Annotated in this window: 113 protein-coding genes (2 of these 113 cut by a window edge); 64 read left to right on the top strand and 49 right to left on the bottom strand. The window is 56.3% G+C overall.

The features are described 5' to 3' along the window. Positions 1–707 carry the start of an NADP-dependent malic enzyme gene (locus tag CLV88_RS02770; RefSeq protein WP_106606818.1) on the bottom strand. Its footprint begins 1,573 nt before the window's first position, so the window shows 707 of its 2,280 coding nt (coding positions 1–707); it begins with the start codon at positions 705–707; its stop codon lies off the left edge, out of view. 140 nt (positions 708–847) lie between these two features. On the opposite strand from CLV88_RS02770, the gene CLV88_RS02765 reads away from it, so the two are divergent. The 7 genes from CLV88_RS02765 (at position 848) to CLV88_RS02735 (ending at position 7,596) form a co-directional block, all read left to right on the top strand. Continuing rightward, entirely contained in the window at positions 848–1,957 is a 1,110-nt protein-coding gene (locus tag CLV88_RS02765; protein WP_106606817.1) for a cupin domain-containing protein, read from the top strand. After that, positions 1,954–2,361, top strand: coding sequence for a cytidine deaminase (locus tag CLV88_RS02760; protein WP_106606816.1), 408 nt, complete (start codon positions 1,954–1,956; stop codon positions 2,359–2,361). The genes CLV88_RS02765 and CLV88_RS02760 overlap by 4 nt, the downstream gene beginning before the upstream one ends. Positions 2,362–2,364: 3 nt before the next feature. Then, on the top strand, positions 2,365–3,669 hold the full coding sequence (locus CLV88_RS02755; protein ID WP_106606815.1) for a thymidine phosphorylase: 1,305 nt from the start codon (positions 2,365–2,367) through the stop codon (positions 3,667–3,669). Then, positions 3,670–4,893, top strand: a complete 1,224-nt coding sequence (locus tag CLV88_RS02750) for a phosphopentomutase (protein ID WP_106606814.1) — start codon at positions 3,670–3,672, stop codon at positions 4,891–4,893. Beyond that, complete coding sequence (locus tag CLV88_RS02745; RefSeq protein WP_106606813.1) at positions 4,890–5,876, top strand: adenosine deaminase; 987 nt, start codon at positions 4,890–4,892, stop codon at positions 5,874–5,876. The genes CLV88_RS02750 and CLV88_RS02745 overlap by 4 nt, the downstream gene beginning before the upstream one ends. Continuing rightward, positions 5,873–6,505 (top strand): uracil phosphoribosyltransferase, encoded by a 633-nt coding sequence (gene upp, locus CLV88_RS02740; protein ID WP_106606812.1) that lies wholly within the window; start codon positions 5,873–5,875, stop codon positions 6,503–6,505. The genes CLV88_RS02745 and upp overlap by 4 nt, the downstream gene beginning before the upstream one ends. Positions 6,506–6,582: 77 nt before the next feature. Next, entirely contained in the window at positions 6,583–7,596 is a 1,014-nt protein-coding gene (locus tag CLV88_RS02735; protein ID WP_106606811.1) for a hypothetical protein, read from the top strand. Between the two features lie 12 nt (positions 7,597–7,608). Here the strand turns inward: CLV88_RS02735 and CLV88_RS02730 are convergent, their stop codons facing one another. Continuing rightward, positions 7,609–8,616 (bottom strand): hypothetical protein, encoded by a 1,008-nt coding sequence (locus CLV88_RS02730; RefSeq protein WP_106606810.1) that lies wholly within the window; start codon positions 8,614–8,616, stop codon positions 7,609–7,611. Between the two features lie 179 nt (positions 8,617–8,795). After that, positions 8,796–10,424, bottom strand: a complete 1,629-nt coding sequence (locus CLV88_RS02725; RefSeq protein WP_106606809.1) for an AMP-binding protein — start codon at positions 10,422–10,424, stop codon at positions 8,796–8,798. A gap of 145 nt (positions 10,425–10,569) precedes the next feature. Between CLV88_RS02725 and CLV88_RS02720 the strand changes: the two genes are divergently transcribed. Both CLV88_RS02720 and CLV88_RS02715 read left to right on the top strand, forming a co-directional pair. After that, a complete protein-coding gene (locus CLV88_RS02720) occupies positions 10,570–11,466 on the top strand; it encodes a DMT family transporter (protein WP_106606808.1) in 897 nt (298 codons plus the stop codon). 160 nt (positions 11,467–11,626) lie between these two features. Further along, positions 11,627–12,262 carry a Hint domain-containing protein gene (locus CLV88_RS02715; RefSeq protein ID WP_106606807.1) on the top strand — a complete coding sequence of 212 codons (636 nt, stop codon included), beginning with the start codon at positions 11,627–11,629 and terminating at the stop codon, positions 12,260–12,262. 265 nt (positions 12,263–12,527) lie between these two features. On the opposite strand, the gene CLV88_RS02710 is transcribed toward CLV88_RS02715, so the two are convergent. Further along, positions 12,528–13,520, bottom strand: a complete 993-nt coding sequence (locus CLV88_RS02710) for a quinone oxidoreductase family protein (protein ID WP_106606806.1) — start codon at positions 13,518–13,520, stop codon at positions 12,528–12,530. Between the two features lie 93 nt (positions 13,521–13,613). Here CLV88_RS02710 and CLV88_RS02705 point away from each other — a divergent pair, with 93 nt between their 5' ends. Beyond that, positions 13,614–14,447 carry a LysR family transcriptional regulator gene (locus tag CLV88_RS02705; RefSeq protein WP_106606805.1) on the top strand — a complete coding sequence of 278 codons (834 nt, stop codon included), beginning with the start codon at positions 13,614–13,616 and terminating at the stop codon, positions 14,445–14,447. A 172-nt stretch (positions 14,448–14,619) separates the two neighbouring features. On the opposite strand, the gene CLV88_RS02700 is transcribed toward CLV88_RS02705, so the two are convergent. From CLV88_RS02700 to CLV88_RS02670, 7 genes are all read right to left on the bottom strand, one after another. After that, positions 14,620–16,815 (bottom strand): 3-hydroxyacyl-CoA dehydrogenase NAD-binding domain-containing protein, encoded by a 2,196-nt coding sequence (locus tag CLV88_RS02700; protein ID WP_106606804.1) that lies wholly within the window; start codon positions 16,813–16,815, stop codon positions 14,620–14,622. Positions 16,816–16,826: 11 nt separating this feature from the next. Further along, positions 16,827–18,038 carry an acetyl-CoA C-acetyltransferase gene (locus CLV88_RS02695; protein ID WP_106606803.1) on the bottom strand — a complete coding sequence of 404 codons (1,212 nt, stop codon included), beginning with the start codon at positions 18,036–18,038 and terminating at the stop codon, positions 16,827–16,829. Positions 18,039–18,065: 27 nt separating this feature from the next. Continuing rightward, positions 18,066–18,704 carry a glutathione S-transferase family protein gene (locus CLV88_RS02690; protein ID WP_106606802.1) on the bottom strand — a complete coding sequence of 213 codons (639 nt, stop codon included), beginning with the start codon at positions 18,702–18,704 and terminating at the stop codon, positions 18,066–18,068. 316 nt (positions 18,705–19,020) lie between these two features. After that, complete coding sequence (locus CLV88_RS02685) at positions 19,021–19,233, bottom strand: hypothetical protein (protein WP_106606801.1); 213 nt, start codon at positions 19,231–19,233, stop codon at positions 19,021–19,023. A gap of 54 nt (positions 19,234–19,287) precedes the next feature. After that, on the bottom strand, positions 19,288–21,063 hold the full coding sequence (locus tag CLV88_RS02680) for an acyl-CoA dehydrogenase C-terminal domain-containing protein (protein WP_106606800.1): 1,776 nt from the start codon (positions 21,061–21,063) through the stop codon (positions 19,288–19,290). Between the two features lie 29 nt (positions 21,064–21,092). Continuing rightward, positions 21,093–21,494 (bottom strand): MerR family transcriptional regulator, encoded by a 402-nt coding sequence (locus tag CLV88_RS02675; protein ID WP_106606799.1) that lies wholly within the window; start codon positions 21,492–21,494, stop codon positions 21,093–21,095. A 266-nt stretch (positions 21,495–21,760) separates the two neighbouring features. Further along, positions 21,761–22,138 (bottom strand): MerR family transcriptional regulator, encoded by a 378-nt coding sequence (locus CLV88_RS02670; protein WP_106606798.1) that lies wholly within the window; start codon positions 22,136–22,138, stop codon positions 21,761–21,763. Positions 22,139–22,256: 118 nt separating this feature from the next. Here CLV88_RS02670 and CLV88_RS02665 point away from each other — a divergent pair, with 118 nt between their 5' ends. The 3 genes from CLV88_RS02665 to CLV88_RS02655 are packed head-to-tail and all read left to right on the top strand — an operon-like array spanning position 22,257 to position 24,545. Then, the gene (locus CLV88_RS02665; RefSeq protein WP_106606797.1) at positions 22,257–22,679 is read left to right on the top strand and encodes a PaaI family thioesterase; all 423 of its coding nucleotides are present in this window, start codon (positions 22,257–22,259) and stop codon (positions 22,677–22,679) included. Then, entirely contained in the window at positions 22,679–23,209 is a 531-nt protein-coding gene (locus CLV88_RS02660) for a PaaI family thioesterase (RefSeq protein WP_106606796.1), read from the top strand. The genes CLV88_RS02665 and CLV88_RS02660 overlap by 1 nt, the downstream gene beginning before the upstream one ends. Beyond that, the gene (locus CLV88_RS02655) at positions 23,202–24,545 is read left to right on the top strand and encodes an MATE family efflux transporter (RefSeq protein WP_106606795.1); all 1,344 of its coding nucleotides are present in this window, start codon (positions 23,202–23,204) and stop codon (positions 24,543–24,545) included. The genes CLV88_RS02660 and CLV88_RS02655 overlap by 8 nt, the downstream gene beginning before the upstream one ends. A 26-nt stretch (positions 24,546–24,571) precedes the next feature. Here the strand turns inward: CLV88_RS02655 and arsC are convergent, their stop codons facing one another. The 3 genes from arsC to CLV88_RS02640 are packed head-to-tail and all read right to left on the bottom strand — an operon-like array spanning position 24,572 to position 26,303. Further along, positions 24,572–24,910 carry an arsenate reductase (glutaredoxin) gene (gene arsC / locus CLV88_RS02650; protein ID WP_106606794.1) on the bottom strand — a complete coding sequence of 113 codons (339 nt, stop codon included), beginning with the start codon at positions 24,908–24,910 and terminating at the stop codon, positions 24,572–24,574. Further along, positions 24,907–25,965, bottom strand: a complete 1,059-nt coding sequence (locus tag CLV88_RS02645) for a quinone-dependent dihydroorotate dehydrogenase (RefSeq protein WP_106606793.1) — start codon at positions 25,963–25,965, stop codon at positions 24,907–24,909. Before CLV88_RS02645 ends, arsC begins: the two co-directional genes overlap by 4 nt. Then, a complete protein-coding gene (locus CLV88_RS02640) occupies positions 25,962–26,303 on the bottom strand; it encodes a DUF952 domain-containing protein (protein ID WP_106606792.1) in 342 nt (113 codons plus the stop codon). The genes CLV88_RS02645 and CLV88_RS02640 overlap by 4 nt, the downstream gene beginning before the upstream one ends. Positions 26,304–26,415: 112 nt before the next feature. Here CLV88_RS02640 and CLV88_RS02635 point away from each other — a divergent pair, with 112 nt between their 5' ends. From CLV88_RS02635 to CLV88_RS23270, 12 genes are all read left to right on the top strand, one after another. Beyond that, positions 26,416–27,975, top strand: a complete 1,560-nt coding sequence (locus CLV88_RS02635; RefSeq protein ID WP_106606791.1) for a bifunctional metallophosphatase/5'-nucleotidase — start codon at positions 26,416–26,418, stop codon at positions 27,973–27,975. Positions 27,976–28,053: 78 nt separating this feature from the next. Then, entirely contained in the window at positions 28,054–28,359 is a 306-nt protein-coding gene (locus CLV88_RS02630; protein WP_106606790.1) for a DnaJ family domain-containing protein, read from the top strand. After that, positions 28,360–29,025, top strand: coding sequence for an SOS response-associated peptidase (locus CLV88_RS02625; RefSeq protein WP_106606789.1), 666 nt, complete (start codon positions 28,360–28,362; stop codon positions 29,023–29,025). Between the two features lie 136 nt (positions 29,026–29,161). Beyond that, positions 29,162–29,983 carry a bifunctional allantoicase/(S)-ureidoglycine aminohydrolase gene (locus tag CLV88_RS02620; RefSeq protein WP_106606788.1) on the top strand — a complete coding sequence of 274 codons (822 nt, stop codon included), beginning with the start codon at positions 29,162–29,164 and terminating at the stop codon, positions 29,981–29,983. A 303-nt stretch (positions 29,984–30,286) separates the two neighbouring features. Beyond that, the gene (gene bhcA, locus CLV88_RS02615; RefSeq protein WP_106606787.1) at positions 30,287–31,477 is read left to right on the top strand and encodes an L-aspartate--glyoxylate aminotransferase BhcA; all 1,191 of its coding nucleotides are present in this window, start codon (positions 30,287–30,289) and stop codon (positions 31,475–31,477) included. Positions 31,478–31,491: 14 nt separating this feature from the next. After that, complete coding sequence (bhcB, locus tag CLV88_RS02610) at positions 31,492–32,445, top strand: beta-hydroxyaspartate dehydratase BhcB (RefSeq protein WP_207797004.1); 954 nt, start codon at positions 31,492–31,494, stop codon at positions 32,443–32,445. A 5-nt stretch (positions 32,446–32,450) separates the two neighbouring features. Next, positions 32,451–33,614 carry a 3-hydroxy-D-aspartate aldolase BhcC gene (gene bhcC / locus CLV88_RS02605; protein ID WP_106607074.1) on the top strand — a complete coding sequence of 388 codons (1,164 nt, stop codon included), beginning with the start codon at positions 32,451–32,453 and terminating at the stop codon, positions 33,612–33,614. A 106-nt stretch (positions 33,615–33,720) separates the two neighbouring features. After that, complete coding sequence (gene bhcD / locus CLV88_RS02600) at positions 33,721–34,686, top strand: iminosuccinate reductase BhcD (RefSeq protein ID WP_106606786.1); 966 nt, start codon at positions 33,721–33,723, stop codon at positions 34,684–34,686. Positions 34,687–34,761: 75 nt separating this feature from the next. Continuing rightward, positions 34,762–35,757, top strand: a complete 996-nt coding sequence (locus tag CLV88_RS02595; protein WP_106606785.1) for a type I glyceraldehyde-3-phosphate dehydrogenase — start codon at positions 34,762–34,764, stop codon at positions 35,755–35,757. Between the two features lie 33 nt (positions 35,758–35,790). Continuing rightward, the gene (locus CLV88_RS02590; RefSeq protein ID WP_106606784.1) at positions 35,791–38,070 is read left to right on the top strand and encodes an NADP-dependent malic enzyme; all 2,280 of its coding nucleotides are present in this window, start codon (positions 35,791–35,793) and stop codon (positions 38,068–38,070) included. A gap of 228 nt (positions 38,071–38,298) precedes the next feature. Next, positions 38,299–38,460, top strand: a complete 162-nt coding sequence (locus tag CLV88_RS23275) for a nuclear transport factor 2 family protein (protein WP_243403545.1) — start codon at positions 38,299–38,301, stop codon at positions 38,458–38,460. Then, the gene (locus tag CLV88_RS23270; protein ID WP_243403544.1) at positions 38,420–38,590 is read left to right on the top strand and encodes a hypothetical protein; all 171 of its coding nucleotides are present in this window, start codon (positions 38,420–38,422) and stop codon (positions 38,588–38,590) included. Before CLV88_RS23275 ends, CLV88_RS23270 begins: the two co-directional genes overlap by 41 nt. A gap of 43 nt (positions 38,591–38,633) precedes the next feature. Here CLV88_RS23270 and CLV88_RS02580 read toward each other — a convergent pair whose 3' ends face one another. After that, positions 38,634–40,406, bottom strand: a complete 1,773-nt coding sequence (locus tag CLV88_RS02580) for an SLC13 family permease (protein WP_106607073.1) — start codon at positions 40,404–40,406, stop codon at positions 38,634–38,636. A gap of 152 nt (positions 40,407–40,558) precedes the next feature. On the opposite strand from CLV88_RS02580, the gene CLV88_RS02575 reads away from it, so the two are divergent. Beyond that, the gene (locus tag CLV88_RS02575; protein ID WP_106606783.1) at positions 40,559–41,299 is read left to right on the top strand and encodes a YebC/PmpR family DNA-binding transcriptional regulator; all 741 of its coding nucleotides are present in this window, start codon (positions 40,559–40,561) and stop codon (positions 41,297–41,299) included. Positions 41,300–41,429: 130 nt separating this feature from the next. Here CLV88_RS02575 and CLV88_RS02570 read toward each other — a convergent pair whose 3' ends face one another. After that, positions 41,430–42,308 (bottom strand): LysR family transcriptional regulator ArgP, encoded by an 879-nt coding sequence (locus tag CLV88_RS02570; protein WP_106606782.1) that lies wholly within the window; start codon positions 42,306–42,308, stop codon positions 41,430–41,432. Positions 42,309–42,397: 89 nt separating this feature from the next. Here CLV88_RS02570 and CLV88_RS02565 point away from each other — a divergent pair, with 89 nt between their 5' ends. The 4 genes from CLV88_RS02565 to CLV88_RS02550 all read left to right on the top strand — a co-directional run bounded on the left by CLV88_RS02565 (position 42,398) and on the right by CLV88_RS02550 (position 46,160). Next, entirely contained in the window at positions 42,398–43,000 is a 603-nt protein-coding gene (locus tag CLV88_RS02565) for a LysE/ArgO family amino acid transporter (protein ID WP_106606781.1), read from the top strand. A 112-nt stretch (positions 43,001–43,112) separates the two neighbouring features. Then, on the top strand, positions 43,113–44,045 hold the full coding sequence (locus CLV88_RS02560) for a pirin family protein (protein WP_106606780.1): 933 nt from the start codon (positions 43,113–43,115) through the stop codon (positions 44,043–44,045). Between the two features lie 68 nt (positions 44,046–44,113). Next, positions 44,114–45,031 (top strand): DMT family transporter, encoded by a 918-nt coding sequence (locus CLV88_RS02555; RefSeq protein WP_106606779.1) that lies wholly within the window; start codon positions 44,114–44,116, stop codon positions 45,029–45,031. Positions 45,032–45,095: 64 nt separating this feature from the next. After that, a complete protein-coding gene (locus CLV88_RS02550; protein WP_106606778.1) occupies positions 45,096–46,160 on the top strand; it encodes a DUF1036 domain-containing protein in 1,065 nt (354 codons plus the stop codon). A 47-nt stretch (positions 46,161–46,207) separates the two neighbouring features. On the opposite strand, the gene betI is transcribed toward CLV88_RS02550, so the two are convergent. Further along, positions 46,208–46,792 (bottom strand): choline-binding transcriptional repressor BetI, encoded by a 585-nt coding sequence (gene betI / locus CLV88_RS02545; RefSeq protein ID WP_106607072.1) that lies wholly within the window; start codon positions 46,790–46,792, stop codon positions 46,208–46,210. 153 nt (positions 46,793–46,945) lie between these two features. Here betI and betB point away from each other — a divergent pair, with 153 nt between their 5' ends. The 3 genes from betB (at position 46,946) to CLV88_RS02530 (ending at position 50,487) form a co-directional block, all read left to right on the top strand. Further along, positions 46,946–48,397 carry a betaine-aldehyde dehydrogenase gene (gene betB / locus CLV88_RS02540; RefSeq protein WP_106606777.1) on the top strand — a complete coding sequence of 484 codons (1,452 nt, stop codon included), beginning with the start codon at positions 46,946–46,948 and terminating at the stop codon, positions 48,395–48,397. Between the two features lie 85 nt (positions 48,398–48,482). Next, positions 48,483–50,138, top strand: coding sequence for a choline dehydrogenase (gene betA, locus CLV88_RS02535; protein WP_106607071.1), 1,656 nt, complete (start codon positions 48,483–48,485; stop codon positions 50,136–50,138). A 109-nt stretch (positions 50,139–50,247) separates the two neighbouring features. Then, positions 50,248–50,487 (top strand): HP1242/YdcH family protein, encoded by a 240-nt coding sequence (locus CLV88_RS02530; RefSeq protein ID WP_106606776.1) that lies wholly within the window; start codon positions 50,248–50,250, stop codon positions 50,485–50,487. A 210-nt stretch (positions 50,488–50,697) separates the two neighbouring features. Here the strand turns inward: CLV88_RS02530 and CLV88_RS02525 are convergent, their stop codons facing one another. Beyond that, entirely contained in the window at positions 50,698–52,098 is a 1,401-nt protein-coding gene (locus tag CLV88_RS02525; protein WP_106607070.1) for a helix-turn-helix domain-containing protein, read from the bottom strand. A 101-nt stretch (positions 52,099–52,199) separates the two neighbouring features. Next, positions 52,200–53,414 (bottom strand): multidrug effflux MFS transporter, encoded by a 1,215-nt coding sequence (locus CLV88_RS02520; protein WP_106606775.1) that lies wholly within the window; start codon positions 53,412–53,414, stop codon positions 52,200–52,202. Positions 53,415–53,592: 178 nt separating this feature from the next. Between CLV88_RS02520 and CLV88_RS02515 the strand changes: the two genes are divergently transcribed. The 8 genes from CLV88_RS02515 to CLV88_RS02480 all read left to right on the top strand — a co-directional run bounded on the left by CLV88_RS02515 (position 53,593) and on the right by CLV88_RS02480 (position 60,790). Further along, positions 53,593–55,125, top strand: coding sequence for an acyl-CoA carboxylase subunit beta (locus CLV88_RS02515; RefSeq protein WP_106606774.1), 1,533 nt, complete (start codon positions 53,593–53,595; stop codon positions 55,123–55,125). Positions 55,126–55,198: 73 nt separating this feature from the next. Further along, a complete protein-coding gene (locus CLV88_RS02510) occupies positions 55,199–55,600 on the top strand; it encodes a cupin domain-containing protein (RefSeq protein ID WP_106606773.1) in 402 nt (133 codons plus the stop codon). A 358-nt stretch (positions 55,601–55,958) separates the two neighbouring features. Then, the gene (locus CLV88_RS02500; RefSeq protein ID WP_106606771.1) at positions 55,959–56,366 is read left to right on the top strand and encodes a DUF6497 family protein; all 408 of its coding nucleotides are present in this window, start codon (positions 55,959–55,961) and stop codon (positions 56,364–56,366) included. Between the two features lie 202 nt (positions 56,367–56,568). After that, positions 56,569–56,715 carry a hypothetical protein gene (locus CLV88_RS22930; protein WP_165798789.1) on the top strand — a complete coding sequence of 49 codons (147 nt, stop codon included), beginning with the start codon at positions 56,569–56,571 and terminating at the stop codon, positions 56,713–56,715. Between the two features lie 90 nt (positions 56,716–56,805). Continuing rightward, the gene (locus CLV88_RS02495) at positions 56,806–57,162 is read left to right on the top strand and encodes a hypothetical protein (protein ID WP_106606770.1); all 357 of its coding nucleotides are present in this window, start codon (positions 56,806–56,808) and stop codon (positions 57,160–57,162) included. Positions 57,163–57,469: 307 nt separating this feature from the next. Next, on the top strand, positions 57,470–57,676 hold the full coding sequence (locus tag CLV88_RS02490; protein ID WP_106606769.1) for a hypothetical protein: 207 nt from the start codon (positions 57,470–57,472) through the stop codon (positions 57,674–57,676). A gap of 156 nt (positions 57,677–57,832) precedes the next feature. Beyond that, positions 57,833–59,878, top strand: coding sequence for an acetyl-CoA carboxylase biotin carboxylase subunit (locus CLV88_RS02485; RefSeq protein ID WP_106607069.1), 2,046 nt, complete (start codon positions 57,833–57,835; stop codon positions 59,876–59,878). 3 nt (positions 59,879–59,881) lie between these two features. Next, positions 59,882–60,790 carry an aldo/keto reductase gene (locus CLV88_RS02480; protein WP_106606768.1) on the top strand — a complete coding sequence of 303 codons (909 nt, stop codon included), beginning with the start codon at positions 59,882–59,884 and terminating at the stop codon, positions 60,788–60,790. Between the two features lie 4 nt (positions 60,791–60,794). Here the strand turns inward: CLV88_RS02480 and CLV88_RS02475 are convergent, their stop codons facing one another. Next, positions 60,795–61,262: a DUF4174 domain-containing protein gene (locus tag CLV88_RS02475; RefSeq protein ID WP_106606767.1), complete on the bottom strand. Its 468-nt coding sequence runs from the start codon at positions 61,260–61,262 to the stop codon at positions 60,795–60,797. A gap of 114 nt (positions 61,263–61,376) precedes the next feature. Between CLV88_RS02475 and scpA the strand changes: the two genes are divergently transcribed. After that, the gene (scpA, locus tag CLV88_RS02470; RefSeq protein ID WP_106606766.1) at positions 61,377–63,503 is read left to right on the top strand and encodes a methylmalonyl-CoA mutase; all 2,127 of its coding nucleotides are present in this window, start codon (positions 61,377–61,379) and stop codon (positions 63,501–63,503) included. Positions 63,504–63,711: 208 nt separating this feature from the next. Here the strand turns inward: scpA and kce are convergent, their stop codons facing one another. Genes kce through CLV88_RS02420 form a run of 10 tightly spaced genes read right to left on the bottom strand, consistent with a single transcriptional unit; the run spans position 63,712 to position 72,322 of the window. After that, positions 63,712–64,647: a 3,5-dioxohexanoate:acetyl-CoA acetone transferase gene (gene kce, locus CLV88_RS02465; RefSeq protein ID WP_106606765.1), complete on the bottom strand. Its 936-nt coding sequence runs from the start codon at positions 64,645–64,647 to the stop codon at positions 63,712–63,714. Positions 64,648–64,659: 12 nt separating this feature from the next. Then, a complete protein-coding gene (locus CLV88_RS02460) occupies positions 64,660–65,679 on the bottom strand; it encodes a branched-chain amino acid ABC transporter permease (RefSeq protein ID WP_106606764.1) in 1,020 nt (339 codons plus the stop codon). Then, a complete protein-coding gene (locus tag CLV88_RS02455) occupies positions 65,676–66,539 on the bottom strand; it encodes a branched-chain amino acid ABC transporter permease (protein WP_106606763.1) in 864 nt (287 codons plus the stop codon). Before CLV88_RS02455 ends, CLV88_RS02460 begins: the two co-directional genes overlap by 4 nt. A 1-nt stretch (position 66,540) precedes the next feature. Beyond that, positions 66,541–67,248 carry an ABC transporter ATP-binding protein gene (locus CLV88_RS02450; RefSeq protein WP_106606762.1) on the bottom strand — a complete coding sequence of 236 codons (708 nt, stop codon included), beginning with the start codon at positions 67,246–67,248 and terminating at the stop codon, positions 66,541–66,543. Further along, positions 67,241–67,969 carry an ABC transporter ATP-binding protein gene (locus CLV88_RS02445; RefSeq protein ID WP_106606761.1) on the bottom strand — a complete coding sequence of 243 codons (729 nt, stop codon included), beginning with the start codon at positions 67,967–67,969 and terminating at the stop codon, positions 67,241–67,243. The genes CLV88_RS02450 and CLV88_RS02445 overlap by 8 nt, the downstream gene beginning before the upstream one ends. Positions 67,970–68,029: 60 nt before the next feature. Further along, positions 68,030–69,310: an ABC transporter substrate-binding protein gene (locus tag CLV88_RS02440; RefSeq protein ID WP_106606760.1), complete on the bottom strand. Its 1,281-nt coding sequence runs from the start codon at positions 69,308–69,310 to the stop codon at positions 68,030–68,032. Positions 69,311–69,351: 41 nt separating this feature from the next. Beyond that, positions 69,352–70,281, bottom strand: a complete 930-nt coding sequence (locus CLV88_RS02435) for a 3-hydroxyacyl-CoA dehydrogenase family protein (RefSeq protein ID WP_106606759.1) — start codon at positions 70,279–70,281, stop codon at positions 69,352–69,354. Between the two features lie 3 nt (positions 70,282–70,284). Continuing rightward, positions 70,285–71,082, bottom strand: coding sequence for an SDR family NAD(P)-dependent oxidoreductase (locus tag CLV88_RS02430; RefSeq protein WP_106606758.1), 798 nt, complete (start codon positions 71,080–71,082; stop codon positions 70,285–70,287). Continuing rightward, positions 71,079–71,429 (bottom strand): cupin domain-containing protein, encoded by a 351-nt coding sequence (locus CLV88_RS02425; RefSeq protein ID WP_106606757.1) that lies wholly within the window; start codon positions 71,427–71,429, stop codon positions 71,079–71,081. The genes CLV88_RS02430 and CLV88_RS02425 overlap by 4 nt, the downstream gene beginning before the upstream one ends. A gap of 56 nt (positions 71,430–71,485) precedes the next feature. Beyond that, positions 71,486–72,322: a cyclase family protein gene (locus CLV88_RS02420; RefSeq protein ID WP_243403543.1), complete on the bottom strand. Its 837-nt coding sequence runs from the start codon at positions 72,320–72,322 to the stop codon at positions 71,486–71,488. A 213-nt stretch (positions 72,323–72,535) separates the two neighbouring features. On the opposite strand from CLV88_RS02420, the gene CLV88_RS02415 reads away from it, so the two are divergent. Beyond that, on the top strand, positions 72,536–73,282 hold the full coding sequence (locus CLV88_RS02415) for an IclR family transcriptional regulator (RefSeq protein ID WP_207797003.1): 747 nt from the start codon (positions 72,536–72,538) through the stop codon (positions 73,280–73,282). Positions 73,283–73,417: 135 nt separating this feature from the next. Here CLV88_RS02415 and nhaA read toward each other — a convergent pair whose 3' ends face one another. Then, positions 73,418–74,602 (bottom strand): Na+/H+ antiporter NhaA, encoded by a 1,185-nt coding sequence (gene nhaA, locus CLV88_RS02410; RefSeq protein ID WP_106606756.1) that lies wholly within the window; start codon positions 74,600–74,602, stop codon positions 73,418–73,420. A gap of 95 nt (positions 74,603–74,697) precedes the next feature. Between nhaA and CLV88_RS02405 the strand changes: the two genes are divergently transcribed. Genes CLV88_RS02405 through CLV88_RS02385 form a run of 5 tightly spaced genes read left to right on the top strand, consistent with a single transcriptional unit; the run spans position 74,698 to position 77,881 of the window. Further along, entirely contained in the window at positions 74,698–75,303 is a 606-nt protein-coding gene (locus CLV88_RS02405) for a VOC family protein (RefSeq protein ID WP_106606755.1), read from the top strand. Continuing rightward, entirely contained in the window at positions 75,300–75,773 is a 474-nt protein-coding gene (locus tag CLV88_RS02400; protein WP_106606754.1) for a GNAT family N-acetyltransferase, read from the top strand. The genes CLV88_RS02405 and CLV88_RS02400 overlap by 4 nt, the downstream gene beginning before the upstream one ends. A 42-nt stretch (positions 75,774–75,815) precedes the next feature. Next, a complete protein-coding gene (locus CLV88_RS02395; protein WP_106606753.1) occupies positions 75,816–76,493 on the top strand; it encodes a TerB family tellurite resistance protein in 678 nt (225 codons plus the stop codon). Further along, on the top strand, positions 76,493–77,515 hold the full coding sequence (locus CLV88_RS02390; RefSeq protein WP_106606752.1) for an endonuclease/exonuclease/phosphatase family protein: 1,023 nt from the start codon (positions 76,493–76,495) through the stop codon (positions 77,513–77,515). The genes CLV88_RS02395 and CLV88_RS02390 overlap by 1 nt, the downstream gene beginning before the upstream one ends. A 12-nt stretch (positions 77,516–77,527) precedes the next feature. After that, entirely contained in the window at positions 77,528–77,881 is a 354-nt protein-coding gene (locus CLV88_RS02385; protein ID WP_106606751.1) for a hypothetical protein, read from the top strand. 68 nt (positions 77,882–77,949) lie between these two features. On the opposite strand, the gene CLV88_RS02380 is transcribed toward CLV88_RS02385, so the two are convergent. The 4 genes from CLV88_RS02380 to CLV88_RS02365 form a co-directional block, all read right to left on the bottom strand. Next, a complete protein-coding gene (locus CLV88_RS02380; protein ID WP_106606750.1) occupies positions 77,950–79,494 on the bottom strand; it encodes a Ppx/GppA family phosphatase in 1,545 nt (514 codons plus the stop codon). A 52-nt stretch (positions 79,495–79,546) separates the two neighbouring features. Next, positions 79,547–81,721 carry an RNA degradosome polyphosphate kinase gene (locus tag CLV88_RS02375; RefSeq protein ID WP_106607067.1) on the bottom strand — a complete coding sequence of 725 codons (2,175 nt, stop codon included), beginning with the start codon at positions 81,719–81,721 and terminating at the stop codon, positions 79,547–79,549. A gap of 170 nt (positions 81,722–81,891) precedes the next feature. Next, on the bottom strand, positions 81,892–82,557 hold the full coding sequence (locus CLV88_RS02370; protein ID WP_106606749.1) for an HdaA/DnaA family protein: 666 nt from the start codon (positions 82,555–82,557) through the stop codon (positions 81,892–81,894). A gap of 3 nt (positions 82,558–82,560) precedes the next feature. Further along, positions 82,561–83,628, bottom strand: coding sequence for an AI-2E family transporter (locus CLV88_RS02365; RefSeq protein WP_106606748.1), 1,068 nt, complete (start codon positions 83,626–83,628; stop codon positions 82,561–82,563). 916 nt (positions 83,629–84,544) lie between these two features. Here CLV88_RS02365 and proS point away from each other — a divergent pair. From proS to CLV88_RS02350, 3 genes are all read left to right on the top strand, one after another. Continuing rightward, on the top strand, positions 84,545–85,882 hold the full coding sequence (gene proS, locus CLV88_RS02360) for a proline--tRNA ligase (protein WP_106606747.1): 1,338 nt from the start codon (positions 84,545–84,547) through the stop codon (positions 85,880–85,882). Positions 85,883–86,151: 269 nt separating this feature from the next. Further along, positions 86,152–87,429, top strand: a complete 1,278-nt coding sequence (locus CLV88_RS02355) for a lipoprotein-releasing ABC transporter permease subunit (protein WP_106606746.1) — start codon at positions 86,152–86,154, stop codon at positions 87,427–87,429. Then, positions 87,422–88,105: an ABC transporter ATP-binding protein gene (locus tag CLV88_RS02350; protein ID WP_106606745.1), complete on the top strand. Its 684-nt coding sequence runs from the start codon at positions 87,422–87,424 to the stop codon at positions 88,103–88,105. Before CLV88_RS02355 ends, CLV88_RS02350 begins: the two co-directional genes overlap by 8 nt. On the opposite strand, the gene CLV88_RS02345 is transcribed toward CLV88_RS02350, so the two are convergent. Then, positions 88,102–88,548: a DMT family transporter gene (locus CLV88_RS02345; RefSeq protein WP_106606744.1), complete on the bottom strand. Its 447-nt coding sequence runs from the start codon at positions 88,546–88,548 to the stop codon at positions 88,102–88,104. The genes CLV88_RS02350 and CLV88_RS02345 overlap by 4 nt on opposite strands. A gap of 70 nt (positions 88,549–88,618) precedes the next feature. Here CLV88_RS02345 and CLV88_RS22925 point away from each other — a divergent pair, with 70 nt between their 5' ends. From CLV88_RS22925 to CLV88_RS02330, 4 genes are read left to right on the top strand one after another with little or no spacing between them, the layout of a single operon-like run. Next, complete coding sequence (locus CLV88_RS22925) at positions 88,619–88,837, top strand: hypothetical protein (protein WP_165798787.1); 219 nt, start codon at positions 88,619–88,621, stop codon at positions 88,835–88,837. Next, positions 88,768–89,130: a c-type cytochrome gene (locus CLV88_RS02340; protein ID WP_106606743.1), complete on the top strand. Its 363-nt coding sequence runs from the start codon at positions 88,768–88,770 to the stop codon at positions 89,128–89,130. Before CLV88_RS22925 ends, CLV88_RS02340 begins: the two co-directional genes overlap by 70 nt. Before the next feature lie 17 nt (positions 89,131–89,147). Continuing rightward, entirely contained in the window at positions 89,148–89,543 is a 396-nt protein-coding gene (locus CLV88_RS02335) for a c-type cytochrome (RefSeq protein WP_106607065.1), read from the top strand. Beyond that, positions 89,540–89,944 carry a c-type cytochrome gene (locus tag CLV88_RS02330; RefSeq protein ID WP_243403541.1) on the top strand — a complete coding sequence of 135 codons (405 nt, stop codon included), beginning with the start codon at positions 89,540–89,542 and terminating at the stop codon, positions 89,942–89,944. Before CLV88_RS02335 ends, CLV88_RS02330 begins: the two co-directional genes overlap by 4 nt. A 206-nt stretch (positions 89,945–90,150) precedes the next feature. Here CLV88_RS02330 and CLV88_RS02325 read toward each other — a convergent pair whose 3' ends face one another. Beyond that, positions 90,151–90,864, bottom strand: coding sequence for a helix-turn-helix transcriptional regulator (locus CLV88_RS02325; RefSeq protein WP_106606742.1), 714 nt, complete (start codon positions 90,862–90,864; stop codon positions 90,151–90,153). 87 nt (positions 90,865–90,951) lie between these two features. Between CLV88_RS02325 and CLV88_RS02320 the strand changes: the two genes are divergently transcribed. Beyond that, positions 90,952–91,347, top strand: a complete 396-nt coding sequence (locus tag CLV88_RS02320; RefSeq protein ID WP_106606741.1) for a RidA family protein — start codon at positions 90,952–90,954, stop codon at positions 91,345–91,347. A gap of 62 nt (positions 91,348–91,409) precedes the next feature. On the opposite strand, the gene CLV88_RS02315 is transcribed toward CLV88_RS02320, so the two are convergent. From CLV88_RS02315 to CLV88_RS02280, 8 genes are all read right to left on the bottom strand, one after another. Further along, entirely contained in the window at positions 91,410–92,684 is a 1,275-nt protein-coding gene (locus CLV88_RS02315; protein ID WP_106606740.1) for an aspartate aminotransferase family protein, read from the bottom strand. A 4-nt stretch (positions 92,685–92,688) separates the two neighbouring features. Next, the gene (locus tag CLV88_RS02310; protein WP_106606739.1) at positions 92,689–93,792 is read right to left on the bottom strand and encodes a mandelate racemase/muconate lactonizing enzyme family protein; all 1,104 of its coding nucleotides are present in this window, start codon (positions 93,790–93,792) and stop codon (positions 92,689–92,691) included. Positions 93,793–93,913: 121 nt separating this feature from the next. Beyond that, on the bottom strand, positions 93,914–95,026 hold the full coding sequence (locus CLV88_RS02305) for a mandelate racemase/muconate lactonizing enzyme family protein (RefSeq protein WP_106606738.1): 1,113 nt from the start codon (positions 95,024–95,026) through the stop codon (positions 93,914–93,916). Between the two features lie 121 nt (positions 95,027–95,147). Then, entirely contained in the window at positions 95,148–95,435 is a 288-nt protein-coding gene (locus CLV88_RS02300; RefSeq protein WP_423827720.1) for a cupin domain-containing protein, read from the bottom strand. Continuing rightward, positions 95,432–96,544, bottom strand: a complete 1,113-nt coding sequence (locus CLV88_RS02295) for a mandelate racemase/muconate lactonizing enzyme family protein (protein WP_106606737.1) — start codon at positions 96,542–96,544, stop codon at positions 95,432–95,434. The genes CLV88_RS02300 and CLV88_RS02295 overlap by 4 nt, the downstream gene beginning before the upstream one ends. 4 nt (positions 96,545–96,548) lie before the next feature. Then, positions 96,549–97,139, bottom strand: a complete 591-nt coding sequence (locus CLV88_RS02290; RefSeq protein ID WP_106606736.1) for a dimethylsulfonioproprionate lyase family protein — start codon at positions 97,137–97,139, stop codon at positions 96,549–96,551. Then, complete coding sequence (locus CLV88_RS02285; RefSeq protein ID WP_243403540.1) at positions 97,136–98,218, bottom strand: alcohol dehydrogenase family protein; 1,083 nt, start codon at positions 98,216–98,218, stop codon at positions 97,136–97,138. Before CLV88_RS02285 ends, CLV88_RS02290 begins: the two co-directional genes overlap by 4 nt. A 95-nt stretch (positions 98,219–98,313) precedes the next feature. Next, positions 98,314–100,770 (bottom strand): FAD-dependent oxidoreductase, encoded by a 2,457-nt coding sequence (locus tag CLV88_RS02280; RefSeq protein ID WP_106607062.1) that lies wholly within the window; start codon positions 100,768–100,770, stop codon positions 98,314–98,316. Positions 100,771–100,840: 70 nt separating this feature from the next. Between CLV88_RS02280 and CLV88_RS02275 the strand changes: the two genes are divergently transcribed. The 8 genes from CLV88_RS02275 to selD all read left to right on the top strand — a co-directional run bounded on the left by CLV88_RS02275 (position 100,841) and on the right by selD (position 108,998). Further along, on the top strand, positions 100,841–101,728 hold the full coding sequence (locus CLV88_RS02275; RefSeq protein ID WP_106606735.1) for a MurR/RpiR family transcriptional regulator: 888 nt from the start codon (positions 100,841–100,843) through the stop codon (positions 101,726–101,728). Beyond that, the gene (locus CLV88_RS02270; RefSeq protein WP_106606734.1) at positions 101,725–102,816 is read left to right on the top strand and encodes an aromatic ring-hydroxylating oxygenase subunit alpha; all 1,092 of its coding nucleotides are present in this window, start codon (positions 101,725–101,727) and stop codon (positions 102,814–102,816) included. Before CLV88_RS02275 ends, CLV88_RS02270 begins: the two co-directional genes overlap by 4 nt. A gap of 3 nt (positions 102,817–102,819) precedes the next feature. Beyond that, positions 102,820–103,233: a GFA family protein gene (locus CLV88_RS02265; RefSeq protein WP_106606733.1), complete on the top strand. Its 414-nt coding sequence runs from the start codon at positions 102,820–102,822 to the stop codon at positions 103,231–103,233. Beyond that, positions 103,227–104,051, top strand: a complete 825-nt coding sequence (locus CLV88_RS02260; protein WP_106606732.1) for a hypothetical protein — start codon at positions 103,227–103,229, stop codon at positions 104,049–104,051. Before CLV88_RS02265 ends, CLV88_RS02260 begins: the two co-directional genes overlap by 7 nt. Further along, entirely contained in the window at positions 104,044–104,784 is a 741-nt protein-coding gene (locus CLV88_RS02255) for a sulfotransferase-like domain-containing protein (protein WP_106606731.1), read from the top strand. The genes CLV88_RS02260 and CLV88_RS02255 overlap by 8 nt, the downstream gene beginning before the upstream one ends. A gap of 8 nt (positions 104,785–104,792) precedes the next feature. Further along, complete coding sequence (locus CLV88_RS02250; RefSeq protein ID WP_106606730.1) at positions 104,793–106,238, top strand: aldehyde dehydrogenase family protein; 1,446 nt, start codon at positions 104,793–104,795, stop codon at positions 106,236–106,238. Positions 106,239–106,262: 24 nt separating this feature from the next. After that, on the top strand, positions 106,263–106,652 hold the full coding sequence (locus CLV88_RS02245) for a carboxymuconolactone decarboxylase family protein (protein WP_106606729.1): 390 nt from the start codon (positions 106,263–106,265) through the stop codon (positions 106,650–106,652). A 171-nt stretch (positions 106,653–106,823) separates the two neighbouring features. Further along, the gene (gene selD / locus CLV88_RS02240) at positions 106,824–108,998 is read left to right on the top strand and encodes a selenide, water dikinase SelD (protein WP_341477139.1); all 2,175 of its coding nucleotides are present in this window, start codon (positions 106,824–106,826) and stop codon (positions 108,996–108,998) included. Here selD and mnmH read toward each other — a convergent pair. The 4 genes from mnmH to alr all read right to left on the bottom strand — a co-directional run. Further along, positions 108,985–110,019, bottom strand: coding sequence for a tRNA 2-selenouridine(34) synthase MnmH (gene mnmH / locus CLV88_RS02235; RefSeq protein WP_106606728.1), 1,035 nt, complete (start codon positions 110,017–110,019; stop codon positions 108,985–108,987). The two genes, selD and mnmH, sit on opposite strands and share 14 nt — an antisense overlap. Before the next feature lie 118 nt (positions 110,020–110,137). After that, a complete protein-coding gene (locus CLV88_RS02230) occupies positions 110,138–110,884 on the bottom strand; it encodes an ABC transporter ATP-binding protein (RefSeq protein WP_106606727.1) in 747 nt (248 codons plus the stop codon). Beyond that, on the bottom strand, positions 110,881–111,663 hold the full coding sequence (locus CLV88_RS02225) for an MlaE family ABC transporter permease (protein WP_106606726.1): 783 nt from the start codon (positions 111,661–111,663) through the stop codon (positions 110,881–110,883). Before CLV88_RS02225 ends, CLV88_RS02230 begins: the two co-directional genes overlap by 4 nt. After that, positions 111,663–112,184 carry the 3' portion of an alanine racemase gene (gene alr / locus CLV88_RS02220; protein ID WP_106606725.1) on the bottom strand. 516 nt of this gene lie beyond the right edge of the window, so only the last 522 of its 1,038 coding nucleotides appear in the window; the start codon falls outside the window, past its right edge — the gene reads right to left on this strand; it ends in the stop codon at positions 111,663–111,665. The genes CLV88_RS02225 and alr overlap by 1 nt, the downstream gene beginning before the upstream one ends.

The following is a 112,184-nucleotide window of genomic DNA, read 5'->3' as shown; positions in this document are numbered from 1 at the left end:
TCCTCTGTCCGACCCTTATAAACCAACCCGTGGATGTCGCACAGCCACACATTCTCGCGCTTCACTCCCAGCTTCAGCAGCATATTCAAACAGGCAATCCCCGCCGCACCGCCACCGGTCGAGACAATCTTTATGTCTTCGAATTTTTTACCCGTGACCGCCATGGCATTGGTGGCCGCAGCCCCCACAACAATCGCCGTGCCGTGCTGATCGTCATGGAATACCGGGATATTCATCCGCTCACGACAGATCTTCTCGACGACAAAGCAATCCGGCGCTTTGATGTCTTCGAGGTTGATCGCCCCAAAGGTGGGCCCCATCGCACAAACGATCTCAGCTAGCTTTTCCGGGTCGCTCTCGTCCAATTCGATGTCAAAACAATCAATATTGGCAAATTTCTTGAAGAGCACAGCCTTGCCCTCCATCACCGGCTTTGATGCCAGCGGCCCAATATTGCCCAGACCCAGCACCGCCGTGCCATTGGACACCACCGCCACAAGATTTCCGCGCGCCGTATAGAGCGCAGCGTTTGCGGGATCGTCCTTGATCTCAAGACAGGCTTCGGCCACGCCGGGGCTGTAGGCACGGCTCAGGTCGCGGCCATTGGCGAGCGGCTTGGTGGCGCGCACCTCGAGCTTTCCGGGTTTTGGGTTCGCGTGGTAATGCAGCGCGGCCTGACGCAGGGTTTGTTTGGCATTATCGGACATTACGAACCTCAATTTCAGAAATTTGGTTTAGCCTTAAACTAGTTTTTGCGACCTCGAAAGGCGCAAAACCGACACAGGGCCAGTGTTTTCGCTAACGGTCGCCACTTGCAAATCAAATGTCCCCAAGACACAGTTCCTTGATGGAGAACGCACCCGCAAACACAACGGCCCAAGCCGAAATGCGCCTTTCAACACAAGAGCTGCGGGACGATATCCCCTTTTACACCAAAACGCTCAAAATGCGCATGGATATGATCTATCCCGCAGATGATCCCACGGTCGCAGTGTTTTCCGGCCATGGTCTGCGGCTGCGGATCGAAAAAGGCGCACCCGAGGCCCCTGGAACGTTGCGCATTCTAACCGACGATCCGGACGATTTCGCCAATGGTGCACGGGTGCTGAACGCCCCCAACGGTACGCGGATCGAAATAGACGAGCTTAACCCGCCGCTGGTTTTGCCGCCGGTTCAGCATTCCTTTGTGGTGCGCCGCCTCGCGGATCAGGCCCCTTGGGTTATTGGCCGCGCAGGGATGCATTACCGCGATCTGGTGCCGGACCGGCTGGGGGGCGCGATGATCGCCAGTCACATCCGTATCCCAGACGGCGGCCCGGTGCCCGATATGGTGCATTTTCACAAAGTTGGCTTTCAGCTGATCTTTTGCGTCAATGGCTGGGTTGATGTTCTCTACGAAGATCAGGGCGGAATGCGTCGCCTTTTTGCCGGGGATTGTTTTATCCAGCCTCCTGAAATCCGCCATCGGGTTTGCGCGGCCAGCGATGATCTGCAAGTGATCGAAATTGGCGTACCAGCCGACCACGTTACCGAAATCGACCACAACATGGTATTGCCCACACCCCATGATCGCCCAAATCGCGAATGGGACGGTCAGCGCTTTGTGCATAACGTCGCCAAAGGGGCCGATTGGCGTCCGTTTCGCCTGCCGGGGTTCGTTTGCCGTGATACGACGATCGCCGCCAATACCCAAAACGTCGCCGGGGTGCAGGTTATCCAGCGCGGCATCGGGATACCTGTCTGGGCTCGCCACAACAGCGACATTCACTTCACTTTTGTTATGCAGGGATCAATGACCCTCGAGGGCGAGGGGCGTGATCCTTTCGAGCTTGCGGCGGGCGACGCGTTTGTCATTCCACCCGGCATGAAAACCCGCTACGCCAAACCCAGCGACGATATTGAACTGCTCGAAGTCACATTGCCCGGCGCATTCAACACTGAATTGGAGGACACATGAGTCTGGAAAAAGCCGCCTTTGCCGTGCGTGAAAACGCCTATGCGCCTTATTCGAATTTCAAAGTTGGGGCCGCGATACGGTCGGTCGAGGGCGCAATCCACGCTGGCTGCAACGTGGAAAACATCGCCTATCCCGAGGGCACCTGCGCCGAAGCTGGCGCCATTGCGGCCATGATCGCCGCCGGTGACACCCGCCTGAGCGAAGTCTTCGTGGTCGCAGACAGCAAACTGCCCGTTTCGCCCTGCGGTGGGTGTCGCCAGAAACTGGCCGAATTTGGCAATGGCGACGTGACGGTCACGCTCGCCAATCTGGAAGGTGTGCGTCAAAGTATGACCCTTGCGGATCTTTTGCCGGGCGCATTTGGCACCGATCATATGGATACCGACCACTCGGATCGCGACTAACCCATGGACGCGCGCGCTATCATCACCAAACTGCGGCAGGGCGATACGCCCACGCGTGAAGAGCTGAATTGGTTTGCCAACGGGCTGGCCGATGGACGTGTCAGCGATGCTCAGGCCGGGGCCTTTGCCATGGGCGTCTGTCTGCGCGGGTTAGGAGAGGAGGGGCGCGTTGCCCTGACGCTTGCCATGCGTGACAGTGGCGACACATTGCACTGGGATCTGCCCGGCCCCGTTCTCGACAAACACTCCACCGGCGGGGTGGGGGATTGCGTCTCGCTGATCCTTGCCCCCGCATTGGCGGCGTGTGGCGCCTACGTTCCGATGATCTCCGGGCGTGGGCTGGGTCACACCGGCGGCACACTTGACAAGATGGAGGCCATTCCCGGCCTGAAAACGGGTCTCAGCGAAGATCAGTTCCGTGCCGTTGTTGACACCGCAGGCTGCGCAATTGTCAGCGCCACCGCCGATATCGCCCCGGCGGATAAACGGCTTTATGCCATCCGCGACGTGACCGCGACGGTCGAAAGCCTTGATCTGATCACCGCCTCGATCTTGTCCAAGAAACTCGCCGCCGGGCTTCAGGGTCTGGTGCTTGATGTCAAACTTGGTTCTGGTGCCTTTATGAAATCCGCCGATGATGCGCGCGCGCTCGCCACTGCATTGGTCAACACTGCCAACCTCGCCGGATGCCCAACCAGCGCCGTGATCTCAGACATGAACCAACCGCTCGCCGCATCGCTTGGCAATGCACTTGAAGTGGCTGAGGTGATGCAGGTGCTTTGTAACGGGGCAGGGGGGGCATTGGCCGAGCTCTCCGTCTCGTTGGGGGGCGTCCTGCTTGCCAACGCCGGGCTCGCCCGCGATGTCGAAGACGGCATTGCCCAGATGGCCACAGTCCTCTCTGACGGCCGCGCCGCTGATACGTTTGGCCGTATGGTCGCCGCCATGGGTGGCCCCGTACAGTTCACGGAAAACTGGCGACGCTTCCTTCCCGAAGCGACCGTGATCCGCGAAATCGCCGCACCCCAAACGGGTTATGTCTACGCCATCGACGGAGAGGCGCTGGGCCTTGCCGTGGTCGCGCTGGGTGGCGGGCGTCAGGTCGAGGCGGATGTGATTAACCCCGCCGTCGGCCTGTCCGAAGTGGCCCGTCTGGGGGCCCGCGTTACCCGAGGCCAACCGCTCTTGCGCCTTCACGCCGCTCGAGAGGATGCCGCCAGGGAAGCCGAACAGGCGGTCTTGCAGGCTATCACAATCGCCGATACAGCGCCTGACCTGCCACCGCTCATTCACGAAAGGATCCGATAAATGCCCCGCGCTTTTCTTGTGGTCATGGACTCCGTTGGCATCGGTGGTGCACCGGATGCGGATCAGTTCTTTAACGAAGACCGCCCCGACACCGGTGCCAATACGCTTGCCCATATTGCACAGGCCTGTGCGGCGGGTCAGGACGGTGCAACGCGGGGCGAAGAAGGCCGTTCAGGCCCGATAAGCCTGCCCACCCTTGACGCGCTTGGCCTTGGCGCGGCGACGCGCCTGGCCTCGGGTGACGCAACCCCCGGACTTGACGCTGTCCCTACCGGGTTCTGGGGCGCGGCCACTGAAACCTCGCGCGGCAAAGACACCCCATCAGGACACTGGGAACTTGCCGGACTACCTGTGCCTTGGGACTGGACCTATTTCCCAAAAGCCACCCCCAGCTTTCCCAGCGACCTCACTGCAAGGATCTGTGCACTGGCCGGAACAGACGGCATTTTGGGGGATTGTCACGCGTCAGGCACTGCCATAATCGCGGATCTAGGCGCGCAACATTTCCAAACCGGTTTTCCGATATGCTACACCTCCGCCGACAGCGTCTTGCAAATCGCGGCACATGAAGACCTTTTTGGCCTCGACCGATTGTTGACCCTCTGCCGCGACCTCGCCCCGATCCTGCATGACATGAAGGTTGGCCGCGTCATCGCGCGCCCCTTTGTTGGTAATGCCGAAACCGGCTTTCAACGCACCACCAACCGCAAGGATTTTGCCATCGCGCCGCCCGAACCGATCCTGACCAACTGGATACAGGATGCGGGTCACCTGGTGCATGGTGTCGGTAAAATAGGCGACATTTTTTCCATGTCCGGCATTGATGATTGCGCCAAGGGCTGTGACGCCGATCTGATGAAGGCTTTGCATAATCTGGTCGATGTAGCGGCAGACAACAGCTTTACCTTTGCAAATTTTGTCGAATTCGACAGCCTGTATGGCCACCGCCGCGACATTCCCGGTTATGCCCGCGCCCTGGAATGGTTCGATGGGCAAATTGCCGCCTTCATCGACAAACTACGTCCCGGCGATCTGTTGATCCTGACGGCGGATCATGGCAATGACCCCAGCTGGAGCGGCACGGATCACACGCGCGAACGGGCGCCGGTTCTCTGCGCCGGAGTTGGCAGCGGGCAGGCAGGCCTGATCGATTTTGTCGACGTCGCCGCCACCATCGCCACCCATCTCGGTGTTACCCCGCCGCGCGGAAGGAGTTTTCTATGAGCGTTGCCGACCTACCCAAGATCGAGCTGCACCTTCACCACGAAGGCGCGGCACCGCCCGCCTTTATCCGCCAACTGGCGCATGAGAAAAAGGTTGACCTCAGCCGCATCTTTGACTCCAACGGGGGCTATGCCTTTGAAAATTTTGTGCATTTCCTTGAGGTCTACGAGGCCGCGACCAGCGTGCTGCAAACCCCCGAGGATTTTGCCCGCCTGACCCGCGCCATCCTTCAGGAAAGCGCCGAACAGGGTGTTGTCTACACCGAAAGCTTCATCAGCCCCGATTTTTGCGGTGGTGGTGACGTCGCCGCTTGGCGCGAATACCTGCACGCTATCCAAGAGGCTGCAACCCGGGCCGAAGCAGACTTTGGCATCACCCTGCGCGGCATCGTCACACCTGTCCGTCACTTTGGCCCCGAAAAGGCTAAGCAATCTGCGCTCTGCGCTGCCGAAACCGCTGGCGATTGGGTTGTCGGCCTCGGCATGGGCGGGGACGAGGGCCAGGGCCATCAGGGCGACTTTGCCTATGCCTTCGACATGGCGCGCGAAGCCGGTCTGCGCCTGACCACCCATGCCGGTGAATTTGGCGGCCCCGAAAGCGTTTGGGAAGCGATCCGTGACCTCAACGTCGAACGCATCGGCCACGGCGTGCGCGCCATCGAAGACCCCGCCCTGATCGACGAACTTGTTGCCCGTCAGATCACGCTCGAGGTCTGCCCCGGCTCCAACGTTGTGTTGGGCCTTTATCCCGACATCGCCGCACACCCGTTGGCCAAACTGCGTGATGCGGGCGTTCGTGTGACCGTTTCCACCGACGATCCACCGTTTTTCCACACAACCATGCGCCGCGAATACGAGATGATTGCCGCGGCTTATGGCTGGGGCGAGGATGATTTCCGTGCCCTGAACCAAACCGCGCTAGAGGCCGCTTTCTGCGATGACACCACCCGCGCCCGTATCCAAAAGACACTGGAGAGCACATGACCGACCACCTCACAATCGTTGAACATCCACTGGTTCAGCACAAGCTCACGTTGATGCGTCGCACCGACACCTCGACCGGAGAGTTCCGCCGCCTGCTGCGCGAAATCAGCCAGCTGCTTGCTTACGAAGTGACCCGCGAACTGCCCATGACAACCAAACGGATCGAAACGCCGCTGGTCGAAATGGATGCCCCGACACTAGATGGCCGCAAGCTGGCGCTGGTCTCGATCTTGCGGGCTGGAAACGGCCTTTTGGACGGTATGTTGGAACTGATCCCTTCCGCACGGGTCGGTTTTGTTGGGCTTTACCGCGACGAAGAGACACTGAAACCGGTACAGTACTACTTTAAGGTTCCAACCGAACTGGACGAACGCCTTGTGATTGCGGTTGACCCGATGCTGGCCACCGGCAACTCTTCGGCCGCAGCAATTGATCTGCTCAAGGAAAATGGCGCCACAAATATCCGGTTTCTCTGCCTTCTGGCCGCGCCCGAAGGTGTCGCCCGTATGAAAGAGGCACACCCGGATGTTCCAATTGTCACCGCAGCGCTCGACGAACGTCTGAACGAAAAGGGCTATATCTTGCCCGGTCTTGGCGACGCAGGGGACCGCATGTTCGGGACAAAGTAGGCCAAATTGTGGCAAATCAATGGTTTACTCATATAGCCGATTGCGCTTAGACTACCCCTACATCTTGTGGGGGCAATATGAAACTAACCAGAGTCATCGCGGTCAGCGTGATCGCGGCATCCTTGGGATTGAGCGCGGTTCACGCACAATCCAGTCGCGCATTGGACACTCCGGCGGAATTCCCGCCGGCGAGTTACAAAGGAAAACAATATGTTGATAGTCGCGGGTGTGTATACATCCGCGCGGGTCTGGACGGGGGGGTCACGTGGGTGCCGCGTGTCACACGCGATCGCAAGGTGATCTGCGGCTTCAAACCCTCCAATGTTGCAGGCGCCAGCGCAGCCGCACCTGCGGCCAAGGTCGACAAAAACGTGGTTCAGATCAAACCAGCCGCAGCACCTTCTGCTTCGACCACAACCGCGACAGCGCCACGCACAGCGCCCAAGCCAGCGGCCACCACGGCAGCTGCACCAAAAACCACAACCGCACCCGCTGCGACCACACGCACAACGACAACGGCCAAGCCGAAAACAACCACGCGCACCACAACCAGCACACGGACAACCACCACCAGCGCGCCAAAGCCTGTTGTGGTGGCCCCGGCGACCACAACCACCACCCAACAGCCGCAACAGCGCCGCACCACCGCACAACCTCCACGTGCAGCTGGTACACTGTCGCCCTGCCGCAACGGCCAGTCGACCCACAAGGGTCTCAAGGTGCGCTGCGGCCCACAAGCTCAGAGCCCGGTCACCCATGGATCCGGCAGCCCCACGGCGCCATCCCCCAAGATGCAGTTTGATCGTCAGGGATCGGTTGCGCCCAGCACTCTAAACCGCGGTCGCCCCGGTCAGGTGGTACGTATTGGCGAGGTGCATCCCGAAACCCGCGTGGTGCCGCGTCATGTTTATGAAATGAACAAGGTCTCGCATGTCACCATGACAGTGCCCGAAGGCTATCGCCGTGCCTTCGACGACGGTCGCCTGAACACGAAACGCGCCGAGATGACCTTTGCAGGCGTGTCGCGTACAAATCAGATCTGGACTGAAAAAACACCGCGCCGTCTGATCATACCACGCGTTGGCGAATAGAACACAACGCCGTCACGACCCGCAAATTTCCTGGAGGGCAACCCACTGGCTGTCCTCCAATACCGTTTCCGGCGTGATCGTAAATGGATCCGCCTCGATCAACGACAACGTCGCTTCCCCTGATGGATCCAGAGCGTAAGCATAAGGGCTGATCCGCAATCGATAGGTCTCAAACGCTGCGATCAATGTGGCGTCGTCAGGCCGCGCGCGCGCCGACAGAGCCAGATCCTCGGCATGATCGCGCAATATATCTTCATCCAGATCACCCGTGGTCAAAAGCCGAAAACGCGCAGTCAGCCCAGCATTGTCCAGCAACCGCTCCAGCGGGTCTTCATTGCGACCCAGCTCCGCCACCACAAACCCGGCGGCCACATCCGGCTCCTCAAAATCCTCGACTGCTCGACGGTTGAGCAACACAATTTCCCCCGGCAACGTCACAGCGTCCGACACGCCATCCGGCACGATCACCAACTGGCGCAGCCCCAACCGCTCTTCAAGCGCACGAATGGCAGGTGCCGCCAGCAACCCATCACAGGGTTGCCCGGTCAGGCGCGACATCTGTTCCAGCAAACTGCGCCCGATTGCTTCGCGTTTCGCGTCCGGCACCACACGCAGCGCATGCGCAGTCAGCGCATCGGGCAACCAGAACACCGCCAATGCCCCAATCGCCAACGCGCTCGCCGCCAACACACCCCAGCGTAACCGCCCCGGCTTGGGCTGGCGCCGCGAAACCGCGTTGCGCAGCGTTTCGATGGCCGCCACCATCTCGTCCTCATCCGCGCCCACCTCCAGCGTCTCACCGGGGTCGCCATCAGGATAAAAAATCGCAGGTCGCTCGCCAGGATTGTGCCGCCGCACAGCCGGGATCGACCAATGGGTCAGGGCGCGATCCTGAATATCGGTAATCACCAGTGTGGCATCACCAATCGACACGATCACGTCTTTGCGCTGCGCGTCCGATCCGGCGCGCCACAGCCCTGTGGCCTCAAGCCTCTGGTATTTTTCCAATGCGGTTGTCATCGAAGGCCTGCTCTGCCTCTTCTTTGACCCACACCTAACACGCTTGCCCAGAGCGGAGCAACGCGCATCCGCAATCTTCCTTTCGCCCCAAATATCCCGGGGTGGTCACAGCTCAGCTGTGACAAGGGGCGGCGCCCCTTATCAAGCAAATCCTGTGCGCCGTCAGGCGCGCCTTTGGGTCACATGGATTTGGCCAGCGTTCGCAGCGCGAATTTCTGGATCTTGCCTGTCGACGTCTTGGGCAGCTCCTGAAACACCACCTTTTTAGGTGTCTTGAACCCGGCCAGACTCTCGCGGGCAAAGGCGATAATCTCGGCCTCCCCGGCCTCTGCGCCATCCAGCAATTCGACAAAGGCACAGGGCACTTCGCCCCATTTCTCATCCGGCTTGGCCACAACAGCCGCCAGGCTGATCGCGGGGTGATGCATCAAAACACCCTCCACCTCGACAGAGCTGATATTTTCACCACCCGAAATGATGATGTCTTTGGCACGGTCCGTAATCTGCACATAGCTGTCAGGGTGTTGAACAGCGATATCACCGGAATGAAAATACCCGTCCTTAAACGCCTCGCGGGTGGCATCGGGGTTCTTGAGATACCCTTTCATGACCGAATTGCCCCTGATCATGATCTCGCCCGCCGTCTCTCCATCCATCGGCACCTGTGACATGGTCTCGTCCATGACCGTAATATGCTCCATCATCGGCATCGCCACCCCCTGACGCGCCTTGATCGCGGCCACCTCAGGCTTGTCCAAACCGTTCCACCGTTCCGATTGCCACAGGCATTCGGTGACATGCCCATAGGTTTCGGTCAGGCCGTAAACCTGCATCACATGAAATCCAAGGTTTTCGATCTTGGCCAGCGTCGCCGGGGCAGGGGGCGCGCCTGCTGTGAACACCTCGACTGTATGGTCAAAGGCACGCCGCTCGCTGTCAGGCGCATTCACAATGGCGTTCAGCACAATCGGCGCGCCGCCAAAATGGGTCACGCCTTCGTCGGCAATCGCATCATAAATTGCACTTGCGGTGATATTGCGACAGCACACAATTGTTCCACCCAGCAGCGGCATCAGCCACGTGTGGTTCCAACCGTTGCAATGAAACAGCGGCACAATTGTCAGATAGACCGGATGCAGCACCAACTGCCAGCTCACCACCGTGCCCATCGTCATCAGATAGGCCCCGCGATGGTGATAGACCACGCCCTTGGGCTGGCCTGTCGTACCCGAGGTATAATTCAGCGCAATGCTTTCCCACTCATCCTCGGGTAAGACCCAGGCAAACGCTGGATCGCCCGCGCTCAACAGCGCTTCATACTCCTGATATCGCCCTGTCGCCGAATGGCCCGCATCCGCATCGGCAACTTCGATGATCAGGGGCGCATCGCCCTCCATCGCGTCACAGGCTGCCTCTGCCAGCGGTAGGAACTCGGTATCAACCAGCACAACTTTGGCCTCACCATGATCAAAGATATAGGCCACCGTGTGCACATCCAGTCGGATATTGATCGAATTGAGCACCGCGCCACAGGCCGGTACGCCAAAATGCGCTTCGCCCGCAGCAGGCACATTGGGTAGCAACGTCGACACCACATCGCCCGGCGCGACACCCAATCCAGCCAACCCCGACGCCAGCCGCGTTACACGCTCATGATATTCGCGATAGGTCTTGCGATGCGCGCCGTAAACCATGGCAAGGTGATCCGGATACACCTCGCGCGCCCGCATCAATCCCGACAATGGCGTCAGCGGCACGTAATTCGCAGCGCATTTCTCCAGCCCGCTCTCATCCTTCATCCAGCCCATGGTTTTCCTCCCTCGAATCGCCCGGTCCCCACCGGTCATACGACAAACATCGCTTCTTGCGTTAGATCGTAGTAATCCCCAGTAGAAACGCCCAGTAGAAATACGCATATTGGCGTCATCAAAACGACAAAGGCCGCACCCAAACATGAGCGCACCTCTCGAAAACCGCCCCGCTGCGGCGGCCCTGTCCATGCTAGGTGCGATGGCGATCCTTGGCCTGATCGACAATTTCATTGCCCGGATCGCGGACACAGTTGGCCTATGGCAATTTGTGGCCCTGCGCGCGGTCCTGATGGCGCCTCTCCTGATCTTGATGGCCCGTCTTGGTCTGGGCAGTCTGCGACCCAACAATTGGATACCCGTGTTGGGTCGCGCGGCGGCTCTCTCGACTGCCATGTTCCTCTATTTTGGGGCGCTCGGTTTGATGACCATCGCCGAGGCGCTGGCAGGTCTGTTCACTTCACCCATCTGGGTGTTGCTGATCAATACATTGGTCCAGCGTAAACCGATTGGACCATGGCGCATATTGGCGGTGTTGATTGGGTTCGGCGGCATACTTCTTGTCTTGCAACCGGGCGCCAACGGCTTCAGCCCGACCTTGCTTATGCCCGTCGCAGCGGGTTTTTTCTACGCAATCTCCTCTATCGCCACCCGCAGCTGGTGTGCCGGTGAAAGCGCGCTGTCGCTTCTTGCCGCAAACATCCTTGTGCTGGGTGTCTTGTCGGCGTTGGTGCAAATTGGTCTGGGCGTTGCAGGCGCCGGTGATGCCAGCTATCTGGCGCGCGCATGGGTCTGGCCGGTGTGGGACGTGGTGCATTTACTGGTTCTTCAGGCGGCGGGCTCGCTTGCTGCTGTTTACATGATCATCCGCGCCTACCAGATGGACGAACCGGCGAACGTGGCTGTGTTTGAATATTCAATCATGATTTTTGGTCCTGTTTTCGCGTGGCTACTGTTCGGCCAGTTGGTTGGCGCCTCCCAGGCGCTCGGGATTGCCTGTATCGCGGCCTCGGGCATTGTCGTCGCCATTCGGTCGCGATAAATGGGCCAATGCGCCCTAGCCGACGCCACTGTTTCCGCCGAGAGAACAGTGACACAAAACCTCCCAATTTGACGCAAAATTAACTCACTTTTGAATCGCTTATTGGTTGCAGGATACGACAAACACGCAGGTGCAGTGCGCCTAACGCCTGAGGACGACCATGATCGCAAACGCGATAAAACCATTTCGCCGCAACCCGGCTGTCTCTGACACGCGCGCCCTGCGCGATCCGGTGATCACCGGTGCAGGCTGTGGCCTGATCGAAGGCACGCTTGTCGGCACGCCTGATGGTTGGACACCGATCGAGACCCTTGCACGCGGCGACGAAGTCATGACGTTTGACGCGGGCTTTCAGAAACTCACCGCATTGGTACGGGACGAGGCATGGCACACCGAAAAACTCTGCCCGCGCACGCTCTGGCCGCTGCTCGTTCCCGCCGAAACGCTGGACAACCGTCAGGACATGCTGGTCATGCCGCACCAGGGCGTCCTGATTGAATGCGAAGACGTTTCTGATAAATGGGGAGACCCCTACGCCGTCGTGCCCGGTGCCGCGCTGGACGTGCTCGAAGGTGTCGAACGTCAGGAACCTTATGGCACGGTCGAAACACTGCTACCAGTGTTCGAGCATGACCAGATGGTCTTTGCCAACCACGGCCTGCTGATGTTCTGTCAAAGCCATTGGGGCGTGCGCGCCGGTATCCTGCCGCGTCACGGCATGGCGTCTAACTACAACATGCTCCCCGTCAAGGCCGCCCGCGCCTTGCTTGAGGTGTGGTTGCAGGACGACGTTTAAACCAAAGATGGTTCGGGACGACCCGAACCGCGCGACCAAATTATTTGACGCTCAGAGATGCGCCCCTTTTAGACTGCGCGGGTAGAGGGGCCCAAGTCAGTATGGTGTTCGTCTTGAACGGGTCACGGGCACACGTCGTTAAGAGTAAGATGTCAAGCGAAACGACATCCACGTGCCACGCTGATTTACGAGGCCTTTGACCAAGGCCGAGCCGGGGCCTTGGTCAACCCCATGACGATGGGAGTTTCGCTCATCCTACAGCTGTTCAGTCGATACTCAGAACCAGTTTGCCAGTCGTTTCGCCAGCTTCAAGGCGGCGATGCGCTTCAGCGGCTTGTGCGATTGGCAATGTCGTAATTTGCGGGCGCAAGATGCCCTGACCAAGAAGGTCAAAAACCGTCGCCAGATCAGCGTTGAACGCCTCCGGCTGATTTCCGAAATAGGTGTAAATGTCGCTCACGCGCACGGCGACGGATTTCTGAAATTGCTTTGCCAGATCATCACCAAAGGTGCCAACAGGGGCCCCAGCCAGAAAGCCAAAAATCACCACAGTTCCAAGCGGAGCCAATGTTTCAAGGTCCGCTTTCAGCGTCTCGCCGGAAATCGGGTTCATGCTCAGGTCCACGCCCTTGCCATGAGTAAGCGCCATAACGCGGGAGGCAACATCTTCTGACTTATAGTCTATGACGTAATCTGCGCCTTGTTCTTTGGCATAGTCTACCTTCTCAGTGCTGACAGAGGCGATTACGGTCAGGCCCAAATGCTTGGCGATATGTTGGATCATCGTACCGACACCACCCGCCGCGGCATGCACCAAAACGGATTTGCCCGCCGTGGCGTCCCCAAGGTTAACCAACATATGATAAGCCGTCATTGCGTTCACAGGAACAGCCGCGGCAAGATTGAAATCGAGCGCGCCGATTTTTGTCACATAAGGTGACCCGATGATAGAGTGTGTGCCATATCCACCTGCTCCTATCGGTCCCATCCAGGCGACACGATCACCGATCGCCAAACCCCGCACAGCGTCGCCAAGAGCCACTACAGTGCCGGCCCCTTCCACGCCCGGAACATGGGGCAGCTCCGGCATCATACCCTCGGGCATCTCTCCACGTCGAATGATCGTGTCAATGAAGTTCACCGCGCCAGCGTGGTTGCGGATCAAAACCTCGCCTGCGCCGGGTTGGTCAATTGCGCGCGTGACCTTTTTCAAAACCTCAGGGTCGCCTGATTGAGTGATCTCAACTGCGTAAGACATTGTAATCTCCTTTGTATGTTAAGCTGACCCTACCCATGCACCGCTATTGCGATAATAATTGATTTTGGAAATGAAAATCCCATAAATAGGATAATGATCTACAATGACCTCGCTCTCTTCACCACCGTCGCCCACCACCTGAGCTTCTCTGAAGCGGCACAAAGGCTTGGCATTCCGCTGAGCCGGGTCAGCCGCAGAATTGCAGATCTAGAAGATCACCTGGGCACAAAGCTCCTCGAACGCACAACACGTCAGGTTCGTTTGACCGAAGAAGGGCGTCGCCTACTGGATCGCTGCCAAAGCCCGCTGGAAGCGCTTCAAGATGTGGCGGGATTCACAGATGACATCAAACGCCAGACTATTCGCATAACGGCACCGCCACTCGCGGCGCGAACAACAATCGGCCCGCGATTGTTGGAATTCGCGTCGGACAACCCGGACGTGGCCTTTGATTTGGTAACGACCAATGTCATGCTTGATTTCTTTCGAGACAACATCGATATCGCATTTCGCCTCGGGCCGCTTGCGGACTCAAGCCTGATTGCAAAACGCCTTTGGTCCGTTCCTTACAGCTTTTGCGCAGGGGCAGATTTTATCGCAGAGCGCAAATTGCGGGTCTTGTCTTTGGGTGATTTACGTACTCTCCCTGCGATCATATCGCGCCAGCCGTGGGTTTTGGCAAATGGAGTGCAAATACGTCCCATCGAGGTTTCTCACTCCATGGATGATCTAGACGTTGTAGCCGCCGCCGCGAGGCGAAACCTCGGGGTTGCGATGTTGCCGTCCCAGATGGTGACGGGAACGCTTCGTCCGCTTGTCGTTGAAGGGGCTGAGCCTATCCAACGGGATATGTTCGCCGTCTATCCAAGCCGCCGCCTATTGCCGGCGCGCATCAAGCGATTGATCGAGTACATGTCAATGGACTGATCTGGAGGCCACCAATCGAGAAATCCGCTGCACCCATATCTTTGGGCTCGCGTTGGTCATCTGAAAAACCGAAGCTGGCATCGCCCCCGGGAAATCGGAACCAATCAAGCGGGAGGCAATCTAAGTGAGTGCCTCCCGTGTTTCTTAGGGTCCAGACCCTATCGAGCCTGACTTACGCCGCCTTGGCCTGAGGCCCAAACCGTCCGTAAAACGACTGACCCTTTTCAGCCATCTCGCGCAGCAGCGGCGGACACGCGAACCGGTTGCCAAACTTCGCTTCCAACTCGTCGCAACGCGCAGCTGCCCAAGGTGCGCCTACGATGTCCAGCCAGCTGAACGGACCACCCGACCACGGCATAAAGCCCCAGCCAAGGATCGCACCAACGTCGCCTTCGCGGATATCTTCCAACACACCAGCCTCCAGCGCGCGTACGGCTTCCAGCACTTGGGCAAAGATCAGGCGATGCTGCACCTCGATCAACTCGGGCTGTGCGTCCAGCTCAGCAAACTTGTCGTTGAAGCCGGGCCAATAACCCTGACGCTTGCCGTTCTCATCATAGTCAAAGAATCCCGCCTTGGCTTTGCGGCCCAAACGCCCCTCATCGACCATCCAGAATGTCACGTCGTCGGCCACCGATTTAGGATAGGCATCGCCCATCGCGGCCATCGTGGCTTTGGCGATCTTGGCACCCAGATCCAGAGATGTTTCATCCACCAACTGAATTGGCCCCACCGGAAAGCCCAGCAATTGCGCGGCATGATCCAACAGTGGCAGGCCCACACCTTCGCCTGCCATCATGACCCCCTCGTTGATATAAGGGATGATACAGCGGTTGGCGTAAAAGAACCGTTCATCGTTCACGACAATCGGCGTCTTCTTGATCTGGCGCACATAATCCAGCGCTTTTGCCACAGCGCGATCACCGGTTTCTTTGCCCTTGATGATCTCTACCAACAGCATCTTTTCGACCGGCGAGAAGAAGTGAATACCAATGAACTGATCCGCTCGTTTGGACGCTTTGGCCAGCTCCGAAATTGGCAGGGTTGAGGTGTTGGAGGCAAAAATCGCATCCTTCGGGATGATCGCCTCAACCTTTTGGGTCATCTCCGCCTTTACACCGGGATCTTCGAACACCGCCTCGATGATCAGGTCCACGTCTGCCAGCGCGTTCAGATCGGTGGTGGCATTGATCTTGGCCAACATCGCATCTTTTTGTTCTGCAGTTGCTTTCTTGCGCTTGATGCCCTTGTCCATAAAGGTCTCGGAATAGGCTTTGCCGCGATCCGCCGCCTCTTGGCTTTGGTCGATCAGCACCACTTCCATGCCTGCGCGCGCCGAGACCAGCGCAATGCCAGCCCCCATCATGCCGGCACCCAGAACGCCAATCTTCTTACAGCGCTGATCTGGCACATCAGGCCGGTTTGCGCCTTTCTCCAACGCTTCCTTGTTAATGAACAAAGACTGGATCATGGCGCTTGACGAGGGGTTCATCAGCACATTTACAAACCAACGCGCCTCGATCTTGAGGGCCGTGTCAAACGGCACCTGCGCACCCTCATATACCGCACTCAGCAGCGCCTTGGCCGCCGGATAAACGCCCCATGTGTTGCCGTTCACCATGGCAGATGCACCCACAAAGGTCATGAAACCCGCCGGGTGATAAGGCTCGCCGCCGGGCATCTTGTAGCCCTTGGCGTCCCACGGTTTCACAAGGTCCGCATCCTTGGCGTTCAGCACCCATTCACGCGCCGCCGCGACCGGATCGTCGACGACCTCGTCAATGATCCCCGCGGATTTGGCTTTCTTTGGGTCGACCAACTTGCCTTGCAACAGAAATGGCGACGCCGCCATGGCACCCATCTTGCGTACAAACCGCGTGGTGCCGCCCATGCCGGGGAAAATCCCGACCATGATCTCGGGCAGGCCAATCTTGGCCTTTGGGTTGTCGGCGGCAAAAATCCGGTGTGTGGCCAGCGGCAGTTCCAACCCAATTCCCAGCGCCGTGCCGGGCAGGGCGGTGGCAATCGGCTTGCCGCCCTTGTTGGTCTTGGGGTCCATACCCGCGCGCTCGATCTTGCGCAGGAATTTGTGGCCACTCATGGTAAAGTCAAACAGCGCCTGCGCCGGTTCATCCCCCGCATCCTCGCGGATTGTTCCCAACACGTTCAGATCCATTCCCCCGGCAAAACTGTCCTTGCCCGAGGTGATCACTGCGCCCTTGATATCGTCATTGGCCAACACGTCGTCGATCATCTGTTCCAGATCGCCCAAAGCTGCGCGCCGCAGCACGTTCATGCTTTTGTCGGCCACGTCCCATGTGATGATGGCGACGCCGTCGTCACCCACGTTCATTGTGAAATCGGTCATTTTTCTCGTCCTCACACGCGCTCAATAATGGTTGCCGCACCCATGCCGGACGCGATGCACAAGGTTGCCAGCCCCACTTCCTTGTCCGAGCGTTCCAGCTCGTCCAGAAGCGTGCCGATGATGATCGCGCCAGTTGCCCCCAACGGGTGGCCCATCGCAATCGAGCCGCCATTGACGTTGACCAACTCTGGATCGACATCAAATGCCTGCTGAAACCGCAGCACAACCGAGGCAAACGCTTCGTTTACCTCAAACAGATCAATGTCCGAAATCGCCATGCCGCTATCGGCCAGAATTTTCTGCGTTGCGGGCACCGGCCCGGTCAGCATGATAGTCGGGTCCGTACCGATCTTGCAGGTCTGACGAATGCGCGCGCGTGGTTTCAGGCCGAACTTCTTGCCAAACTCCGCATTGCCAATCAACACGCCCGCCGATCCATCCACAATCCCGGACGAGTTGCCCGCATGGTGAATGTGGTTGATCTCTTCCAGATGCGGGTACTTCATCAGCGCAACCTTGTCGAAGCCGGGCATCACTCTGCCCATCTCTTCAAACGACGCTTTAAGCGCCCCAAGGCTTTGCATGTCGGTGCCGGGGCGCATGTATTCGTCATGATCCAGTATGGACAGCCCATTCTGATCGCGCACGGTGATAATCGATTTGTCGAACCGGTTATCGTCCCACGCGGCCTTGGCGCGGCGCTGGGATTCCACCGCCAAAGCGTCGGCCTGATCACGGCTGAAACCGTATTCGGTGGCAATGATATCGGCCGAAATGCCCTGAGGCACAAAATACCGTTCCATCGCCACTGTCGGATCCACAGCCACCGCCGCTCCGTCCGATCCCATTGGCACGCGTCCCATCATCTCGACACCGCCTGCGATGTAGGCATCACCTGCACCGCCCTTGACCTGGTTCGCGGCCAGATTTACCGCCTCCATACCGCTGGCACAGAACCGGTTGATGGCCAGCCCCGGAATGCTCTCATCCAGTTCAGAGGCCATCACAGCCGTGCGCGCCAAACAGCCACCCTGTTCCTTGACCTGGGTCACGTTGCCCCAGATCACATCCTCAACGGCATGGCCGTCCAGCCCATTACGCTCTTTCAATGCGTTCAACACATTCGCCGACAAACGCACCGAAGTCACTTCATGCAAGGACCCATCCTTGCGGCCTTTGCCACGCGGCGTGCGCACGGCGTCATAGATATAAGCTTCGCTCATTCTTGCTCTCCTCTTCCGGTCCAAACGTCACGCGCGATCTGCGGGTGAGCCGGGCATCAGGTCGTAAGGGGCTTTCCAGCCCGGTGTGTTTTCAACGTTGCTGAGCCAGCGGCTCATATTGCGCCATTCGGCGCGGTCAAACCCAAAGGGTTCGGGATAAAACAGATAGCCACAGCACGAAATGTCCGCATTGGTGATCTCGTCACCCACAATCCAATCGCGCCCCTCAAGATGCGTGTTCAGCACCGCATATGCGGCCTTGAGACGCCCTTGGTTAAATGCAATCACATCCGCATTGCGATGTTCTTCGGGCAGGAAATTCATCAGGAAACGGGTCATGCCGGCCTGCGAGCTCAGCTTGTGATTGTCCCACAGCACCCAGCGGAAGATCTCGTAGTTTTCATCTCTACCCTTGCCGCCGAACTTACCGGACTTTTCGGTGATATAGGCTTGAATCGCGCCGGACTGGCTGGTGCGAAAATCACCGTCGACCAATACTGGCGCCTCGCCCATCTCGTTGACATCGCTGCGATATTCCGGGGTGCGGGTTTCCCCGGCAAAAAAATCTACCTTAACAGGCTCCCACTCAAGTCCGCTCAGCTCCAGCGCCAATGCTGCCTTGTAGGAATTTCCGCTCTCTCCAAAGCAATAGAGTTTGATCGTCATGGGTGCCTCCCTGTGGCAAGTGTTGTAAAAGCGGGGGTTTCACACCCCCGCACCCCCGTGAAGTATTTCCAGCAAGATGAATGCAGGACGGTTTCACGAGTTATTAAGGTTAATGCTGTTTTGTGACAGGTGCGGTACAGGCTGAAGAGCCGATGGCCGTGCGAGGTGAAGCTCCACTGTCCCGCCAGTCTGTGTGTTTGCGGTTGTGCCGGATGGTGGAGTGGACGCCCCCCGATTTCATCTTGCCAAAAATACTTCCGCCGGAGGCATCCTAAAGGCACCGCAAGCGCAAGTTTTACATTTTGAACATACCCACTCACCGCTTGCGCGCCTCCAGTTCGGAATTGAAGATGCGCAACCGGTGCGCCAGCCCATCGTGATCTGTCACCGCGTCAAAGTTCTCGAACAAAAAGGACAGCGCTTCGCCTTCGTCCAGGCCAGCCTCTGCGGCAAAACTCTTGAGCTTGCGATAGCCGTCTTCGGTCATGGCGACTGGAAAGCGGCGGGTCAGGCGAAATCGTTTGGGCATCTGTCCTCCATTCGATGCGGCTGCGTAGGGCGGACAATATTGTCCGCCGTCGCCTCAGAAACTGGTGGCGTCCAGCGCCATAACCGTGTCTGCACCCGACTCGATCCGCGCCAAGTGCATCGACGTGGCGGGCAGGCGTCGCGCCATATAATAGCGCCCGGTGGCCAGCTTGGTCTCATAAAACGCGGTGTCCTCCGCGCCATTAACCAGCGCCGCATTGGCAGCCTTGGCCATATGAGCCCACATCAGGCCCAGGCAAACATGCCCAAACAGATGCATAAAGTCATAAGATCCAGACAATGCGTGGTTGGGGTTCTTCATGCCGTTCTGCATGAAATACATGCTGGCTGCCTGAAGATCCTTGGACGCGGTTTTCAGGGGCTCGATGAAGTCGACCATCGCCTCGTCATCGCCGTTTTCCTTGCAAAAGGATTTGACCAGATCGAAAAACGCCATCACGTGTTTGCCACCGTCCTGCGCCAGCTTGCGACCCACAAGGTCAAGTGCCTGAACACCGTTGGCACCTTCATAGATCATGGCAATCCGCGCATCGCGGGTGAATTGGGACATTCCCCACTCTTCGATATAGCCATGCCCGCCATAAACCTGCTGCGCCTTGACCGTCATGTCATAGCCTTCGTCGGTCAGAAAGCCCTTGATCACCGGGGTCATCAGCGAGATCAGGCCGTCCGCATCCTTGTCGCCTTTGCGGTGAGCTGCGTCGATCATCTGAGCCCCCCAAAGCAGGAAGGCGCGTCCACCTTCGACAAAGCTCTTCTGATCCATCAGCGAGCGGCGGATGTCGGGGTGTACAATCAGCGGATCAGCCGGCCCTTCGGGGTTCTTTGTGCCTGTCACATCACGCCCTTGCAGGCGGTCATTGGCATAGATTACAGCATTCTGATAGGCCGCCTCGGCCTGTGCCATGCCCTGCATGCCGACACCTAGTCGTGCTTCGTTCATCATCGTGAACATGGCGCGCATGCCTTTGTGCTCTTGCCCCAAGAGGTAGCCTTCAGCCTCGTCATAGTTCAGCACACAGGTCGAATTGCCATGGATGCCCATTTTTTCTTCGATACTGCCGACCGATACGCCATTGCGTGCGCCAATTGTGCCTTTGTCATCGACGAGGAATTTGGGCACGATAAACAGCGATACGCCCTTGATGCCGTCTGGTCCTCCGGGGATTTTTGCCAGCACCAGATGCACGATATTGTCGGCCATGTCGTGATCGCCTGCCGAGATAAAGATCTTTTGGCCTGAGATTTTGTAGGTCCCGTTGTCCTGCGGCTCTGCTTTGGTACGCATCAGGCCCAGATCAGTGCCACAATGTGGTTCGGTCAGGTTCATGGTGCCGGTCCATTCGCACGACACCATTTTTGGAAGCCACTTGTCTTTTTGTTCGTCCGTGCCATGAGCCAGAATGGCCGAAGCCGCACCGTGGGTCAGGCCCTGATACATGGTAAACGCCTGGTTGGAGGCCGAGAACATCTCGCCCACGGCGGTACCAATCACATAGGGCATGTTCTGCCCGCCATATTGCTCGGGCATGTCCAGCCCGGGCCAGCCGCCTTCTTTGACCTGCTCAAACGCGGCCTTAAAACCAGTCGGCGTATAGACCACGCCGTTCTCCAACCGGCAGCCTTCCTTGTCGCCCACCACATTCAATGGCGCGAGCACATCACCTGTCAGCTTGCCCGCTTCCTCCAGCACGGCATTGGTGAAATCGGCGTCCAGCTCGTCATAGCCGGGAATGTCGGATGACGTAATGTTCAAAACGTCATGCAACACGAACTGCAGGTCTTTGACAGGGGCGGTATAGGTGGGCATATGTCTGTTCCCTTGATCTTGGCTTAGGCTTATTCAGCAGCTTTTTTTTCGTTATCCAGCGAGGTGAGTATCTTCTCCCCCCACCTGAGCTGTTCTTCGAGGTCATCAATGGCCTCGTTCAGCTCATCACGTTGCTCCTGCATGTCCTTCAGGCGCTGCTGTGCCACTTCGTAAGTGCGGCGCAGTTGCGTCGCCTGCTGATCGCCCATGTCATAAAGGTCGAGCAGCTGGCGGATTTCTTCCAGCGAAAAGCCAAACCGCTTGCCACGAAGGATGAGTTTCAGCCGCGCCCGATCACGTTTTGTGAATAGTCGCTTCTGGCCTTCGCGGATCGGAAACAACAGCTCTTTAGCCTCATAAAACCGCAGCGTGCGCGGTGTCACATCATAGCTGTCGCACATCTCGCGGATGGTCATCAAAGTATCGTTCATGGCAACCTCCTTGGTCAAATCCAGTTCGGGACACGTCAGGTGTGCCCATAGCTCTAATATAGTGCTTGACGTTGACGTAAGTAAGACGTTGCGTCAAGTAATCCACCGGGCTTATTGCTGGCCAGATCAGCTAACGCCGCGCGCGACTTATTTGGCAATCAATTGATATTTAGAAATAAAACGGAAATGTCGCCGCCGATCCAACAGGGCGGTAAGTGCTTGAACAACAGTTCGTGACGTCACGTCCAAATCCCGCCAGAGCCGTCTCAGGCGCCCTTGTTCAGGCTTTCAGCGGTCTCATCACGCAGTGTTTTCAGCTCGTCCATTGCCTGATCCAGCTGTTTGCGCTGTTCGATCAGCTCTTCGTACTGGCGATCTGCCATTTCGACAAAGGCCTGCATCTGCGCCTCTGTGCCCTCGTGCTCATAGATCAACAGCCACTGGCGGATGTCCTCCAGTTTGATGCCGAATCGTCGGCCCCGCATGATCAGCGTCATCCGCGCCACTTCTCGCGGTCCGAAATACCTCGATCTACCCTCACGGTCCGGTTGCAACAGCTCGATGTACTCGTAATACCTCAGCGTTCTGGGCGTCACGTCAAACCGTGTGCACATTTCTTTGAACGTCAGGCGATCATCAGACATATCACTACTCTCCCTCGTCGTGAAAAACTATGCCGCCTGACGACTGAGAGCAACCATCGCTTGCTCTACAGACAAAATGACGCTCATAAAGAGGGCGTCGCCAAATTCGGAGCCAGCCATGACCCCCGACAAAGCCAAAATCGCCGCACAATTCATCAGCGCAATCCCGCATTGCAAGGCGTTGAATATGCGTCTGACGGGGATTGGCGATGGCGAGGCCGAGATGGAACTGCCCTATGATCTGCGCATCGTTGGCGATCCGGAAACCGGGGTCATTCACGGCGGCGCGGTTTCTGCCCTGATGGATACCTGCTGTGGTGCGGCGGCAATGAGCCACCCGTCCTCGCCTGCGGCCACCGCGACCATTGATCTTCGGATCGACTATATGCGCCCCGCCACGCCCGGCCAAACCATTCGCACCCGCGCCGAATGTTACCGCATCACCCGCAGCGTCGCCTTTGTGCGCGCCACGGCAACCGATGATGACACGCAATCGCCCGTTGCCACAGCAACCGGCGCCTTTACCGTGGAGACGAAATAATGGCGCGTCCTCGTCCTGAACCGGTTCAAACGGTCAAGCACCGCCGCGACACAGCTCTGTCTGCGCTCGTGCATGGCGTGCCCTACATCCAGTTCCTTGGTATCGAGTTTGACCGGCGCGGCGATGAACTTACGGCAATCTTGCCTTTTGATAACAAACTGATCGGCAACCCGATGCTGCCGGCCATCCATGGCGGCGTCACGGCGGGTTTTCTGGAAACCACAGCTGTGATTGGCCTGGCATGGTCCGTGCTGTGGGACGATATCGAAACAGGGCGCATAGATACCGAACAACTATCGCTTGGTCATTTGCCCAGTATGCCGAAAACCATCGACTTTACCGTCGACTACCTGCGCTCAGGTCTGCCACGTGACGCCTATGCACGTGCCCGCGTGAACCGCTCTGGCCGTCGCTATGCGTCGGTGCATGTCGAGGCATGGCAGGATCAGCGAAATGTGCTCTTTGCCCAAGGCACAGGCCATTTTCTAATGCCGCCGCGATCCACAGGCAATTCCGAACACAATGGCTGACTTTGCCCCGGTGACTCATCGGCGTGTGTTGAAAAACGCGCTGCCCATCGTGCTGGCCAATGCCACCGTGCCAATCCTTGGCGCGGTTGATACCGGCGTTGTCGGCCAGATGGGTGCGGCGGCGCCCATTGGCGCTGTGGGGATCGGGGCGATCATTCTGTCTGCACTCTACTGGGTGTTTGGCTTTCTGCGTATGGGCACGACCGGCCTTGTCTCGCAGGCCCATGGCGCGGGCGAATCGGGCGAAGTTACCGCGCTGTTGATGCGCGCGCTGATGATTGGCGTCGCCGGTGGTGTTCTGATTATGCTTCTTCAGGCGCTGCTGTTTCGCGGTGCTTTCCTTTTGTCGCCTGCCAGCCCAGAGGTCGAAACGCTGGCCCGCGATTATCTGACGATCCGCATCTGGTCGGCACCCGCCGCCATTGCGCTCTATGGGTTGACCGGCTGGCTGATTGCGTTGGAACGCGCCCGCGCGGTGCTGATTATTCAGGTTTGGATGAACGGGCTCAACATCCTGCTCGATCTATGGTTCGTGCTTGGTCTGGGATGGGGCGTCGAGGGTGTGGCCTTTGCCACGTTCCTTGCGGAATGGAGCGGCTTTGCGCTGGCGCTCTGGCTGTGCCGCGATGCGTTCAGCCGCCCGGACTGGCGCGACTGGCCGCGTGTTTTTGACCGCGTCCGCCTAATCCGCATGGCCACCGTTAACCGCGACATCCTGCTGCGTTCGCTCATGCTTCAGGGCATCTTTGTCAGTTTCCTGTTCATGGGGGGTAAATTTGGCGACGTGGCATTGGCGTCCAATCAGGTGTTGATGCAATTCCTGCAAATCACGGCTTATGCGCTGGACGGGTTCGCCTTTGCAGTTGAAGCGCTGGTCGGGCAGGCGCTTGGCGCGCGCAATCGCACGGGCCTGCGCCGTGCCGCCTATGTGTCAAGCCTTTGGGGCGTGGGGTGCGCAATCGCCATGACGCTGTGCTTTGCGTTGGCCGGCGGGGCGATCATCGACATCATGACCACCTCCGCCGAGGTGCGCACAGCCGCACGTGAGTATTTGCCGTGGATGGTGGCGGCGCCAATATTCGGTGTGGCCAGCTGGATGCTTGATGGCATCTTTATCGGCGCTACTCAAAGCCGCGAGATGCGCAATATGATGGCATTGTCTCTCTTGACCTACGTGGGTTCAGTTTTGGCACTGGTGCCTCTCATGGGCAATCACGGGCTTTGGGCGGCGCTGCTGATCAGTTTTGTGGCGCGCGGTGTCACGCTTGGCTTGCGTTATCCCCGGCTAGAGGCGCTGGCAGACGTAAAAAATGACACTGACGGGATACCGACGTAATACCGACGCGATACCGACGTTGCGTTCTAAAGGATTTCGAGCACGCTTTCCGGTGGCCGTCCAATAGCTGCTTTGCCGTTGGCCAGCACAATGGGACGCTCAATCAGAATGGGATTTTCCGCCATCACGGCCCGAAGTTTTTCGTCCGGATCGGTCTTGGACAAGCCAAGCTCCTTAAAGCGTTTTTCGCCAGTCCGCATCATCGCAATCGCGCTTGTTCCTAGCAGGCTCTGAACCTGCTCGATCTCTTCCAGAAAGGGCGCGTCTTCAAGATAGAGACGCACCGTAATCTCTTGTTTTTCTTTGATAATTGCAAGTGTCTGTCGCGATTTTGAACAGCGCGGATTGTGCCAGATCGTGATCACAACCAGTCCTCGCGCTTGCTGCCTACGGCGTCCGCCACATTGTCAAATCCGTCGTGTTCCAACAGCCGATCCAACCCCCGGATCACGTCCTCAGCCAGCGACAATCCGCCATAAACTAACGCCGTATAAAGCTGCACAGCACTCGCCCCGGCGCAGATTTTCGCGTATGCCTCGTCCGCGTTGCTGATGCCCCCTACGCCAACCAGCGGGATGCGCCCCTCAGTCAGTTGAGAAACACGCGCCAACACCTTGGTAGATTTGACAAAAAGTGGTTTCCCCGATAGCCCCCCAGCCTCGCCCCGATAGGCACTTTTTAACCCCTCTCGAGACAGTGTTGTGTTGGTTGTAATGATCCCATCAATGCCAGTTTCCACAGCCACTTCAGCAATCTCGCCAAGCTCCTGATCGGTCAAGTCAGGCGCGATTTTCAGGAAGACGGGAACCGATTTTTCGAGGTCATTTCGCGTCTCGACCACGCCTTGCAAAAGCGCGGTCAGTGCCGATTTTCCCTGTAAATCCCGTAGCTTCTCGGTATTAGGTGAACTGACATTAACAGTGGCAAAATCCAGATGCGCGCCGCAATGGGCCAGCACCTTGGCAAAGTCCGCGGCCCGGTCTTCACTGTCCTTGTTCGCCCCAAGGTTCAAACCGATCACGGCACTTGAAGGCCGCTTCGCAAGCCGCACCCCAATCGCGTCCATACCGTCATTGTTAAACCCAAACCGATTGATCGCCGCTCCATCTTCGCTCAGGCGGAACAGGCGCGGTTTCGGATTGCCCGGCTGCGGCTTTGGCGTGGCTGCGCCCACTTCAAAAAAGCCGAAGCCGGCTTTGGCTAAGCCATTCAAAGCAGTCGCATTTTTGTCAAAGCCAGCCGCCAGACCCACAGGATTAGAGAGGACGATTCCAGCCAGTTTCGTGGCCAAACGAGGAGATGTGATTTTGCCGGGCGCCGGGGCCGCGCCCATCTGCAATGCCTTGATGGCCAACCCATGTGCGACCTCTGGATCGAGACTGCGCAGGGCCTTCATTCCGAGTGCTTCAAGCGCCTTCATATTCCCAGTCCCGCCGGAAATTGATGCACCCCGTCAGTCAAAGGCAACGGTTGCGCCCAAGTAACATCTTCTATCCGCAACTCTCTGTAAAGATGCGGAAAAAGTGCGCCACCGCGGGATGGTTCCCACTTCAGGTCATCGCCCATCGGTTCACTTTCCAACCCCAAAAGGAACAGGCCATCAACCCCGGCAAAGTGCTTGGCTGCGGTCTCGGCGGCCTGTTCAGCCGTCGAGAAATGCACAAACCCATCCGCCACATCCACCGGCGCTCCATCACTGCGCCCATTGGCGCGCAAGTCGGCCCATTCTTCGGCCCGTAATATCTTGAAAATCAGCATACGTCCAAATGCAACGTAGCCGTCGTTAGGTCAAGCGCCGTTAACCTTTGACAATGCAGCGCCATGAAGGGCACCATTTGACCAGAAGGACAAAAACAATAGGGGGATTCCCATGAAAACGTATCTGATGACAGGCGCTGCCGCCTTGGCGATGAGCGCCGGTGCTGCTGCTGCCGACTATTCACTGACCATTTTGCACACCAACGATTTCCACGCTCGTTTTGAGCCAATCTCGAAATATGACTCTGGCTGTAATGAAGAATCCAACGCTGAAGGCAAGTGTTTTGGCGGTTCGGCCCGACTTGTTACTGCGATCGAAGCAGCGCGTCAGCGTACGGACAATTCGATTCTGGTAGACGGTGGCGACCAGTTTCAGGGCACGTTGTTCTATACATATTACAAGGGCAAACTTGCCGCCGAGATGATGAACAAGCTGGGTTATGATGGCATGACCGTGGGCAACCACGAATTTGACGATGGCCCCGAAGTGCTGCGCGGATTCATGGATTCGGTAAACTTTCCGGTTCTGATGTCCAATGCCGATGTCAGCAAGGAAGCGTTGCTGGCTGATACGCTGATGAAATCCACCGTAATCGAAAAAGGTGGAGAAAAAATTGGCCTGATTGGTTTGACACCGCAAGATACAGATGAGCTTGCGAGCCCAGGACCGAACGTTACATTCTCTGACCCAGTTGCAGCTGTGCAGGGCGAAGTCGACAAGCTGACCGAGATGGGCGTGAACAAGATTATTGTTTTGTCCCACTCTGGATATGGGGTCGACCAACGCGTCGCAGCCGAGACCACCGGCGTAGACGTTATCGTGGGTGGCCACTCTAACACGTTGCTGTCCAACACGTCTGACCGAGCGCAGGGACCGTACCCTACAATGGTGGGTGATACAGCCATCGTTCAGGCCTATGCCTACGGTAAATTCCTTGGCGAGTTGAATGTAACGTTCAACGACGCTGGTGAGTTGACGGCGGCGGTTGGTGAGCCAATCATTATGGATGCTTCTGTTGCCGAGGACGAAGCCACTAAAGCGCGTATTGCAGAAGCTGCCGCGCCATTGGAAGAAATCCGCAACCGTGTCGTCGCTGAGACAGCTGAGCCAATCGATGGCGAGCGCGGCTCATGTCGGGCAGCCGAATGCGCGATGGGTAACTTGATTGCTGATGCGATGCTTGACCGGGTCAAGGATCAGGGCGTCGAGATTGCCATTCAAAACGGCGGTGGCATTCGTGCCTCGATTGATGGCGGTGAAGTGACGATGGGCGAAGTGCTCACGGTGCTACCATTCCAGAACACGCTTTCGACGTTCCAAGTGTCTGGTGAGACCATTGTGGCTGCGCTTGAAAACGGGGTTAGCCAACACGAAGATGGCGCGGGGCGCTTCCCGCAGGTGGCTGGGATGTCTTACACATTTGACGTGAGCCAGCCCGCAGGCAGCCGTGTTAGCGACGTGATGGTAGGCGGATCGCCGATTGATATGGGCAAGGTGTATGGCGTTGTGTCCAACAACTATGTTCGCAACGGCGGCGATGGCTACAAAATGTTCAGGGATGCGCAAAACGCCTATGACTTTGGCCCCGATCTGGCCGATGTCACAGCTGAGTTCCTTGCCGCGCAAGGCCCGTTCAAACCGTATTTGGATGGGCGCATCACTGCAAAATAAGCGAAACACAAATCGGGTCATGCTTGACCTTTCAAACCTCCGCCGGGACACTGGCGGGGGTTTTTTGTTGAGGGCACCATGGATCATCCGCTGTTCGATCTAATTAATCAGCGTATCAAGGAAGCTGAAGCCGCTGGAGAGTTTGATAATCTGGCAGGCGCGGGCAAACCCCTACCCAGGGTAGAGGACCCTGAAAACGCGCTTATCAACCGATTGGTCCGAGAAAGCGGGGCTGTGCCCGAGTACGTATCGTTGTCGCGTGAACTTGCGAAATTGCGCGATGATTTGCGTGAGACAGGCGATCGCACCCGCCGCCGGGACATTATGAAAGATATGTCGAGGATGGAGGCCAGAATTGAGCTGGCCCGAAAGGCTTATCGGTAAATGTGCGGGCGATTTGCAATTACCTTGCCCACAGATGCGATGGCGCAGCTTTTTGCAGCTTCGCCCGCTAATGATTTGCCGGGGGTTCCAAACTACAACGTTTGTCCGACCACTCAGATTCATGTGGTTTTGGGCGAAGAAACCAGCCCGCGCCGCCTGGTTTCGATGCGCTGGGGGTTTATCCCACGTTGGTATAAGAAGCCGAGTGGCGGCCCGTTACTGATCAACGCGCGTGCAGAGACGATAGCGGAAAAACCAGCGTTTCGTGCAGCTTGTCGAGAACGAAGGTGTTTGATACCGGTCAGCGGGTTTTATGAGTGGACCAAGGATAACGAGGGTGCCCGGTGGCCTTGGTATATCCAGAGTGATGACACGCTTGCGCTGGCAGGGGTGTGGCAAAGCTGGACACAAGACGAAGAGGTGATCGACACGTGTGCCATTGTGACGACAAACGCCAACGACACGATGTCGCGTATTCATCATCGGATGCCCGTTGTGATATCGCCCGATGACTGGGGGCTTTGGCTGGGCGAAAACGGGCATGGTGCGGCTACGCTGATGCGGGCACCAGATAGTTCGCTATTGTCTTTCCATTCGGTTGATCGTGCCGTGAATTCCAACCGCGCCAGCGGGCCGCAATTGATCGAACCCTTTGATGAGCATTAAGCATTCGCCAAGTGTTCGCTCGAGATTTTCAATTTTTTCAGAATAATCCTTCAGCATTCAGAGGCGTGCTTTGGTATTGGCCTAAGGAGCGCAAGCGGGTTTCATAAAGAGTAACTTCAGCAAAAATGGTTTCGGAATGTCTCAGTCCAACTACTACGCCCCGCAGGGCGGTTTGCCGCCCCAGACACAGCTTTTGACGGATCGGGCAGTATTTACAGACGCCTACGCAGTGATCCCGCGGGGTACAATGACGGACATTGTCACGTCGAACCTGCCTTTTTGGAGAGATACGCGGGTTTGGGTAATTGCCCGTCCGATGAGCGGGTTTGCTGAGACATTTTCTCATTACATCGTAGAAGTTGCACCGGGTGGGGGCAGCGATGCACCCGAGCCGGATACGCAGGCGCAGGGCGTTTTGTTCGTGGTGGGCGGACAGTGTATCGTTTCAATTGACGGCAACGAGCACGTCTTGGCAGAAGGCGGTTATGCCTATATTCCAGCGGGAACTCAGTGGCAAATCCGCAATACGAGCGACAAGTCGGCTCGGTTTCATTGGATCCGCAAGATCTATGAAGCTGTGCCGGGGATCGATGCACCCGAGGCTTTTGTAACAAGTGACACCGACGTTGCGCCGACGGTAATGCCCGATACTGATGGTCGCTGGTCAACGACGCGGTTTGTCGACTCGGATGATTTACGGCACGATATGCACGTGAATATCGTGAATTTTGAGCCCGGTGCCGTGATCCCCTTTGCCGAAACCCATGTCATGGAGCATGGGCTTTATGTGCTTGAAGGCAAAGCGGTTTACCGTCTGAACCAAGACTGGGTTGAGGTTGAAGCGGGGGACTATATGTGGCTGCGCGCGTTTTGCCCGCAGGCGTGTTATGCGGGAGGGCCGGGAAAGTTTCGGTATCTGCTCTACAAGGATGTGAACCGGCATATGAAGCTGCGATAATGCTTCAAGGCGTCTGAGGTCAGAAGGATTTAGCGTTAGCAGGCATAGTGATTTGGGTTTTAAACCGCGCCACTACGGCGCGGTTTTTTTGTTTTGGGCCCAGATTCTGGCCTCAATGACGGGATGTGAGAAACTGCATTTGGAATTTTTTGAAAAACGAATTTGATGAGTGAAAAAATTTAAAATATTGAAATAAAAGCAAGAAAAGCAATTTGGTAATAAATGAAAGTATTTTTCAAAAAAATTGCCCCGAAACCTTGATCTCCTTAGTTTGAAAGTCGATCAAGCCAAGGAGGCATTCAAATGAGCTTTCAAAACCCGGTTTTCATTCCCGGTCCGACCAACATGCCCGAGGCGCTGCGCCGTGCTGTGGATATGCCCACATTGGATCATCGCTCCTCGCTATTTGCAGAGATGCTGCATCCAGCGCGCGCTGGAGTGAAGAAAGTGCTCAAGAGCGAGACCGCTGAGGTTTTCTTTTTCCCATCCACTGGAACCGGTGGCTGGGAAACGGCGCTGACAAACACGTTGTCGCCGGGTGACACGATCTTGGCCGCGCGCAACGGGATGTTCTCGCATCGGTGGATCGATATGTGCCAACGACATGGTCTGAACGTTCAGGTTGTCGAAACCGAATGGGGGCTGGGTCTGCCAGCGGATCGGTTCGAAGAAATTCTGTCATCAGATACGAGTCACCAGATCAAGGTTGTTTTGGCCACGCATAATGAAACCGCGACAGGCGTGAAGTCCGACATTGCCGCAGTGCGCAAGGCCTTGGATGCGGCGGGTCATCCGGCGATGCTGTATGTTGATGGCGTCAGCTCGATTGCCTCGATGGACTTCCGCATGGACGAGTGGGGTGTCGACATCGCTGTCACCGGCTCGCAAAAGGGATTTATGCTGCCGGCCGGGCTGGCCATCGTCGGGTTTTCGCCCAAGGCGATGCAGATGGTTGAGGCCGCGACGTTGCCACGTACGTTCTTTGACATTCGCGATATGGGGCGCAGTTATGCGGCCAATGGATATCCTTATACACCTGCGGTTGGGCTGTTGAACGGGCTGAACAAATCGTGCGACATGCTGCTGGCGGAAGGCCTTGAAAATGTGTTTGCCCGCCATCATCGTATCGCGAGCGGAGTGCGCGCGGCGGTGCATGCGTGGGGAATGGAACTTTGTGCGGCGTCGCCCGATTTGTATTCTGACAGTGTCAGCGCCATTCGAACACCGGATGGGTTTGACGCGACACAGTTCGTGACACATGCCGCTGACACCTATGGCGTCGCTTTTGGCGTGGGTCTGGGCGACGTAGCGGGCAAGGTGTTCCGCATTGGCCATCTGGGCATGTTGACGGATGTCATGGCTCTGTCGGGCATTGCGACGGCGGAAATGTGTATGGCAGACCTTGGGTTGGATATTCGACTGGGGTCCGGGGTTGCGGCTGCGCAGGAGGTGTACCGCGGCTCAACTGCAAAGCCGCTGAAAGAAGCTGCGTGATAAAGGACGTTTCCATGTATATTCCCACATACGAGGATATGCTTGCTGCGCATGAACGCATTAAGCCACATATTCGGCGTACGCCGGTGCGGACCTCGGATTACCTGAATGAAGTGGCGGGATGCCAACTGTTCTTCAAGTGCGAGAACTTTCAGGAACCGGGTGCCTTTAAGGTGCGCGGGGCCACAAACGCGGTTTTTGGTCTGGACAAGGAGCAGGCGGTGAAAGGTGTGGCGACCCATTCGTCTGGCAATCACGCGTCATGTCTGAGCTATGCGGCGATGTTGCGGGGGATTCCATGCAATGTGGTTATGCCACGAACCGCGCCGCAGGCCAAAAAAGACACTGTGCGTCGGTATGGCGGTGTGATCACTGAGTGTGATCCGTCCACAACTTCTCGCGAGGCGACCTTTGCGGAAGTTCAGGCGGCGAGCGGAGGGGATTTTGTGCATCCCTATAATGACCCGCGCGTGATCGCCGGGCAGGGTACTTGTTCGCGCGAATTCATGGAGCAAACTGACGGGCTGGACGCGATTGTTGCGCCAATCGGTGGTGGAGGCATGATTTCGGGCACCTGCTTGACCTTGGCAACTCTGGCCCCGGAAACACAGGTAATAGCAGCGGAGCCGGAACAGGCGGACGACGCCTATCGTAGTTTCAGGGCGGGACACATCATTGCCGATGACGCGCCCCAGACCATTGCGGACGGATTGTTGGTGCCGTTGAAAGAGCGCACCTGGCATTTTGTGAGCACTCACGTGTCGGAGATATATACGGCCTCCGAGCAAGAGATCGTCGATGCGATGAAGCTGACGTGGAAGCATCTGCGGGTGGTGATGGAACCGTCGAGTGCAGTGCCGTTGGCCGTGATCCTGAAGAACCGCGAAGCATTTTTAGGCAAACGTGTCGGCATTATCATAACAGGCGGGAACGTCGACTTGGACAAACTTCCATGGATGAACGGGTGAGAGAGATGAAAGATATGAACAATCTAGACCAATACGAAGTGGGCTTTGATATCCCGGCCAAGCCTGGCATGAACGAAGCAGATATCCAAACTCCGGCGCTGATTCTGGATCTGGACGCGCTGGAGCGCAACATTGTGAAGATGGGCGATTATGCCAAAGCGCATGGGATGCGCCATCGAGTGCATGGCAAAATGCACAAGTCTGTCGATGTGGCCAAGTTGCAAGAGCGTTTGGGCGGAGCTATTGGCGTTTGCTGCCAAAAAGTGAGCGAGGCCGAGGTATTTGCGCGCGGTGGCATCAAAGATGTTCTGGTGTCCAATCAGGTGCGTGACCCAGCCAAAATCGATCGGTTGGCGCGGCTGCCCAAGTTTGGTGCGCGCACAATTGTATGCGTGGACGATTTGGCTAATGTGGCGGAATTGTCTGCGGCGGCGGTTCGTCATGGAACGCAGATCGACTGTTTCATCGAAATCGATTGTGGTGCCGGTCGCTGTGGCGTGAATTCGTCCGACGCCGTTGTGGCGATTGCGCAAGCGGTTGAGGCCGCAGATGGCCTAAGCTTTACGGGCATTCAGGCCTATCAGGGCGCCATGCAGCATATGGACAGCTACGAGGACCGCAAAGCCAAACTGGATATTGCCATCGGTATGGTAAGCGACGCCGTGTCGGCCTTGTCTGATGCCGGGATTACGTGTGAGTTGGTATCTGGTGGTGGGACAGGGTCCTACTATTTTGAAAGTAATTCAGGTGTTTATAACGAATTGCAGTGCGGTTCTTATGCTTTCATGGATGCCGATTATGGGCGTATCCTAGACAAGGACGGCAAACGCATTGATCAGGGTGAGTGGGAGAATGCGCTGTTCCTTTTGACCAGCGTTATGAGCCACACTAAATCGGACAAGGCCATAGTTGATGCTGGGCTGAAGGCGCAGTCGGTGGATAGCGGATTGCCGGTCGTTTTTGGGCGAGATGATGTTGAGTATCTGAAGTGTTCGGATGAGCACGGTGTCGTGGGTGATCCGTCGGGTGTTTTGGCAATAAACGAAAAACTGCGATTGGTGCCGGGGCATTGTGACCCGACTTGCAATGTGCATGATTGGTATGTGGGTGTTCGAGGCGGCAAAGTTGAATGTGTTTGGCCAGTGTCTGCGCGCGGGCGTGCCTATTAAACACAGCGAGAGTGTTTTCGGATCGGCCTCTGGCCGATCCGACTGAGCGGGGGCCAGCCCCCGCACCCCCGAAGTATTTCCGGCAAGATGAAGGAGGAACGGGTCAATGTGGATTGTGCCTGAGAGAGAGATTGCGGGCCTTGTGTCGCGTGAGGCCGCGTTTGATGCGGTGGAGCAGGTGTTTGCAGCCATGGCAGCGGGGCGTGCGAACAATTTCCCGGTGGTTCGCGAAGCGATTGGCCATGAGAATGCGCTTTATGGATTTAAAGGCGGGTTTGATCAATTGGGTGGTGCTTTGGGTTTAAAGGCCGGCGGTTATTGGCCAAACAATCTCGAAAAACGCGGCCTGATCAATCACCAGTCCACCGTCTTTTTATTTGACCCGGACACTGGTCGACCTGTGGCGATGGTTGGAGGTAATCTTTTGACGGCTTTGCGTACAGCAGCGGCTTCGTCAGTGTCCATTCAACATCTGTCGAGGCCCGATGCGCGCGTCATAGGTATGGTGGGCGCCGGTCATCAAGCTACATTTCAGCTGCGAGCCGCGTTAGAGCAACGCAGCTTTGAAAAGGTGATTGGCTGGAATCGTCATCCCGAAATGTTGCCAAACATTCAGAAGGTTGCGGAAGATGCCGACTTGCCTTTTGAGGCGGTCGAATTGGGAGATTTGAGCGAGGCTGATGTCATCATCACGATCACTTCATCTTTTGGGCCAATTCTGATGGTGGATCATGTCGCGCCCGGCACTCATATTGCGTGTATGGGAACGGATACCAAAGGAAAACAAGAAGTTGAAGCGAGACTGTTAGCAAATTCTTTGGTGTTTACCGATGAAGTCGCTCAGTCGATCAGTATTGGTGAAGCGCAACACGCGGTAGCGTCGGGTGCATTAGCGTCTGATGCTGTTATTGAAATTGGGAGGGTCATCAACGGAGATCATCCAGGGCGACAAAGCGCGGATGAGATAACTTTGTTTGATGGCACCGGAGTGGGCTTGCAGGATTTGGCCGTCGCGGCCAAGGTCGTTGATCTGGCAATCGAAAAGGGTGTCGCCATCAAAGTGGACATTTAGCCCCATGCTTTTAGGGTGGCCTTTCCCGGCTAAACACGTTCAATTGGCCAGCAAATTCAGGGCGGGAGCGGCGGAATGGCTGATCGCAACATTCGTATATTCATCAACGGATTTGGCCGGATCGGGCGAACGCTGTTGCGTATTTTGGCCAAAGGAACACATTCGGAATTCGAGATTGTTGGCATCAACGATATAGAGCCGTTGGATACCTGTGCCTATCTGTTTGAGTATGATAGCGTTTTTGGCGCCTACCCGGGGCGAGTCGACGTTGTCAACCAGGCGCTGACTGTTGATGATCTGACCATTCCGTTTTTTGGCGAACGCGATATTTCCGTCTTGGATTTGGGCGATGTTGACGTTGTTCTCGAATGTACGGGGATGGCGGGAAAGAGGGCGGTTGCAGAACGTGGCTTGGCCGCAGGCGCGCGTTCTGTTTTGATATCCGGTCCTTCGGACGAAGCGGATATGACGGTTGTCATGGGGGCGAACGAGCATTTGATAGAGGGGCACAAGATTGTGTCCAATGCGTCCTGCACGACCAATGCGCTTGCGCCATTGCTGCGCGTTTTGGATACAGAATATGGGTTGGTTAGCGGCCACATGACGACTGTGCACTGTTATACAGGTAGCCAGCCGACCGTTGATAAACCGCGCGCAGATCTGGCTCGGAGCCGGGCGGCGGCACTTTCTATGGTGCCAACCACTACGTCTGCGCAACGGTTGATCGATAAGGTTCTCCCGCATTTGAGTGGCCGGGTTGAGGCCCGTGCAATTCGCGTACCGACAGCGAGCGTTTCAGCTATTGACCTGACAATCCAAACAGACACTCCCACTAATGTTAAGGCTGTGAACACATTGTTGCAGGCTGAGGCGCAAGCTGGGTTGATCGGATGGACCACAAAACCGCTGGTGTCGACAGATCTGCGGGCGCGACCAGAATCGCTCATCTTGAGTGGGCGGGAAACGTCTGTGTCGGTGGGCGGGTTGCTGCGGGTGTTTGGCTGGTATGACAATGAATGGGGCTTTTCCAACCGTATGTTGGATATGGCCAGACTGATGGGGCGGCGATAAGCCATCTGAGGGAACTTGAGGAGTAGGGTAAGCATGTCTAAGGACAAGAAAGTAGACGAGCGCGATCGGCAGGCGGCATTGAATTATCACGAGTTTCCCAAGCCGGGGAAATTGGAAATTCGTGCCACCAAACCAATGACGACGGGCCGGGACCTCAGTCGGGCCTATAGTCCTGGTGTGGCCGAAGCTTGCCTGGAAATCGAAAAGAACCCATCGGATGCCACCCGGTATACGGCCAAGGGAAATTTGGTTGCGGTCATTTCAAATGGAACGGCTGTGCTCGGGTTGGGCAATATCGGTGCGCAAGCCAGCAAACCCGTTATGGAAGGCAAAGCGGTTCTTTTCAAAAAATTTGCGGGCATTGATTGCTTTGACATTGAAGTGAACGAGCCGGATCCTGAGAAACTTGCAGATTTGGTTTGTCGGTTGGAGCCTACTTTTGGGGCGATAAACCTAGAGGACATCAAGGCGCCGGACTGTTTCCTTGTTGAAAGAATTTGCCGTGAACGAATGAACATTCCGGTGTTTCATGATGACCAACATGGCACCGCAATCGTGGCGGCGGCGGCAGCTTACAACGCGTTGATCGTGGCCAAAAAGAACGTGGAAGACATCAAGGTTGTGGCACTTGGCGCAGGGGCGGCAGGTATTGCGTGCCTCAAAATGCTGATGACGATGGGCGTACAACACGAGAATATCCTTATGTTGGATAGCAAGGGTGTCGTGCACAAGCAGCGCAACGATTTGACACCGGAAAAGGCTGAATTTGCCCAGCCAACCGAAAAACGCACCACTATGGAAGCCATGGAGGGCGCTGATTTGTTCCTTGGTGTGTCTGGCCCCGGTTTGTTGACCAAGGAAATGGTCGAACAGATGGCGGATGATCCAATCATCTTTGCGCTGGCCAACCCAACACCGGAAATCATGCCGGAGGAGGCGCGCGAAGCTGCGCCGGGGGCGCTGATTGCAACTGGGCGATCTGACTATCCCAATCAGGTGAATAACGTTCTGTGTTTTCCATTCATATTCCGGGGCGCGCTCGACGTCGGAGCGACCGAAATCAATGACACAATGAAGCTGGCATGCGTTGAAGCTATTGCCAGTCTTGCGCGTGAAACCACGAGTGCCGAAGTGGGGCAGGCGTATCATGGCGAGGAATTGTCTTTTGGTCCCAACTACCTGATCCCAAAACCGTTTGATCCGCGACTGATGCCGACGATTGCTGTTGCGGTGGCCCGTGCGGCAATCGAGTCAGGTGTCGCGACTAAAAACCTTGATTTGCATGCTTATGAAGATCATCTACAAGCGCAGGTTTTCCGCTCGTCTATGATCATGCGCCCCGTATTTGAGGATGCCAGCCGAACACGTCGCCGCATTATCTTTGCAGAAGGCGAGGATGAGCGTGTATTGCGGTGTGCGCAGGCGATGCTGGAAGATACGGTTGATACACCGATCTTGATCGGGCGCCCCGAAGTGATTGAAAGGCGGCTGGAACGGGCTGGGCTTAAGATAAAGCCGGGTCAGGATTTTGAGCTGATCAATCCCGAAAATGACGTGCGCTTTAGGGACTATTGGACGCATTATCATGAAAAATTGCGTCGGCAGGGGGTTTCGCCGGATTCTGCAAAAGCCATTTTGCGAACCAATACCACAGCGATTGCAGCAATTGCAGTGGATCGGGGCGACGCCGACAGTATGATTTGCGGCACGTTTGGCGAGTATCGTTGGCACTTGCGTTATGTCACCCAGGTGTTGGCCAACAAGGAATTGCACCCAGTTGCCGCGCTTTCATTGATCATTCTGGACAAGGGGTCACTATTCCTGGCCGATACACATGTTCATATTGAGCCGACGCCGGAGCAGGTCGCGGAGACTGTGATTGCCGCGGCTCGCCATGTGCGCCGATTTGGGGTCGACCCAAAGGTGGCGCTTTGTTCCGGGAGCCAGTTTGGCAACCTAGATAGCCATTCGGGTCGCGTTATGCGCGGTGCGCTGGAAATATTGGATCAGCAAGAGCCGGATTTCGAGTATGAAGGCGAAATGCACACTGACGCGGCACTTGACCCCGCCCTTCGCGACCGTCTGTTTCCGGGTGGCCGACTTGAGGGCAAAGCAAACGTGTTGGTTTATTCAAATACCGACGCAGCCGGTGCAACGCGCAACATATTGAAATCGGTTGCCGAAGGGCTTGAAGTGGGGCCGATTTTGATGGGAATGGGCAACCGCGCTCACATTGTGACGCCTTCGACCACGGTGCGCGGGTTGCTGAACACGGCGGCTTTGGCCGGTACCGACGTGTCGTCTTACGGCTAGAATTCAGGCAGAGTTTACCAGCGTGTTTCGGTGAACCGCGCGCTGGTGTCTCTATTTGTCTCTTCAAACAGTCTGAAGTGTGTTAGCGGCATCGGATTCCATTTTGAATAGCTTTTCACGTCACTGACAATAGAGGTGCTGCGTGCCAAGGCGGACGAGTACACCGCGGCTTGTAATTCTGGCAAACCATAGGCCGTTGCGGCCCATTATGCCAAGGACGGTGAAATTGTGATCAACCACGGTGACCCTTGGGAGGGTCGGGACCGTTTGAGGGACATGGCCGCAGGTTTTTTTGCCGACGTTCCAGATTTGAAACTTACCTGCGATGACGTGAGGATCGCGGGCAATCATGCGGTCTATGTCTGGACCTTTGTTGGCCATGGGCCATGATGCGGGCACGGGCAACGCATTGGACATTCAGGGATGGGAAGAGTGGGAATTGGGCGAGGATATGTTGGTTAAATCGTCACGCGGTTGGTTCTGCGCCGATGATTATGCGCGTCAGGTAAAGGGCCAGTAGTTCCCATTGACACGTCGCGCATGTGTTGCTGTCGGGCGAAAAACTATAGCGGCCAGAACGTCAGGATGGCCGGGATTGAAACCGCAACGACCAAGATTTCCAATGGCAAACCCATGCGCCAGTAGTCGCCAAACTGATACCCGCCGGGCCCGAGGATCAGGGTGTTATTCTTGTGGCCAATTGGGGTGAGGAAGGCCGAGCTTGCTGCAACTGCGACGGCCATCAAGAACGGATCGGCGGACACGTCCAGCGATGTGGCCATTTGAATTGCAACGGGTGCCGCGACAATTGTTGTCGCGGTGTTGTTAAGGACATCGGACAAAGTCATTGTGACCAACATCAGCACGGTCAGGACTGCCCAAGCAGGCAACCCGCCAGTCAGGCCCACCAAAGCGTTGGCGATGAGCGAGGTGCCGCCGGAACTGTCCAGAGCTGCGCCCAAGGGGATCATGGATCCCAGCAGAACAACCACGGGCCATTCAATGTGGTCATAAAGCTCTGAGATAGGCACAATCTTGGTCAGCACATACGCAACCACAACGAGCCCAAGTGCAATCGGCAAATAGATAAGGCCAACCGAGGCGGCCGCAACTGCACCGACAAACAGGCCGATCGCCAACCAGATTTTTGAGTTGGCAGTGACAACAAGACCGCGATCGGCAAGAGGCAAACAGCCCAGCCAATCGGTTACATCCGCACCTCGGTCTTTGTGCACCAGCACCAGAAGAATGTCGCCCGGTTGAATTTCGGTCTTACGAATTTGGCTGCGAATGCGCCGACCTTGCCGGGAAATCCCCATCAATACGGCGCCTTGGCGCCACGCAAGACCCAGTGATTGCGCCGACTTCCCGACAACACGCCCAGATTCGGGCACCACTATTTCGATAACGTCCAACCCGTCGCCTGCCGCCTTTAATGCTTCTTCTCTGCGTTCGTCGGAAAAGTTTAGCGACAAGGCTGCGCGAAACTCGTCCAACGCATCGGGGCTGGCCTCGAGTATCAAGGTGTCGCCTTCTTGCAGAACATAGTTTCGCGCAGCGCCATAAAGTCGTTTGCCTTTGCGGATCAGGCCCAGGATGGCGACGTCGCTCTCATCAGCTTGGGCGTCCAATTCTCCGACGCGCTGGCCGATCAGCTTGCTGTCCTCGGGCACGGTCAACTCGGCGATGTATTGCCCTAAGTCAGAGACCTTTTGACCTGCGTCTTCTCGGTCGGGGATAAGGCGCCAGCCAATCAATGCCACAAAGATTAGCCCGGCCACGGCAGTAATGCCGCCCACCGGCGCAAAGTCAAACATGCGAAACGGTTCGCCCAAAGATTCCTCTCTGATCGAGGCGATGATGATATTGGGAGGGGTGCCGATCAATGTCGCCATACCCCCCAAAATGGTTGCAAAACTAAGCGGCATCAAAGACTTAGACGGACTGCGACCGGCTTTGCGTGCGGTTTGGATGTCGACGGGCATCAACAGCGCCAGCGCGGCGACGTTGTTCATAAAAGCGGATAAAACGGCGCCAATTGCGCCGACCATGGCGATATGGCTGCCGAGGGCCCGGGTGCTGTCGACCAAAGTTCGTGTTATCAAAAACACTGCGCCTGACCGCACCAACCCTGCCGAAACCACCAACACTAGAGCGACAATGATTGTTGCCGGATGGCCGAAACCCGAGAATGCGTCCTTGACCGGCACCACGCCAAGGACGACACCGATTAGGAGCGCGGAAAATGCGATCAAATCATATCGAAATCGCCCCCAAAGCAACATCGCAAACACCCCACCAAAAAGGGAAAACAAAATGATCTGATCAAATGTCATGCGCGGCCTCGGGATGTGTTGTTTCTTTGGTTGATCCAAGCCCAGCCAGACTGATAAAGCAACCGCTTGCGGCCCTGTGGCGGCTTGCCGTATAGAAGCGGTGATCATCAGATAGCGCGCGCATACCGCGCAGAAGTAACCGGAGGCGAAACATGGCCGGCCATAGTAAATGGGCAAACATTCAGCACCGCAAAGGGCGTCAGGACGCTGCGCGTTCCAAGCTGTTTTCCAAACTGTCAAAAGAGATCACGGTGGCTGCCAAGATGGGCGACCCCGATCCAGAGAAAAACCCACGCCTGCGTCTAGCGGTCAAAGAAGCCAAGTCGCAATCCGTCCCAAAGGACGTGATTGACCGCGCGATTAAGAAATCTGTGGCGGGTGAGGGCGATGACTACGAAGAGATCCGCTATGAGGGCTATGGCCCCAATGGCGTGGCGGTTATCGTTGAGGCAATGACCGACAACCGTAATCGTACTGCATCAACGGTTCGCTCAACATTCTCAAAGAATGGCGGCAATCTGGGTGAAACCGGATCCGTTGGTTTCATGTTTGAGCGCAAGGGCGAAGTGACATACCCAGCAGACTCAGGGGATGCTGACACCATCTTTGAAGCTGCCATTGAAGCAGGCGCGGAAGACGTTGAAAGCAGCGATGATGGCCACATTATCTGGTGTGAAGATACTGATCTGAACGACGTTTCCAGCGCGCTTGAAGCGGCACTTGGTGAAAGTGACTCAACCAAATTGGTATGGAAGCCCACGACCACCACAGAGATGGACCTTGAGGCCATGCAAAAGCTGATGAAATTGGTGGATGCGCTTGAAGACGACGACGATATCCAGCGTGTCACAACCAATTTTGAGGCCAGCGACGAGGTTATGGAACAGCTTTAAGCTTGTTTCAGAGTTCTACGAGTTTGGCCCTGCAAGCATTTTGCAGGGCCTTTTAATACCCAAAATTGCATTGCTTCGCTGTGCAAAGGTGATTGTCGTTCAACTGATCCCAATCAAATTAGGCCGTTTCTCAATTTATCAGCATATGTCGCGTTTGCCGCCGCACCGCCCGTGTAAGCGGTTCGAGTGCGCCATCGACCAAGCGGCTTGTTTGCCAATAAAGCGGTATATCTTGGTGCGCGTCGGGCAAAAGAGTAACCAGTCGCCCAGTCGCGATGTGATCATTCACCAGCATTTCCGGGTTCATGCCCCACCCCAACCCCAATAAGCTTGCTTCGACAAACCCCTCTGATGATGGCAAACGGTGGCTGGGTGGCGTAGCTGAGCAGTTCAAATGAGTTTTCATCCAGTTCTGCTGCAATCGGTCCTTAGCGTCAAAGCGTAGCATCGGGGCCTTGGCAATTGTTTCGGCGGTCACTCCAACGGAAAAGTATTTGCGGAAAAAGGACGGGCTGGCCGTGGCCAGGTATCTGAGTGCGCCGAGCGCATGGCTGCTGCACCCTGAAATCGGTGACGCGTGGGATGTCACGGCCGCGACAACCTCTCCGCGGCGCAGCCAGTCTGCCGAGTACTCCTGATCATCAACCACCAGATCAAATAGAAGATCGGGTGCCATGGCCGCAGCTGATATAAACCACGTGGCCAGGCTGTCGGCGTTCACTGCAATCCGAAGCCGTGCCGAGCGCGGTGTCAGCGACTCGATGTCGCGCGACAGACCATGTTCTAGCAGGCTTACCTGATCGAGATGCGCGGCCAGACGACGCCCTGTCGCTGTTCCCGTGCAGGGCTGTCCGCGCAGCACGAGTGGCGTCCCGATACGTTCTTCCAGATTTTTCAGGCGCTGCGAAACCGCCGACTGCGTCACGCCCAGTGCTTCGGCTGCCCCGTCGAAACTGCCTGTGCGCAAAATAGCGGCGAGCGTTGTGAGCTGGGCATAATCAACTATCATTAGATATTCTAATTTAGGGTCGCATTCTTTAATTTGAATAAAGATCCCCTCCGCGCTAGGCAAGGTTCAATCATGTTGAGGGCATATCGATGATCGAAGCAGGGCTGGCAGGGTTTCTTTTGGGGTTTTCCTTGATCATGGCCATTGGCGCGCAAAATGCATTTGTGCTCCGGCAAGGGCTACGAGGTGACTATGTTCTATCATTGGTGCTGACCTGTGCCCTTTCAGACGCTCTTTTGATTACTGCGGGCGTGGCCGGATTTGGCGCGCTGATCGCCGCCAATCCTTGGGCGCTAAACCTTGTGCGTTGGGCCGGGGCGGCGTTTCTTTTTGTGTACGGTGCCATGAATTTCCGCGCAGCTTGGGTGGGGGGCGGAAAGCTCGAAGACAAAGGCGGCACGGCGGGCAGTCTAAAGGGTGCCATCAGTACCTGCCTGCTGCTGACCTGGGCCAACCCGCATGTTTATCTGGATACCGTTGTTTTGCTCGGAGGGATTTCCGCCCAGTATGAGCTGCAATGGGCGTTTGGCGTGGGCGCAGCGATTTCGAGCTTTGTGTTTTTCTTTATGCTTGGGTTTGGCGCACGCTTTTTGCGACCAGTGTTCACCAGCGCGCGCGCGTGGCGCACTCTGGATGTGTTCGTTGGTATAACAATGTGGGCGATTGCGACGAAACTGGTGATCGGCGTGTAGGTCGGACAATTTTGTCCGACTTCCTATTTTGCGCACAATGGTTGTGGGAAATTCGAACTTTTGTGCATTCATGCGTTCACCATAATATCTCTTTACACAAGAGGAGCGCATTATGAGCTGGAACCCCACACTTGAACCCAGTTGCCCCGATGCTGGCAGCTTGGACGCAATCGAAACCGTCATAGTTCCGCGCGCGCGCGATATTGGTGACTTTGAGGTGCGCCGTGCTTTGCCCGCGCCGCGTCGGCAAATGGTCGGGCCTTTCATATTCTTTGATCAAATGGGCCCCGTGGAGTTTTTGACCGGCAAAGGTATCGACGTGCGGCCACACCCGCATATCGGGCTTGGCACGGTCACGTATCTTTACTCCGGTGAGTTTGAGCATCGTGACAGTCTGGGTACGCATCAGATGATCTACCCGGGCGAAGTCAACTGGATGGTCGCTGGAAACGGCGTGACCCATTCTGAACGCACAAGTGCCGAGACCCGACAAAATCCCAGTTCGTTGTTTGGCATTCAAACATGGATCGCGCTACCGGAAGAACATGAAGAAGATGCGGCTCGGTTCGAGCACCATGACAAAGCAGCGCTGCCATTCTTAGAGGGAGAGGGCAAAGAGGTTCGCCTCATTCTTGGCAACGCTTGGGGCGCGCGGGCACCGGCGACGGTTCTGTCCGAGACATTTTATGCGGATGTCACCTTGCAAGCCGGCGCGAAATTGCCAATGCCGGATAATCACGAGGATCGTGGGCTATACGTGAGCCAAGGGGCCATCGAGGTAGCTGGTGACAGGTTTGAAGCCGGACGCATGATGGTGTTTCGACCCGGAGACGCGATTACAGTGAAGGCCGGACCAGAGGGAGCGAGGCTTATGGCGTTGGGCGGTGCAACGCTCAATGGGCCTCGCCATATTTGGTGGAATTTTGTCGCCGCGAGCCGCGAAAAAATTGAAGCGGCAAAGCATGCTTGGGCTGCGGGTGATTGGAGCGAAGGCCGGTTTTCATTGCCACCCGGAGATGATGCCGAATTTATTCCATTGCCGTAATGGCGCTGCCAGGATCTCCAGTGATGTGCTTGCTCGACAATGCCGTGCAAAAATGATCCTGTGCCCAAATGGTCGCACGGCAACATCAAAAAAATGACTCGCGCCCCGTTGCCGGAGTGTTTTGGATGTTGGTCACTGGTGTGTGTTTTGTCGGCGTGACGGTATTGGTCAAATTTGTCGGATCGCGCATCCCAGCAGTAGAGGCCGCCTTTCTCCGGTACGCGCTGGGTGTTGTGTTTTTAGTGCCGATGGTACAGCCAATATTGAGGGCTGGCCTTACGAATCGGCAAGTATCACTCTTCACCTTGCGCGGTGTCGTGCACACAATCGGCGTTGGATGTTGGTTCTTTGCCATGACGCGAATCCCGCTCGCCGAGGTGACCGCCATGAATTATATGGCGCCGATTTACGTGACGATTGGCGCCGCCCTATTCTTGGGTGAAAAACTGGCGATGCGGCGCATTTTTGCAATTGCGATGGCTTTGCTTGGAGCGTTTGTCATCCTGCGTCCAGGCTTTCGTGAATTAAACCCGGGCCACGTCGCCATGTTGTTTACGGCGCTGGCCTTTGGAGTAAGTTATTTGCTTGCCAAGGTGTTGAGCGACGAACTGCCTCCAACTGTCTTGGTCGGAATGTTGTCGGTATCTGTAACAATCGGCCTCGCGCCTGCGGCGATTTTGGTCTGGGTCACACCAACCTTGAATGAGTTGCTGCTTTTGTTCGGCGTTGCCTGTTTCGCGACGGCTGGTCATTACACAATGACGCTGGCCTTTCGTGCTGCGCCGGTAACTGTAACGCAACCTGTAAGTTTTCTCCAACTCATCTGGTCGGTACTGATTGGTTGGATCATCTTCTCAGAGGCACCTGATGTCTGGGTTGTCCTTGGCGGAGTTCTGATCGTATCTGCCATCTGTTTTATCACCTGGCGCGAGGCGATGCTGAAGCGAAGGCAAATCACGCCACTTGAGGGACAAACCAAGCTTTGATTGCCTGCGTTCGCGCGATTTTGCTAGGGTGTAAGTAAGTAGCGGAAATGACGGAGGGACGTTTATGGCTTGCTTTCAAAACGCAATATTGTTCAGCGGGTTGACGTTTCTCACGTCTGCAAGTGGCGCTTTTGCAGGATTAGAAATCTGCAATGGGACGGATTTCAGGACCAGTGTTTCCATAGGGTACAAAGATGGTGAGCAATTTGTATCCGAGGGCTGGTGGACGTTAGCACCGGGTGCGTGCAAGCAGCCCCTTCAGGCGGATCTGAAGCGTCGATATTATTATGTTTATGCAAGTGCAGCAGATCGCACGTTTACACCTGAGGCACGAAATACATTCTGCACCCAGTCGGATGCATTCACAATTTTCGGAGACGAACATTGCGATGAGCGTGGGTATGAAACCAAGGGATTTGCTAGAATAGACACAGGCAAAACGGCGAAGCATTTTTCTGTAATGATGCAGAGCGATATGTTTGACAGAAAAGGCCCACCTGAACCTCAATTGCACGTTGAGATGGGCGAGATTGCCAGCGGCATGCTGCCGCTGAGAGGTGATTCTCAACCGGGTCTCTTAGGTGAGCCGTTCTCGCAAACCGGCATTTTCCAAGGCTGCGTGCAAGGTGAAGACGGCGCGTGGTGCGCTTTTCATGCGGATGGCTGGAAGTTCTATGCCTATTACGGAGGTGGAACGCCGGATACGATGTTGGACGCGCTGGAGTTCTTGCCCGTCACGACCCCCGTCAGTTTTGCGGGTGATATGATCAATTACGGCGATATCTCGGTTGAGGTCGCATTACGCGAGATTGCTTATTTGCCGGGATATGATCGGTATCAGGCACAGCGTATTGCTATGCAGGGGAAGTGGCGAAGTGTGGATGACCCGCAGTCAGAGCTATTCATCGAGGGTGCAGAGATGCTCGATATTTATGGTGGCGAACAGTTGGGAGAGATGTTCCTTCAGATATTGGATCGTTGTGAGGATGGCCCCGACGTGGGGCCCGTTTTGATCCAGACTGAGCCGGAAACTCAGGATCAATATTGCTACATCATCGAAGAAGCGAGCAATGAGAAGTTGGAATTAATTTATCTCGGCGCGCCCCGACCTTTGGAGTATCGACGCTAGGCAATTGGTTTTCTACCCGAAGGCGCGAGCGATCGTTAGACTGTCGTTTAAACGTCTGATTTCAGCAATAGGTTGGCAACTTTTCTCGCTTCGTACCTAGCTTGTTCAGGATCGAGTGCCACAGCAGATTGCGCCGCCTCAAGCCAGACGCCATCCATATAGCTTTGTAGCGCGATCCTGACTGTCTCGCGTCGGCTTTGGGGGAGTAGAGCACTCAGCTCAGCGCGAAAGTGCGACGTGACCCGCGCCCTGTTAATCTGATGAAGCCGAGCTAGCCGCGGCACGTAGGGTGCGCTGCCCCAAAACTGCACCCACAAAGAACATTGTTCGATCGTATAAAGCCGATCGGCAAAGTTTGCATCAAGAACGGCCATAAGCCGTTCATGTGGAGTTTCTGCAGCTGAATAGCGTTCCAACATCGCCTCTTTCAGCATGGTCATCAGGCGGCGCATCGTAGCCTCCATCAACTTTTCCTTGGAGCCAAAATAGTAGTTGATTGATGCAGCCGAGGCGCCAGCAAGGTTAGCGATTTCCGTCATTGTAACAACGGCGTAGCCGCGCTGATGCACAGCGAGGATTGTTGCGTCGATCAATTCCTGATGGCGGATATCACGGATACGTTTGCGGCCCATTGTCCCAGAATGACGCCAACGACGTGCAGGTTCAATATTGTAATTTAAATAAAAAAATGAAACGCGCATTTAAAAAACTGAAAGTCGGTGCTAGTCTGCTCCAATGAAAGACGTGATGAGTCACGGTGCAGGGCAATTTTCAGGAGCGCGACGATGCAGCTACAACCCGTGGCAAGCCATTTTGTGGATGGTGAATATGTTGAGGATGAAACCGGAACACCGATTGACATCATCTACCCTGCAACTGGAAAAATTATTGGCCGCGTGTATGGTGCGACACCGGCAATCCTAGAGAGGGCCTTGGCGAGTGCCGAATCCGCGCAGCGCCAGTGGGCGAAAGTACCAGGTCGTGAACGAGGCCGTATCCTTGCCCGTGCTGCACGTATGATTATGGAGCGCAATCACGAGCTTTCGGTGCTTGAAACCCACGATACGGGAAAACCGTATCAGGAGACAATTGCAGTAGATGCCACGAGCGGCGCGGATGCGCTGGAGTATTTTGGCGGGTTGGCGGGAAGCCTGACAGGTGAGCACATTTCGCTGGGTGACGACTGGGTTTACACCATTCGTGAACCGCTAGGGGTTTGTGTTGGGATCGGGGCGTGGAATTACCCTACACAGATCGCCTGTTGGAAGGGCGCTCCAGCATTGGCTTGTGGCAATGCAATGATTTTCAAGCCGTCCGAAACTACTCCGATGTGCGCATTGAAAGTTGCAGAGATTCTTGTTGTAGCAGGTCTTCCCAAGGGGGTGTACAATGTAGTGCAAGGCTTGGGTGACGTTGGCGCTGCGTTGGTGTCCGACCCGCGCGTAGCCAAAGTGTCTTTGACTGGGTCTGTGCCGACGGGACGCAAAGTATACGCCTCGGCAGCTAGTCAAATGAAACACGTTACAATGGAGTTAGGCGGCAAATCGCCCCTGATTATCTTTGACGACGCAGATCTGGACAACGCAGTTGGTGGCGCGATAAATGGCAATTTCTACTCCTCTGGCCAAGTGTGTTCCAATGGAACAAGGGTGTTTGTGCAAAAGGGCCTTAAGGAAGCGTTTATCAAGAGACTATCCGAGAGGCTTGGCAATGTGGTGATCGGCGACCCATTGGACGAAGCGACAAGCTTCGGTCCCATGGTTAGTGAGGCACAGATGAATATTGTGCTCGGCTACATGGAAAAGGGTGTTTCTGAAGGCGCGCGCCTGGTGTGTGGTGGCAAAAGGATTGACCGGGATGGGTTCTATCTAGAGCCGACAGTGTTTGCGGACGTCACTGATGATATGACAATTGCTCGAGAAGAGATCTTTGGGCCAGTTATGTCGGTGCTGGACTTCGAAACAGAAGAAGAGGCCGTTTTACGCGCGAACGCGACTGAATATGGTCTATCTGCAGGCGTGTTTACATCTGATCTTTCGCGCGGACACCGTGTGATCAGTGCGTTGCAAGCCGGCAGTTGTTTCATCAACTCATATAATGACGCGCCGGTTGAAGCACCCTTTGGCGGGGTGAAAGCCAGCGGTGTTGGTCGTGAAAATTCGAAAGAGGCGATCGCGCACTATAGTCAAGTAAAGTCAGTTTATGTGCGTATGGGCGACGTAGAGGCGCCATTCTAATGCGCGCGAAAAGTCACGCCAAACAGGCACTTAAGTCGGCGGTATATTCCGCTAATTTGGCCTTTATTGAGGCTCTCTCGGCATGATGAATGCTGACTATGTAGTTGTTGGCGCCGGATCGGCCGGATGCGCCATTGCCTATCGCCTGAGCGAGGCGGGCAAGTCAGTTATCGTGATCGAGCACGGTGGCACCGATGCGGGCCCGCTGATCCAGATGCCCGGCGCGTTGAGTTACCCGATGAACATGTCGCGCTATGACTGGGGTTACAAATCCGCACCAGAGCCGCATTTGGGTGGGCGCGAGTTGGTTTGCCCCAGAGGCAAGGTCATAGGTGGCTCTAGCTCGATCAATGGTATGGTTTACGTTCGCGGCCACGCGGGCGACTACGATCATTGGGCGGAAAGCGGAGCGGACGGTTGGGGTTATGCCGATGTGCTGCCTTACTTCCGGCGTATGGAAACGTGGCATGACAGCGGTCACGGGGGTGATCCGCATTGGCGTGGCACCGACGGTCCGCTGCACATCACCCGTGGGCCACGTGACAACCCATTGCATTCTGCGTTTGTAACCGCAGGTGCCCAGGCGGGTTATCCGGTGACGTCCGACTATAACGGTCAACAGCAAGAGGGTTTTGGCCCTATGGAAATGACGGTTTGGAAAGGACAACGCTGGTCGGCGGCTAATGCCTATTTGAAGCCCGCGTTAAAGCGTGACAACTGTACACTTGTGCGTGGATTGGCCCGCAAAGTGGTAATCAAAAACGGGCGTGCGGTCGGTGTTGAAATTGAGCGCGGTGGCCGGACTGACGTCATTCACACCAGTCAAGAAGTTATCCTTGCGGCGTCATCTCTCAACTCACCCAAGTTGCTCATGCTATCTGGAATTGGACCTGGCGCGCATCTGGCTTCGCACGGTATTGAAGTCGTCGCGGATCGCGCGGGTGTAGGGCAAAACTTACAAGATCACCTTGAAGTCTACTTGCAGATGGCCAGTGCCCAGCCAATTACGCTCTATAAGTATTGGAACCTGTTTGGGAAGGCATGGGTCGGCGCGCAGTGGCTCTTTGCGCGGAAAGGTCCAGGCGCGTCTAACCAGTTCGAAAGCGCGGCCTTCATTCGTTCGCACGCTGGGGTGGAGTATCCAGACATCCAATACCATTTCCTACCGCTCGCCGTTCGTTACGATGGTCAGGCCGCTGCAGAAGGTCATGGGTTTCAAGCTCATGTCGGTCCGATGCGCTCGCCCTCACGTGGAGCGGTCACGTTAAATTCGGCTGATCCAAAAGACGCGCCGCACATCTTTTTCAACTACATGAGCACAGAGCGAGATTGGGTTGATTTTCGTAAATGCATCCGGCTCACGCGGGAAATCTTTGCTCAAGAAGCATTCAAACCGTTCGTTAAACACGAAATTCAGCCGGGTGCCGCGCTGCAATCAGACGACGAATTGGATGGGTTTATTCGCGAACACGCTGAAAGCGCTTATCATCCCTGTGGCACATGCCGCATGGGGCGGGCAGATGACCCTCTTGCCGTTGTCGATCCCGAATGCCGTGTGATCGGTGTTGATGGATTGCGCGTTGCCGACAGCTCCATCTTTCCGCGCATAACAAATGGCAATCTCAACGGCCCATCGATCATGACGGGCGAAAAAGCCTCGGACCATATTCTTGGTCGGCGGCTGGCTGCGGCCAACGACATGCCGTGGGTGCACCCGGATTGGCAAGTTGCCCAGCGTTGAACTGGCACAGAGAAAGTGTGAAAGTACAATGTGATTTGATCCGGGTCAAAGCGCATCTTGGGAGGTCGTTTGTAGTCTCCGTCTGACACAACAAAAAGGAGCGCACACGATGTCCCACACCCCACATGATCTGCCTGAAGAATTTCCAGAGTTTGTAGAAAAAATGAGCGCTCTCAAAGTTAGCGACATGCATTTCGCAAAACTCTCTCAAGAGTACGAAGAGCTGAACCAAAAGGTGCATTTGGCGGAGACTAACATAAAACCACGCGAAGAATTGTCTGAAGTCGATCTACGCAAGCGGCGCTCGGCGCTTAAGGATGAGATTTACGCTTATCTCAAGGCTAACTAGTTTCAGAAGGTTCCAATGTACGGGTATAGTTTTCGACAGCCAAATGTCGTTTCACCCGGCACTGTCCATGGAACGGAACCGTATGTTCTCGGAAAGGGCGGTGGAAAAAATCTGCCGTCCTTTTTCTTTAGGGTTGGCGTGTCTTAAGCGTTGATATCACCGCAATTGGAAAGCCATTGGCAAATTCGCCATTGGATAGTTTAAGCTTTGCTATTCAACCTCATAAGGCAAAACACCGCGTATGTTTTCATTGATCGTCAATCGACGTTCTAATGGGGGAACGGAGCGTTGGTGGCACTCTGCACGTTCGCAAATTCGACAGGAAATTCCAATGGGTTCAAAGGCTTGCGGACTTGATACATCCATGTGATCTGCGTAGACCAGTGCATCCGCGTGTCTTATCTCGCATCCGAGCGCGATGGCATAACGGCGCACTGGGGCCCCATAATGCCCGCCTGATTTTGAAACATCGCAAGCCAGTGAGAAATAGCGTACTCCATCCGGTGTTTCAGCCAATTGGCGCAGAAAACGTCCAGGTGTTTCAAAGGCGCGGTGAACATTCCACAGCGGGCAAGCCCCGCCAAATCTTGCAAACTGAAGCCGCGTTGCGGAGTGGCGTTTGGTAATTGTACCGGCCTGATCAACACGTACAAAGAAGAAAGGCACTCCTTTTGCGTTTGGGCGCTGCATGGTCGAAAGTCTGTGCGCAACCTGCTCAATCGAAGCGCCAAATCGATTTGCAAGTAATTCGAGATCATGTCGCGTGTCTTGCGCAGCTTGAAGAAAGGCACCATATGGCATCAAAGCGGCGCCTGCGAAGTAGTTTGCCAGCCCTATTTTGGCAATCGAGCGGGCCGCATCTGTATGGAACCGGGCGAGGTCCAATGTCGCTTCAAGTAGTTTGTCGCTTTGCAATAAAGCAACTTGAAGAAGCATTTGAAACGTTTGCGTTTCTGGTTGCGCGTACCGCGAGATACGCAAAACCTGCTTGTCTGCGTCGTACTCACGTAAGGTTTCGACATCGGTGAATGTCACCGAAACACCACAGGAACGCATTGCAGAAATTGCGGCAGCACGAATGCCAACCTGGTCCGGAGTACTGGTCGCAAAATGCTCGGCGGCGCGATCAACCGCGTCTATATAATTGTCGCAATAGTGGAAGAAATCGCGCACTTCATCCCAAGGGCTCGCTTGCATTTGCACGTCTTGTCGCCCCAATGCTTCGTCGAGCGACGCAAGACGTTCGTGCGTTTGCCGGTAGGCTTTGTGTAGTTCCAGAAAAGCCCGTGCTAGCGCGGGCGCATTGGAGGCTGTGAGGCGGAGATCAGCCAGTGGTGCAGATGTTTCGGCCAGGATTGGGTCTGCAAGAGCTTCTCGCATGTCGGACACAAGTCGCTCGCTGTCACCGGTGCTCAGTTCCGTAACATCCAGGCCAAATTCCTGAGCCAGCGCCAGCACAACCGTTGTCGAAACCGGCCGGTTGTTGTTTTCCATTTGATTCAGGTAAGGCAGCGAGACCCCAAGTTTTTGGGCAAAGTCCTTTTGCGTAAGAGCGAGGCGTGTGCGAATTTCGCGCAGTTTGGCGCCAGCATACAGCTTTTGAGTGGGCATGATGATTCCACGGGTTGTTGCGTAATTGCAAAGATAGCTTTGCAAACACGTCTGCACCAGTATTGAATGTGACTACGACGGATTTCGGTGGAGTGAGAAGATCAAAGATTAAGTTGGCGTTCTCGCCGGATGACCAGCAAGATCGTGACGATGCCCAAAGATGTGCTGGCGAGCATTAGCCACAGCAATGGAAAAGCGCTGGAACCCGGTCCTAGCAGTGCACCTGCCAACGCAGAGAGCCCGGCACCGCCTCCCAGCATCAAGGCCCCAGAAAGGCCAGACGCAGTGCCGGCCAAGTGCGGGCGCACCGAGAGAGCGCCAGATGTAGCATTGGGAATGGAAAGGCCATTGCCAAGGCCAATAAACGTCATAAAGGCAAAGAATGTTTCTGCGGAACCGAGCCCCATACTGAATGTGAGCAACGAAAGAAAGACACCTAGAGTCGCGATGCAGCACCCCCATAGGACCATCGTGTTGATTCCGAAGCGCACCGAATAGCGGCCGGAAATGAAGTTGCCAAAAAAGTATCCGACAGCAGGCGCGCCGAAATAGAAACCCATTTTCGCAGCCGACAAGCCGAACAAATCAGTTGCCACAAATGGAGCACCGCCGAGATAGGCAAAAAATGCACCTGAGCTGAGCGTGCACGACAAAGAGTATCCCCAGAACCGAGGGCTGCGGAGCAGCTCGGGCATCTCTTGGAACTGCTGGCCGAGCGACAATCCACTTTTCTTTTTTGTTTCGCCTTGGTCGGCCCAGGACAGGATAAATACGAAAAACCCTGTCGCGAACAAAACCCAAAAACTGGCTTCCCAACCAAATGCTTGATCTAAAACGCCGCCCAGTGCTGGGCCCAGCATTGGAACAATGGTCATTCCCATTGTGACATAGCCAATCATCGAGGCAGCTTGGTCAGCTGGGACCATATCCCGCACGATGGCCCGGCTGATGACCATCGAGCTGACGATAACGGCTTGAATCATTCGGAATATTAAGAAGACGCCTACATTGGTCGCAAAAATGCAGCCCAGAGTTGCCAGCAAAAATATTGCCAATCCACCCAGAATAACAGGTCGTCGCCCTAGTTTGTCAGATATTGGGCCGATTAGAATTTGCAAAACAGCATTGACCGCCAAATACACAGCAATGGAGAGTTGCATAACACCGTAAGTGGTTTGAAAATGCTCGGCCATACTAGGTAGGCTGGGCAAGAAGATATTCATACTCAGCGCCGACATCCCAGCAAGTAGGATGAGCGTAAAAATGTGAGGCGGTGTCTTGCGGTCTAGAAAGCGACTGCGGATGCGGTCATTCATGGTTTCGAAGTAGGGGGTCAAAGTAGGAATGTCTACGGTTCGCCACTGGCTAAGGGGTTGGTTTTCAGTTTTGCATTATTCGCTCAAACGATTTGCATAAATTTGCAAATTTGCCGAATATCTCTTTGTTGCGCCTGTCGAAGTGACTATGGTCCGCATAAATCATAGGGGACATGCCATGAAAGATATCCTCCAGCAACTGGAAGAGCGCAGGGAAACCGCACGGCTAGGCGGTGGTCAACGCCGGATCGATAGTCAGCACGCAAAGGGCAAGCTAACGGCGCGAGAGCGCATCGAGTTGCTACTCGATGAGGGCAGCTTTGAAGAGTTTGACATGTTCAAGGCCCATCGGTGCACTGATTTTGGTATGGAGCAGGATAAACCGGCCGGTGATGGCGTGGTAACAGGCTGGGGCACGATTAACGGTCGCATGGTGTATGTCTTTTCCCAAGACTTTACGGTGTTTGGCGGCTCACTTTCCGAAACACATGCCGAGAAGATCTGCAAGATCATGGATATGGCGGTTCAAAACGGCGCACCCGTTATTGGTATCAACGACTCGGGTGGCGCACGCATCCAGGAAGGTGTGGCCTCGCTCGCCGGATATGCCGAAGTCTTTCAGCGCAATGTTCTGGCGTCTGGGGTCGTACCGCAGATTTCAGTGATTATGGGGCCATGTGCAGGCGGAGCTGTTTATTCGCCAGCAATGACGGATTTCATTTTCATGGTAAAAGACAGTTCCTACATGTTTGTTACCGGGCCCGATGTCGTTAAAACGGTAACAAACGAAGTGGTTACCGCAGAAGAGCTTGGCGGGGCTTCGACGCACACCAAAAAATCTTCGGTTGCAGATGGCGCTTTCGAAAATGACGTGGAAGCCCTAGCTGAGGTGCGCCGCCTTGTAGATTTCCTGCCGCTTAACAACCGTGAAAAACCACCTGTCCGCCCATTCTTCGACGAACCCGGTCGTGTCGAACGGTCGCTGGACACGTTGATTCCCGAGAATCCGAACTCGCCTTACGACATGAAAGAGCTGATCCATAAAGTTGCAGACGAGGGCGATTTTTATGAGATTCAAGAAGATTATGCTAAGAATATCATAACCGGCTTTATTCGTCTGGAAGGGCAAACCGTTGGTGTTGTTGCCAACCAGCCGATGGTGCTGGCCGGGTGTCTCGACATTGACAGCTCGCGAAAAGCAGCGCGGTTTGTGCGCTTTTGCGATTGTTTTGAAATTCCGATTTTGACGCTCGTTGACGTGCCGGGCTTTTTGCCGGGGACTTCACAAGAATATGGTGGCGTCATCAAACACGGCGCTAAACTGCTCTTTGCGTACGGCGAAGCGACTGTGCCAAAAGTAACTGTGATTACCCGCAAAGCTTATGGCGGAGCATATGATGTGATGTCTTCCAAACATTTGCGCGGTGACTTTAACTATGCATGGCCGACAGCCGAAGTTGCGGTAATGGGAGCTAAAGGGGCGACCGAGATTATTCACCGAGCTGATCTGGGCGATGCGGACAAGATTGCAGCGCATACCAAAGACTACGAAGACCGTTTCGCAACGCCATTTGTGGCAGCTGAGCGTGGCTTTATTGACGAAGTGATCATGCCGCAATCTACGCGTAAACGGGTTAGTCGAGCCTTTGCGTCGCTTCGCAACAAGAAGCTCGAGAACCCATGGAAGAAACACGACAATATCCCACTTTGAGCGAAAAGTGTGAGCGACAGAAGTGCGATTTCCATCATGACTTTTTCTTTGATCCCGAGATGTCTTTGAGAAGATGACCGATCTTTACAAGAACCAAGCGTTTACCGTTTCTAATGCCGATGACTCGCCATTTGTCGGCGCGGGATTGCGTGCGTTTTTTGAGTACCGTCAGCTTGGGATCAAGGAGGCGACGCAAGGCAAATTCGGGGCGCATGTCATCCGGGCGGTGCCAGGGGAGGAGAGTTCTGGAGCATGGCACAGCCATGAACTAGATTTCCAGATGGTCTATGTGACCAAAGGTTGGGTTGTATTTGAGTACGAAGGGCAGGGCGAGCACATGTTGCGCGAAGGGGCCTGTGTGTTGCAGCCACCGGGTATCAAGCATCGAGAAGTGCGCCACTCGGATGACATGGAGCTGATTGAAATCGTCAGTCCTGCGGTGTTTGAAACCAAGGACGAGGATGCACCGCAATGAGGCGTGGTAGTTGGCATATCAAGAGCGAGGGTCAGACCCTTACTCTTTCGCGTGGCTTGCGGGCGCGGTTAGATGTTGCCGCGAGCACGTCTTTACCAGATGCTGGTCGAACTAAGATTGCCCACCAAGTGCGGCAAGATCTATGGAGAGCGTTGCAAGGCCTGAAAGGGTTTTCACCTGTAATAAAGGTGCGCCGAGAAGCCGGCCAGTTACACGTTATCGCGGGTGGTGAGGTGTCAGGCCATATTGCCCGAGATCATGTTGAATGCGTTATTCAAGGTGTTCTGGATAATCCCGAAAAGCGCACGAGATGGCTTAACTATGCGCGCCACAAATCTTCGAAATTGGCCGATCGAACATGAGTGTTGCAACTTTGAAATATGTTGCGTTTGGTGTTGCTCTTTTGGCCACCACAGCCATGGCTGGCGTCTTGGATGAAGTCCCAGCTGTGCCCTCAGGCAACGAGATCTATTTTCAGGAAATACTTTTTGATGCGCGAGACGATGGGTCACGTGTTGCGCGTTTGCGTTATGTCATGCCCTTGATCCGTCAGGGCGTCGAGTTTGCCGAAATCGAAGAAGATTTTTTTCACCTATGCATTGGCGTTGCTGTCCCGTATCTGGCGACTGAGGGCGAAACTGTGGATCAGGTCATCATCTCCATGTCGGATCGAGAGACGGAATTTGGCGTGCTTGACGCGTTGGCCACCCAGTATTTTGAAGCCTTCATCGTAAAAGATGGCACCTGTATCTGGGAGGGTTTCTGATGGGACCACAACATATTGCGAAAGGGCAACCGAGCGTTCGCCCAATTGCGGCTTTGCGGCCACAGCACATTAGCTTGGCGCGCTATCCGTATCTTTTTGCAGCACAATCCAGTAATCTGCGCTCGCGCCGTATTCGTACGGACGTGGGGCAGGCAGGGTCAATCGGCCCTGTTTCGAACGAAAACAAGAACTGGAGAAACAGATGTCCAAGAGCATCAAATCATTGCTGGCGGTCGGCCTGGTTGCGTTTGTCGCGGCCTGTGCAGACACTGCGCCTGTGGAAGAATATGTCGTTGTCGATCCCGAGCCCATCTCGGTCGAACCTACATACACTGGTAAGTACAAGTAATCTTGTCGCCAAAAGTTGCGGTCAGGCTTTCGGGCCTGTCCGCCCCCTAAATCGCGAGCACTATGCTACCTCAATCCAAGGAGGTGCAGCATGATTAAGCATCGCGGATTTCCGGGACGTCTTCCCGGCACAGATTATCAATTCATCATTCGCCGCGCCAACCCCAAGGGTGCTACTGCGATTACCCGACGCGAGCGGTTCAAGGATCGGCGTCCGGCAGATCGTCGCGCTGATGCCGGTTTTTTGACAGCGCTTTGGGATGCGTTCGGCGACCAGCCCTTTGAACGCGGAAACCTTGATGCTGGTCGTCTTAGCTGGCTTTTTGAGCGCGAGGTTGTGCCTGCCGAAGACCCATTTGATCCCGAAAGCTACGATGCGCTTTTGCAAATAGATGTCGATGTGGCGCGTGCCTCTTTTCCCGAATCCATCGATGGAGATTGGGCGTGAAATTGCCTATTGTTATGCAATTTGGGCGGTATGCGGCTCATGTATCGGACATGGCTGGAATGGTCATTGTTCCCGGTGTTTTGCGTGACAATATGGACGGCATAGGGCGCGGCCTTGTTCGGGCCGGTTCTTGTAACTGTGTATTCCGTTACCCTTCCCCTTACGGGTGGTCCTGTGGCGTCCCTGCTGGATCACCCGTTTTTTCCTGTTTTACCGGTTTGATTGTGCGGGGGAGGACAACCCCCAAGATCAGGTTGGCGCGGCGTGCCAACATGCAACAAACGTTCCGGGCAGGAGAAAACGTATCATGTCAAACTTCAAATTATCCATTGCAGGGTTGGTCGCGGCCGCAAGCCTTGCGGCCTGTGGCGACTCGGTGGGCGAACAGGCCCTTATCGGTGCAGGCGCAGGTGCTGCAGGAGCGCTCGTCCTTGGTGGCAGCGCAGCCGCGGGCGTGCTCGCTGGTGGCGCGGTCAACGTCATTTATTGTCAGGAAAACCCCGGCAAGTGCTAAGGCGTGCCAATCCTTGATTTCACCGGTCGTTCGCGATCGGTCACAGCCTCAACAAGCCATCCCATCTCCGATGAACCGGGGGCGGGATGGCTTTTTTGTTACCACTTTCTGTGCGGATCCATTTCCGCGCAGGCCAAGAACCAGAAGGGACATGATATGTTCGACAAGATCCTGATTGCCAACCGGGGCGAAATCGCCTGTCGTGTGATCAAGACCGCCCGCAAGATGGGTATCCAAACAGTCGCCATCTATTCGGACGCCGATAAGCAGGCGCTGCATGTGGAAATGGCAGACGAGGCTGTACATATTGGTCCTCCACCCGCGAACCAGTCTTATATTGTGATCGACAAAGTGATGGAGGCTATCCGGTCAACCGGCGCGCACGCTGTTCACCCCGGGTATGGATTCTTGTCAGAGAACGCCAAATTTGCCGAGGCGCTGGAGGCAGAAGGTGTTGCATTCGTGGGACCACCCAAAGGCGCGATTGAAAAGATGGGGGACAAAATTACCTCCAAGAAAATCGCGCAAGAGGCGGGTGTCAGCACGGTTCCCGGCTATATGGGGTTGATCGAAGACGCGGACGAAGCGGTCAAGATTTCCAATGAAATCGGGTATCCGGTGATGCTTAAGGCCTCAGCTGGCGGCGGCGGCAAGGGTATGCGGATCGCGTGGAATGATCAGGAAGCCCGTGAAGGATTTCAGTCGTCCAAGAACGAAGCGGCTAATTCCTTTGGCGATGATCGGATTTTCATCGAGAAATTCGTGACCCAACCGCGCCACATTGAAATTCAGGTTCTGTGCGATGCGCATGGCAACGGGATTTATCTCAACGAACGGGAATGCTCGATCCAGCGCCGCAACCAAAAAGTTGTCGAAGAAGCACCAAGCCCGTTCCTTGACGAAGCCACGCGCAAGGCAATGGGCGAACAATCTGTGGCCTTGGCCAAAGCCGTTGGATATGCCAGCGCCGGGACCGTGGAATTCATCGTCGACGGCGACCGCAATTTTTACTTCCTCGAAATGAACACCCGTCTTCAGGTGGAACACCCCGTGACCGAGTTGATCACAGGTGTAGACCTTGTCGAACAAATGATCCGTGTCGCCAACGGGGAGCCGTTGAGCATCACGCAGGACGACGTGCAGATCAATGGGTGGGCGATCGAAAACCGTGTTTACGCAGAGGACCCCTATCGCGGTTTCTTGCCGTCAATTGGTCGACTGACCCGCTATCGTCCTCCAGCTGAAGTGGCCGCAGGGCCGATGTTAGAGAATGACAAATGGGCGGACAAGGCCGCTGCGGGCAAGACTGCGGTGCGCAATGATACCGGCGTGTACGAGGGCGGCGAGATCAGCATGTATTACGATCCGATGATCGCGAAACTGTGCACATGGGGCAAAACGCGCGACGAGGCGATTGAGGCTATGCGCAACGCGTTGGACGGGTTCGAGCTCGAAGGCATTGGGCACAACTTGCCATTTGTCAGCGCTGTGATGGATCACCCCAAGTTTATTTCTGGAGAAATGACGACAGCGTTCATCGAGGAAGAATACCCCGAAGGGTTCGAAGGTGTAGAACTACCTTCAGATACTTTGCGTAAGATTGCAGCCGCAACCGCGGCCATGCATTGGGTCGCCGAAATACGTCGTACCCGAGTGTCAGGCCGAATGGACAACCATGAGCGTCGCGTTGGCAAGAAGTGGGTTGTGACCCTTCAGGGAGAAGAATTCAAGGTTAAGGTCAAGGCCGACAAGGACGGATCAACCGTCAAGTTTTCAGACGGCACGAAATTGCGCGTGAGTTCGGATTGGACACCGGGTGACCAGTTGGCCACTCTCGACCTCAATGACGAGATGCTCGTTCTTAAGGTTGGGAAAATCTCTGGTGGTTTCCGCATTCGGTCTCGTGGTGCGGATCTCAAAGTACACGTGCGCACGCGTCGCCAAGCCGAATTGGCTAAACTGATGCCTGAGAAGCTTCCGCCCGATACTTCAAAGTTGCTGCTCTGCCCAATGCCTGGACTAATTGTCAAAGTTGACGTGGAGGCGGGGCAGGAAGTGCAAGAAGGTCAAGCTTTGTGCACGGTTGAGGCCATGAAGATGGAGAACATTCTGCGCGCCGAGCGCAAAGGTGTTGTCACAAAAATTAATGCCATATCGGGCGACAGCCTAGCTGTGGACGACGTTATTATGGAATTCGAATAAATCATGAGTAATATTCTGCCGATTGCCAAGAGCACAACCGTCGGCCCGTTGAATGCTGGGCGGATCGCCTATGGCTGTTGGCGGATGGCTGGCGCAACTGCGTCAGAGGCGCAATCGAAGATCGAAGCAGCGCTGGCTGTGGGAATCAATATGATCGATACGGCACCGATTTACGGTTTTGGTAAGCAAGGGTTCGGCCCGGCTGAGGCTGTGCTGGGCGAAGGGATGGCGTTGGGTGGATTACGCGACCGGGTCTTGATGGTGACCAAGGGCGGCATCCATCCTCCCAACCCTTACGACAGCCGTGCGCAAACGCTTATTGAAAGCTGTGACGACAGCCTAAAGCGTTTGCGCACGGACCATATTGATCTTTTCCTGATTCACCGTCCGGACTTGCTAGCGGCGCATGAGGAAGTTGCAGAGGCGCTGACGACACTGCGGACAGCAGGCAAGATCCGTGAGGCAGGGGTGTCAAACTTTTCGACTGATCAACTGCGTGCGCTTCAGTCGAAGTTAGATTTCCCGCTCTCGGCATCTCAACCGGAATTCTCCGCGATCCATACAGACCCTCTTACCAATGGGGATACGGATATCGCCCAAGAGTTGGGGCTTTGTCTAATGGCATGGTCTCCATTGGGTGGTGGGCGGCTTGTTCCCGGGGCTCGGGGCGAGCCGGGCAGCGCCGAAGCGCGTGTTTTGGCAGTATTGGAAGAGATTGCTGGCCGAAATGATGTCGGTATCGATCATGTGGCCTTAGCATGGGTGTTGGCCCATCCGGGTGTCGGTAGCGCGCTAATTGGTACGCAATCAGAGGCGCGCATTCGAGAGTCGGTCAAGGCATTTGAAGTCCAGATGACACGGCGTGACTGGTATGCAGTGCTCGAAGCGGCCCGTGGCGAAAAAATGCCATGAATCATTATTGCGAATGGCTGTCGCGGATTTCCTGCTGGCGTAGCGGCATCTTGTCCACGCTGGCGGAAATTGCGCGCACATCCCATGGGAATGGCTTGCGCAAATATGGGTTACCGTCCTTGCCGATCAGCACCAGCATAAACCCGCGCGGGCGCAGCCGTTCGCGTAGTGCTGATGAGGCCGCCGGATTTGTGTCGGTCAGCACCACAATGTCGCGCTCGGTCAGTTCTTCGGGTAGCGCATTCAAAAGATCCATCTGCTGGGTGAAACGCGGGTCGCGTTCACTGTCGGCAAACACTATCAACGGTCGCCGCACCCAAAGAAAATCACCCAAAATGGCATTTTCACCGTCCTGGAAGAGGGCTTCTTCTTGCGATGCTACACCAGAATTGCTGTTTGTTTCAGCTGCCTGCGCACTGGCGCCGGTTCCAGCCAGAAATACCATAATTACAAGGGTTAAGCGGTGGGTCATGTTGTCTCCTGCTTGTGCCAATATAGGCAGCCCAGTGAATTTTGCGACAGTCAAATTCCCCGTTTGCGGAAAATTCCGCATCGGGGCGATACAAAGTTACGAGAGGAAGACGTCATGAGCGACACCAAAAAATGGGCCGAGTTGGCCGAAAAGGAATTGCGTGGCAAGCCGCTCGACGACCTGACTTGGAATACCCTTGAAGGGATCGACGTGAAGCCGCTCTATACCGAGGCGGATACCGAGGGTCTGGAACATATGGGTAGCATGCCCGGCTTTGGTCCCTTTACCCGTGGACCCAAGGCGACAATGTATGCCGGCCGGCCTTGGACGATCCGGCAATATGCAGGCTTTTCCACCGCAGAAGAATCCAATGCCTTTTATCGTCGTAATCTGGCAGCTGGTCAGCAGGGTGTGTCTGTGGCGTTCGATCTGGCCACCCATCGCGGCTATGACAGCGATCACCCGCGCGTTGTCGGAGACGTCGGTAAAGCCGGTGTGGCCATCGACAGTGTCGAGGACATGAAGGTGTTGTTTGACGGGATTCCGCTCGACAAAGTGTCGGTTTCGATGACCATGAACGGAGCGGTAATCCCTATTTTGGCGAATTTCATCGTAGCAGGTGAGGAGCAGGGTCACGACAAGGCGCTGCTTGCGGGTACCATTCAGAACGACATTCTGAAAGAATTCATGGTGCGCAACACCTATATCTATCCGCCTGAACCTTCGATGCGGATCATTTCGGATATCATTGAATACACTTCAAATGAGATGCCGAAATTCAACTCAATTTCGATCTCGGGCTACCACATGCAAGAGGCCGGTGCGAACCTCGTTCAAGAGCTGGCTTATACGCTGGCGGACGGGCGAGAATACGTTCGCGCGGCAATGGACGCGGGTATGGACGTGGACAAATTCGCAGGTCGCCTGTCATTCTTCTTTGCCATTGGCATGAACTTTTTTATGGAAATTGCCAAATTGCGCGCGGCACGAACCATCTGGCATCGCATCATGACCGACTTTGGCGCAAAATCTGAACGGTCCAAAATGCTGCGTACTCACTGCCAGACCTCTGGTGTCAGCCTGCAGGAACAGGACCCTTATAACAACGTCGTCCGCACCGCGTATGAGGCCATGTCGGCAGTTCTGGGGGGGACGCAGTCTTTGCACACCAACGCGTTGGATGAGGCCATTGCGTTGCCTACAGATTTTTCTGCCCGCATCGCCCGGAACACCCAACTGGTCTTGCAGGAAGAAACCGGCGTGACCAACGTAGTCGATCCGCTGGCTGGGTCTTATTATGTTGAAAGCCTGACCAATGAGCTGATCGAAAAGGCGTGGGCCTTGATCGAAGAAGTTGAGGAAATGGGTGGAATGACCAAGGCTGTGGCCAGCGGTATGCCCAAGCTGCGAATTGAAGAAAGCGCGGCGACACGTCAGGCTATGATTGACAAGGGCGACGAAGTGATCGTCGGCGTGAACAAGTACCGTAAGGAAAAAGAGGACGTGATCGACATCCTGGATGTCGACAATGTCGCCGTGCGCGAAAGTCAGGTGGCGCGATTGAACACGCTGCGGGCCGAGCGTGACGAAAACGCCTGTTCGGCAGCACTTAACGAACTAACACGTATCGCAAAAGATGGCGGCAATCTTTTGGCCGCAGCGGTTGAGGCCGCCCGCGCCCGTGCTTCCGTAGGAGAGATCAGCATGGCCATGGAAAACGAATTCGGACGTCACCGCGCAGAGGTCAAAACACTGGCTGGCGTTTATGGCGCTGCGTACGAAGGCGACGAAGGCTTTGCCGCGATCCAGAAGTCAGTAGAAGATTTTGCCGAAGCCGAAGGGCGCCGTCCGCGTATGTTGGTCGTGAAAATGGGGCAGGACGGTCACGACCGTGGCGCCAAAGTGATTGCCACGGCTTTTGCTGACATCGGCTTTGACGTTGATGTTGGCCCATTGTTCCAAACCCCGGACGAGGCTGCTCAAGATGCGGTGGACAATGATGTGCACGTTGTCGGGATTTCGAGTCAGGCCGCAGGCCACAAGACATTGGCCCCTCAATTGATCGCGGCGCTAAAGGATAAAGACGCAGAAGACATCATCGTGATTTGTGGAGGCGTGATCCCACAACAGGATTACGATTTCCTCAAGTCGGCAGGGGTTAGCGCGATTTTTGGGCCGGGTACAAACATACCAGACGCCGCTCAGGATATACTCAAACTAATACGGGCTGCGCGCGACTAGTTAGTGGGAAGCGATTTGTCTGCTGCTTTTAGCTAATCCACAATCGCCATCACAGCGACCAGCCAGCAGTGAGAAACTCCATTGCGAACGATTTTGCACCGACCGAAAAACTGGTCGGTGCATCTTCTTTAGAGCATGCATGAAAGATCTGCGTTGTGCTCGCACCCTCGTTACGGTCACCTCGCTTCAATCCAATTCACCAGCAAACTCAGAACGAAACGCTATCTCCACCCTTAAGGTCGAGAATTTCGCGCGCTTCGTCTGGAGAGGCGATTTCACATCCCAAATCCTCGACAATTCGGCGAATTTTTGCGACCTGCTGTGCATTGCTCGCGGCCAATTTGCCGCGAGAGATGAATAGGCTGTCTTCTAAGCCGACACGTAGATGTCCACCCATTTGACTGGCAGTCGTGCCGAGCCCCATTTGTGCACCGCCTGCGCCTAGTACTGACCATCGATAATCATCTCCAAAAAGTCGATCGGCGGTGCGCTTCATGAATATGAGGTTATCGACTTCGGGGCCGATGCCGCCCATGATGCCAAAAATGAATTGTATGAAAACCGGAGCTTTGAACAGCCCAATATCCATACAGTACTTGAGATTATAGAGGTGTCCAACGTCGTAACATTCGTGTTCGAATTTGATGCCATGCGGGGCGAGTGTTTCGGCGGCTTCTTTTATGTCGCGAAAAGTGTTGCGAAAAATGTTCTGGTCTGAATTAGCAACATAGTCTTTCTCCCAGTCATATTTCCAGTCTTCTTCAGAGTAGCGGTTTGCCAGTGGGTGGAACGAGAAATTCATCGACCCCATATTCATTGAGCACATTTCCGGACTAAAAGTTTTCGCCGGTTTTATTCGGTCCTGAATGGAAAGCGTCAGTGATCCGCCTGTCGAAATATTTACAACTGCATTGGTTGATTGTTTTATCCGAGGGAGGAATGGTGCGAAATCATCTGGGTTAACTGAAGGTGCGCCGGTTTCGTTATGCCGCGCGTGAAGGTGCAAAATTGAAGCTCCGGCCTCTGCCGCGTCGACAGCTTGCTGGGCAATGTCGTCATAGGTGAATGGCAAAGCGTCCGACATAGTTGGCGTGTGAATGGCACCTGTGACGGCACAGGTGATGATGGTCTTCTGTTTTGCCATTGGATTGGTTCCTTAAGATGGGTCACGTTTCGAGACGCGGTAGCCAAGTGGGAAGATTTGGACGTCAAAGCGCGCGCGGAACAAACCCCAAAGTCCTTTTGGAGCCTTCAGCATGACCAAGATGGCCACAACGCCCAAAACGATTAGGTATACTGTTCCGAGGTCAGCCAGCGTTTCGCGAAGTAAGAAGAAAACAAACGTACCAATGATTGGGCCTTCGATTGTACCAATGCCGCCAATTACGACGATAAAGATCACAAATGCCGTCCAGTCATTTACGGAAAAGGCCGCGTCAGGCGAAATACGCAATTTTTGTAAGAAAATTAGGGCGCCGATCATGGCGGTGAACGCGGACGTAACAACATAGACCACAAATTTAGTGCGCCAAATGTCGATGCCCAGGCTGTCGGCTGCCGTTTCATTGTCCCGGATTGCGGTCAACGCCAGCCCCTTGCGCGATCGCAGGAAGAAGTAAACAGACGCAACAACCAAGACGGCTGCACTCAGGGCCAGCCAATAAGATATGCTTTCGCGCATCGCTCGCTTGCTAGCCAGTGATTTTACGATAGCCACTGGTAAGGACGAGCCGGAACCGCCACCCAATGCCGAAACCTGCGCAAAGCCGAGCCGGAAAACTTCGGCGATAACCCAAGTCCCGATGGCAAAATATGCACCACGAAGCCGAAAAATTAAGACCGCGACAGGCACTGATATCAATGCTCCTAACAATCCAGCGGCCGCAATCGCCGTGATGGGATGAAGGCCTGCGAACATAGTCAAAGCAAAGAGCATGTATCCGCCAAATCCAACAAAAGCCTGTTGGCCAACTGACACCAATCCGGCATATCCCGCCATCAAGTTCCAAAGGCTGGCCAGCGCGAGATAGAGGAAGAGTTCGCCCATCAGTCGCATGTCTGCACGACCTGCCCACCAAGGAGCGGCGACCAAAATGATCAGAACTAACGTGCCAATGATGGCGGAAACACGTGCAGCCCGTGATGAGCGCGAGACCGCATAGGTCTGAGAGTTCATGCCGAAATCCTCGGGAAAAGGCCGTTTGGGCGCACGGCAAGGATAAGTAAAAATGCGATGTGGCCAGAGAGTATCTGCCAACCTGGGTCAATTTTTGCACCGACGGTTTGCGCAACACCAAGGATTACACCTCCGGCAAGCGTGCCCCAGAGATTTCCAAGCCCGCCAATGATGACAGCCTCAAAACCAAAGATCAGGCGTCCACCCCCTCCTGAAGGGTCAAAACTGGTGCGGATGCCGAGAAGGATGCCGGCAATTGCAGTCACCGCCAGCGCCAGTGCCATTGCCAAACCAAAGATATGCCTGCGATTGAGGCCCATAAGTTGAGCAATGTCTTGATTGTCGGATACGGCCCGAAATGCACGTCCAAGCGCGGTACAGTAAAAGATCCACTGTAACCCCCAGATAACTGCGATGGCGAATGAAAAGGTTAGCACCGGCAGAACACCAAGCGTCAGTCCGCCAAAGGCGAAGCTGGCGGTTTCCAAGTTACCGGCGGCTAGTTTTTGTGGATCTGCGGTATACCCTTCTAGAAGAGCATTCTGAATAATTACGCTTAACCCAAATGTTACCAACAGCGGCGGAAGGAGATCATCGCCCAAGGTCTGATTGAGCAGCCCACGTTGCAGCACGTAGCCAATTGCAGCCATGACAGGAACAACAACCACAATTGCCAACAACGGGTGAATACCGGTTGCCGTTGTAACAGTTAGTCCGAGATAAGCTGCCAAAACGATTAGGTCACCATGGGCAATATTCACCAGCCGCATGACCCCGAAGATCAGCGATAACCCTGCTGCGAATAGAGCATAGAGACCGCCTAAGAGCGTGCCCTGCACAATTGCGTTAAGCCAGTCCATATTATTCGATCCCGAAATATGCGCGTGAGATGTCTTCTCGCGCAACTGTGTCTGATCGATCTTCTAGGGAGACGCGTCCCTCCTGAAGGCAATAGACACGTGAAGATACTGACAGCGCTTTGCTGATGTCTTGCTCAACGATGATTGCGCTCATTCCATTGCCTATGATGCCTGGCAGCGCCCTGTAAATGTCTCTGATTATCACTGGGGCAAGACCGAGGCTGATCTCGTCAAAAAGGATCAGCTCCGGGTTTGACATTAATGCCCGACCTATGGCGACCATTTGTTGTTGCCCGCCAGAAAGTGACGTGGATTGCTGGTCTTTTCGTTCTTCGAGAATAGGAAAGAGCTGATAAACAGCTTTGAGGTTCCAAGGGCCAGGTCGGAGGACCTGTGCGCCGATCATCAGGTTCTCCTTGACCGAAAGCGATGGGAAAAGCTGCCGCCCCTCGGGTACCATGGCTATTCCACGCAACGCTACTTCATCGGCGCGAAGTCTTCCTATATCCGTGCCCTTATGCATGATCTGGTCTGGGCCGTTTGTGAGTAATCCGGTGATTGAGCGCATCAAGGTCGTTTTGCCAGCGCCATTGGCGCCGATAATGGCAAGCACTTCGCCAGCGTCTACTTGCATGTCGACGCCAAAAAGTGCCTGGAAGTCACCATAATGGGCATTTAAGCCGGATATCTTGAGAATGGGATCAGGCATCTGCTTCTATCCCCAAGTAGATTTCCTTAACTTGCGGGCTGTTCATGATGGGCTTTGGTTTGCCGTCTGCGATCAACTTGCCAAAATCGACAACGATCAATCGGTCTACCACGGATAAAAGCGCGTGAACGACGTGTTCAATCCAAATAATTGTAGTGCCACTCGAATGAATCTCCTTGATTGTGTTGATCAAGGATTGGCATTCAGCTTCGGTCAAACCACCGGCGATTTCGTCAAGCAAAAGCAACTCGGGCTCGGTGCAGAGCGCGCGAGTGAGCTCAAGTCGTTTGCGTTCCAATAGCGTCAGACTACCTGCAGGAACATTGGCTTTGGCGATCAGTTCAGTTTGGTCCAGCACTCTAATGCAGAGGTCTTCCGCCTTTTGCCCATTAAGGCCCGCTGATTGCGTGGCCGCGATCATCGCATTTTCAAAGACAGTCATTCCAGAGAACGGCTGAGGCACTTGAAAGCTGCGCGCAATGCCTGCGTGACTTCGGCGCGCAGCGCTCCAACCAGTTATGTCCTTACCAGCGAATTCGATGCGCCCTGAATTGGGTTTGAGTGTTCCCGTGATCAGGTTGAACATTGAGGTTTTGCCCGCGCCATTTGGGCCGAGAACGCCCAGCGCTTCGCCTCGCCGCACTTCATAACTTTGATCATCGGCCACTGTGACCGCGCCAAAAGCTTTCCGAAGATTTTGTAGTTTCAGGATCGTGGTCATCCGGTCCGCTTTCTAAAGAATTGACGCGACACCCATTGGTCTGGTGTCGCGCAAAAGTGGTCAGCCCAGCAGTTTTAGATCGGAGGAGACCGGAATTTCCGGTGCGTTAGAATTGGCGACGATTTGCAGTTCAAAGCCGTTGTCGCCCTTCTGCCATTGCCCCGCGACCAGCGGTGTCTTTGTGATGTTGTTGATCGGACCATTTGACCAATCTACCGGGCCAACAATCGTGTTGAGGCTGGTTCCTGCAATGGCAGCAGTAATCGCTTCGGGGTCTTCCAGATCTTCTGCGCGTTTGATCACGTCGGCGACGACTTCGAACAGTGCGTGTTTGAAACCAATGGGCTGCGTCCATGGGCGGCCGCTATCTGCAGTGTAACCCATTGCAAGCTCATTGGCAGACGCACCGGTCAAAGACGAGGCAAACGGGTGGTTTGGCGACCACCACACTTCGGAACTGAGCCCATCACCACGATCACCAAGGCTTTCGATAACGGACGGGAAAAGGAGGGCTTTGCCGATGGTGACAATTTTGGGGTTAAACCCTTGTTGTGCCGCCTGTGCCCAGAATGTTGCAAAATCCGGCGGTATCATATTGCCGGTGACAATCTCACAACCTGCATCTTTGAAAGCTGCGATGTAGTTTGAAAAATCATCAGACAGCGGTTGGTAGCGGCCGGGATCAACCAGATTGTATCCCGCCGCCGCTAAAGGTTTGGGTAGGCCAAGCTCCGCATCGCCCCATGCGTTTCCATCCGCGTCATTCGGGAACAAACCGCCGACGCTTTTGGCTACCCCGGATTGCCCCCACATATCGAGGAATGCGCCGATCACGTCCTCGAGGCCCCAGAAGAAATGATAAGTCGAGGCAAAACCCTCGCCTGGGACGCCATTGCGGCCAAAGAAGTAGGGTTGCCAAGGGCAGTCGGTGGTGATGCAGGGCACTTCGTTGATTTCCGCCTGATCAGCGACAGGATTCACGGTGTCTGGCGTAGAGGCGGCAACGATAATGTCGACTTCTTCTCCCAAAAGCAGATCAGCGGCTACTTCGGCGGCGCGGTTCGGATTGGATTGGCTGTCCTTAGAAATAATCTCAATGTTCCAGCTTTTACCATTGTTCTCCAATCCTGAAGAAAGCGCGGCTTCGATACCTTTGAGCACGAAGTCGTCGGCCTCGGCGAAACCAGCAAGTGGACCAGTGCGGGGACTTACATGACCCACTTTGAGGGTAGGCGTCGCAGCATAAGCGCGCGATGATTTCAGGATTGCAGGCACTGCAAGCGCCGCAGTCGCCCCGGTTACAAACGTGCGCCGTGTCGGCGCCTTGAAAATCTTGGTCATTTGGTGCTCCCTTTTTCTCGGTCTCCCCGCCGAGGTGTGAATTACGTCTCCAGAATGGTCTCTAGATTGGACAGGTGGCTGGTGACACGCGCCCGCACAGTTTCTGCCTCTTCTTCAGTCCAATTATGAAACCCTATGCCAGATTTCATGCCTAATTTTCCGCAGCTTACGAGGTTTTGCAGATATGGCGACGGACCTTGCCGTGCCTCAATGTCGTGCAGAACATTCTCATGAATATCGAGCGTCAAATCGGTGCCCACGAGATCTGCATTTTCTAACGGTCCGAGCACGGCCAACCGCCGTCCGAAACTTGATTTGATCACTGTATCCACAGCTTCAGCATCGCAAATGCCATTTTCCACAAGACTTACGGCTTCGCGCCAAAGTGCGTGTTGCAGGCGGTTCCCTATGAAGCCGGGAACGTCTTTTTCCACGATCACGGGTGTCTTGCCGGCATCTGCCAACAATTCAAACATGGATTGGGCTACCTGTGGATCAGTCCACTCGGTTTTTACAACCTCAACAAGCGGGATCATGTGCGCTGGGTTCCACCAATGAGTTCCAAGAGCGCGTTTTTTTAGCTTCAAATTGCGCATGATTTGGGTGATCGGCATCACAGAGGTATTCGAGGCAAGTATGGTGTGTGCAGGCGCATGTGCTTCGATTTCCGCAAAGATCGCTTGCTTTAGGTCCAGCTTCTCTGGCGCCGCTTCGAACACCACATCAGCGCCGCTCACGGCCTCCTTTGTTGATGCGGCGATAGAGATTCTCGATTGCGTGTCACTGACCTCGCTAACTGGCAGTCCGATGGCTAACATGCTGTTTGAGATACGCTGAGCTACACTATTGATTGTCTCTTGATGCGGGTCTGTGATGGTTACACCATGTCCGGCCCGCGCCACGGTAAGAGCTATGCCGTGGCCCATGAGACCCGCTCCAATTACGGCGACCTGTAGGGTTTTTGCTTCCATCTATCAGCCCGCCGTATAGCCACCGTCGGCATAAAGGATATGCCCGGTGTAAAAATCAGATGCCTTTGAGGCCAGAAACAGAAGCGGCCCAGCAAGGTCTTCAGGTTCGCCCAATCGGCCTTTGGGCACCCGTGTCAAAAAGCCATTTCGTACTTTGGTTGCTTCCTCGGTTTCTTCAAACATCCACGCGGTTAGCGGGCTCCGAAACACTGTTGGCGCGATTGCGTTGACCGTAATTCCAGTCGGGCCAAGTTCGCACCCAAGCGCCTTGGTGATGCCGTCCACCGCGGCCTTGGACGCACAATAGGCTGTATAACCAGCGGGATGACCCAAGAGACCACGAGCGGACGAAACCAACACGATCTTCCCGCCGTGCCCTTGGCGTTTCATCTGGCCAGCAGCGGCCCGGGCTAACAGCCAGCTTTGCGTGACATTGGCGTCCATGACGTTGGAAAAGGTCTCTGGTTCCATGTCATTGATTAATTCGACTTTGTTCATGCCCGAGGCCACAACAAGAATATCTAGTTGGCCGAACGCCTCCACAGTTTCTTGAACCAGCGCGTTGCAAACACCTTCGTCTGAGGGGCGAGAATTTATCGCAGTCACTGCTGCGCCCAATTCTCGGCACTCGGCAGTGATGTCGTCTAAAGCTGACTGATTGCCCGCCGCCAGAACCAAGTTGCATCCCGCTCCGGCGAGAATACGCGCGGCGACCATACCAAATGCCCCAGATGCTCCAGTGATTAATGCAACCTTTGCAGTGACGTCGAACATTGAAAGTGGATTTGTCATTTCGTTCATTTCTGGGTCTCCGGCGGATAGGGGATCACCACAAGTATTTTGCACACATCGTTGCGGCGATTCTGGATCGTACGCACTTCGTTCGGAGGGATCGTGCAACTGTCGAATTGGCCAAGCACCGTTTCTTTTTCGTCGATGATCACAGTCATTTCGCCTTCGAGGATAACGTAGACTTTTTCAAAGGGAGTGCTGTCAGGACCCGCCCCGCCGCCTGGTAGAAATTGGCTGAAGCCAATCCATTGGTTTTTGGGGCCGTTTTCTTCGAACCCCTGAAGCCTAAGTCCGTGGCACCCAAAGTGATTGGGCGCTTCGTAGGATATGGCATCCTGAAACCGCTTTATGTGCATGGCGCTTGCTCCATTAGATGCGGCCACCGTCACGACGGTGACCAGTCAGTTGACGATTAGAACGCTTCGCCCGCTTCGATGCGGTATTTCTGGCCTTTGTCGATCATCGCGACGAGGCGAATGATGCAGCCGTCGCCGCGATCCCAATTCCATGGGAAGAAAGCAAAGGTACAGCGTTTGCCGGTTACGGCATCCAGATCGCCGCCGACATTCTCAATTCCTAAAATGCCATTGTTAAACAGAACATTGTGCACCGGTTCCCACTCAGGAAAGTCGTCCTTCCAATCGCGTCCTCCGGACCACTCATAATATTCTTGCTCTAGATGGGGCATAATGGGACCATTGCGCTGTGGCCCGATTGCCGTTGCGAGGGGATGGTCATTGGCCTGAGTGTCGTGGCCCACAACTTTTATGCCTCTTTCAACCATCCATTCACCCGCGGATTTGACTAACCCAGGGCAGTAGGCAAAATAGTCGCCGTCTTCGTACTCCTTGTGCCAGCCTGTGTTGATGATTAGAACATCGCCGGGGCGGATGGCATGACCGCAGGCCTTTTCTAGATCTTCCGCCGTGATCGGTTCCCATTTTTTCTTTGGGATACTCACCACAAGTCCAGAGCCAAAGAAATGCGGCAATGGAACTTCGTCAATAAAGGGCGTGCCTTGAACTACGTGTGCCGGGGCGTCAATATGAGTGGTAACGTGCATGGTCGTGGTGATCGTCTGGCTTAGTACGCCGGACTTGGCCATATAGTGTTTTCGATCGATCTGGACGTCCTTGAAATATGGCCAGTTGGGGCATTGGAAACCGAACCGATGGCTTAGGTTATAAAACTCGATTCCCATGTCATTGTCTGTGTTCGCTTGGAACTCGATGCCACGAATTTCTACCATCAGGCACATCTCCTCTGTTCGCCGGATTTCGACGTCTTTTTAGTTTCAACTGTCAGGGTGGTTCCTCCCACCTGTCTCACATAGTGATGCACGTGCACCGTATCTCGGTCAACAATTAACTCGCAATACGGTTGACTAGAACCGCAATGCGGTACAAAAAGAATTTCCGTTGCCGCCTTGCTGCGAGCTCAAATTTAAAAAGGGGTCGATTAAGTGGCTGATAAAAATGAGAGAAGCGGTGTCCAAGTCATTACACGCGCTGCCGCGATTCTGCGGAGCTTGAAGGGGACGCAATCCGGAATGAGCCTCGGGCAGATTGCTGATCGTGTAGATCTGCCCCGCTCTACAGTACAGAGAATCACCAGCGCATTGGCTGAAGAAGGCTTTGTGGTGACCGATGCAAAAGGTGGGGGGTTGCGCTTGGGTCCAAAACTCAGCGCTCTGGCTGGCGCAACTCAATACAATATAGTCGAGCATTGTAGATTGTTGTTGACGGAATTGACGCAGAAAACCGGCGAAACGACAGACTTGGCGGTAATGCGTGGCATCGGCATGGTTTTCTTGGATCAGGTGCCGGGAACGCATCGGTTGACCACGGTTTCACATGTTGGCGAGGTTTTTCCGCTAACGACCACTGCGAACGGTAAGGCTTGTCTCGCGGCTCTTCCAGATCAAGAAGCGATGAAGCTAGCGGCAAATGAGTGGGAGCGCTGTGGCGTCAGCGCAGACCCCGCTGCGTTCAAAAGCGAGCTAACCGCAATTCGAACAACTGGTCTGGCTTATGACATTGACGAACATTCTTCCGGTGTTTCTGCCATCGGGTTTACGTTCAAAGATTGGGGCGGTGATTTGCACGCGATTTCTATTCCCGTGCCGTCGTCGCGTTTTCAACGACAAAAAGAGCTCATTGAAGCAGCCTTGCTCGAAACCTCCGCCAGCATTCAGGATACGTTTGTCTAATTTGTGTGACCCTAGATCCGAAAAAATGGCGCGTTCAATCGCTCGTTGCTTGAATATGACGAACCGCGCAATGCATCGGTTTTGGATGCAATAATGGGGCGCGTTAGTCCCAATTTCGCGCCCCATTCTTTGCTTTTACGCAGCTTCTTGCTGTTCTGCATCTTCAACGCGCGATGGCGCACGCGATAATACGACGTAGCCGACAACGGCTGAAACTATTGAACCAGCAAGTACACCGACCCGAACGTCGTTCATGAGCTCGGGCGATGCGAAGCTAAGCCCGCCAATAAAGAGCGACATGGTGAACCCGATCCCGGCCAAACACGAAACGCCGTAGATTTGCGTCCAAGTTACGCCACTGGGAAGGCGAGCCGCGCCAAGTTTGACGACGGCCCAAGTCGTACCGAATACACCGACTTGCTTGCCGACGATCAGTCCAAGCGCGATGCCCATTGGGACGGGTGCTAACAAATCCGCTGGAGACATACCCTCAAGCACCACCCCGGCATTGGCAAACGCAAAGATCGGCACGATCACAAATGCCACATAAGGTGCAAGCCCATGCTCAAGCGCGTGCAGTGGAGAGCCGCCTTTTTTGTCGTGAATTGGGATCAAGAAGGCCAGCACAACCCCTGCAAGCGTGGCGTGTACCCCTGACTTTAGAACCAGAACCCACATCACGACACCGATCATGAGTGCGGGCGCGACTCGGTTAGATTGGCGCGCGTTCAGCCAAAGCAGTGCTGCCAACGGAATAAGTGCCATGATCAGATAATTGACCTTGAGGTCGGCGGTATAGAACAGCGCAATGACGAGGATCGCACCGAGGTCATCCAAGATGGCAAGGGTGAGCAGGAACACTTTTAGCGCGGTTGGGGCCCGGCTACCGACAAGCGCAAGAATGCCCAGAGCAAACGCGATATCAGTGGCAGCAGGGATGGCCCACCCGCCAATGGTTTCTGGATTACCCCAGTTTATTGCCGCGTAAACGATGGCCGGTACCGCCATGCCGCCAATCGCGGCAGCACCGGGCAGGATAACGTCGCGCGGGTTGCGCAAACGTCCCTCGACCATCTCGTATTTTAGCTCCAATCCGATCAGAAAAAAGAAGATCGCCATCAGGCCATCGTTGATCCAGAGGATCAGTGGTTTGGTCAGCCCATCGCCATTTATCGTGATCGAAAGTACGCTGTCCAACACAGCATTGTAGGCACCCGAAAGGCCGGAATTGGCAACAATCAGAGCGAGCGCTGCCGACACCATAAGGGCAACCCCTCCTGCGGCCTCGTGCTTAAAAAGCTTTTCAAGTGCGTTCAACATTTCCTATCCCTGTATTTTGTATTGTTTAAGGTCCCCGTTCATGACGAGATGGGGTGGGACGCTGTTGTTTCAATACCAGAAAATGGGGATGTTGTGTGAAACTAGATCATCTGGCTGTCGCAGGGGAAACTTTGCCCGAAGCTGTCGACTATGTAGAGGAAGCATTGGGTGTTAAAATGCTTCCCGGTGGGCGACACGAACACTTTGGGACACATAACCAATTGCTTGGACTGGCGGATGGATTGTATCTGGAAGCTATCGCGATTGACCCGGTTGCGACTGCGCCGGATTATGCGCGCTGGTTTGATTTGGATCGGTTCTCAGGCTCAGCGCGACTTTGCAACTGGATTTGCAACGTGGAAGATCTGGACGAAACATTGGAGGGTTTAAAGCTCGACGCCGGGATCCCGGTTTCGCTCTCACGCGGAGAATTGCGCTGGCGCATGGCTGTTCCGCAGGATGGAGTTTTGCCATTTCATAACCTGTTTCCGGCATTGATCGAATGGAATGTAAAGGTGACACCGGCCGAGTTGCTGCCGCAATCGGGATGTTCCTTGCAGCGGCTGGAAATATTCCATCCCGAAGCAGACGTGTTGCACGCAGCGCTGCGCTTGGAGGATGCGAAAGTTGCATTCGCCTTGGGGCAAGCCGAGATCGTGGCAACCTTTGACACCCCACACGGCGTACGTGTGTTGCGATGAAAGTCAGAAACGCCACCATCAAAGATAGACAGGCAATCACCCAAATTTGGAATGCGGAAATCCGCAACGGAGTTAGCACGTTTACAACCGCCGAAAAGTCTATTGAGGCTGTAGGTGACGCAATCGAAAGAGACAATGTCGTTGTCGTTGAGCATGGCACCCACGTGGTTGGTTTTGGTGCGTTGAGCTCCTTTCGCACCGGGCCCGGCTATCGCCACACGATGGAACATTCGATATATCTTGATGCATCGTCGCAAGGTCGTGGTTGGGGTGGTGCCCTGCTGAAAGCACTTGAAAAGAAGGCCAAGCGCAAAGGGACGCGTGTTTTGGTGGCCGCCATATCGGGAGAGAATGCAGGTGCTGTGCAATTTCACTCTCGGCTTGGATACACCAAGGTCGCGGAAATGCCGGAAGTTGGGTATAAATTCGGACGTTGGCTGGATCTTGTCTTGATGCAAAAAATGCTGTGATGCGGCGATGACTTCTGCAGTTGCAAAGGCTAAGTTATAGGCATGTCGATCTGGACCCGCATATCTGATGCGCTATCAGCGCTTGCCAATGGCGAAAGCTTATCTGCAGTTTTTGAACGCCTGAGCGCCCCGCCTGAGAGGTCGGTGGCCTTTACAATCGCCGTGATTGGCTTAGGGGCCAAGATGGCCAAAGCAGACGGGCTGGTGACACGCGACGAGGTGACGGCCTTTCGCGAAGTGTTCCAAATTGCCCGCGAAGATGAGGCCCAGGCCGCGAGAGTGTTCAATCTGGCGCGGCAGGATGTGGCAGGCTTTGAGGAATACGCGCACAGAATCAAGGGGCTGTTCGGGCCAAGCAACAAAGGGTTCTGTGACCTCATGGAGGGGCTTTTCCATATTGCGGTGGCAGATGGCGAATATCATCCCAACGAGGACGCATATCTCGAACGGGTTGCAGAAATACTGGAAATGCCTGAGGCGGACTTTATGGCGATGCGGGCGCGATATGTACCGAACGCCGAGCCGGATCCATACAGCGTACTTGGTGTGGATCCGACGATGTCTGTGGCCGAAATACGTAAAGAGTGGCGCAAACTTGTCCGCGAAACTCACCCCGACAGCATGATCGCCCGCGGTGTTCCCGAAGAGGCGATCAAAATCGCGGAAAAGCGTATGATCGATATCAACCGGGCTTGGGACCAGATCAACGAGGCGGCGTGATGCGGATCGCCACGTATAACGTGGAATGGTTCAATTCGCTGTTTGATGATCAAGGCCAATTGCAGGTCGACGACGGCTGGTCCGGGCGCCACGACGTAACGCGTGCGCAACAGATCGAAGCACTCGGTGTCGTTTTTACAGCCTTGGACGCTGATGCAATCATGGTGATCGAAGCCCCGGATCACAGCGGACGGCGTGATGCTGTTGCCGCACTCGAGGGATTTGCGAAGGCATTTCAATTCAGGGCGAACAAGGCTGTCATGGGGTTCGCCAATGATACCCAGCAAGAAATCGTGTGTCTGTTCGATCCCTTGCAGTTGTCTGTCGAGCACGATCCAAAAGGGGATGAAACTGGCAAAAAGGGCGCGCGCTCTGCACCGCGCTTTGATGGCGTGTTCCGCATTGACCTGGATATCGACGCAACCGAGGATTTGGTGCGCTTCTCTAAGCCGCCGTTAGAATTGAAGGTCACGACGGCCAGAGGAACCAAGTTGCGCATGATTGGTGCACATCTGAAGTCCAAAGCGCCGCATGGGGCCCGAAACCGGGATCAGGTCATGCGGCTTAGCATTGCCAATCGCCGAAAACAGTTGGCTCAGGCCATCTGGCTGCGAGCTCGGATTGACGGGCACGCACGAGCAGGTGAGCCGATCATGGTTTTGGGCGACCTGAATGACGGGCCCGGACTTGACGAGTATGAGGATCTATTCGGGCGCAGCTCTGTTGAGATTATTCTTGGCGAAGGCGAGGGTGCTCTGTTCGATCCACATGCACGGATGGCTTTGACGCGCAGGCTTGGCGCTGTGCCCACGTCTGCTCGGTTCTATCAGTCCAGAAAGAGGCGCTATTTGCAGGCGCTATTGGACTATGTGATGATCTCACAGGATTTACGGGCGAATGCGGTTGAATGGCGTATCTGGCACCCATTTGATGATCACGAGTGTTGGAAGATACCTGAACTGCGCGAGGCACTGTTGACGGCTTCTGATCACTTTCCGGTGGTGCTTGATATTGATATCTGAGGGGTTTTTCGAATGCGAGTGACATTTTTTGCGACATGCGCCGCACTTATGCTGCCTCCTTCTGGACAAGCCGAAGACGCAGACGGCGTTGACCTGATGGAAGAGGGCGCGCGGCTATTCCTTGAGGGCTTGCAGCAGCAAATGGCGCCTGCGCTGGAAGGGTTGCAAGAGTTCGCCGGTAAGGTAGGGCCGCAAATGCAAACGTTCCTGAGTGAAATGGGGCCAGCCTTAAGTGAACTGATGGACGAAGTAGAGGATTGGAACGCCTATCATCCTCCGGAAATGCTGCCAAATGGTGACATCATCTTTCGTCGAAAATTATCCGAGGAACACGATCCGCCGATAGAAGGCGAAACTGATTTGTAGATCCATCTCGTGTAATGGGTCACTGTGAACGTGGCGTTGGATTTAATATTGCACATTCGTTCGGCGTATCATTTGCGCGCAATTTTTATGTGTGTGGTGGCGTCAAGCGAACGCGCCAACGATTGAAGCCTCGCTTGTGCGACTTCACCTAAGAGCGGCTCAGCACTTGCAGCTAGTTTTAGATGCAACTCTCGTTTCTTGGGGTGCCACTTTAGCGTGCCAATTTCAGATGTGTTCTGCATCCAGAGCATCGCGCCAAAGCGCATTGCCTTGCCTAAGACTTCCGCTTGATGAAGCTGCTTCTCATCCAAAAGTTCGTAGAGGCCTTCAAATCCCGTGCCTTCGCGTTTGTTCCGATAGCGATGCAAAAGCGCAAGACCAAGGAAGATGCGTTCCGCGTGTTTTAATCCGCCCAAATTCGCGCGCGTGGCATAGTCAAAACATGTTTGTGCACGATAGTCCGGGTGCGCGCGCCAGCTTACGTCATGCAATAAGCACGCTGCTTTGATCAGGCGGCGCCGGTCTGGATGGGCCGATCGAAACAATGGTTGGATAAAGTTAAAGAGGAGCTTACCAAACCCCGGCATACGAGCATCTTTGACTTCGGCAAAGCGGCACGCCTCGATAAGTGGATCTCGATCGCGCAGCCGTTTGGGCATCTGCTCATAGAGCATACCCTCTCTGATACCATAGCTCGAAACAGCGATATCATATGGCTTGAAACGGCGAACGACACCTTTCAGCACTTCGATAGCGAGTGGGACAAGGTCCATCCGGCTGGAAGAGATGCCACAACGCTGGCGCAGGTCTTCTAAATCATTATCCGCGATGAATTTGGCCGTTGCGCGCACAGACACGCCGCTCATTCGGTACTCGTGCAAAACATGCAGCGGGTACCCACGGCGCTCCATGTCGATCCGCGCAATCGCGCGCCACGAACCGCCGACAAGGAACAGGCGGTCGCGCTGCTTGCCCATTTCGGAGTAAAGCGCATCAAGTGTTTCATCAATAAAGGCTTTTCGCCCCTTTTTGCCGCCTCGTATATCGCGCAGCTTTAGCGGTCCAAGTGACGACGTAACGCGACGCCCCACCTCGCCATCGTTGATTTCGGCCAGTTCCATTGAGGAACCACCTATGTCGCAAATGAGACCGTAAGATCCTGGCCATCCAAGCAGAACACCCTGAGCCGAGAGCCGTGCTTCTTCGGCCCCGTCGATCACGTGAATGTCGACCCCGGTTTTTTTCAAAACGTCGGCGCAGAATGCTGGTCCGTCCGAAGCCTCTCTCACAGCGGCAGTGGCAACCGCCGTCAATCCGTCCAGCCCCATTCCTTCGGCCAGCAATTGGAAACGATGGATAGCCGCCAGTGCGCGCTTTCGCCCTTGTGGATTCAGGTGCCCGGTTTCGGAAAGTCCAGCGCCAAGGGCACACATGATCTTTTCGTTGTAGAAATAGGCAGGGCTGCGCGCAGCGCCATCAAAGACGACAAGCCGGACCGAATTCGATCCAACGTCAACGACACCGACACGCGACAGCGCGCGCGCGGCAGGGTCATTGAACAACGGACGTCCAAACGGACCCCAGTCAGTTGCCGGTTCAGAAGTGCCGTCCATGTCTTGCCCCAAGTTCGTGTGCAACCCAATGTGTCGCAAGCTGTCGGTTGCGTCAATCTTCGGTGTGGGTCAATTTGGGGACATCCGATGCACCTGCAGAACCTCGTCCAGATAGGGAAGGGTTCTCCATAAAGAACCTGTGGCAATTGAACGCAAATTCGCCCTCGGGCACTGACGCACGATCAAAAGAGCCGTCCGCATTCATGACCCAGCTTTGTGCGACGTCGGCCATGTTGGCAGCCATTACCTGGCTTACAATCTGGGCTTTGACGGTCGCATTGCGGATCTCTATCAGCGTTTCCACACGGCGGTTAAGGTTGCGCCCCATCCAGTCCGCCGACGAAATGTAGACTTTCGCTTTCTTGGAGGGCAATCCCGCGCCATTGCCAAAACACACAATGCGTGAGTGTTCCAGAAACCGCCCGACAATTGATTTCACTCGGATATTTTCGCTCAGCCCTTTTATTCCGGGGCGCAGTCCGCATATCCCGCGAATCACAAGGCTGATCTTCACGCCTGCTTGACTTGCCCGATAGAGGGCGTCGATCACCTCGGGTTCGATCAGCGAGTTCATTTTCGCCCAGATCGCCGCAGGCTTCCCGGCTTTCGCGTGCTCAGCCTCTTTGGCGATCATCTCTATCAGACGTGCTTTCAAGGAGATTGGAGAGATCGCCAGATTGTCCAGTTTTTCAGGTTCAACATAACCTGAGAGATAATTGAACACTTTAGTTGCGTCGCGCCCCAAGTTGACGTCGCAAGTGAAGAAGCTGAGATCGGTGTAAATTTTGGCCGTAATGGGGTGATAATTGCCAGTCCCGTAATGCGTGTAGGTAACGAGTTGATCGCCTTCGCGGCGCACAACCGTTGATATTTTGGCGTGGGTTTTGAGGTCCAGAAAGCCATACACTACGTGCGCGCCTGCTCGTTCAAGGCGACGCGATTGGCGAATATTCGCAGCCTCGTCAAAGCGTGCTTTAAGTTCAACAAGTGCGGTGACAGATTTTCCGTCTTCAGCCGCTTCGCACAGCGCCTCGACAATGGGCGAATTTTTGGATGTGCGATAAAGCGTCTGTTTGATCGCAACCACGTTTGGATCGCGCGCCGCCTGGTGTAGAAACCGCATGACCATGTCGAAGGTTTCGTAGGGGTGATGCAAAAGCATGTCTTTTTGGCGGATGGCCGCGAACATGTCGCCGTCATGATCTTGAACACGTTCGGGAACACGCGGTGTAAAGGCCGGCCATAACTGGTCTGGGCGTTCCTCAAGGACAAGCTCTTTAAGGTCTGCGAGGCCGATCATGCCGTCTATCTCCACGACCTCATCGCCACGCACATGCAATTCGTTCATGATCAGCGTTTTCAAGCCTTTAGGCGCATCGGTAGAAATTTTCATGCGCACAACTTCACCGCGACGACGGCGCTTGAGAGCCACTTCAAATTCGCGCACCAGGTCTTCGGCTTCGTCCTCGACTTCTAGGTCGCTGTCACGCAGTACGCGGAATGCGCAATGCCCTTTGGCTTTGTATCCGGGGAACAAGCTGTCGAGATGCAATAGCAGCAGCTCTTCTAGCGGCAATACGCGCGTACTTCCCTCATCAGAGGGCAAAAAGATGAAACGATCGATCTGATGAGGGATCGGCAAGAGTGCATTAAGAGCGCGTTTGTCTCTGTTGCGCTCCAGTGCCAACGCCAATGTATAACCCGTGTTCGGAATGAAAGGAAAAGGGTGCGCAGGATCAATCGCCAGCGGCGACAACACCGGGAAAACCTTGTTCAAAAACACCCCGGCCAAGTGTGACTTGTCTTCGTCTGTCAACGACTTGTGATCCAGAATGAGAATGTTTTCCGCTTCCATCTTGGCACGCAGCCCAATGAACATACGCTGTTGTTCCTGAAGCAAAGTGCGCGCGTCTTCGTTGATCAAAACCAACTGCTCCGCTGCCGTAAGTCCATCCTGAGCAGGCGTGCTGTTATTCTCGCGCACCAGTTCGCGTAAACCTGCCACGCGGACGGTGTAAAACTCATCCAGATTTGTGGCTGAAATCGACAGGAATCGCAGGCGTTCAAGCAATGGCACGCGCGGGTTTTTGGTTTCTTCCAAAACCCGCCAGTTAAAACTTAGCCAACTCAGTTCACGGTTATAAAACCGACCTGGACCAGACAGGTCCACATCGGGCAATTCGACGGGGGCGGGGAAATCAGATTTGAGAAAGTCAGATTGTGTCATGAAATGGCCAATATAGGAATTGGGTAACGGAAACATAACACTAGGCGGGAACGGGCAGGCCGTCCAGCAGGTCGGTGGCACGTGGCCCAGTTTGCCTAAAGGTCGATCACTTGATTGATCGCATTATCAGTGCGGAATGAATGTGTTGGACGAGAATGCCGAGCCTTGATTTAGGACACTAGGACACGTTTCGCCAATGCGCGCGTGATTGGGCGTTTCTCGCTCAATGAAAGTTGGTCAAGCGCCATCACAATCCGCGTCGCATCGGCAAAAGAACGGTCCATGTGCTTGATCAGATAAGAAATTGTATCCGGGCTGGGTGCGAGCTGGCGGTCGGAAAACTGCTTAGCCATGACCGCCATAAGCAACATGTCGTCAGGCTGTTCCAGAGCGACCACGGTGGTGCCTTGCATTCGGCTCATAAGGTCCGGCAGAGTTAATCCCCAGTGCTTGGGCTCTCCTGAACCCGTTAACAAAAGGCTTTGGCCCTCTGCCAAAGTGAGATTGTGCAAGTGGAACAGCGCGGTTTGGGCTTCGGCATCCTTGGCGATCGCTGGGATATCCTCAACCGCCACGGGCTTGCGCGCGAGAGTTGGTATGTCAGCCGAATGCAGATCCTGAGCCGACAAGATATGCGCCCCTGACAACGCTGCCCACACATGTGTTAGGTGAGTCTTTCCAGCGCCTGAGGGGCCCGAGAGGATCAGTTTGCCGCTGGGCCAGTTTGGCCAGCTTTCCACCAAACCCAACGCCAAAGCATTGGCCGGGCTAACAAAAAAGTCATCCCGCGCCAGTGCTGCACGTACTGGCAAATCAAAAGGAAGTTGCTCAGCCATGGCTCAGTCGTCTTCGTCCATGCTCAGGCCCAAATAGAGCCGCGATGACATATATTGCCCGGTTCCGAAACGCGCCAAAACACCAATCGCGGCGGCAACCGGAACAGCAACCAGCATCCCCACAAAGCCGAACAGCGCTCCAAAAACGGACAATGCAATCAACAGCCAAACAGGGTGCAGGCCGACAGAGCTTCCGACAAGCTTGGGCGTTAAAAAGTTGCCTTCAACCACTTGGCCAATAGCAAACACACCTGCGACCAGCCCAATTGACACCCAGTCGCCCCAAAATTGAAATAGCGCCAATCCAATGGCCAATGCACCACCAATAAGCGCACCAAGATAAGGAATAAATGTCACCATGCCAGCAATGGCACCAACAACCAGACCGAACTGCAGCCCGACAAGCATGAGCGCGATGGCGTAGTAGGTTCCAAGTATCAGGCATACAGTACCCATGCCACGTACAAATGATGCCAGAGTATTGTCCACCTCTGCCGCCAGTCTACGAATAACTGGCAGGTGATCACGTGGCAAAAGCTTGTCTACTTCGGCCACCATGCGATCCCAGTCGAGTAGCAAATAAAAGGCCACCACCGGCACAATGACCAACAGCATGACAATGTTGATCACCGAAAGCGCAGAGGTAAGAACCGTCTGAAACAATTCGCCACCACGTTCCTTGATCGCCTCGCCAAGGGAGACAAGGGATTGATGCATCACGGAATCCGGACGCGAGAGTGATGGGAAATTTGTGGAGATAAAGGCCTGAAGATCGCGAAAAAGCTGTGGCATCGTATCAAACAGTGCTGCCGCCTGATGGATCAAAGTGGGAACAACCGCAAGCGCGCCGATGACAAAAGTCAACACCCCGACCAGCGTAATGATGACCGTCGCGGTAACGCGCTTAAAGCCCATACCTTCTAACCGGTCAGCCACCGGATCGAGAAAATACGCAATTGCGCCACCCAGAATGAAAGGTAGTAAGATATTGCCCAGAAACCAAAGGGCGGCAAAAATTATGATAGCTGCCAAACCCCAGTACCTGAGCTGGTCGCGAACGGGCAGTGCCATAGTGCGTCTCCTGAATCACTGTCCAAGAGATTGACTAATCCGAAGCGGGTTGCAAGGGCAGGCGGGTTAAAGGAGGCCACTGGAAGCGGCGCGAGCTTGCAAACACTCGACGATATGCCAGCTTTGCGAAGGCCATTTGCTTGGGTTACCAAAACCGGGAGTTTTCCGGAGCGACCTCGACGTGGTGGCGCCCAACCTTTCGCGGCGCGACAACAAATCGGTTTCTCAAACGTCCTCGGCTTAAGCCGGCTGGGCTAAGGGCGTTATTGCATAGGCTTGGATGGCATTTGAGTGCGCCAATTTTTGCGCAAACGTGGTTCTGCTTCAGGCTTGGAATTGCGGCCTAAGGGTACCATCAAGCAGTTTCACATCAGCCAGTTGGCTTTGCCTTTCGGGCGACTGCGGCCCACAGGGCGCCAACGCGAAACCCTCGAGCGGACGGCAGAAGGAATGCCGGTTTCGAACATTTGCGTTCTTTGGGGGTTGCGATGCGGTGACTTGGACAAGCACGTAAAACGTCTCGTAAACTGCTTGAAGTCGAAAGTAGAGCGCGTGCGATCGCGTCGCTAAAGGTTCTCAATCATTGGCTCGTTCAGTCCAGAGAATAGGCGATAGAGCGTCCATTCTGGGGGCGCGAAAATCCGCGGTTTTCGTGCAGATTGATTACTTGCTTCGAAGAAATGTTCCGTGAGCCAAGATCGCAGGAGTAACTTTGACTTTGACTTTGGTGCGGTGCAGCCAATTGAACCGTCTGAACTCTACCTCATTTGCGCTGTCGTTGACTGCCCCAAGTGTGAGGCGGCGGCGTATAAAACAACAATCAAATCAGATGCGACCAGCGAGACGCCCTTGTGTGCCACAGAACAAAGCCATAAACGACTTTTGCAACGCCGCCAATTTGTCGCAAGGAGCCATCATGCGCTTGTCCCGTTATTTCCTGCCCGTTCTCAAGGAAACGCCTTCTGAGGCTCAAATCGTCAGCCACCGTTACATGCTGCGTGCAGGCATGATCAAGCAAGCGAGCGCCGGAATTTACTCTTGGCTGCCGATGGGCTTCAAGGTGCTCCGCAAGTTGGAAAATATCGTCCACGAAGAACAGATGCGTGCCGGGCATATTCCAATGCTGATGCCCACGATGCAATCAGCAGACCTTTGGCGCGAAAGCGGTCGCTATGATGGGTATGGCGAAGAGATGCTGCGTGTGCAGGACCGTCACGGACGGGACATGTTGTTTTCGCCAACCGCCGAAGAAATGTTCACTGACGTTTTCCGCAGCCATGTCAAGAGCTATAAGGACTTGCCGCTAACTCTGTATCAAATTCAGTGGAAATTTCGCGATGAAATTCGTCCCCGTTTCGGTGTGATGCGTGGGCGTGAGTTTTACATGAAGGACGGATATAACTTTGATCTGACAAAAGAGGATGCGTTGCACGCTTATAACCGTCATCTTGTCAGCTATCTCCGCACCTATGAGCGCATGGGTCTTCAAGCCATCCCAATGCGCGCGGATTCTGGCCCAATCGGCGGGGATTACACGCATGAATTCCTTGTGCTGGCAGAGACCGGCGAGTCCGAAGTGTTCTATGACAGCGAAATTACCGAACTGAAATTTGGTGATCGCGAGATTGATTTCGATAACGTCGCGCAATGTCAGGCGGTTATGGATGAGTTCACCAGCCGCTACGCACGCACGGATGAAACCCATGATAAAGCCCTGTTTGACCAGGTGCCCGAAGATCGCCGCCGCGTGGCACGCGGGATCGAAGTTGGACAGATTTTCTATTTCGGCACACAGTATTCTGACGCATTGGGGGCAACAGTGCAGACACCTGAGGGCGGTTCTGTTCCTGTGCACATGGGAAGCCACGGTATTGGTGTGTCACGCCTGCTTGGTGCGATCATCGAAGCAAGCCATGACGAAAAGGGTATTATTTGGCCGGAGGGCGTGACACCGTTCCATTGCGGTATTGTGAACCTGAAACAGGGCGACGAAGCGGCGGATGGGGCGTGTGACGCGCTTTACAAATCTCTGGTCGCACTGGGACTTGAACCTCTTTACGATGACCGCAAAGAGCGTGCAGGTGGAAAATTCGCGACAATGGATCTGATCGGGCTGCCTTGGCGGATCACCGTCGGGCCACGGGGGTTAAAAAACGGCGTTGTCGAGCTGACATGCCGTCGTACTGGTGAAAGCGAAGAGTTGCCGCCAGAGCAGGCCGTCGAAAAAATCGCGAAGATCTACGCCGGTTTGTAAAAGGTGCGCCTTTGGCGCGCAGTTTGTCCCGGCCCCTGTGGGGCCGGCGGTTTGATGCGGTGAAACGACTGACAAGACTTGACTGATATCGTGGATGTTAGTTTTCACGTTGATTTTTGGCATTTCTCACCTCGACGGTGAAGGTGGCAACATGAGCTGGCCTCGGGTCTCAACAGAACGGCAGTATCGGGAGTTTGCGCTGTTTGAGTTGCCCTTGACCCGATAGTGGTGCACGCCTACGGTCGCCGCCAATAATAACCGGAGCAAACATGACCCCCCCTTTTGCCGCATTCGAGTGGATGATTGCCTGGCGCTATTTACGTGCGCGCAAAGCCGAAGGTGGCGTCAGCGTGATGACCTGGATCAGCCTCGTTGGCATTACGCTGGCGGTTTTTGCGCTGATCGCGACCCTTGCGGTGCGCTCTGGTTTTCGGGCTGAGTTCGTAGACACTATTCTAGGGGCGAACGCTCATGTCACGATCTATCAAACCGGCGTTGTGGCCGAGAATGGCAAGCTCGACCGGACCATTCATGACTATGAAGCAATGGCGGAAAGGCTGCGCAACGTACCCGGTGTGACCCGCGCAGCACCTTTGGTCAAAGGGCAGGTTATGGCGAATATGCGCAGCCGTAACGCTGGTGTAGAAGTCTTTGGAATCCGGCATGAAAACCTTTTGCAACTGCCGCGCATTGCGGATCCTGAAACGGGCGAAGGTGATATCAACCGGTTTAACGAGGGTATCGCCATTGGATCCGGAGTCGCCCGCGAATTGGGTGCATCGGTGGGAGATAGGATCAAGATCATTTCTCCAAACGGCGTTAGAACCGCGTTTGGGACGTCTCCGCGTGTAAATGCATATGAGGTCGTCTATATTTTCTCGGCTGGGCGGTATGATATTGATCGAACACGGGTCTATCTGCCATTTGCTGAGGCGCAATCCTTCTTTAATCGCGACGGGGTAGCGGACGAAATTGAAGTGATGGTTGATCAAGCTGAGCAGGTCAACTCAATGGCCGTTCCGTTGATGCAGGCAGGAGGGGATCGTGTGCTGGTCTGGACATGGGAGGATGCTTCAGGCGGGTTTTTGCGCGCTTTGGAGGTCGAGGATAATGTGATGTTCATCATCCTGTCGATCCTCGTATTGATTGCCGCCATGAATATTGTGTCCGGTCTGATAATGTTGGTTAAGAACAAGGGGCGAGACATTGGCATCTTGCGGACGATGGGGTTGACCGAGGGATCTGTCCTGCGAATTTTCTTTATATGCGGAGCCTTTACCGGCCTCATTGGAACCATTCTCGGCGTGACGCTCGGATGTCTTTGTGCGATCTATATTGATCCAGTGTTCGGATTTGTAAATATGATCATGGGCGGCGGAACGTGGGATCCAGCCATTCGGGGAATTTATCATTTGCCAGCCAGACTTGAACTGATGGACGTCTTGAGCGCCGTCGGCCTGTCACTTGGCTTGTCATTTGTCGTCACCATCTTTCCTGCACGCCGCGCGGCGCGCATGAACCCGGTCGAGGCGTTGCGCTATGAGTGATGTTGTGCTTGAGCTAAAGGCTATTACAAAAAAGTATAACAAAGGTTTACCCGGCGAAGTGGATGTGTTGCGCGGCGTGGATTTGTCATTGAATGCTGGCGAAATGGTTGCGCTTGTTGCGCCGTCGGGGGCTGGAAAGTCAACGCTACTTCATATTGCGGGGTTGCTGGACAAGCCGGATGGCGGCGATGTCGAGATCGGTGGCGAAGTGTTGAGTGGCCGCTCTGACAGACGGCGCACCGCAGCCCGGCGGCGCGATGTCGGATTTGTCTATCAGTTCCATCACTTGCTGCCCGAGTTTAACGCACAGGAAAACGTTGTTCTGCCTCAGTTGGCCAACGGAGTCGGGCGGGAAGAAGCGGACGCGCGGGCCATGGCATTGCTGGGCCAGGTCGGAGTGGCGGAGCGCGCTGGGCACAGACCAGCGGCCTTGTCTGGTGGCGAGCAGCAGCGGGTCGCTTTTTGTCGAGCTTTGGCGAATAAGCCTCGGATTTTGTTGGCAGATGAACCGACCGGCAACCTTGATCCGGGGACGTCGGACCAGGTGTTTGCAGCGCTGGTGGATTTGGTGCGCGGTACTGGCCTCTCTGCGTTGATCGCGACGCACAACATGGAACTTGCGGCGCGTATGGATCGTGTTTTGCGGCTTGAAAATGGCTTGCTTGTGCCGGACTAACCTGCCTGTGTGAGCCAAACCCCTGCGGCCATCATGGCGATGCCACCGGCACGAGACAGGGACAGCGGCGACATTTGTGCGCCAAAGAGGCCGAAATGATCGATGGCCGCCGCCGAGATAAGTTGGCCAAGAAGCACGAAAAATACAGCGTTTCCAACACCAAAGCGGGGAGCGACCCACGTTATCGACAGCACATAAAACGCCACCAACGCGCCCGCCAGAAACAGGTGTTTGGGCGCGGATGCGGCGGCGGTGACGCGTGGTAGCTGGCCGGTCAGAGAGGCAACTACAACTGCGCAGAAAAAGGCGACTGTGAAGAGAATAACGCTTGCCGCGAAGGGAGCACCTATGCGCTGGCCGAGGGCCGCGTTTAGAGCTGCGAGCATAGGGATTCCGATCCCGGCAACCAACATTGTGAGCGCGTAAGCAGCTGTAGAGTGCATCTGTAAGATCCTGTTATCCTGAGACTAAGTCTATCGTGTGGGAAACGTCTGCGGCTTGTCTGGTGGTGGCATGAAAGTGGTCACGTTTGGCTCTGGCATGGTTTCTGAGCAGAGCATGGCGAGGGTTTTGGGATATGTCACGCGATATGATCAGGGTCAAAGTCGCGAAGGGCTGGTCATGGCACAGTTGGGCGGCGAGGACGTGAAGGAGGCGGAGTTATGCGAGGCGCAACGAGAGTGGTTTTACCGTGGGTTTGTGTGGCCGGTGTACTGGTCAGCTGCGGGCTGACATTGGCGGACGGCAAGAGCACATATGAAGAAAACTGTCAACAATGCCATGGAGTTACTGGGATGGGGGATGGTCCGTTTGCCGAAAATTTGTTTGGGCCGCCTTCAGATTTGACAGTGCTGGCAAGGAACAATGGCGGAGCTTTTCCGGCGCAGTACGTGACGGATGTGGTGGACGGGCACGCGCGATCGGATGCGTTCAGTGCGGCGATGCCTGAGTTTGCACAGACTTTGGGGGGCGAGGAGCTGAGGCTCGGGCCGTTGGTGGATTATGTTGAAAGTTTGCAGCGTTGATGGGAGGAGATGATGTGATGAAGGGTTTGGCTTTATCTTTTGTAATCATGGTTTTACCTGGGGCTTTGTACGCGGCGGATGCCATAGAGGGGGCGGCGATTTATCGGAACCATTGTGCAGCGTGCCATGGGGTTGAGCTGACTGGACAAGGGCCAATGGCGGGCGTTATGGTGGTCAAACCGGTAGATTTGACGGTGCTAAGTGATGAAAACAATGGGGAATTTCCGTTGGTTCGGGTGATCAAACGTATCGATGGGCGCGATCCCTTGGTGAGTCACGGCAGTCCGATGCCGGTTTATGGCGACTTTTTCGAGGGGATCGATGTTGCGCTTAAGGCCCCGAGTGGTCAGCCGATTATGACATCACAACCGGTGGCGGACCTCGTAGAATACCTCAAGGAGTCGCAGAAGTGAGAAACCTTTTGTTGGGTCTGGGTGCGGTCGCTGTGATCGTAGCTTGTTCAGAGCCTGAAATGCCGGAAGCCCCTGAAGGAAAAGCAATTTTTGATGAAAATTGCGCGTTGTGTCATGGCGCGGACGGGCGCGGGAACGGGGCGATTTCAGCGGGGTTGGACCCGGCGCCAAGTGATCTGACGACGATCTCTCGGCGGGCCGGAGGGGCGTTTCCAGTGACCGTGGTGCTGAGCCAGATCGACGGGTATAGCCGTGATCCTGTGGACGGTGTGGAAATGCCAGAGTTTGGTGCTTTGCTGGAGGGGGATCTGGTGCCTGTGCAGACGGATGACGGTGTGTTTACACCCACGCCACGCCCGTTGGCGGCGCTTTTGGCCTATTTGGAGAGCATCCAGCGATAGCATCGTACCGCATGGTTAAAGGGGCGAAATCGGCTGAAAATGCGACGTCGGTAAAACGTCGGTATTCTGTCGGTATAGCGTCGGTGTGGAAACTTGGGGCTAGCGAATTGCCCGAAATTGCTAATGTGGCGCGCGTTGCCTGATCAGCGGATAGTATTATTTTAACAAATCGTTGCGGGGCGTACTGGATGTGAAGCAAGCACGCGTCAGAGGTCGTTGTAAGGACAGACGTCATCTTCGAACGGGACATGGCGACGCGGGAACGACGTGCCAGTGATGCATTCGGGCGCGTTGATCCGGTCCATTCGGAAATGGCGAAAATCGTGGCGCGTTGGATCCCATGCAACGAGATACCAGAGCGGCGGCAGGATTAGCATGGCCTGAGGCTCAACTGTGCGGTTCGTGTGCTGGCCTTTTGCGTCGCGGTAACTAAAACGCAAGTGCAGGTTTTGGAGAAACGCCGCCTCGAATGCGGGCAGCAGGGCGGCGTCCATGGTGCCCATGTCCGAAAGATCCTGTTGCGGTGAGAGCTGGCCGACATGCAGGCAATTGAGAAGGCGGCGCAGATCGCGCACCTTGTCGGTGGGCAGTGCCTTTTCGATCTTGGCAAGACCTGCATCGGCGAGGTTTGAAAATGGTAAGCTACGAGTGGCGCGCATGGCGGCGACGCTGATCAGCAGGGCAAAGACCTCGGGCACCGAAAGTCGTGCGGTGGTTTGGATCGAGGACGGGTCCAGTTGGATTCCGCCGCCGCGCCCCGGTTCGGAGTGGATAACAAACCCCTGATCCCGCAGCGCGCCGATGTCGCGCAGAATCGTGCGCCGGGATGCGCCAACCTCTTGGGCGAGGGTGTCGACGGTGGAAGTGCCGCTGCGGCGCAGGCTACGGATCAGGGTATCTTGGCGGCGTTGAACAGTCATTTTGTCAGTCTAGCATATATGGTGCCAGTTTTTGGCACCTTTTCACTTTAGTCAGGGGACAGTGATTGCAAACAGGAGAAAGTGACAATGGAACGCTTAGCAGTGAACCCGTGGGATTGGTCGGTGAAGCTTGGGTATCATCAGGCCGAAGTGATTGAAGGCGCGCGTTGCCAGGTGATGTGTGCAGGGCAAACGGCGGTGGACGGCACCGGTGCGCCGCAGCACATGGGCGACATGCGCGGGCAGATTGGTTTGGCGCTGGACAATCTGGAGGCAGTGCTGGCCGGGGCAGGCATGGGGCTGGGCGATATTGTGCGGCTGGGAATTTTTGCGACAGATGTGGACGCGGCGTTGCAGCACTTTGATCTGTTGGGGCGGCGGTTTGGCGCGGTAGACAATAGACCGCCGATGACCTTACTCGGGGTGACACGGTTGGCTGTGCCGGGCTTGATGTTTGAGATTGAGGCCACGGCGATGCAGTAGCCATCATTCGACGCAGGATCCAAAGGCAACGCCCCGGCGCGGTGACCGGGGCGTGGTTTTGTTTACGTCAAATCGGCAGCGGCTTTTTGAATGGCTGCCTCGGTGATGGCGAAGTCGCCTTCGGTGAGGGGCAGACTGGGGTAGGTTTTGCCCGCTGCTTTGAAAATGCCCTCTTGGCGCAATGTCTCGTTATAGGCGGTTGCGCGCGCCGTGTTGGAGGATTGCACATCGCGATAGTCGCGCACGGGGGCATCTGTAAAGACCACTTCGAACAGGGTGGGATCACCGACAATCTCGTAGCCAAAGCCGGTCGCGTCCAGCGCGGTGCGCGTCATGTTCATGACGCGCTGGCCATTGGCGCGCAGCGTGTCATATTGGCCGTCACGACGGAGAATTTCGAGGGTCTTGAGACCAGCAGCGGCGGCGACAGGGTTGCCCGACAGGGTGCCCAGCTGCATCAGCCAGCCTTCGGCGCCGACCTGTGTTTTGTCGAAGTGGGCCATGATCTCGGCACTGGCGACCAGCGCGGCCAGCGGGAAGCCACCGCCGATGGCTTTGCCCAACGTGGTGATGTCGGGTGTCACGCAATAGAGTTCCTGAGCACCGCCATAGGACAGGCGGAAGCCGGTCACGACCTCGTCAAAGACCAGCAGACAACCGTACTTGTCGGCTTCTTCGCGCAGAAGTTGAAGGTAGCCGGGTAGGGGCGGGATGATGCGTTGCAGGGGTTCGACGATGATCGCAGCGACCTTTGGGCCCCATTCGGCCATAAGCGAGCGGATATAGTCGAAATCGTTAAACGGGGCGATCAGCATTTCGGCAGCCACAGAAGGCGGGATACCGGCGCTGTCGGGGATGGCTTGGGGGAAGTTGGCGCGTTTTTCGGGTGCGAGGCTCATCTGCGCCTCGGCGGACATGCCGTGATAGCCGCCTTCGAACTTCACGATCTTGTCTCGACCTGTATAGGCGCGGGCAAGGCGCATGGCATACATGTCGGCCTCGCCACCAGAGGAGACATAACGCAGCTGCTCGCCGCCGGGGACGGCGCGGCAGATTTCTTCGGCCAGCTCAATGGCGGTCGCGTTGTTGGCAAAGAAGGTCAGGCCGCGCGGCAGGGTTTCGTAGATGGCCTCGAGCACTTCGGCATTGTCATGGCCCAAGAGCATCGGGCCGGAGCCGATCAGGTAGTCGACGTATTCACGCCCGTCCTCGTCTATGACGCGCGCGCCAGAGCCAGATTTGATGAAGACGGAGGGGTCGAAGTTGCCAAAGCCGCCACCGGGCAGGACGGCACGTGCACGGGTTGCCCAATCGGCATTGGAGGAGAGTTTTTGCATTTGGTTAGTCCAGTATCAGGTCAGGTGGGCCGAGGAGATCGCGGTCCGGTGTGATGCCGAGGCCGGGGCCGTTCGGCGGGGAGATTCGGCCAGATTGGCGAGTGGGTCCATCGGGCGCTATCCTAGGAGCGACATATCCTGAAAGATCGCACGTATTGAGCAGGCGCGCGGGTGGGGTGCTGGCGGCGAGGTGCAAGAGCGCGGCGGTGGTGATGTCGGAGCCCCAGGTGTCTTCGACGCACATTTTGGCGCCCAGATGCAGGCATAGGTCGCGCGCGGCGCGGGTGGCGGAGAGGCCACCGAATTTCGAAAGTTTCAGGGCGACGGCGTCCATACATTCTTTGTTATGGGCGTCGAGCAGAGTGGCGGTGTCATGGGCGGCCTCGTCCAGTTTCATTGGAAGGCCGGTGGCGTTTTTGACACGGGCGCACTCGGCAATTGTGGCGCAGGGCTGTTCGAGCATAATGTCGAGATGGGCCACAGCGCGCCCGACGCGGGTGGCTTCGAGCGAGGTGGTGCCGCAATTCCAGTCACCATAGACCAGCGGGCCGGGGCCGACCGTTTCGCGAACATTTGTCAGGCGTTCGACATCGGTTTGCCAATCGCCTGACGCACCCAGTTTGACCTGAAATTGGGTGATGCCCGTGGTTTGCGCGTCGCGGGCTATTGCGGCCATGTCGTCGGGGGCGATTGAGGTGATCGAGTGATAGAGCGGCATTGTATCGGCTTGTTGACCGCCTAGGAGCGCGTGGAGCGGCAGGTTGGCGGCCCGTCCGGTCAGATCCCAGAGCGCGATGTCGAGGGCAGATTTGGCGTAGCGGTGATCTATCAGATGCGCCTCGGCGCGGGCCATGAGCGCCTCGGGGCCGATGGGGTTTGCGCCGAGCAGGGTGGGGGCGAGGTCGGTGAGGGCGGGGGCGACGCCACGGGCAAAGGCAGGCAGGTAATGCGGGATCGGACAGACCTCGCCCCAGCCGGTGAGGCCGGTGTCGGTGTCGAGCGCAATCACCACGGTTTCGACGGTGGCGCAGGTTTTGCCGCTGGCCATGTGGTAGGTTTCATGGCTTGTGAGGTCGACATGCCAGATGGAAATGCGTTTGAGTTTCATGGTGTTACGCTCGCGTTAGGACTTGCGACGCCTTTGGCGTCGCCGCAAGCAAATGGGCGGCGCTGCCCCCTCTTGGCCGCTGGCCAATTCACCCCCGGGATATTTTTGGCGAAAGGAAGCATTAGCTGGGCTCATAGATTGCAACCGGCGAGCCAAGGCAGTCTTCGTCGGGATGCACGCCAAGGCCGGGTGTGTCAGGCAGATGCAGGTGGCCGTCGGTATTACGTGGGCCGCGTCCAGAGGCGATGTCGGTGGTGATCATATCCTGACATGCCCAGACCGCGTGACAATTGTCGTCTGGGATGGTGGCGGCAAGGTGCAGGGCCTCGGTATCTGCAAGCACGCTGCCGCCGGTGGCCATGACAAACATGTCGATGCCGTGGGCGAGGGCGATGTCGCGCATACGTGCGGCCTTGGTCAGGCCGCCGACCCGATTGAGTTTGATGCCAAAGACCTCGGCCAACCCGTCGCGGGCGATGCGTGCTGCGTCTTGCAGAGTGACGAGGGATTCGTCGACGCTGACCGGGGCGGAATGTAGCGGGCGGATGGCGGCGATGTCGTCAAGGCTTTCGCAGGGCTGTTCGAACATCACCTGCAAGCCTTGGGTCGCTGACATCACTCGCAGGGCCTGTTGGCGGGTCCAGCCGCGATTGACGTCATAGAGCACGATTTCGCCGGGCTTGCGCAGGCTTTCGACGTCGCGGATACGGGCAATGTCGCGTTCGACGTCGCCGCCGATTTTGACGGAGTGTGCGACGTAGCCGCGCTGGCGATAGCGATCGATGACGGCGCGGGTGTCGTCGATGGTTTTCGCACCAACGGACGAGGCAATGGGGCGCGGGGTGCGCGAACCTCCGCCCATGAGGTCCGCAATGGGCAGGCCCGCGGCCTGACCGGCGATGTCCCAGCAGGCCATGTCGACGGGAGACTTGGCGTAGAGATGACCTGGAAGAGAAAGATCCATGGCGCGCTCGACATCGAGAATGCGGCGCGGGTCGAGGCCGAGGATGAAGGGCGCCATGGTTTCGATACCCGCACGGATGCCGGGGCCGTGGGCGGGCACATAGGTATGTCCCCATGGTGTCCCTTCGCCCCATCCGGTGAGCCCGGTGTCGGTGTCGAGTTTGACGAAGGTGGCGTCGAGGGTTTCGAACTTCAGACGCCCCCCTGAGAGCCAGTAGGGGTGCTCGAGCGGCAGGTTGACCTGAAAAACGGAGATGCGGGTGATTTTCATAGCAGGACCCTTATTAGGATTGGAGCCTTTGGCGTTGCCAGCGGGCGGGGGCGCTGCCCCCGCGCGCCCAGAGTATCTGGGGCGAATGGAATGAGGGTTACCGGGGGTTTCGAAGCGTCAGTCATTTGAGCTCGACTTCGACAAAGGACATCTGCGCGGCGCCTGCGTTGATGACATTGTGTTGCACGCCTTTGTCGCGGCGATAGGCCATGCCAGCGGGAACATGGGTTTCGGTGGTGGTGCCGTCGGGGTGTTCGAGGCGCATGTGGCAATCGGTGACGGCGGTGATCACATAGTCCATGGCATGGGTGTGCCAGCCGGTTTGCTGACCTGGTTCAAAGTCAAAGCGGGTCACGCGGGTGCGGGGGTCATCAATCAGCTGGGTTGCGGTGCAGGTCATGTCGTTCATGTTGGGTCTCCGTAGGTGGCGACAGGCGGGCCGAGACTGTTGAAATCAGGGGTAACGCCCAGGCCGGGCGTGTCGGGGGCGTAAAGCTGGCCGTCGTTGGCAGTCGCACCGCCGAGCCCGGTGGAGCGAGTGTTGTAATTCATCAGGTCGGTTGTGTTTTGCAGGTATTGTGGCGGTGTGGACGCTGCGAAATGTGACAAGGTGGCGGTGGCGATTTCCCCGCCCCATGTGTCTTCGGCAACCACGGGAATGCGGTTTTCGATCAGGTAGTCGCGGACGCGGCGGGCCTTGGAGATGCCGCCGAGGTTGGAGATTTTGAGGCAACAGAGATCTGCGCCACGGTCAGCGACAATGCGCTGTGCGGCATGGATGCCCGTGACGCATTCGTCGAGCTTCATCGGGTGTTGGGCGACGCGACGGACCTGCTGGCATTCTTCGTAGGTGCGGCATGGCTGTTCCAGGATGAAGTCGAGATCTCCTGTGGCGCGGGCGACGCGAATGGCGTGGTCGACACGCCAGCCCTGATTGGCGTCAGCCATGGCGGTTTCGCCGGATTGAAGCAAGGGCACGGTGGCGCGGATGCGATCGATATCATGGGACCAGTCGGCGCCAACCTTGATCTGGAACTGACGGTAGCCCAGAGCACGGTATCGATCGAGTTCGGCGATCGTCTCGGAGGTCTCTTTTTGTGGGGCGACGCGGTACATGGGGGCGCCGTCAGTGAGCTTGCCACCAAGTAGCATCCAGAGCGGCTGGTTGCAGGATTGGGCGAGGATGTCCCAGCAGGCGGCGTCAAAGGGAGCTTTGGCATAGCCGTGACCCTGAACGGTGTGATCCATGATTTGTTCGATTTTGGCGACTTGGCACGGGTCTTGTCCGAGGAGATGGGGCGCGAGGAGGCGGGCGAGGGCTTGGACACCTTCAGAATGGGCGACCATGTAGTTTTCGCCGCAAGGTGTGAACTCTCCGCAACCCTGAAGGCCCGCATCGGTGTCCAGTACAACAACCGAGGCAATGGCGGTCTTGATGGCGTTGCCTGCGCCCCAGACATAGGTGCCGCCGACATAAGGCAGGGGTGTTTTGTATATGCGGATGCGGGTGATCTTCATGGCGTCAGGTTGCCATCAATGGAAGACCAGCGAGGCCCGTGCCGCGCCAGAGAACGAATGTGAGAATGGGCTGGTGTGCGGTTGTCATTGCGTGCGTTTGCCAACTGGTGTGCGCGCGCGTGTCGCCGGGGGACAGGTCAGCCATGTGTTCTGTACCGTTGTTGCGGCACAGGAAGCGCGCGTTGCCTGACAGACAGAGGTAGATCTCTTCGGCCTCGTGGCTGTGCCAGTCATAATGCAGCCCGGATCCCCAATAAGCGATGTAGCCGCGCAATTTGGTGGTTCTGAAATGACCAGTTGGGCCAAAAAGCTCGTAATACCCATAACGTGCAAGGAAGTCGGCTCCAACTTCGTCTTCACGATATGTGTGTTTCCAATTGGCGAAACCGGCGGTCGCGCGCACAGCGTCAATCAGTGGTTGGGTCATGTCGACGCCGGTGAGGTGCGTGTTGGCAACCAGATCGCTGGCCGGGAGGGGGCGGGACGGAAGGTTCGCGGGGGTCAGATCGTCGGGCCATGGCGCAAAGGCGTGCAGCTTGGAATGGGATGCGTGCAGCGCCCGCGCGGCATTCAGGACGGAAGTCAGGGCGTTCATGGGATGACCACGATGTTGCCGGTGTGGTGTTTGGCGATGAAGGCAGATTGGGCGTCGCGCAACTCTGAGAGAGGGTAAGTGGCGGCCAGCGCCGGTTTGATTTCGCCAGCTTCGATATATTTTATCAAGTTTCGGGTGACTTGTGGGTCGATCACGGTGGAGCCGGTGAAAGTGAGGTCGCGCAGGTAGAAGGTACGCAGATCAAGCGTGACCATGGGGCCAGCGATAGCGCCTGAGCAGGTGTAGCGCCCTCCGCGTTCGAGCACGTCAATCAGGGATGCCCATTGTGCGCCGCCAACGACGTCAGCGACCACGGTGATCTTTTCGTCGCCAAGGGCTGCGCGCAGGTATTCGGGCGCGCGGGGCAGGATGATGTCGGGGCCGAGTGTGGCGACCTCGGCGTGTTTGGCCTCGGAGGCAAGGGCGATGACGCGGGCGCCGCGGCGCTTGGCAAGCTGGACCAGCGCACCACCGACGCCGCCCGAAGCACCGGGGACAAGCACCGTATCGGTGGCGGTGACATTGGCGCGGGTAAGCATCCCTTCGGCGGTTGAGTAAGAGCAGGAAAACGTGGCAAGTTCGGCGTCAGAAAGGGGGCTGTTGACGGCGAGGGCGTTGGTTGCGGGGATGGTGGTGTATTGGGCGTAGCCGCCATCACGCTCGGAGCCGTAGTAGCCGGTTTTGTCTTTGTTGTCAGGGTCGGCCGGGTCGCGCAGCCAGTTATCCGAGATAATGCGTTCGCCAATACGGGCCGGGTCGATGTCTGATCCAACGGCGACGATTTCGCCGCAGATATCAGCGCCCTGGATGCGGGGAAATGTGAGGGGCCGGCCGCCCCATGTGGGGTCGGTTTCGTCGACTTCGTCAAACGCACCGCCGGTGGTAGCGTCGTCCACGGTTTTGGAATACCAACCCGAGCGGGTGTTGACGTCGGTGTTGTTGAGACCACATGCGCGCACGCGGATCAGGACGTCGCCAGGGGCTGGCGCGGGCACGGGCCAGTTGGTGTGCCAGTGGTACATGTCGAGGTCGCCATGTCCGGTAAGGACCATTGCGTTCATGGTGGTGGGAAGGGTCATTTATGGGTGCTCCTTGGATTGGGGTGGCGGGGGGCGTTGCCCCCGTCGCGCGGGCGCGACTCCCCCAGGATTTTTGGGGCGAAAGGAAATATAGATCATTCGGCGGCCTGTTGGGTGCTATCCGTGCGAGGGAGCAGAGATTGGGGATCGTAAGCGGGCTCCGTGAGGACGCGGGCGAGGCGGGGTTCACCTGCGATGAGGACGGAGAGGTTTGTGCCGGGGAGGGCGGCGTGGGGTTTGAGGTAGGCGAAAGCGAGGATTTTGCCCACGCTGTGACCGTAGGCGACGGAGGCAGTGGAGCCGACAACGTCGTCGTTGAGCAGGACGGCTTCGCCGCCATGGCCGTCCTCAACGCCGTCGGGATCAATGGAGAGATAGGCGCAGACCCAAGGGCGGGTGTCGGTGTTGAGGGTGTGGGATTTGCCGAGGTAGTCCTTGTCAGTGCGGGCAAAGCGCAGGACGTTTGCCTCGGCCATTGTGACCTCGTTTGTGAGCTCTGAAGCGCCCTTGAACCCCTTTTCCATGCGCAGGGCATTCATGGCGAAAGAGCCGTAATCTGCCATGCCGTGAGGACGACCTGCATTCCACAGGGCGTCGTAGACGGCGAGGGTGTGGTCGCGCGGGATATGGAGTTCCCAACCGAGTTCGCCCGCGTAGGACATGCGGAAGGCCCAGACGGGGTGGCCTGCGACGTTGATCTGTTGGGCCGTGAGCCACTTGAAGGACGCGTTGTCGAGCGCGGCGTCGGTGCACTGGGCGAGCACGTCGCGTGCACGAGGGCCGTTGAGGGAAAGGGCGGCCCAGTCATCAGAGCGTAAGGTGATGGTGATGTCTTCTTCGGCGCGCTGGGCGTTGAGATGGTCGAGCAGACGGTTTTCGAAGAAGGCAGCGCAGACGAGATAGTATCGGTTTTCGGCCAGTTTCACGACAGTGGTTTCAAGCTCGATCCGGCCGCGGCGGTTGAGCATATGGGTGAGGGCGATGCCGCCGATTTTTTGTGGCAGGCGGTTGGCAGTAAGGCGGTCGAGCAGGGCGGCGGCATCGGGGCCGTAAACTTCGATCTTGGTGAAAGCGGAGATGTCCTGAATGCCGACACGTTCGCGCACCGCTGCGCATTCGGCGGCGACGATATCGTGTACGATATTGCGGCGGAAGGAATAGTGATCGCGCTGTTCAACGCCTTGTGGTGCGAACCAGCGGGGGCGTTCGTGGCCGAAGACCTCTTCGTGCACCGCGCCTTTTTCCTTGAGGCGGTCATGCAGGGGGGAGGGTTTCACCGGACGACCGGCGAGGCGGTTGAAATGCGGGAAGGGGATTTCATGGCGCAGGCAGTAGTCTTCCTTGGCTTTGATCACTTGCCATTCCGGGGTGGCGTATTCCCCGAAGCGGCGCGGATCGTAATCGCGCATGGAAATGTCGGCGGACCCATGCACCATCCACCGGGCCAGTTCGCGGGTGAGGCCGGGGCCCCAGCCGATGCCGATTTGGGTGCCACAGCAGCACCAATAGTTTTCGACACCCGGCGCGGGACCGATCAGCGGATTGCCGTCGGGCGGGTGCGAGATGGCGCCATGCACATCGCGAGTGATGCCAAGGTCAGCAAAAATCGGCATACGGTCGAGTGCATTTTCAAGCCACGGCATGACCCGGTCATAATCCGGATCAAACAGCCAGTTTTCGTAATCCCAAGGGCATTCATCAAGCCAGACCGCGTTGGGGTTAGTTTTTTCATAGATGCCGATAAGACCCTTTTTTTGCTCCATTCGGATGTAGCCAGAGACTTTTTTATCATCGCGGATAACGGGCAATTCGGTGTCGAGACCTCGGAACTCGGGCACTTCGTCGGTGACAAAATAGTGGTGTGTCATCGAGGTCATGGGCAGTTGCAGGCCGGACCAGTCGCCCATTTGACGGGCATAGGTGCCGCCCGCATTGACTACGTGCTCGCAGGTGATCGTGCCCTGATCGGTTTCCACGACCCATTCGTGGCCGCGTTTGAAGATATTGGTGGCGCGGCAGCGGCGGATAATCTTGGCCCCCAATTCACGGGCGCCTGCGGCCATGGCCATGGTAACATTTGTCGGATCGACATGGCCGTCGTCAGGTGTGTGCAAAGCGCCAATCACACCGTCGAGGTTGTAGTACGGGTGTAGTTTGGCAATCTGGTCTGGTGTGACGAGGTCAATATTGAAGCCGAGCGTGCGCCCGACAGAAAGCGTATGGCGCAACCAGTCCATTTCGTCATTGTCATATGCAAGCCGAAAAGACCCGCAGCCATGCCATGTGACGGCCTGACCGGTTTCGGCCTCAAGCCCGCCGGAATAGAGGCCGATGTTGTAGTCGACGCATTTGCCCAAACTGAAAGAGCTGGTGGAATGGGTGATTTGCCCTGCGGCGTGCCATGTGGAGCCGCTGGTGAGTTCGCCTTTTTCAAGCAGCACTGTGTCGGCGCCCCAACCTTCGTGAGCGAGGTGGTAGGCAAGGCCCACGCCCATGACGCCGCCTCCGACAATGACAACGCGGGCGTGGGTAGGAAGAGATGAGGTGGCCATGAGCGCGACTCGTTTTGGGACAGTTGTTTTCGCTGGACAGGCTAAGCGTTCATTTGTACCATCGTCAATCATGAATGACACAAATGTATCAAATACGGTGCTGAGCCGCCTCTCCGATGAATGGGATGACCTGACGCCCGAGGCGCAGAAAGTGGCCCGTTATGTGCTTGAAAACCCTCGTGATGTGGGGGTTTCGACGGTGCGAGAAATTGCCGAAGCGGCGCAGGTGAAGCCCAACACCGTAGTTCGTATGGCGCGACAGGTGGGGTTCGAAGGTTACGAGGATTTCCGCGAGCCGTTCCGAGACGCGATTCGACGAGGGGACGCCAGTTTTCCTGATCGTGCAAGGTGGTTGCAAGATATCCGGCGGCAGGGAGAGCTGGGCGGGTTATATGCCGATATGGTGACGGCGGCGCTGCGCAATCTGGAAGAGACGTTTGCCGGGATCAGCGAAGAGCAATTGCGCGCCTCGGCCGAAGCGATCTGGGCGTCGCGCAATGTTTATACGTTGGGCGTGGGGGTGAACAATTCCAACGCGCGCAATTTCACCTATCTGGCGAGCACGGGCATGGTGCAATTTCACGCCATTCCGCGCCCCGGGTCGACGCCAATTGACGATATCGCCTTTGCTGATGGGCGTGATGTGCTGATCGCCATGACATGTCGTCCGTACCGGCGTGAAGTGATCGAAGCGGTGGCGCTGGCGCGTGAGCAGGGGATCAAGGTTGTCGGGATTTCGGATTCGCCCGCTTCGCCGATTGTTCGGGGGGCAGATTTTGGCTTTGTCGTGGCCGCCGATACGCCGCAGTTTTTCCCAAGCTCGGTGTCGACCATCGCGTTTCTGGAGACATTGCTGAGCTTTGTGATTGCCAGCGCCAGCCCGGAAATCGTGGAGCGTGTGGAGACGTTTCACAAGCGCCGTCATGAGTTGGGGATATATCAGGAGGAGGCCATATGAACGCACCGCTGATCCGGTCGCTTGAAGCGCGGTATTACACCGACGCGGCGATTTATGCGCAGGAACAGGACGGGCTGTTGGCGCGTACCTGGCAGTTTGCTGGCCACGCGGCAGAGATCCCGAACGTTGGGGATTACTTTGCCTTTGAGGTCGCAGGGCAGAGCCTGTTTGCCATTCGCGGGCGCGATGAGATGGTGCGCACGTTTTACAACGTGTGTCAGCATCGTGCGCATGAGATGGTATCGGGGACGGGCAACACGAGGGTAGTGGTGTGCCCCTATCATGCGTGGACTTATGAATTGACGGGAGGCTTGCGCGCCGGTCCAAATATCAAATCGGTGCCGGGATTTGACAAATCCGAGATCTGTCTGACCGAAGTGCGCACAGAGGATTTCCACGGCTTTCTGTTCGTGAACCTTGATGACGGTGCCGCGCCGATGGATGAATGGTATCCGGGGGTGCGTGAAGAGATCGCAGCTTTTGTGCCGCATATAGCGGATCTGGCGCCGTTGGAGTGGGTCGAGGTGCCCGAGCGGTGCAATTGGAAAGTGTCGGTGGAGAATTATTCGGAGTGTTATCACTGTCCGATCAACCACGCGACCTTTGCCGAGGGTGTCGTCAAACCCGAGACCTATGACATTCAGCCAGATGCCAGCGGGGGCTATGTGCTGCGCCATGTGACCGAGTGTCAGAGCATCGAGAAGATGACCTATCCGATTGATTTGTCTGTGCCCCATGCCGGGGATTATCAAAGCTGGTTCCTGTGGCCGATGTTCTCGTTCCAGTGTTATCCGGGCAATGTGCTGAACACCTATCATTGGCGGGCCGAAGGGGTGGACGCCTGTCGTGTCTGGCGCGGCTGGTATACACCCGGTGGCCATGAGAGCGATGTCATTCGCGATCTGGCGGTGCAGGATCGCGAGACCACTGTTGAGGAAGATATCCGCCTTGTGGAGAGTGTGCAGAAGGGTTTGAAATCAAAGGGGTATCGACCCGGTCCTTTGGTTCTTGATCCCGGCTGTGGAGTGAGTTCGGAACATTCGATCCGGGCGCTTCAGCAATGGATGCGGGAGGCGGTGGATGGGTGATCGATGTTGACGGGGCGGTGTTTCTGTGGGCGGGTGCGCCGGCGCAGCGCGGGGCCGGTTTTGTGGGCGGGGCATTGTCATTGTGACAGCTGTCGCCGCGCCTGTTCGGCGCCGTTCACGTCGTTCTTTGGGGTGCCAAGAGATGGTGTCACATGGACGGGCGTTTTGGATGAAGCGCTAACCTCGGACGGCAAGGTACGCCGCCAGTTTTGCGGGCAGTGCGGGACGCAGATGACCTATCAGGCGGCGAGGTGGCCCGAGGAAACCCATCTTTACGCCGCGACGCTGGATGACCCCGGATCGTTTGAACCAAGGGCGCATTTCCACTGGGGCGAAAAGCTTCCTTGGGTGAAGATTGCCGATGACTTGCCGAAATACGCGGGGTCAGCGGATGGGGCGGAGCCAGTGCTATGCTGATGCCAGAAGAATGGCGCCCCGAGCACAAGCTGTTTCCGCATCAGGTGGCGTTTACGTGTCCACCATTTGACTATGACGCCGCCCCCAGTGATTTCCTTCGCATGGCACCGGAGAGCGTTGGTGTGCACGGTTGGATGCTTCATGCGCCGGATTACAAACACGGGCTGGATCAGCGCAAAGCGAATTTCGGAATGATGGAAGAATTCTGTCAGGTCAGCGCGCGCAATGGTGTGGATGTGGCAGCGCAGGTTGGATCGAACTGGGTCCATGCCAGCGGTCTGGGTGTGACCGGTATTCGCGATCATTGCGCGGCGCTTTCGGACAGGTATGGCGTGGCCTTTCACATGGCGGGTTATGCGATGGTCGAGGCGCTGCGGGCGTTGAATGTGGAAAAGGTCGCATTGAACGCGGCCTATCACTGGCCCGACTGGTGGCAGGGTACGGTTGGGTTCCTGAAGGAGGCCGGATTCGATGTGATTTGGGCGGGGAATTTTCACGATCAGGGATGGTTTGACAGTCAGGAAGCGGTAAATGAACGCCGCTGGGTATTTGAGGGGGAACTCGCGTTAAGATCCTTTGAATATGTCGGGGAACAGGCCCCGGACGCCGATGCCTATCTGATCAACGGGATGTGCAATTTTTGTACCGGTCCGGGCGGACAACCCCAGCGGCCGTTGCATCTGACCAAGCAGTTGGAGGCGCTATTAGGCAAGCCGGTTGTCGGGCATGACACGGCGCTACATTGGCGGATTTTCAAAAGTTTGGGGTTGTCACCAACGGTTGACCGTGGGCGGCTGTTGGAGAGTTTATATGCATAAGATAATCGCATTGTGGGCCGTGCCCCGCTCTACCTCGACCGCGTTTGAATGGATGATGCGCCAGCGCGGTGATCTGGATTGTTTGCACGAACCATTTGGTGAAGCATGGTATCAGGGCGAAGTACCGCTGTGGCACCGCTATCGCCCCGGAGAAGTGACCACACCCGGACTGACGCTTGAAACCGTCTGGACAGATATTCAGACGAGAGCGCAGGCCGGGCCGGTGTTTATTAAGGATTTCCCGCATTATATCAATCATATATGGGACGCAGACTTTCTGTCGCATTTCACCCATGCTTTTCTGATCCGCGACCCAGCCAAGACGATCACGTCCATGAATGACAAATGGCCGGATTTTCACGAGGGTGAGGTGGGCTTTCCCGAACAGCGCGCATTGTTTGATTTGCTCTGGGCGCTGAATGGCACACCGCCGCCGGTAATCGACAGCGATGATTTGTTAGAGGACCCGGAAGCTATGACGCGGGCGTTTTGCCGTGCGGTTGGCATTTCGTTTATCAAAGAGGCACTTACGTGGGAGCCTGGGGGTGACCCGTCCGAGCATAGCTGGTGGGATGGCGGGTCTTTTCACGCCAATCTTGCGCGTTCAACCGGGTTGAGGCCGCAGGTGCGCAAATACGTGTCGCTGGTGGATTTGCCAGACCGGGTCAAACAGGTGCATCGACGGATGAAACCCCATTACGATCAGCTATACGCCCATCGCCTGACACCATGAGGACAGCAATGCAGGACATTTGGCAAAATTATATCGACGGTGCGTGGGTCGATGGCGGCGCGGGGCGGATCGACGTGAGCGATCCGGCAACCGGTGAGGTGTTTTGCGCCCATGCGTTGGCAAGCGCTGCGGATGTGGACGCGGCAGTTACGGCGGCGCGGCGGGTGCATTTGTCGGGCGCATTGCGCGACATGCGCCCCATCGCGCGCGGGCGGCTCGTACAGGACATGGGCCGGTTCTTGTTGGCCCATAAGGATGAGATTGCCGCTGAATTGACCCGTGAGCAGGGCAAACCACTCTGGGAAGCGGAAATCGAGGTCGAGGGCGCGGCGCTCTATTTTGAGTATTACGGCAATCAGGCGAGCACCGTTGAAGGGCGGTCTGTCCCGCTGGGTGCGGGGTATTTCGATTTTACCGAGCACGAACCTTTTGGTGTGTCAGCTCAGATCATTCCGTGGAATTACCCGCTGGAGATGACGGCGCGGTCGCTATCGGCAGCTTTGACAACGGGCAATACGGTGGTGATCAAAAGCCCAGAGATGACCCCTATCACCAACCGCTGGTTTGCGCTGGCTGCTGAGCATGTGGGCCTGCCCAAGGGGACGGTCAATGTGCTCTGCGGGATGGGCCACGAGGCTGGGGCGGCGCTGGCCGGGCACGCCGGTGTGAACCAGATCGTCTTTACCGGGTCTGTGCCCACGGGCGTGGCCATTGCCACGGCGGCAGCGCAAAATGTGGTGCCATGTGTGCTGGAGCTGGGTGGTAAATCTGCGGCGATTGTACACGACGACGCCGATCTTGAGGCGTTTGAGAATGACATCCGCTGGGGGATCTATTTCAATGCTGGTCAGGTGTGTTCAGCCATGAGCCGCGTGATCGTGCACGAAAGCCGCCATGACGAATTGGTTGAGCGTGCGGCCAAGGTGGCCAAGTCGCTGTCGGTTGGTCCAGGTGCGGATCGCCCCGAGTTTGGCGCGAACATGGGGGCCATGGTGAGCCAGGGACAGCGCGACCGTGCCTCCGGCATGGTCCAGGCCGCAGAAGCCAAAGGCGCGCGGATTGTCACCGGCGGGCGCCCGCTGAACAGGCCCGGCGCTTTTCTGGAGCCCACGGTGCTGGATGGCATAACGCCGGATATGGCAATCGCGCGGAACGAGGTTTTTGGCCCTGTGCTGTCGGTGTTGCCCTTTCGCGATGACGCAGAGGCGATCGAGATTGCCAATTCCACCGAATACGGCCTTGTGGGGGGCGTGTTCACATCCGATCTGGACCGCGCCACACAGGCTGCACGTCAGTTGCGCGCCGGGCAGGTGTTTGTCAACGAATGGTACGCAGGCGGCGTCGAAACGCCGTTTGGCGGCTATGGCAAATCGGGATACGGTCGCGAAAAGGGGCGCGAGGCACTCTGGAACTATGTGCAGACCAAAAATGTGGCGATCCGCCTGAAAGGGTGAATTTAAAGCGAAAGGATAGGGCGCATGAGCCTGTTTGACGAAGATCTGTTTCTGAAAGGCTTGGAGCAGCGAAAGGGGACGCTGGGGGCAGACTATGTCGAGAAAAACCTCGCCGCTGCTGACGACTTTACGCGCCCCTTCCAAGAAGCAATGACAGCGTGGTGCTGGGGGTTTGGCTGGGGCGATGATGTCATTGAGCCTAAGACGCGCTCGATGATGAACCTCGCGATGCTCGGCGCTCTGGGTAAGATGCATGAGTGGGAAATCCACTGTAACGGCGCGATCAATAATGGTGTCACCAAGGAAGAAATCCGCGCCATTGTGCATGTGGTCGGCATCTATTGCGGCGTACCCCAGTCTTTGGAATGTTTCCGCGTAGCCCGCAAAGTGCTGAGCGAGCGGGAGTTGCTCTGACCCTTGCCTTTCTCAATGTTCAAAAATACCCATTGCGCAGGTCCTGACCTTAACCCGACGCCGCTGTGAGACGAACACATTCAAAACTTTGTGTCTGAGCGGACCCGCCGCGTGGTCAGGGGCGGGCAAATCGGCTAACGCTGTGGGGGCGTAACAAAAAGGCCCCGAGCAATGATGACACCCCCGCCCGTGCAACTGACCCGAGATCTGGTGATGATCGGGGGCGGGCATAGCCATGCGCTGGTGCTGCGCAAATGGGGCATGAACCCGCTGCCCGGCGTGCGCCTGACGCTGATCAATCCCGGCCCCACTGCACCCTATTCCGGTATGTTGCCGGGGCATATTGCAGGGCACTATACGCGCGACGAACTGGATATTGATCTTGTCAAACTGGCGCGTTTTGCCGGGGCGCGATTGATCATGGCACCGGCGCAGGCGATTGATCCCAAAGCCAAAACCATCACGGTAAAGGGGCGGGGCGAGATCGGGTATGACGTTGCGGCGATTGACATTGGTATCCACGCCGAAATGCCCGGTATCGACGGGTTTTCGGCACATGCCATCGGTGCCAAGCCGCTTGATATCTACGCGTCGCGCTGGGCAACATTCCTTGAGCAGGCGGCAAGTGGGGCGGCGGCTCCCAAGGTGGCGGTGATCGGTGGCGGGGTCGCGGGGAGCGAGCTGGCTTTGGCCATGGCTTTTGCGCTCAAGAAGCGCGGTGTGGAGCCGCGGGTCACTGTGATTGAAGCCGGTCCAGAGATTACGGCGCGCACCAAGGCCGCGGAACGGCATTTACGCAGTGCGATGAAACGCTGGGGTGTGACGGCGCTGACCAACACGCGGGTGAAACGGATCTCGGCTGAGGCGGTGCACTTGGGCGATGGCCAATCTGTCGAGAGCCATTTTACCGTTGGTGCGGCGGGGGCGTTTGCCCATGGATGGTTAGCAGAATGTGATTTGCCGATGACCGAGGATGGTTTTGTGCGCGTGAACGAATGCCTTCAGGTGCTGGGGCATGAAGACCTGTTTGCGAGCGGGGATTGCGCGCATATGGGCGAGACACCGCGTCCCAAGGCGGGGGTGTTTGCAGTGCGTTCGGCCCCTGTTTTGGCCGAGAACCTGCGCGCGGTGTTGATGGGCGCGCCGGTGCGTCCGTTCCGACCGCAACAGGATTATCTCAAGCTGATTTCACTGGGCGGCAAAGTGGCCTTGGCCGAAAAATGGGGCAAGTCGCTGGCGGGACCGCTGCTTTGGCGCTGGAAAGATCAGATTGATCAGAAATTCATGAACCAGTTCCGCGACTTGCCAGCCATGGCGCCGCCGCCTGCACCAAGGGATATGGCGCTGGGTGCCGAAACGGCGCAGGTTTTGTGTGGCGGGTGCGGGTCCAAGGTAGGGCCAGGCGCGTTGAGCAATGCATTGAAGGCCGCGCCGTGGATCGGGCGAGCGGATGTGCTGACCGGGCCGGGGGATGACGCTGCGGTGTTGCAGGTGGGTACAGCGCGGCAAGTCATTACCACCGACCATTTACGCGGTTTTACCGAAGATTTTGGCCTGATGGCGCGCATTGCGACCGTGCATGCGCTGGGGGATGTGTGGTCGATGGGAGCCAAGCCACAGGCGGCGTTGATGTCTGTGACGTTGCCGCGCATGTCGGCGACCTTGCAGGCGCGCACCTTGGCCGAAATCATGCATGAGGCCGGTGCGGTTTTAAGCGGCGTTGGGGCCGAGATTGTCGGCGGACATACCACAATGGGCAGCGAGCTGGTGCTTGGGCTGACGGTGACGGGGCTTGTCGAGGGGGAAGCGATCACCAATGCGGGCGCGCGGGCCGGGGACGCGCTGGTGCTGAGCCGCCCGATTGGGGCTGGCACGGTGCTGGCCGCAGAGATGCAGGGCAAGGCACGCGGCGCTGATGTGCGGGCATTGCTGCAAGAGATGGCGCGTCCACAGGGCGATGTTGCGGATATTTTGCAAAATGCCCATGCGATGACCGATGTGACCGGTTTTGGTCTGGCGGGGCACCTTTGGGCGATATGCAGGGCTTCGGGTGTAGTTGCGGAGCTGGATCTGGAGGCGGTGCCGGTTTACGCAGGTGCGCTGGAATTGGCTGCGGCGGGTGTACGCTCGACCGTGTGGCAGGACAATCTGGACGCGGCTCCGGTGTTTGGCGACAGTGGGGCGCGGGGCGCGTTGTTGCATGATCCGCAGACCGCGGGTGGCTTGCTGGCGGCGGTGGCGGCGAAAGAGGCGGAGACGCTGGTTGCTGCGCTGCGCGCGCAGGGGCATGACGCGGCTGTGATTGGGCATCTGGTCGAAGGCGCGCCGGCGGTTATTTTGAGTTGATAATCTGGGCGGCGGCGGCGGAGAGGGTTCTGTCGCTGAGGTCGGGCAGGTCGTGGTTGTGCAGGACGGATGCGCGCGAAATGCGGGCATAACGCGGGTCGTAATGGGTTTGGATAAGCTGCTGTGCCAGCGTGGAAAAGGCACCAGTTGCCGACAGGTCGCGCCATGCGTTGATTTGTTCATGACCGTGATAACGGGTGAGCTGGGACAGGGTGGCGTCCAGCTTGTCGCGATTTTCGATCATGTCGGGATAGGCGGTGAGCAGGTGCTCTGCCCGCGCTGAAAGCGGTGCGTTCAGGCGGTGTGTGGGCGCGGTGCGCATGGCTTGCCAAAGCGTAGGTGGAATGATGATCCGTCCGATCTTGGAGCTTTCGGCCTCGACATAAACGGGTTTTGCCGGGTTCAGCGTGGCCATGGACATGGCGAGGCGGGATTCAAACGCCTTTTGAGCGGGCTGGTTCAACGACATGGGACCAAAGAGCGAGCCGCGATGTTCGGCCATGGCTTCGAGGTCGAGGGTCTGTGCGCCTTGGGATGCGAGGTGATCGAGCAAGCGGGTTTTGGCAGTGCCTGTACCGCCGTCGATTAGGATCACGGGGCAGGGCATGGGATCGTCATAAAGCGCGCGGGCGACGAGGCGGCGGTAGGACTGGTAGCCGCCAGTGATGGTGTCGGCGCGCCAGCCGATCTGTTTGAGGATAATGGCGACGGAGCCTGACCGCTGGCCACCGCGCCAGCAATAGACCAGTGGCCGCCAGCCGCCGGGTTTGTCTGCGAGTGGGCCTTCGAGATGTGCGGCGACATTGCGAGAGACTAGCGCCGCACCGATTTTGCGGGCCGCGAATGGATCGTCCTGAACGTAGATCGTGCCCACCCGCGCGCGTTCCTCGTTAAAGAGCGCGGGCAGGGAAAGGGCGGTCGGGATGTGGTCGGTGGCGTATTCGGCGGGCGAGCGGACGTCGATGATATCGTCATATGGCAGGGCAGCGAGGTCGGAGAGAGAGGTGAGCTCGATCGGCATGGGGCGGCGTCCGTGATTGGGTCGCCCCTGAGTAGCGGGTGGGGGGCGGAAAGGCCAGCGAGGGGGCGATGCCCGACGGCGTGCTTTGCACGCCTTTGTTCTGGGCGGGAACGGTTGGCTAGCGAACCGCCTCGATCGGTCCTTCGGCGCTGCCGGAGATGAACTGTGCCAGATAGGGGTCGCCAGAGCTGTCCATTTGGCCCACTGGGCCGGTCCATTGGATGACGCCGTCATGCAGCATCGCTACATTGTCGGCGATGGCGCGCACGGAGGTCATGTCGTGGGTGATGGTCATGGCGGTGGCGCCCATTTCGACGACGATTTCGCGGATCAGGTCGTTGATGACACCGGACATGATCGGATCAAGGCCCGTGGTGGGTTCGTCAAAGAAGATGATCTCTGGCTCGGCGGCGATGGCGCGGGCGAGGCTGACGCGTTTTTGCATCCCGCCGGAGAGTTCGGAGGGGAACAGGTCGGCCACATCGGGGGTGAGGCCGACGCGGCGCAATTTTTCGATGGCGATCTCGCGGGCTTCGGCCTTTGGGCGTTTGAGCGCACCGCGTAGCAGGCGAAAGGCCACGTTTTGCCAGACCGTGAGGCTGTCAAACAGTGCACCACCCTGAAACAACATGCCAAAGCGGGCAAGGAACGCGTCGCGATCGCCTTTGGTGGCGTCTTTGCCATCGACAAGGATGGTGCCGTTGTCCGGTGTGATCAGGCCCAGCACCGATTTGAGTGTCACCGATTTTCCGGTGCCCGAGCCGCCGATGATTACCATAGAGGTGCCTTTGGCGATCTCGAGGTTGACGCCGCGCAGCACCCGTTTCGGGCCAAAGGATTTATGGACGTTGTCAAATGTGATCATGAGCCAAAAAACAGCGATGTGAGCAGGAAATTTGCCGCGAGGATCAGTACGGCGGCGGCCTGGACCGAGCCTTTGGTGGCGCGGCCCACCCCTTGGGCGCCGCGGCCCGAGTTCATACCAAAGTAACAGCCCATGAGAGCCGCGATGCCGCCAAAGACGGAACCTTTGATCAGGGACGAGATGATGTCGGCGGCCTGAAGGAAATCGGCGGTGTTGCGCACGTAAGTGGCCGGGTTAAAGCCGAGCTGACCCGTGGCCACCAGAAAGCCGCCATAGATTCCGATGATATCCCCGATCCCCACCAGAACCGGCACCACTATTATGGCGGCCAGCACGCGGGGTGCGGTGAGGTATTTCATCGGGTTGGTCGAAAGGGTGACTAGCGCGTCGATCTGCTCGGTCACTTTCATCGTGGCGATTTCGGCGGCGATGGAAGAGGTCACGCGGGCGGCGACCATCAGTCCGACAAGCACGGGGCCAAGTTCACGCACCATGCCGATAGCAACGATCTGGGGCACTACGGCTTCGGCAGAAAACCGCGAGGAGCCGTCATAGATTTGAAGCGCCAGTGCGCCGCCGGTGAATATCGCGGTCATGCCTACGACGGGCAGTGAGAGCCAGCCGATGTTGAACAGCGCCATGGCAAATTCACGCCCATAAAACGGTGGGCGGACCATATGGGACAAGGTCGAGAACAGAAATAACGCCACTTCACCAATGCTGGACAGCGTGGCAAGCGAGCTGCGACCGACGGCGGCAAGGCCGCGTGTGATAACCATCAGGCGCCCTTATAGCGCCGCGCATAGCGGTGCCCCAGAGAGGTGAGGATTTCATAGCCGATCGTGCCAGCCGCGTCTGCAAGCGTGTCGACGGTTTGGGTGGCGTTGAGAAGCTCGACAGAGTTTGGTTCTTCGGAAAGGTCGGTGATGTCGATGCCAATAAGGTCCATCGAAATTCGACCAATTACCGGCGCGCTTTCGGTTCCGGAAAAGGCCGATACGTCGTGACCCATGGCGCGAATAAGCCCGTCGGCATAGCCCGCTGAGATAGTGGCGATCCGGCTGTGGCGGGCGGCGGTCCATGTGTTGGAATAACCAACGGTTTCGCCCTCAGCGACGTCGCGTATCTGAATCACGGGGATCGACAGGTTCGCGACAGGGGCAGCATCCGTAAACGGGAAGCCACCGTAAAGGCCAACGCCGGGGCGGGTGAGGTCAAAATGGTAGTCTGGCCCCAACAGAATGCCCCCCGTGGCCGCAAGCGAGCGAGGCGCTGCGATGCCGTCGGTCATCGCGCGAAA

It is taken from the genome of Shimia abyssi (assembly GCF_003014475.1).
GTDB classification, from domain to species: domain Bacteria; phylum Pseudomonadota; class Alphaproteobacteria; order Rhodobacterales; family Rhodobacteraceae; genus Shimia; species Shimia abyssi.
This window is presented reverse-complemented; position numbering and strand designations above follow the sequence as displayed.

What these genes read in the sequence shown, in the direction of transcription:
- CLV88_RS02765 (WP_106606817.1), top strand. Translation starts at nt 848, where the DNA reads ATGGAGAACGCACCCGCAAACACAACGGCCCAAGCCGAAATGCGCCTT.
- CLV88_RS02760 (WP_106606816.1), top strand. Translation starts at nt 1,954, where the DNA reads ATGAGTCTGGAAAAAGCCGCCTTTGCCGTGCGTGAAAACGCCTATGCG.
- CLV88_RS02755 (WP_106606815.1), top strand. Translation starts at nt 2,365, where the DNA reads ATGGACGCGCGCGCTATCATCACCAAACTGCGGCAGGGCGATACGCCC.
- CLV88_RS02750 (WP_106606814.1), top strand. Translation starts at nt 3,670, where the DNA reads ATGCCCCGCGCTTTTCTTGTGGTCATGGACTCCGTTGGCATCGGTGGT.
- CLV88_RS02745 (WP_106606813.1), top strand. Translation starts at nt 4,890, where the DNA reads ATGAGCGTTGCCGACCTACCCAAGATCGAGCTGCACCTTCACCACGAA.
- upp (WP_106606812.1), top strand. Translation starts at nt 5,873, where the DNA reads ATGACCGACCACCTCACAATCGTTGAACATCCACTGGTTCAGCACAAG.
- CLV88_RS02735 (WP_106606811.1), top strand. Translation starts at nt 6,583, where the DNA reads ATGAAACTAACCAGAGTCATCGCGGTCAGCGTGATCGCGGCATCCTTG.
- CLV88_RS02730 (WP_106606810.1), bottom strand. Translation starts at nt 8,616, where the DNA reads ATGACAACCGCATTGGAAAAATACCAGAGGCTTGAGGCCACAGGGCTG.
- CLV88_RS02725 (WP_106606809.1), bottom strand. Translation starts at nt 10,424, where the DNA reads ATGGGCTGGATGAAGGATGAGAGCGGGCTGGAGAAATGCGCTGCGAAT.
- CLV88_RS02720 (WP_106606808.1), top strand. Translation starts at nt 10,570, where the DNA reads ATGAGCGCACCTCTCGAAAACCGCCCCGCTGCGGCGGCCCTGTCCATG.
- CLV88_RS02715 (WP_106606807.1), top strand. Translation starts at nt 11,627, where the DNA reads ATGATCGCAAACGCGATAAAACCATTTCGCCGCAACCCGGCTGTCTCT.
- CLV88_RS02710 (WP_106606806.1), bottom strand. Translation starts at nt 13,520, where the DNA reads ATGTCTTACGCAGTTGAGATCACTCAATCAGGCGACCCTGAGGTTTTG.
- CLV88_RS02705 (WP_106606805.1), top strand. Translation starts at nt 13,614, where the DNA reads ATGATCTACAATGACCTCGCTCTCTTCACCACCGTCGCCCACCACCTG.
- CLV88_RS02700 (WP_106606804.1), bottom strand. Translation starts at nt 16,815, where the DNA reads ATGACCGATTTCACAATGAACGTGGGTGACGACGGCGTCGCCATCATC.
- CLV88_RS02695 (WP_106606803.1), bottom strand. Translation starts at nt 18,038, where the DNA reads ATGAGCGAAGCTTATATCTATGACGCCGTGCGCACGCCGCGTGGCAAA.
- CLV88_RS02690 (WP_106606802.1), bottom strand. Translation starts at nt 18,704, where the DNA reads ATGACGATCAAACTCTATTGCTTTGGAGAGAGCGGAAATTCCTACAAG.
- CLV88_RS02685 (WP_106606801.1), bottom strand. Translation starts at nt 19,233, where the DNA reads ATGCCCAAACGATTTCGCCTGACCCGCCGCTTTCCAGTCGCCATGACC.
- CLV88_RS02680 (WP_106606800.1), bottom strand. Translation starts at nt 21,063, where the DNA reads ATGCCCACCTATACCGCCCCTGTCAAAGACCTGCAGTTCGTGTTGCAT.
- CLV88_RS02675 (WP_106606799.1), bottom strand. Translation starts at nt 21,494, where the DNA reads ATGAACGATACTTTGATGACCATCCGCGAGATGTGCGACAGCTATGAT.
- CLV88_RS02670 (WP_106606798.1), bottom strand. Translation starts at nt 22,138, where the DNA reads ATGTCTGATGATCGCCTGACGTTCAAAGAAATGTGCACACGGTTTGAC.
- CLV88_RS02665 (WP_106606797.1), top strand. Translation starts at nt 22,257, where the DNA reads ATGACCCCCGACAAAGCCAAAATCGCCGCACAATTCATCAGCGCAATC.
- CLV88_RS02660 (WP_106606796.1), top strand. Translation starts at nt 22,679, where the DNA reads ATGGCGCGTCCTCGTCCTGAACCGGTTCAAACGGTCAAGCACCGCCGC.
- CLV88_RS02655 (WP_106606795.1), top strand. Translation starts at nt 23,202, where the DNA reads ATGGCTGACTTTGCCCCGGTGACTCATCGGCGTGTGTTGAAAAACGCG.
- CLV88_RS02645 (WP_106606793.1), bottom strand. Translation starts at nt 25,965, where the DNA reads ATGAAGGCGCTTGAAGCACTCGGAATGAAGGCCCTGCGCAGTCTCGAT.
- CLV88_RS02640 (WP_106606792.1), bottom strand. Translation starts at nt 26,303, where the DNA reads ATGCTGATTTTCAAGATATTACGGGCCGAAGAATGGGCCGACTTGCGC.
- CLV88_RS02635 (WP_106606791.1), top strand. Translation starts at nt 26,416, where the DNA reads ATGAAAACGTATCTGATGACAGGCGCTGCCGCCTTGGCGATGAGCGCC.
- CLV88_RS02630 (WP_106606790.1), top strand. Translation starts at nt 28,054, where the DNA reads ATGGATCATCCGCTGTTCGATCTAATTAATCAGCGTATCAAGGAAGCT.
- CLV88_RS02625 (WP_106606789.1), top strand. Translation starts at nt 28,360, where the DNA reads ATGTGCGGGCGATTTGCAATTACCTTGCCCACAGATGCGATGGCGCAG.
- CLV88_RS02620 (WP_106606788.1), top strand. Translation starts at nt 29,162, where the DNA reads ATGTCTCAGTCCAACTACTACGCCCCGCAGGGCGGTTTGCCGCCCCAG.
- bhcA (WP_106606787.1), top strand. Translation starts at nt 30,287, where the DNA reads ATGAGCTTTCAAAACCCGGTTTTCATTCCCGGTCCGACCAACATGCCC.
- bhcB (WP_207797004.1), top strand. Translation starts at nt 31,492, where the DNA reads ATGTATATTCCCACATACGAGGATATGCTTGCTGCGCATGAACGCATT.
- bhcC (WP_106607074.1), top strand. Translation starts at nt 32,451, where the DNA reads ATGAAAGATATGAACAATCTAGACCAATACGAAGTGGGCTTTGATATC.
- bhcD (WP_106606786.1), top strand. Translation starts at nt 33,721, where the DNA reads ATGTGGATTGTGCCTGAGAGAGAGATTGCGGGCCTTGTGTCGCGTGAG.
- CLV88_RS02595 (WP_106606785.1), top strand. Translation starts at nt 34,762, where the DNA reads ATGGCTGATCGCAACATTCGTATATTCATCAACGGATTTGGCCGGATC.
- CLV88_RS02590 (WP_106606784.1), top strand. Translation starts at nt 35,791, where the DNA reads ATGTCTAAGGACAAGAAAGTAGACGAGCGCGATCGGCAGGCGGCATTG.
- CLV88_RS23270 (WP_243403544.1), top strand. Translation starts at nt 38,420, where the DNA reads ATGCGGTCTATGTCTGGACCTTTGTTGGCCATGGGCCATGATGCGGGC.
- CLV88_RS02580 (WP_106607073.1), bottom strand. Translation starts at nt 40,406, where the DNA reads ATGACATTTGATCAGATCATTTTGTTTTCCCTTTTTGGTGGGGTGTTT.
- CLV88_RS02575 (WP_106606783.1), top strand. Translation starts at nt 40,559, where the DNA reads ATGGCCGGCCATAGTAAATGGGCAAACATTCAGCACCGCAAAGGGCGT.
- CLV88_RS02570 (WP_106606782.1), bottom strand. Translation starts at nt 42,308, where the DNA reads ATGATAGTTGATTATGCCCAGCTCACAACGCTCGCCGCTATTTTGCGC.
- CLV88_RS02565 (WP_106606781.1), top strand. Translation starts at nt 42,398, where the DNA reads ATGATCGAAGCAGGGCTGGCAGGGTTTCTTTTGGGGTTTTCCTTGATC.
- CLV88_RS02560 (WP_106606780.1), top strand. Translation starts at nt 43,113, where the DNA reads ATGAGCTGGAACCCCACACTTGAACCCAGTTGCCCCGATGCTGGCAGC.
- CLV88_RS02555 (WP_106606779.1), top strand. Translation starts at nt 44,114, where the DNA reads ATGGTCGCACGGCAACATCAAAAAAATGACTCGCGCCCCGTTGCCGGA.
- CLV88_RS02550 (WP_106606778.1), top strand. Translation starts at nt 45,096, where the DNA reads ATGGCTTGCTTTCAAAACGCAATATTGTTCAGCGGGTTGACGTTTCTC.
- betI (WP_106607072.1), bottom strand. Translation starts at nt 46,792, where the DNA reads ATGGGCCGCAAACGTATCCGTGATATCCGCCATCAGGAATTGATCGAC.
- betB (WP_106606777.1), top strand. Translation starts at nt 46,946, where the DNA reads ATGCAGCTACAACCCGTGGCAAGCCATTTTGTGGATGGTGAATATGTT.
- betA (WP_106607071.1), top strand. Translation starts at nt 48,483, where the DNA reads ATGAATGCTGACTATGTAGTTGTTGGCGCCGGATCGGCCGGATGCGCC.
- CLV88_RS02530 (WP_106606776.1), top strand. Translation starts at nt 50,248, where the DNA reads ATGTCCCACACCCCACATGATCTGCCTGAAGAATTTCCAGAGTTTGTA.
- CLV88_RS02525 (WP_106607070.1), bottom strand. Translation starts at nt 52,098, where the DNA reads ATGCCCACTCAAAAGCTGTATGCTGGCGCCAAACTGCGCGAAATTCGC.
- CLV88_RS02520 (WP_106606775.1), bottom strand. Translation starts at nt 53,414, where the DNA reads ATGAATGACCGCATCCGCAGTCGCTTTCTAGACCGCAAGACACCGCCT.
- CLV88_RS02515 (WP_106606774.1), top strand. Translation starts at nt 53,593, where the DNA reads ATGAAAGATATCCTCCAGCAACTGGAAGAGCGCAGGGAAACCGCACGG.
- CLV88_RS02510 (WP_106606773.1), top strand. Translation starts at nt 55,199, where the DNA reads ATGACCGATCTTTACAAGAACCAAGCGTTTACCGTTTCTAATGCCGAT.
- CLV88_RS02500 (WP_106606771.1), top strand. Translation starts at nt 55,959, where the DNA reads ATGAGTGTTGCAACTTTGAAATATGTTGCGTTTGGTGTTGCTCTTTTG.
- CLV88_RS22930 (WP_165798789.1), top strand. Translation starts at nt 56,569, where the DNA reads ATGTCCAAGAGCATCAAATCATTGCTGGCGGTCGGCCTGGTTGCGTTT.
- CLV88_RS02495 (WP_106606770.1), top strand. Translation starts at nt 56,806, where the DNA reads ATGATTAAGCATCGCGGATTTCCGGGACGTCTTCCCGGCACAGATTAT.
- CLV88_RS02490 (WP_106606769.1), top strand. Translation starts at nt 57,470, where the DNA reads ATGTCAAACTTCAAATTATCCATTGCAGGGTTGGTCGCGGCCGCAAGC.
- CLV88_RS02485 (WP_106607069.1), top strand. Translation starts at nt 57,833, where the DNA reads ATGTTCGACAAGATCCTGATTGCCAACCGGGGCGAAATCGCCTGTCGT.
- CLV88_RS02480 (WP_106606768.1), top strand. Translation starts at nt 59,882, where the DNA reads ATGAGTAATATTCTGCCGATTGCCAAGAGCACAACCGTCGGCCCGTTG.
- CLV88_RS02475 (WP_106606767.1), bottom strand. Translation starts at nt 61,262, where the DNA reads ATGACCCACCGCTTAACCCTTGTAATTATGGTATTTCTGGCTGGAACC.
- scpA (WP_106606766.1), top strand. Translation starts at nt 61,377, where the DNA reads ATGAGCGACACCAAAAAATGGGCCGAGTTGGCCGAAAAGGAATTGCGT.
- kce (WP_106606765.1), bottom strand. Translation starts at nt 64,647, where the DNA reads ATGGCAAAACAGAAGACCATCATCACCTGTGCCGTCACAGGTGCCATT.
- CLV88_RS02460 (WP_106606764.1), bottom strand. Translation starts at nt 65,679, where the DNA reads ATGAACTCTCAGACCTATGCGGTCTCGCGCTCATCACGGGCTGCACGT.
- CLV88_RS02455 (WP_106606763.1), bottom strand. Translation starts at nt 66,539, where the DNA reads ATGGACTGGCTTAACGCAATTGTGCAGGGCACGCTCTTAGGCGGTCTC.
- CLV88_RS02450 (WP_106606762.1), bottom strand. Translation starts at nt 67,248, where the DNA reads ATGCCTGATCCCATTCTCAAGATATCCGGCTTAAATGCCCATTATGGT.
- CLV88_RS02445 (WP_106606761.1), bottom strand. Translation starts at nt 67,969, where the DNA reads ATGACCACGATCCTGAAACTACAAAATCTTCGGAAAGCTTTTGGCGCG.
- CLV88_RS02440 (WP_106606760.1), bottom strand. Translation starts at nt 69,310, where the DNA reads ATGACCAAGATTTTCAAGGCGCCGACACGGCGCACGTTTGTAACCGGG.
- CLV88_RS02435 (WP_106606759.1), bottom strand. Translation starts at nt 70,281, where the DNA reads ATGGAAGCAAAAACCCTACAGGTCGCCGTAATTGGAGCGGGTCTCATG.
- CLV88_RS02430 (WP_106606758.1), bottom strand. Translation starts at nt 71,082, where the DNA reads ATGAACGAAATGACAAATCCACTTTCAATGTTCGACGTCACTGCAAAG.
- CLV88_RS02425 (WP_106606757.1), bottom strand. Translation starts at nt 71,429, where the DNA reads ATGCACATAAAGCGGTTTCAGGATGCCATATCCTACGAAGCGCCCAAT.
- CLV88_RS02420 (WP_243403543.1), bottom strand. Translation starts at nt 72,322, where the DNA reads ATGGTAGAAATTCGTGGCATCGAGTTCCAAGCGAACACAGACAATGAC.
- nhaA (WP_106606756.1), bottom strand. Translation starts at nt 74,602, where the DNA reads ATGTTGAACGCACTTGAAAAGCTTTTTAAGCACGAGGCCGCAGGAGGG.
- CLV88_RS02400 (WP_106606754.1), top strand. Translation starts at nt 75,300, where the DNA reads ATGAAAGTCAGAAACGCCACCATCAAAGATAGACAGGCAATCACCCAA.
- CLV88_RS02395 (WP_106606753.1), top strand. Translation starts at nt 75,816, where the DNA reads ATGTCGATCTGGACCCGCATATCTGATGCGCTATCAGCGCTTGCCAAT.
- CLV88_RS02390 (WP_106606752.1), top strand. Translation starts at nt 76,493, where the DNA reads ATGCGGATCGCCACGTATAACGTGGAATGGTTCAATTCGCTGTTTGAT.
- CLV88_RS02385 (WP_106606751.1), top strand. Translation starts at nt 77,528, where the DNA reads ATGCGAGTGACATTTTTTGCGACATGCGCCGCACTTATGCTGCCTCCT.
- CLV88_RS02380 (WP_106606750.1), bottom strand. Translation starts at nt 79,494, where the DNA reads ATGGACGGCACTTCTGAACCGGCAACTGACTGGGGTCCGTTTGGACGT.
- CLV88_RS02375 (WP_106607067.1), bottom strand. Translation starts at nt 81,721, where the DNA reads ATGACACAATCTGACTTTCTCAAATCTGATTTCCCCGCCCCCGTCGAA.
- CLV88_RS02370 (WP_106606749.1), bottom strand. Translation starts at nt 82,557, where the DNA reads ATGGCTGAGCAACTTCCTTTTGATTTGCCAGTACGTGCAGCACTGGCG.
- CLV88_RS02365 (WP_106606748.1), bottom strand. Translation starts at nt 83,628, where the DNA reads ATGGCACTGCCCGTTCGCGACCAGCTCAGGTACTGGGGTTTGGCAGCT.
- proS (WP_106606747.1), top strand. Translation starts at nt 84,545, where the DNA reads ATGCGCTTGTCCCGTTATTTCCTGCCCGTTCTCAAGGAAACGCCTTCT.
- CLV88_RS02355 (WP_106606746.1), top strand. Translation starts at nt 86,152, where the DNA reads ATGACCCCCCCTTTTGCCGCATTCGAGTGGATGATTGCCTGGCGCTAT.
- CLV88_RS02350 (WP_106606745.1), top strand. Translation starts at nt 87,422, where the DNA reads ATGAGTGATGTTGTGCTTGAGCTAAAGGCTATTACAAAAAAGTATAAC.
- CLV88_RS02345 (WP_106606744.1), bottom strand. Translation starts at nt 88,548, where the DNA reads ATGCACTCTACAGCTGCTTACGCGCTCACAATGTTGGTTGCCGGGATC.
- CLV88_RS22925 (WP_165798787.1), top strand. Translation starts at nt 88,619, where the DNA reads ATGAAAGTGGTCACGTTTGGCTCTGGCATGGTTTCTGAGCAGAGCATG.
- CLV88_RS02340 (WP_106606743.1), top strand. Translation starts at nt 88,768, where the DNA reads ATGCGAGGCGCAACGAGAGTGGTTTTACCGTGGGTTTGTGTGGCCGGT.
- CLV88_RS02335 (WP_106607065.1), top strand. Translation starts at nt 89,148, where the DNA reads ATGAAGGGTTTGGCTTTATCTTTTGTAATCATGGTTTTACCTGGGGCT.
- CLV88_RS02325 (WP_106606742.1), bottom strand. Translation starts at nt 90,864, where the DNA reads ATGACTGTTCAACGCCGCCAAGATACCCTGATCCGTAGCCTGCGCCGC.
- CLV88_RS02320 (WP_106606741.1), top strand. Translation starts at nt 90,952, where the DNA reads ATGGAACGCTTAGCAGTGAACCCGTGGGATTGGTCGGTGAAGCTTGGG.
- CLV88_RS02315 (WP_106606740.1), bottom strand. Translation starts at nt 92,684, where the DNA reads ATGCAAAAACTCTCCTCCAATGCCGATTGGGCAACCCGTGCACGTGCC.
- CLV88_RS02310 (WP_106606739.1), bottom strand. Translation starts at nt 93,792, where the DNA reads ATGAAACTCAAACGCATTTCCATCTGGCATGTCGACCTCACAAGCCAT.
- CLV88_RS02305 (WP_106606738.1), bottom strand. Translation starts at nt 95,026, where the DNA reads ATGAAAATCACCCGCATCTCCGTTTTTCAGGTCAACCTGCCGCTCGAG.
- CLV88_RS02300 (WP_423827720.1), bottom strand. Translation starts at nt 95,435, where the DNA reads ATGAACGACATGACCTGCACCGCAACCCAGCTGATTGATGACCCCCGC.
- CLV88_RS02295 (WP_106606737.1), bottom strand. Translation starts at nt 96,544, where the DNA reads ATGAAGATCACCCGCATCCGCATATACAAAACACCCCTGCCTTATGTC.
- CLV88_RS02290 (WP_106606736.1), bottom strand. Translation starts at nt 97,139, where the DNA reads ATGAACGCCCTGACTTCCGTCCTGAATGCCGCGCGGGCGCTGCACGCA.
- CLV88_RS02285 (WP_243403540.1), bottom strand. Translation starts at nt 98,218, where the DNA reads ATGACCCTTCCCACCACCATGAACGCAATGGTCCTTACCGGACATGGC.
- CLV88_RS02280 (WP_106607062.1), bottom strand. Translation starts at nt 100,770, where the DNA reads ATGGCCACCTCATCTCTTCCTACCCACGCCCGCGTTGTCATTGTCGGA.
- CLV88_RS02275 (WP_106606735.1), top strand. Translation starts at nt 100,841, where the DNA reads ATGAATGACACAAATGTATCAAATACGGTGCTGAGCCGCCTCTCCGAT.
- CLV88_RS02270 (WP_106606734.1), top strand. Translation starts at nt 101,725, where the DNA reads ATGAACGCACCGCTGATCCGGTCGCTTGAAGCGCGGTATTACACCGAC.
- CLV88_RS02265 (WP_106606733.1), top strand. Translation starts at nt 102,820, where the DNA reads ATGTTGACGGGGCGGTGTTTCTGTGGGCGGGTGCGCCGGCGCAGCGCG.
- CLV88_RS02260 (WP_106606732.1), top strand. Translation starts at nt 103,227, where the DNA reads ATGCTGATGCCAGAAGAATGGCGCCCCGAGCACAAGCTGTTTCCGCAT.
- CLV88_RS02255 (WP_106606731.1), top strand. Translation starts at nt 104,044, where the DNA reads ATGCATAAGATAATCGCATTGTGGGCCGTGCCCCGCTCTACCTCGACC.
- CLV88_RS02250 (WP_106606730.1), top strand. Translation starts at nt 104,793, where the DNA reads ATGCAGGACATTTGGCAAAATTATATCGACGGTGCGTGGGTCGATGGC.
- CLV88_RS02245 (WP_106606729.1), top strand. Translation starts at nt 106,263, where the DNA reads ATGAGCCTGTTTGACGAAGATCTGTTTCTGAAAGGCTTGGAGCAGCGA.
- selD (WP_341477139.1), top strand. Translation starts at nt 106,824, where the DNA reads ATGATGACACCCCCGCCCGTGCAACTGACCCGAGATCTGGTGATGATC.
- mnmH (WP_106606728.1), bottom strand. Translation starts at nt 110,019, where the DNA reads ATGCCGATCGAGCTCACCTCTCTCTCCGACCTCGCTGCCCTGCCATAT.
- CLV88_RS02230 (WP_106606727.1), bottom strand. Translation starts at nt 110,884, where the DNA reads ATGATCACATTTGACAACGTCCATAAATCCTTTGGCCCGAAACGGGTG.
- CLV88_RS02225 (WP_106606726.1), bottom strand. Translation starts at nt 111,663, where the DNA reads ATGGTTATCACACGCGGCCTTGCCGCCGTCGGTCGCAGCTCGCTTGCC.